General features: G+C 67.5%; 108 protein-coding genes and 2 riboswitches (1 of these 110 only partly in view). Of the genes, 61 read left to right on the top strand and 47 right to left on the bottom strand.

Annotation, left to right across the window (positions count from 1 at the left end):
• The 5 genes from nagZ to BRO63_RS20605 form a co-directional block, all read left to right on the top strand.
• On the top strand, positions 1-713 hold the 3' portion of the coding sequence (gene nagZ, locus BRO63_RS20625; protein WP_088141586.1) for a beta-N-acetylhexosaminidase. It extends 346 nt beyond the left edge of the window; 713 of the gene's 1059 nt are visible here — the last part of the coding sequence; its start codon lies beyond the left edge, outside the window; its stop codon occupies positions 711-713.
• Positions 676-2502, top strand: a complete 1827-nt coding sequence (gene uvrC / locus BRO63_RS20620) for an excinuclease ABC subunit UvrC (protein ID WP_088141585.1) — start codon at positions 676-678, stop codon at positions 2500-2502. The genes nagZ and uvrC overlap by 38 nt, the downstream gene beginning before the upstream one ends.
• A 184-nt stretch (positions 2503-2686) precedes the next feature.
• Complete coding sequence (gene pgsA / locus BRO63_RS20615; RefSeq protein ID WP_013395003.1) at positions 2687-3259, top strand: CDP-diacylglycerol--glycerol-3-phosphate 3-phosphatidyltransferase; 573 nt, start codon at positions 2687-2689, stop codon at positions 3257-3259.
• 203 nt (positions 3260-3462) lie between these two features.
• On the top strand, positions 3463-4767 hold the full coding sequence (locus BRO63_RS20610; RefSeq protein ID WP_088141584.1) for an MFS transporter: 1305 nt from the start codon (positions 3463-3465) through the stop codon (positions 4765-4767).
• Between the two features lie 109 nt (positions 4768-4876).
• Positions 4877-5878 carry a cytochrome-c peroxidase gene (locus tag BRO63_RS20605; protein ID WP_088141583.1) on the top strand — a complete coding sequence of 334 codons (1002 nt, stop codon included), beginning with the start codon at positions 4877-4879 and terminating at the stop codon, positions 5876-5878.
• A 15-nt stretch (positions 5879-5893) separates the two neighbouring features.
• On the opposite strand, the gene queF is transcribed toward BRO63_RS20605, so the two are convergent.
• A complete protein-coding gene (gene queF, locus BRO63_RS20600; RefSeq protein ID WP_088141668.1) occupies positions 5894-6718 on the bottom strand; it encodes an NADPH-dependent 7-cyano-7-deazaguanine reductase QueF in 825 nt (274 codons plus the stop codon).
• Positions 6719-7043: 325 nt separating this feature from the next.
• Here queF and aceA point away from each other — a divergent pair, with 325 nt between their 5' ends.
• From aceA to BRO63_RS20575, 5 genes are all read left to right on the top strand, one after another.
• Positions 7044-8363 carry an isocitrate lyase gene (gene aceA, locus BRO63_RS20595; protein WP_088141582.1) on the top strand — a complete coding sequence of 440 codons (1320 nt, stop codon included), beginning with the start codon at positions 7044-7046 and terminating at the stop codon, positions 8361-8363.
• A gap of 209 nt (positions 8364-8572) precedes the next feature.
• Complete coding sequence (locus BRO63_RS20590; RefSeq protein WP_088141581.1) at positions 8573-9211, top strand: HAD-IB family hydrolase; 639 nt, start codon at positions 8573-8575, stop codon at positions 9209-9211.
• Between the two features lie 5 nt (positions 9212-9216).
• Positions 9217-10086, top strand: a complete 870-nt coding sequence (locus BRO63_RS20585) for a decaprenyl-phosphate phosphoribosyltransferase (protein ID WP_218824105.1) — start codon at positions 9217-9219, stop codon at positions 10084-10086.
• Positions 10087-10088: 2 nt separating this feature from the next.
• On the top strand, positions 10089-10421 hold the full coding sequence (locus BRO63_RS20580) for a ligand-binding protein SH3 (RefSeq protein ID WP_143219493.1): 333 nt from the start codon (positions 10089-10091) through the stop codon (positions 10419-10421).
• Positions 10422-10432: 11 nt separating this feature from the next.
• Positions 10433-11560, top strand: a complete 1128-nt coding sequence (locus BRO63_RS20575) for a hypothetical protein (RefSeq protein ID WP_256943366.1) — start codon at positions 10433-10435, stop codon at positions 11558-11560.
• Between the two features lie 33 nt (positions 11561-11593).
• Here BRO63_RS20575 and BRO63_RS20570 read toward each other — a convergent pair whose 3' ends face one another.
• The 5 genes from BRO63_RS20570 to BRO63_RS20550 form a co-directional block, all read right to left on the bottom strand.
• The gene (locus BRO63_RS20570; protein WP_088141579.1) at positions 11594-16243 is read right to left on the bottom strand and encodes a hypothetical protein; all 4650 of its coding nucleotides are present in this window, start codon (positions 16241-16243) and stop codon (positions 11594-11596) included.
• Positions 16244-16252: 9 nt separating this feature from the next.
• Positions 16253-20431 (bottom strand): hypothetical protein, encoded by a 4179-nt coding sequence (locus tag BRO63_RS20565; protein ID WP_088141578.1) that lies wholly within the window; start codon positions 20429-20431, stop codon positions 16253-16255.
• A gap of 375 nt (positions 20432-20806) precedes the next feature.
• A complete protein-coding gene (gene bioD / locus BRO63_RS20560; RefSeq protein ID WP_088141577.1) occupies positions 20807-22243 on the bottom strand; it encodes a dethiobiotin synthase in 1437 nt (478 codons plus the stop codon).
• Positions 22240-22908: an alpha/beta fold hydrolase gene (locus BRO63_RS20555; protein ID WP_088141576.1), complete on the bottom strand. Its 669-nt coding sequence runs from the start codon at positions 22906-22908 to the stop codon at positions 22240-22242. The genes bioD and BRO63_RS20555 overlap by 4 nt, the downstream gene beginning before the upstream one ends.
• A gap of 14 nt (positions 22909-22922) precedes the next feature.
• The gene (locus tag BRO63_RS20550; protein ID WP_179215165.1) at positions 22923-24110 is read right to left on the bottom strand and encodes an aminotransferase class I/II-fold pyridoxal phosphate-dependent enzyme; all 1188 of its coding nucleotides are present in this window, start codon (positions 24108-24110) and stop codon (positions 22923-22925) included.
• A gap of 136 nt (positions 24111-24246) precedes the next feature.
• Here BRO63_RS20550 and BRO63_RS20545 point away from each other — a divergent pair, with 136 nt between their 5' ends.
• The 10 genes from BRO63_RS20545 to BRO63_RS20500 all read left to right on the top strand — a co-directional run bounded on the left by BRO63_RS20545 (position 24247) and on the right by BRO63_RS20500 (position 32310).
• Entirely contained in the window at positions 24247-25515 is a 1269-nt protein-coding gene (locus tag BRO63_RS20545) for an adenosylmethionine--8-amino-7-oxononanoate transaminase (protein WP_088141575.1), read from the top strand.
• A gap of 98 nt (positions 25516-25613) precedes the next feature.
• Positions 25614-26588 carry a P-type ATPase gene (locus BRO63_RS20540; RefSeq protein ID WP_088141574.1) on the top strand — a complete coding sequence of 325 codons (975 nt, stop codon included), beginning with the start codon at positions 25614-25616 and terminating at the stop codon, positions 26586-26588.
• A complete protein-coding gene (ccoS, locus tag BRO63_RS20535; RefSeq protein WP_042794347.1) occupies positions 26585-26746 on the top strand; it encodes a cbb3-type cytochrome oxidase assembly protein CcoS in 162 nt (53 codons plus the stop codon). Before BRO63_RS20540 ends, ccoS begins: the two co-directional genes overlap by 4 nt.
• A gap of 149 nt (positions 26747-26895) precedes the next feature.
• Positions 26896-28383, top strand: coding sequence for a cytochrome-c oxidase, cbb3-type subunit I (ccoN, locus tag BRO63_RS20530; RefSeq protein ID WP_054452861.1), 1488 nt, complete (start codon positions 26896-26898; stop codon positions 28381-28383).
• 10 nt (positions 28384-28393) lie between these two features.
• On the top strand, positions 28394-29125 hold the full coding sequence (gene ccoO / locus BRO63_RS20525; protein ID WP_088141573.1) for a cytochrome-c oxidase, cbb3-type subunit II: 732 nt from the start codon (positions 28394-28396) through the stop codon (positions 29123-29125).
• Positions 29126-29127: 2 nt separating this feature from the next.
• Positions 29128-29304, top strand: coding sequence for a cbb3-type cytochrome oxidase subunit 3 (locus BRO63_RS20520; protein ID WP_088141572.1), 177 nt, complete (start codon positions 29128-29130; stop codon positions 29302-29304).
• Entirely contained in the window at positions 29301-30260 is a 960-nt protein-coding gene (gene ccoP, locus BRO63_RS20515; protein WP_088141571.1) for a cytochrome-c oxidase, cbb3-type subunit III, read from the top strand. Before BRO63_RS20520 ends, ccoP begins: the two co-directional genes overlap by 4 nt.
• Positions 30261-30336: 76 nt before the next feature.
• The gene (gene ccoG / locus BRO63_RS20510) at positions 30337-31827 is read left to right on the top strand and encodes a cytochrome c oxidase accessory protein CcoG (protein ID WP_088141570.1); all 1491 of its coding nucleotides are present in this window, start codon (positions 30337-30339) and stop codon (positions 31825-31827) included.
• Between the two features lie 20 nt (positions 31828-31847).
• Entirely contained in the window at positions 31848-32057 is a 210-nt protein-coding gene (locus BRO63_RS20505) for a FixH family protein (RefSeq protein ID WP_088141664.1), read from the top strand.
• A gap of 16 nt (positions 32058-32073) precedes the next feature.
• Positions 32074-32310 carry a hypothetical protein gene (locus BRO63_RS20500; RefSeq protein ID WP_054452851.1) on the top strand — a complete coding sequence of 79 codons (237 nt, stop codon included), beginning with the start codon at positions 32074-32076 and terminating at the stop codon, positions 32308-32310.
• A gap of 46 nt (positions 32311-32356) precedes the next feature.
• Here the strand turns inward: BRO63_RS20500 and BRO63_RS20495 are convergent, their stop codons facing one another.
• Both BRO63_RS20495 and BRO63_RS20490 read right to left on the bottom strand, forming a co-directional pair.
• Positions 32357-32698 (bottom strand): zinc ribbon domain-containing protein YjdM, encoded by a 342-nt coding sequence (locus tag BRO63_RS20495; protein WP_059372471.1) that lies wholly within the window; start codon positions 32696-32698, stop codon positions 32357-32359.
• Positions 32699-32808: 110 nt separating this feature from the next.
• Positions 32809-33741, bottom strand: coding sequence for a LysR family transcriptional regulator (locus tag BRO63_RS20490; protein ID WP_088141569.1), 933 nt, complete (start codon positions 33739-33741; stop codon positions 32809-32811).
• Between the two features lie 126 nt (positions 33742-33867).
• Between BRO63_RS20490 and BRO63_RS20485 the strand changes: the two genes are divergently transcribed.
• The 6 genes from BRO63_RS20485 (at position 33868) to BRO63_RS20460 (ending at position 39820) form a co-directional block, all read left to right on the top strand.
• The gene (locus BRO63_RS20485) at positions 33868-34842 is read left to right on the top strand and encodes a Bug family tripartite tricarboxylate transporter substrate binding protein (protein WP_088141568.1); all 975 of its coding nucleotides are present in this window, start codon (positions 33868-33870) and stop codon (positions 34840-34842) included.
• 7 nt (positions 34843-34849) lie between these two features.
• Entirely contained in the window at positions 34850-35884 is a 1035-nt protein-coding gene (locus BRO63_RS20480) for a 4-hydroxythreonine-4-phosphate dehydrogenase PdxA (RefSeq protein ID WP_088141567.1), read from the top strand.
• A gap of 45 nt (positions 35885-35929) precedes the next feature.
• Positions 35930-37102: an L-rhamnonate dehydratase gene (locus BRO63_RS20475; RefSeq protein WP_088141566.1), complete on the top strand. Its 1173-nt coding sequence runs from the start codon at positions 35930-35932 to the stop codon at positions 37100-37102.
• Positions 37103-37104: 2 nt separating this feature from the next.
• Positions 37105-38034: a dihydrodipicolinate synthase family protein gene (locus BRO63_RS20470; protein WP_088141565.1), complete on the top strand. Its 930-nt coding sequence runs from the start codon at positions 37105-37107 to the stop codon at positions 38032-38034.
• A 104-nt stretch (positions 38035-38138) separates the two neighbouring features.
• The gene (locus BRO63_RS20465) at positions 38139-39062 is read left to right on the top strand and encodes an ABC transporter ATP-binding protein (RefSeq protein WP_088141564.1); all 924 of its coding nucleotides are present in this window, start codon (positions 38139-38141) and stop codon (positions 39060-39062) included.
• Complete coding sequence (locus tag BRO63_RS20460; RefSeq protein WP_088141563.1) at positions 39059-39820, top strand: ABC transporter permease; 762 nt, start codon at positions 39059-39061, stop codon at positions 39818-39820. Before BRO63_RS20465 ends, BRO63_RS20460 begins: the two co-directional genes overlap by 4 nt.
• Positions 39821-39860: 40 nt before the next feature.
• Here the strand turns inward: BRO63_RS20460 and BRO63_RS20455 are convergent, their stop codons facing one another.
• The 4 genes from BRO63_RS20455 to BRO63_RS20440 all read right to left on the bottom strand — a co-directional run bounded on the left by BRO63_RS20455 (position 39861) and on the right by BRO63_RS20440 (position 42651).
• Positions 39861-40562, bottom strand: a complete 702-nt coding sequence (locus tag BRO63_RS20455) for a glutathione S-transferase family protein (protein ID WP_088141663.1) — start codon at positions 40560-40562, stop codon at positions 39861-39863.
• 109 nt (positions 40563-40671) lie between these two features.
• Positions 40672-41523, bottom strand: coding sequence for an arylamine N-acetyltransferase family protein (locus BRO63_RS20450; RefSeq protein ID WP_179215170.1), 852 nt, complete (start codon positions 41521-41523; stop codon positions 40672-40674).
• 5 nt (positions 41524-41528) lie between these two features.
• The gene (locus BRO63_RS20445; RefSeq protein WP_088141561.1) at positions 41529-42065 is read right to left on the bottom strand and encodes a GNAT family N-acetyltransferase; all 537 of its coding nucleotides are present in this window, start codon (positions 42063-42065) and stop codon (positions 41529-41531) included.
• A 91-nt stretch (positions 42066-42156) separates the two neighbouring features.
• Positions 42157-42651, bottom strand: a complete 495-nt coding sequence (locus tag BRO63_RS20440; RefSeq protein WP_088141560.1) for a DUF2938 domain-containing protein — start codon at positions 42649-42651, stop codon at positions 42157-42159.
• Between the two features lie 79 nt (positions 42652-42730).
• Between BRO63_RS20440 and BRO63_RS20435 the strand changes: the two genes are divergently transcribed.
• Positions 42731-43171: a helix-turn-helix domain-containing protein gene (locus BRO63_RS20435; RefSeq protein WP_088141559.1), complete on the top strand. Its 441-nt coding sequence runs from the start codon at positions 42731-42733 to the stop codon at positions 43169-43171.
• 40 nt (positions 43172-43211) lie between these two features.
• On the opposite strand, the gene BRO63_RS20430 is transcribed toward BRO63_RS20435, so the two are convergent.
• Complete coding sequence (locus BRO63_RS20430) at positions 43212-43625, bottom strand: DUF4168 domain-containing protein (RefSeq protein ID WP_088141558.1); 414 nt, start codon at positions 43623-43625, stop codon at positions 43212-43214.
• 211 nt (positions 43626-43836) lie between these two features.
• Positions 43837-44649 (bottom strand): sulfite exporter TauE/SafE family protein, encoded by an 813-nt coding sequence (locus tag BRO63_RS20425; RefSeq protein ID WP_088141557.1) that lies wholly within the window; start codon positions 44647-44649, stop codon positions 43837-43839.
• A gap of 141 nt (positions 44650-44790) precedes the next feature.
• On the opposite strand from BRO63_RS20425, the gene BRO63_RS20420 reads away from it, so the two are divergent.
• Positions 44791-45558, top strand: a complete 768-nt coding sequence (locus BRO63_RS20420; RefSeq protein WP_088141556.1) for an AraC family transcriptional regulator — start codon at positions 44791-44793, stop codon at positions 45556-45558.
• A 63-nt stretch (positions 45559-45621) separates the two neighbouring features.
• The gene (locus BRO63_RS20415) at positions 45622-46809 is read left to right on the top strand and encodes an FAD-dependent oxidoreductase (RefSeq protein WP_373557787.1); all 1188 of its coding nucleotides are present in this window, start codon (positions 45622-45624) and stop codon (positions 46807-46809) included.
• 19 nt (positions 46810-46828) lie between these two features.
• Here BRO63_RS20415 and trhA read toward each other — a convergent pair whose 3' ends face one another.
• The gene (trhA, locus tag BRO63_RS20410; protein WP_088141555.1) at positions 46829-47473 is read right to left on the bottom strand and encodes a PAQR family membrane homeostasis protein TrhA; all 645 of its coding nucleotides are present in this window, start codon (positions 47471-47473) and stop codon (positions 46829-46831) included.
• Between the two features lie 210 nt (positions 47474-47683).
• On the opposite strand from trhA, the gene BRO63_RS20405 reads away from it, so the two are divergent.
• Entirely contained in the window at positions 47684-48766 is a 1083-nt protein-coding gene (locus BRO63_RS20405) for an extracellular catalytic domain type 1 short-chain-length polyhydroxyalkanoate depolymerase (RefSeq protein WP_088141554.1), read from the top strand.
• A 112-nt stretch (positions 48767-48878) separates the two neighbouring features.
• Positions 48879-49400, top strand: a complete 522-nt coding sequence (locus tag BRO63_RS20400; RefSeq protein WP_088141553.1) for a DUF1993 domain-containing protein — start codon at positions 48879-48881, stop codon at positions 49398-49400.
• Here BRO63_RS20400 and BRO63_RS20395 read toward each other — a convergent pair.
• Both BRO63_RS20395 and BRO63_RS20390 read right to left on the bottom strand, forming a co-directional pair.
• On the bottom strand, positions 49397-49900 hold the full coding sequence (locus BRO63_RS20395) for a VOC family protein (protein WP_088141552.1): 504 nt from the start codon (positions 49898-49900) through the stop codon (positions 49397-49399). The genes BRO63_RS20400 and BRO63_RS20395 overlap by 4 nt on opposite strands.
• A 52-nt stretch (positions 49901-49952) precedes the next feature.
• Positions 49953-50309, bottom strand: coding sequence for a DUF1428 domain-containing protein (locus tag BRO63_RS20390; protein WP_088141551.1), 357 nt, complete (start codon positions 50307-50309; stop codon positions 49953-49955).
• Positions 50310-50480: 171 nt separating this feature from the next.
• Between BRO63_RS20390 and BRO63_RS20385 the strand changes: the two genes are divergently transcribed.
• Positions 50481-51461 (top strand): GlxA family transcriptional regulator, encoded by a 981-nt coding sequence (locus BRO63_RS20385; RefSeq protein WP_088141550.1) that lies wholly within the window; start codon positions 50481-50483, stop codon positions 51459-51461.
• Positions 51462-51466: 5 nt separating this feature from the next.
• Here the strand turns inward: BRO63_RS20385 and BRO63_RS20380 are convergent, their stop codons facing one another.
• Together BRO63_RS20380 and BRO63_RS20375 are read right to left on the bottom strand one after the other, a co-directional pair.
• Entirely contained in the window at positions 51467-51919 is a 453-nt protein-coding gene (locus tag BRO63_RS20380) for a GNAT family N-acetyltransferase (RefSeq protein WP_088141661.1), read from the bottom strand.
• Between the two features lie 19 nt (positions 51920-51938).
• Positions 51939-52493: a hypothetical protein gene (locus BRO63_RS20375; RefSeq protein ID WP_088141549.1), complete on the bottom strand. Its 555-nt coding sequence runs from the start codon at positions 52491-52493 to the stop codon at positions 51939-51941.
• 349 nt (positions 52494-52842) lie between these two features.
• Between BRO63_RS20375 and BRO63_RS20370 the strand changes: the two genes are divergently transcribed.
• Entirely contained in the window at positions 52843-53322 is a 480-nt protein-coding gene (locus tag BRO63_RS20370; RefSeq protein ID WP_041654058.1) for a thioesterase family protein, read from the top strand.
• Between the two features lie 27 nt (positions 53323-53349).
• On the opposite strand, the gene BRO63_RS20365 is transcribed toward BRO63_RS20370, so the two are convergent.
• Entirely contained in the window at positions 53350-54225 is an 876-nt protein-coding gene (locus BRO63_RS20365; RefSeq protein WP_088141548.1) for a TauD/TfdA dioxygenase family protein, read from the bottom strand.
• 14 nt (positions 54226-54239) lie between these two features.
• Complete coding sequence (locus BRO63_RS20360) at positions 54240-55208, bottom strand: Bug family tripartite tricarboxylate transporter substrate binding protein (RefSeq protein WP_088141547.1); 969 nt, start codon at positions 55206-55208, stop codon at positions 54240-54242.
• 94 nt (positions 55209-55302) lie between these two features.
• Here BRO63_RS20360 and BRO63_RS20355 point away from each other — a divergent pair, with 94 nt between their 5' ends.
• Entirely contained in the window at positions 55303-55950 is a 648-nt protein-coding gene (locus BRO63_RS20355; protein ID WP_256942900.1) for an IclR family transcriptional regulator, read from the top strand.
• A 15-nt stretch (positions 55951-55965) separates the two neighbouring features.
• Here the strand turns inward: BRO63_RS20355 and BRO63_RS20350 are convergent, their stop codons facing one another.
• Positions 55966-56370: a RidA family protein gene (locus tag BRO63_RS20350; protein WP_088141545.1), complete on the bottom strand. Its 405-nt coding sequence runs from the start codon at positions 56368-56370 to the stop codon at positions 55966-55968.
• 140 nt (positions 56371-56510) lie between these two features.
• Here BRO63_RS20350 and BRO63_RS20345 point away from each other — a divergent pair, with 140 nt between their 5' ends.
• Positions 56511-57431: a LysR family transcriptional regulator gene (locus BRO63_RS20345; RefSeq protein ID WP_088141544.1), complete on the top strand. Its 921-nt coding sequence runs from the start codon at positions 56511-56513 to the stop codon at positions 57429-57431.
• Between the two features lie 34 nt (positions 57432-57465).
• Here BRO63_RS20345 and BRO63_RS20340 read toward each other — a convergent pair whose 3' ends face one another.
• Both BRO63_RS20340 and BRO63_RS20335 read right to left on the bottom strand, forming a co-directional pair.
• A complete protein-coding gene (locus BRO63_RS20340) occupies positions 57466-59181 on the bottom strand; it encodes an N-acyl-D-amino-acid deacylase family protein (RefSeq protein ID WP_088141543.1) in 1716 nt (571 codons plus the stop codon).
• Between the two features lie 31 nt (positions 59182-59212).
• A complete protein-coding gene (locus BRO63_RS20335; protein WP_088141542.1) occupies positions 59213-60223 on the bottom strand; it encodes a Bug family tripartite tricarboxylate transporter substrate binding protein in 1011 nt (336 codons plus the stop codon).
• A 160-nt stretch (positions 60224-60383) separates the two neighbouring features.
• On the opposite strand from BRO63_RS20335, the gene BRO63_RS20330 reads away from it, so the two are divergent.
• Positions 60384-61340 carry a LysR family transcriptional regulator gene (locus BRO63_RS20330; protein ID WP_088141541.1) on the top strand — a complete coding sequence of 319 codons (957 nt, stop codon included), beginning with the start codon at positions 60384-60386 and terminating at the stop codon, positions 61338-61340.
• 39 nt (positions 61341-61379) lie between these two features.
• Here the strand turns inward: BRO63_RS20330 and BRO63_RS20325 are convergent, their stop codons facing one another.
• On the bottom strand, positions 61380-61835 hold the full coding sequence (locus BRO63_RS20325; protein WP_088141540.1) for a DUF1801 domain-containing protein: 456 nt from the start codon (positions 61833-61835) through the stop codon (positions 61380-61382).
• Positions 61836-62014: 179 nt separating this feature from the next.
• On the opposite strand from BRO63_RS20325, the gene BRO63_RS20320 reads away from it, so the two are divergent.
• Positions 62015-62599, top strand: a complete 585-nt coding sequence (locus tag BRO63_RS20320) for an SAM-dependent methyltransferase (protein ID WP_088141539.1) — start codon at positions 62015-62017, stop codon at positions 62597-62599.
• A 23-nt stretch (positions 62600-62622) separates the two neighbouring features.
• On the opposite strand, the gene BRO63_RS20315 is transcribed toward BRO63_RS20320, so the two are convergent.
• The 3 genes from BRO63_RS20315 to ppk2 (BRO63_RS20305) form a co-directional block, all read right to left on the bottom strand.
• Positions 62623-63069: an SRPBCC family protein gene (locus BRO63_RS20315; protein WP_088141538.1), complete on the bottom strand. Its 447-nt coding sequence runs from the start codon at positions 63067-63069 to the stop codon at positions 62623-62625.
• 135 nt (positions 63070-63204) lie between these two features.
• Entirely contained in the window at positions 63205-63459 is a 255-nt protein-coding gene (locus BRO63_RS20310) for a hypothetical protein (RefSeq protein WP_088141537.1), read from the bottom strand.
• Positions 63460-63502: 43 nt separating this feature from the next.
• A complete protein-coding gene (ppk2, locus tag BRO63_RS20305; protein ID WP_088141536.1) occupies positions 63503-64324 on the bottom strand; it encodes a polyphosphate kinase 2 in 822 nt (273 codons plus the stop codon).
• A 246-nt stretch (positions 64325-64570) separates the two neighbouring features.
• Here ppk2 (BRO63_RS20305) and BRO63_RS20300 point away from each other — a divergent pair, with 246 nt between their 5' ends.
• The 7 genes from BRO63_RS20300 (at position 64571) to nadB (ending at position 72538) form a co-directional block, all read left to right on the top strand.
• Positions 64571-66118: an efflux transporter outer membrane subunit gene (locus BRO63_RS20300; protein ID WP_088141535.1), complete on the top strand. Its 1548-nt coding sequence runs from the start codon at positions 64571-64573 to the stop codon at positions 66116-66118.
• Entirely contained in the window at positions 66111-67220 is a 1110-nt protein-coding gene (locus BRO63_RS20295; RefSeq protein WP_088141534.1) for an HlyD family secretion protein, read from the top strand. The genes BRO63_RS20300 and BRO63_RS20295 overlap by 8 nt, the downstream gene beginning before the upstream one ends.
• A complete protein-coding gene (locus BRO63_RS20290; protein WP_088141533.1) occupies positions 67210-68274 on the top strand; it encodes a DUF2955 domain-containing protein in 1065 nt (354 codons plus the stop codon). Before BRO63_RS20295 ends, BRO63_RS20290 begins: the two co-directional genes overlap by 11 nt.
• A 14-nt stretch (positions 68275-68288) precedes the next feature.
• Positions 68289-68786 (top strand): transporter suffix domain-containing protein, encoded by a 498-nt coding sequence (locus BRO63_RS20285; RefSeq protein ID WP_088141532.1) that lies wholly within the window; start codon positions 68289-68291, stop codon positions 68784-68786.
• A 93-nt stretch (positions 68787-68879) separates the two neighbouring features.
• Positions 68880-69668, top strand: a complete 789-nt coding sequence (locus BRO63_RS20280) for a PhzF family phenazine biosynthesis protein (protein WP_088141531.1) — start codon at positions 68880-68882, stop codon at positions 69666-69668.
• 147 nt (positions 69669-69815) lie between these two features.
• Positions 69816-70955: a quinolinate synthase NadA gene (gene nadA, locus BRO63_RS20275; protein ID WP_088141530.1), complete on the top strand. Its 1140-nt coding sequence runs from the start codon at positions 69816-69818 to the stop codon at positions 70953-70955.
• Between the two features lie 20 nt (positions 70956-70975).
• Positions 70976-72538: an L-aspartate oxidase gene (gene nadB, locus BRO63_RS20270; RefSeq protein WP_088141529.1), complete on the top strand. Its 1563-nt coding sequence runs from the start codon at positions 70976-70978 to the stop codon at positions 72536-72538.
• Positions 72539-72572: 34 nt separating this feature from the next.
• Here the strand turns inward: nadB and BRO63_RS20265 are convergent, their stop codons facing one another.
• Positions 72573-73427 carry a helix-turn-helix domain-containing protein gene (locus BRO63_RS20265; protein ID WP_088141528.1) on the bottom strand — a complete coding sequence of 285 codons (855 nt, stop codon included), beginning with the start codon at positions 73425-73427 and terminating at the stop codon, positions 72573-72575.
• Positions 73428-73684: 257 nt separating this feature from the next.
• Between BRO63_RS20265 and BRO63_RS20260 the strand changes: the two genes are divergently transcribed.
• A complete protein-coding gene (locus tag BRO63_RS20260) occupies positions 73685-74467 on the top strand; it encodes an alpha/beta fold hydrolase (protein WP_088141527.1) in 783 nt (260 codons plus the stop codon).
• Positions 74468-74532: 65 nt separating this feature from the next.
• Complete coding sequence (locus tag BRO63_RS20255) at positions 74533-75846, top strand: metal-dependent hydrolase family protein (protein ID WP_088141526.1); 1314 nt, start codon at positions 74533-74535, stop codon at positions 75844-75846.
• Positions 75847-75881: 35 nt separating this feature from the next.
• Here the strand turns inward: BRO63_RS20255 and BRO63_RS20250 are convergent, their stop codons facing one another.
• Positions 75882-77327, bottom strand: a complete 1446-nt coding sequence (locus BRO63_RS20250; RefSeq protein WP_088141525.1) for an aminotransferase-like domain-containing protein — start codon at positions 77325-77327, stop codon at positions 75882-75884.
• Positions 77328-77421: 94 nt separating this feature from the next.
• On the opposite strand from BRO63_RS20250, the gene BRO63_RS20245 reads away from it, so the two are divergent.
• Positions 77422-77988, top strand: coding sequence for a DJ-1/PfpI family protein (locus BRO63_RS20245; RefSeq protein WP_088141524.1), 567 nt, complete (start codon positions 77422-77424; stop codon positions 77986-77988).
• Between the two features lie 26 nt (positions 77989-78014).
• Here BRO63_RS20245 and BRO63_RS20240 read toward each other — a convergent pair whose 3' ends face one another.
• Positions 78015-79244 carry a D-amino acid dehydrogenase gene (locus BRO63_RS20240; RefSeq protein WP_088141523.1) on the bottom strand — a complete coding sequence of 410 codons (1230 nt, stop codon included), beginning with the start codon at positions 79242-79244 and terminating at the stop codon, positions 78015-78017.
• A gap of 44 nt (positions 79245-79288) precedes the next feature.
• Positions 79289-79380: riboswitch (glycine riboswitch) on the bottom strand.
• Position 79381: 1 nt separating this feature from the next.
• Positions 79382-79473, bottom strand: a riboswitch (glycine riboswitch).
• 131 nt (positions 79474-79604) lie between these two features.
• Between BRO63_RS20240 and ampC the strand changes: the two genes are divergently transcribed.
• Complete coding sequence (ampC, locus tag BRO63_RS20235) at positions 79605-80762, top strand: class C beta-lactamase (RefSeq protein ID WP_306425683.1); 1158 nt, start codon at positions 79605-79607, stop codon at positions 80760-80762.
• A gap of 16 nt (positions 80763-80778) precedes the next feature.
• Here ampC and BRO63_RS20230 read toward each other — a convergent pair whose 3' ends face one another.
• The 3 genes from BRO63_RS20230 to BRO63_RS20220 form a co-directional block, all read right to left on the bottom strand.
• Entirely contained in the window at positions 80779-81774 is a 996-nt protein-coding gene (locus BRO63_RS20230) for a 3-hydroxybutyryl-CoA dehydrogenase (protein WP_256942898.1), read from the bottom strand.
• Between the two features lie 16 nt (positions 81775-81790).
• A complete protein-coding gene (locus BRO63_RS20225) occupies positions 81791-82888 on the bottom strand; it encodes an NAD/NADP-dependent octopine/nopaline dehydrogenase family protein (RefSeq protein ID WP_088141520.1) in 1098 nt (365 codons plus the stop codon).
• A 117-nt stretch (positions 82889-83005) separates the two neighbouring features.
• Positions 83006-84016: an AraC family transcriptional regulator gene (locus tag BRO63_RS20220; RefSeq protein WP_256942897.1), complete on the bottom strand. Its 1011-nt coding sequence runs from the start codon at positions 84014-84016 to the stop codon at positions 83006-83008.
• A gap of 125 nt (positions 84017-84141) precedes the next feature.
• On the opposite strand from BRO63_RS20220, the gene BRO63_RS20215 reads away from it, so the two are divergent.
• From BRO63_RS20215 to BRO63_RS20185, 7 genes are all read left to right on the top strand, one after another.
• Positions 84142-85518, top strand: a complete 1377-nt coding sequence (locus BRO63_RS20215; RefSeq protein ID WP_088141518.1) for a spinster family MFS transporter — start codon at positions 84142-84144, stop codon at positions 85516-85518.
• A 147-nt stretch (positions 85519-85665) separates the two neighbouring features.
• Positions 85666-86541 (top strand): DUF2242 domain-containing protein, encoded by an 876-nt coding sequence (locus BRO63_RS20210; protein ID WP_088141517.1) that lies wholly within the window; start codon positions 85666-85668, stop codon positions 86539-86541.
• A 105-nt stretch (positions 86542-86646) separates the two neighbouring features.
• On the top strand, positions 86647-87072 hold the full coding sequence (locus BRO63_RS20205) for a CopD family protein (RefSeq protein ID WP_256943364.1): 426 nt from the start codon (positions 86647-86649) through the stop codon (positions 87070-87072).
• A 156-nt stretch (positions 87073-87228) separates the two neighbouring features.
• Complete coding sequence (locus BRO63_RS20200; RefSeq protein WP_088141516.1) at positions 87229-88044, top strand: MetQ/NlpA family ABC transporter substrate-binding protein; 816 nt, start codon at positions 87229-87231, stop codon at positions 88042-88044.
• A 15-nt stretch (positions 88045-88059) separates the two neighbouring features.
• Complete coding sequence (locus tag BRO63_RS20195; protein WP_088141515.1) at positions 88060-89166, top strand: methionine ABC transporter ATP-binding protein; 1107 nt, start codon at positions 88060-88062, stop codon at positions 89164-89166.
• Positions 89147-89803, top strand: a complete 657-nt coding sequence (locus BRO63_RS20190) for a methionine ABC transporter permease (RefSeq protein ID WP_088141514.1) — start codon at positions 89147-89149, stop codon at positions 89801-89803. The genes BRO63_RS20195 and BRO63_RS20190 overlap by 20 nt, the downstream gene beginning before the upstream one ends.
• Positions 89804-89857: 54 nt before the next feature.
• On the top strand, positions 89858-91048 hold the full coding sequence (locus tag BRO63_RS20185) for a trans-sulfuration enzyme family protein (protein ID WP_088141513.1): 1191 nt from the start codon (positions 89858-89860) through the stop codon (positions 91046-91048).
• On the opposite strand, the gene BRO63_RS20180 is transcribed toward BRO63_RS20185, so the two are convergent.
• Positions 91023-91484 (bottom strand): hypothetical protein, encoded by a 462-nt coding sequence (locus tag BRO63_RS20180; RefSeq protein WP_179215164.1) that lies wholly within the window; start codon positions 91482-91484, stop codon positions 91023-91025. The two genes, BRO63_RS20185 and BRO63_RS20180, sit on opposite strands and share 26 nt — an antisense overlap.
• A 187-nt stretch (positions 91485-91671) precedes the next feature.
• On the opposite strand from BRO63_RS20180, the gene ppk2 (BRO63_RS20175) reads away from it, so the two are divergent.
• A complete protein-coding gene (gene ppk2, locus BRO63_RS20175) occupies positions 91672-92964 on the top strand; it encodes a polyphosphate kinase 2 (protein WP_179215163.1) in 1293 nt (430 codons plus the stop codon).
• A gap of 4 nt (positions 92965-92968) precedes the next feature.
• On the opposite strand, the gene BRO63_RS20170 is transcribed toward ppk2 (BRO63_RS20175), so the two are convergent.
• The 3 genes from BRO63_RS20170 to BRO63_RS20160 are packed head-to-tail and all read right to left on the bottom strand — an operon-like array spanning position 92969 to position 94131.
• Positions 92969-93322, bottom strand: a complete 354-nt coding sequence (locus BRO63_RS20170) for a DOPA 4,5-dioxygenase family protein (RefSeq protein ID WP_088141512.1) — start codon at positions 93320-93322, stop codon at positions 92969-92971.
• 19 nt (positions 93323-93341) lie between these two features.
• Positions 93342-93704 (bottom strand): translation initiation factor Sui1, encoded by a 363-nt coding sequence (locus BRO63_RS20165; protein WP_088141511.1) that lies wholly within the window; start codon positions 93702-93704, stop codon positions 93342-93344.
• A gap of 46 nt (positions 93705-93750) precedes the next feature.
• Positions 93751-94131, bottom strand: a complete 381-nt coding sequence (locus tag BRO63_RS20160; RefSeq protein WP_088141510.1) for an RNA-binding S4 domain-containing protein — start codon at positions 94129-94131, stop codon at positions 93751-93753.
• A gap of 187 nt (positions 94132-94318) precedes the next feature.
• Here BRO63_RS20160 and BRO63_RS20155 point away from each other — a divergent pair, with 187 nt between their 5' ends.
• Positions 94319-96175, top strand: a complete 1857-nt coding sequence (locus tag BRO63_RS20155) for an ABC transporter ATP-binding protein/permease (protein ID WP_088141509.1) — start codon at positions 94319-94321, stop codon at positions 96173-96175.
• A gap of 18 nt (positions 96176-96193) precedes the next feature.
• Here the strand turns inward: BRO63_RS20155 and BRO63_RS20150 are convergent, their stop codons facing one another.
• Positions 96194-96997, bottom strand: coding sequence for an aspartate dehydrogenase (locus BRO63_RS20150; RefSeq protein WP_088141508.1), 804 nt, complete (start codon positions 96995-96997; stop codon positions 96194-96196).
• A gap of 175 nt (positions 96998-97172) precedes the next feature.
• Here BRO63_RS20150 and BRO63_RS20145 point away from each other — a divergent pair, with 175 nt between their 5' ends.
• Positions 97173-97670, top strand: coding sequence for a GNAT family N-acetyltransferase (locus BRO63_RS20145; RefSeq protein WP_088141507.1), 498 nt, complete (start codon positions 97173-97175; stop codon positions 97668-97670).
• Here the strand turns inward: BRO63_RS20145 and BRO63_RS20140 are convergent.
• The 4 genes from BRO63_RS20140 to BRO63_RS20125 all read right to left on the bottom strand — a co-directional run bounded on the left by BRO63_RS20140 (position 97643) and on the right by BRO63_RS20125 (position 102746).
• On the bottom strand, positions 97643-98599 hold the full coding sequence (locus BRO63_RS20140) for a BMP family ABC transporter substrate-binding protein (RefSeq protein WP_088141506.1): 957 nt from the start codon (positions 98597-98599) through the stop codon (positions 97643-97645). The two genes, BRO63_RS20145 and BRO63_RS20140, sit on opposite strands and share 28 nt — an antisense overlap.
• The gene (locus BRO63_RS20135; RefSeq protein ID WP_088141505.1) at positions 98596-99573 is read right to left on the bottom strand and encodes a Bug family tripartite tricarboxylate transporter substrate binding protein; all 978 of its coding nucleotides are present in this window, start codon (positions 99571-99573) and stop codon (positions 98596-98598) included. Before BRO63_RS20135 ends, BRO63_RS20140 begins: the two co-directional genes overlap by 4 nt.
• Before the next feature lie 146 nt (positions 99574-99719).
• Complete coding sequence (locus BRO63_RS20130) at positions 99720-101108, bottom strand: amidohydrolase (protein ID WP_088141504.1); 1389 nt, start codon at positions 101106-101108, stop codon at positions 99720-99722.
• A gap of 144 nt (positions 101109-101252) precedes the next feature.
• Entirely contained in the window at positions 101253-102746 is a 1494-nt protein-coding gene (locus tag BRO63_RS20125) for an MFS transporter (RefSeq protein ID WP_088141503.1), read from the bottom strand.
• Between the two features lie 143 nt (positions 102747-102889).
• Between BRO63_RS20125 and BRO63_RS20120 the strand changes: the two genes are divergently transcribed.
• On the top strand, positions 102890-103522 hold the full coding sequence (locus BRO63_RS20120) for a TetR/AcrR family transcriptional regulator (RefSeq protein WP_088141502.1): 633 nt from the start codon (positions 102890-102892) through the stop codon (positions 103520-103522).
• A gap of 37 nt (positions 103523-103559) precedes the next feature.
• On the opposite strand, the gene BRO63_RS20115 is transcribed toward BRO63_RS20120, so the two are convergent.
• The 4 genes from BRO63_RS20115 to BRO63_RS20100 all read right to left on the bottom strand — a co-directional run bounded on the left by BRO63_RS20115 (position 103560) and on the right by BRO63_RS20100 (position 107943).
• Entirely contained in the window at positions 103560-104510 is a 951-nt protein-coding gene (locus tag BRO63_RS20115; RefSeq protein ID WP_088141501.1) for a Bug family tripartite tricarboxylate transporter substrate binding protein, read from the bottom strand.
• A gap of 73 nt (positions 104511-104583) precedes the next feature.
• Complete coding sequence (locus BRO63_RS20110; protein ID WP_088141500.1) at positions 104584-105852, bottom strand: carboxylesterase family protein; 1269 nt, start codon at positions 105850-105852, stop codon at positions 104584-104586.
• A gap of 146 nt (positions 105853-105998) precedes the next feature.
• Complete coding sequence (locus tag BRO63_RS20105; RefSeq protein WP_088141499.1) at positions 105999-106949, bottom strand: adenosine deaminase; 951 nt, start codon at positions 106947-106949, stop codon at positions 105999-106001.
• Positions 106950-107007: 58 nt separating this feature from the next.
• Positions 107008-107943: a LysR family transcriptional regulator gene (locus tag BRO63_RS20100; protein ID WP_088141498.1), complete on the bottom strand. Its 936-nt coding sequence runs from the start codon at positions 107941-107943 to the stop codon at positions 107008-107010.
• A gap of 177 nt (positions 107944-108120) precedes the next feature.
• On the opposite strand from BRO63_RS20100, the gene BRO63_RS20095 reads away from it, so the two are divergent.
• Positions 108121-108798, top strand: coding sequence for a hypothetical protein (locus BRO63_RS20095; RefSeq protein WP_088141497.1), 678 nt, complete (start codon positions 108121-108123; stop codon positions 108796-108798).
• Between the two features lie 54 nt (positions 108799-108852).
• On the top strand, positions 108853-110232 hold the full coding sequence (locus tag BRO63_RS20090; protein ID WP_088141496.1) for an MATE family efflux transporter: 1380 nt from the start codon (positions 108853-108855) through the stop codon (positions 110230-110232).
• Positions 110233-110328 lie beyond the last annotated feature (96 nt).

Genomic DNA, 110328 nt, shown 5'->3' with positions numbered 1-110328 from the left:
ACGTGCTGGCCGCCGAGCTGCGCGCCTGCGGCGTGGACATGAGCTTCACCCCCGTACTGGACCTGGACTACGGCGTCAGCAAGGTGATCGGCACCCGCGCCTTCCACCAGGACCCGCGCGTGGTCGCGATGCTGTCGCGCGCGCTGATCCAGGGGCTGCAGCTGGCGGGCATGTCGGCTTGCGGCAAGCACTTCCCCGGCCATGGTTTCGTGGAAGCGGATTCGCACCACGAGATCCCGGTGGACCCGCGTCCGCTGGACAAGATCCTGAAGGACGACGCCGCCCCGTACGCCTGGCTGGGCGACGCGGTGCTGCCGTCGGTGATGCCCGCGCATGTGATCTATCCCAAGGTCGACAAGCACCCGGCCGGATTTTCCAAGCGCTGGGTGCAGGACATCCTGCGCACCCGCCTGGGCTACGATGGAGTGGTGTTCTCGGACGACCTGACCATGGAAGGCGCCTCGGTCGCGGGCGACATCCTGGACCGCGCCAACGCCGCGCTGGGCGCCGGCTGCGACATGGTGCTGGTGTGCAACCGGCCGGACCTGGCGGACGAATTGCTCGAACGCCTGAAGTTCGAACACGCGCCCGAGTCCGTGGCCCGCATCCGCCGCCTGATGCCGCGCTTTGACGCGCCGGACTGGGATACCTTGCAGGCTGAAAGCCGTTACCAGAATGCCCGACGACTTCAATCTCAAATCGTTCCTGGCTGACCTGCCGCATCTGCCGGGCGTGTACCGGCACCTGGATGCGGCCGGCGAGGTCATGTATGTCGGCAAGGCGCGCGACCTGAAGAAGCGCGTCTCGTCGTATTTCCAGAAGAATTTGGCCAGCCCCCGCATCGCCCAGATGGTGGCGAAGGTGGCGCGGCTGGAGGTGACGGTGACGCGCTCCGAAGCGGAAGCGCTGATCCTCGAAAACAACCTCATCAAGACGCTGAAGCCGCGCTACAACATCCTGTTCCGCGACGACAAGTCTTATCCCTACCTGCTGATCACCGGCCATGACTGGCCGCGCATCGCCTATTACCGCGGCGCGACCAACAAGCGCGGCCAGTACTTCGGGCCGTTCCCCAACGCCTGGGCCGTGCGCGAAACCATCCAGATCCTGCAGAAGGTGTTCCGCCTGCGCACCTGCGAGGACTCGGTCTTCGCCAACCGTTCGCGGCCCTGTCTGCTGCATCAGATCGGGCGCTGTTCGGCGCCCTGTGTCGGCGCGATCGAAGCCGCCGACTACGAGCGCGACGTGCAGCGCGCCGTGCGCTTCCTGAACGGGGAAGCCAAGGACGTGATGGGCGAAATCGAAAGCCGGATGCAGCAGGCCGCCAGTGAACTGCGCTTCGAGGAAGCGGCGGCGCTGCGCGACCAGATGGGGTCGCTGGCGCGCGTGCTGCACCAGCAGACCATGGAGAACGTCAGCGGCGAGGACACCGACATCATCGCGGTGGCGATCGCGGGCGGCAAGGTCTGCGTCAATCTGGCGATGGTGCGGGGCGGCCGCCATCTGGGCGACAAGCCGTTCTTTCCCTCGCATGCCGAAGGCGAGGCCGCGCCGCAGGTGCTGGAAGCCTTCGTGGCCCAGCACTACACCGACAACGCCATGCCGCCGGTGCTGGTCTGTTCGCACGCCTTGCCGGATCCGGACCTGATCGGCCTGCTGGTCGAGCAGGCGGGCGGACGCCCGTCGCGCGTATTGACGCGCCCGCAAGGCGCGCGCCGCGCCTGGTTGGAACAGGCGGGCAAGAATGCCGAGATGGCCCTGGCCCGCGCCCTGACCGAGTCCGGCGCCCGCGCCGCGCGTACGCTGGCGCTGGCCGAAGCGTTGGACCTGGATACCGACGAAGCCGCGCTGGATGCGCTGCGCATCGAATGCTTCGACATCAGCCATACGGCAGGCGAAGCGACCCAGGCGTCCTGCGTGGTCTTCGAGCACCACGACATGCAGCCTTCGCTGTACCGCCGCTACAACATCGGCGGCATCACGCCGGGGGACGATTATGCTGCTATGCGCCAGGTGCTGAGCCGCCGCTTCGCCAAGGTCGCCGACGGCGAGGCGCCCATGCCCGGCCTGGTGCTGATCGACGGCGGCAAGGGCCAGGTGGAAGTCGCCCGCCAGGTGTTCGTGGAACTGGGCCTGGATGTGCAGACGCTGGTGGGCGTGGCCAAGGGGGAAGGGCGCAAGGTCGGCCTGGAAACCCTGGTGTTCGCGGATGCGCGTCCGCCGGTGGCGCTGGGCGGCGAATCCGCCGCGCTGATGCTGATCGCGCAGGTGCGCGACGAGGCCCACCGTTTCGCCATCACCGGCATGCGCGCCCGCCGCGCCAAGGCGCGCAACGTGTCGCGCCTGGAAGAAATCGAAGGCATCGGCGCCCGCCGCCGCCAGCGCCTGCTGGCCCGCTTCGGCGGCTTCTCCGGCGTGGCCTCGGCCAGCATCGAAGACCTGGCCTCGGTCGACGGCATCTCCCAGGACCTGGCGATCCGCATCTATGAAGCCTTGCGGTAACGCCGCCATGCGTAAATGCCGGCTGTTACACACCCTCTGCTCGGTTGCGGACGCAGCAACCGGCGTAGCGCCAGCCTGGCCGCGCGGATCCGGCTCCGCCGGTCCGCAGCGGCGCCCCCCCGGGGGGGAAGCGCCTCCGGCGCTTCGGGGGGGGACCCCATCTTGCTGTTAGCATACGGACACTATGCCAATTAATGTACCCATTATCCTGACATGGCTGCGCATCGCCATGATTCCGCTGGTGGTCGGGCTGTTCTACCTGCCCGAAAGCTGGATGTCGGTCCCTGTTCGCGACACCTTCGCCGCCTGGGCTTTCATTATTGCGGCTCTGACCGACTGGTTCGACGGCTGGCTGGCCCGCCGCTGGAACCAGACCTCGGCGTTCGGCGCCTTCCTGGATCCGGTCGCGGACAAGCTGATGGTCTGCGCCGCCCTGATCGTCCTGCTGGACCTCAGCCGCGTCGACGCCTTCATCTCCCTGATCATCATCGGCCGTGAGATCACGATTTCCGCGCTGCGCGAATGGATGGCCAAGATCGGCGCCAGCGCCAGCGTGGCGGTGCACCGGCTGGGCAAGTTCAAGACGGCCGCGCAGATGGTGGCGATTCCGTGCCTGCTGTACAACCAGCCGATCTACGGCGTCAGCGCCCGCCTGCTGGGTGACGTGCTGATCATCGTGGCGGCGGTGCTGACGGTGTGGTCGATGCTGTATTACCTGCAGCGCGCCTGGCCCGCCATCCGCGAAAAGGCCCTGTAGTTCCAGTCCGTATATAGTCGTTGACAGAACGGCGGCCCGGCTCGCGCAAGGCGGCCGCCGTTACAAACCAAGAGCGATCCGCCGGCGCGTCCGGTACGGCGCCTCAGAGTCCAACGCCCGGGGCACCCGGACGTTGCCGGAGACAACCCGCGCGCCGCCGCATCCGGCGCCGCGCCACCTGCCGCTGACCGCGGCCGCCTGCAATGAACACCGCTGCGAATACCCTGGCCCTGGACGCCGCCGCCCGCCGGCGCGACTGGAAGATCATCCTGCTGATCGGGGTGGCCCACGCTTCTTCCCACTTCTTCCAACTGGTCCTGCCCTCGCTCTATGTCTCGCTGGGCAACGAGTTCGGCCTGGACTTCGCTCGCCTGGGGCTGCTGGTGTCCACGTTCTACGTGGTGTCCGGCATCGGCCAGGCGTCCTCGGGCTTCGTGGTGGACCGGATCGGCGCGCGGCCGGTGCTGTGGTTCGGCCTGACGTGCTTCGTGCTGTCCGGCGTGCTGATCGGGTCGGCCAACGGCTACGCCATGCTGGTGGCGGCGGCAGTGGTGGGCGGCATCGGCAATTCCGTTTTCCACCCGGCCGACTATTCCATCATCAACCATCGCATTTCCGCGCCGCGCCTGGGGCATGCTTTCTCCACGCACGGGCTGACGGGCAACCTGGGCTGGGCGCTGACGCCCGTGTTCATGACCAGCATCACGCTGCTGGCGGACTGGCGCGTGGCGGCCTATAGCGCGGCCGGACTGGTGGCGCTGGTCCTGCTGCTGACGGTGCTGGGCCGCGACCTGCTGGGCGGTCCGTCGCCGCTGGAGGGCCATGCGGACGCGGAAGCCGGCAAGCTGGCCGCCAAACCTGCGGCAAAGCCGCAGGAAAGCGTGCTGACCACGCTGTCCACGCTCCTGTCCAAGCCGGCGCTGTGGGGCGCGTTCCTGTTTTTCGCCTGCACCTCCATCGCGCTGTCGTCGGTGCAGAACTACACCATTCCCTTGCTGGGCCAGCTGTATGACCTGTCCAAGGTCGCCGCCAGCTCGGCGCTGTCCGGCTACATGGTGGCTTCGGCCGCGGGCATGGCCGCGGGCGGTTTCCTGGTGTCGGCCAATCCGCGCACCGAACGCACCGTGATGGTGGCGCTGATCCTGGCGGGCCTGACGCTGGTGGTGCTGGCGCTGGGCCTGGTGCCGGCCGCGCTGGCCGCGCCGGTGGTGGCGCTGGCGGGCTTCTGCTCCGGCGTCGCGGCGCCGTCGCGTGACATGCTGATCCGCCGCGTCACGCCCAAGGGTTCCACCGGCTCGGTTTACGGGTTGGTGTACTCCGGCATGGACGTGGGCTCGGCCCTGGGGCCGCTGGCCTTCGGCCTGCTGCTGGACGCCGGGCTGCGGCAGGGCCCCTGGGTGGGCGCGGGCGTGGCATTCGCCGCCGCCGCCTTCCTGGCGCAATGGATTGCGGTGCAGGCGCGGCGCGCGGAACCCGCGGCCGCGGCTTCGGCCGCAGTGCGCTCCTGAACCGGCCGGGGCTTCGCGCCCCGGCGGTTTGACCCTACGCAAGGTTGATGCGGCGTCTCTCTGATGTAATGACCTCGTCAGTGAAGTGGTCATTACTCAGGAGAAGCAAATGAGAAGGGCAAGCGCGTTGCTGGCGGCGGGAGTCGCCTTGGGCGGTTGGATAGGTCTGGCTCATGCGGCCTCGCAGGAACCGATACAGCCGGTGGAGCCGGCGGTCATCAAGGAGCCGGCCAAGGTCGAGCTGGGCAAGAAGCTTTTCTTCGACCCGCGCCTGTCCCGTTCCGGTGCGATTTCCTGTAATTCCTGCCACAACCTGGGCATGGGCGGCGCGGACAATCTCAAGGCCTCGATCGGCCACAAGTGGCAACAGGGCTCGATCAACTCGCCGACGGTGCTCAATTCCAGCCTGAACATCGCCCAGTTCTGGGACGGCCGCGCCAAGGACCTGCGCGAGCAGGCGGGCGGCCCCATCGCCAATCCCATGGAGATGGCGTCCAGCCACGAACTGGCGGTGCAGGTGCTGAATTCGATTCCCGGCTACCGGGCGGAATTCAAGCAGGTCTTCGGCAAGGAAGACATCAGCATCGACGAGGTCACCGGCGCCCTGGCCGCGTTCGAGGAAACGCTGGTGACGCCCAATTCGCGCTTCGACCAGTGGCTGCGCGGCGACCAGAAGGCGCTGACCGTGCGCGAGCTGGCGGGTTATGAGCTCTTCAAGAACAGCGGCTGCGTGGCCTGCCACAACGGCGTGGCGGTGGGCGGCAATTCGTTCCAGAAGATGGGCTTGGTCACGCCCTACGTCACCGAGAACAAGGCCGAAGGTCGCGCCGCGGTGACGGGCAAGGACGCCGACCGCTTCAACTTCAAGGTGCCGACGCTGCGCAACGTGGCGCTGACCTATCCATACTTCCATGATGGCGAGGCGGCCACGCTGACGCAGGCGGTGGATGTGATGGGCCGGTTGCAGCTGGGCCGGACCTTCACGCCCGACGAGAACGCGCAGATCGTGGCGTTCCTGAAGACTCTGACGGGCGACCAGCCTGCGATCCAGTACCCGCTGCTGCCGCCGTCGGCGGACGATACGCCGCGGCCCGAGCCCTTCGTGAAATAGGGCGGTACGGGCGGCCTACTGGCGGACGGTACGCACGTCCGCCGGCGGCCCGGCTTCGAAGTTGCTGCGCCAGGGGTTGATGTCCAGCCCGCCGCGGCGCGTATAGCGCGCGTAGACCGTCAGTTGCTCTGGCCGGCAGGCCTGCATGATGTCGCTGAAGATGCGTTCGACGCAATGCTCGTGGAATTCCGCGTGCTGGCGGAACGAGACCACGTAGCGCAGCAGCGATTCGCGGTCGATGGGCGCGCCGCGGTAGCGGATCTGCACGCTGGCCCAGTCGGGCTGGCCCGTCACGGGGCAGTTCGATTTCAACAGGCGCGAAGCCAGCGTTTCCTCGACCACGTCGCCCGCGCGGGTGCGCAGCACTTCGGGCGCGGGTTCGTAGGTGTCGATCTCGATGTCCAGCTTGTCTATATAGATGCCGTCCATCTCGCCCATCTGCAATTCGGAGAAGCGTTGCGGCAGGAAGAAATCCAGCCCCACCGGCGCGCCGGCCGTGGCGCTCAGGTCGCGCTCCAGGCGGCCGCGCAGGGCGGCGGAATTGACCAGGCGGGTCTGGTTGAAGGAGTTCAGGTATAGCTTGAAGGACTTGGATTCGATGATGTTGGGGCTGTCGGCCGGCACCGAGAAGGTGGCCATGGCCACGCGCGGCTTGCCCTTGGCGTCCAGCCAGGACAGCTCATAGGCATTCCACAGGTCCACGCCGGTGAAGGGCAGCTTGCCGGCTTCCAGGTTCAGCGCCGCGCGGTTGTGCGAACGCGCGATGGGGAAGAGCAGCGAGGGGTCGTATTGCGAGGCATAGGCCACGCTCTGGCCCAGCGGGCCGTGGGACAGCGTCATAGCGGAGTCATTGGAAACTTGAAGAATGAACGCATTGTAGGCGGTCATGAAAAGGCCCAATTTTCCATATCGTGAAATGTAACCTTCGTCATGTGAAAGCCGCTGCTGCGCAGCAGCGGGAGCCCATTTCACAGATGATAATTGCGTTTCACAATACGAAATTAAATTTATAAATCATTGATTTATAAGAACAACATTTTTCGTCTTGTATAAGACATCAGTCCACATTGCTCCGCAGCAGAGGCATAGACTTTGTCCAACGATTCACGCAACGCAGGACGCGAATCTTTTGCAGTCTTCCCCATCACTGACCAGGAGCATCAACATGAGCAACCGCGAAACCGAAATCCGCAATCTGCAGAAGGACTGGGCCGAAAACGCCCGTTGGCAAGGCATCAAGCGCGACTACAGCGCCGAAGACGTCATCCGCCTGCGCGGCTCCATCGGCGTGGAACACACGCTGGCGCGCCGCGGCGCCACCCGCCTGTGGGAACTGCTGCATAGCGAGCCTTTCGTGAATTCGCTGGGCGCCCTGACCGGCAACCAGGCCATGCAGCAGGTCAAGGCCGGCCTGAAGGCCATCTACCTGTCGGGCTGGCAGGTCGCCGGCGACGCCAACCTGGCCGGCGAGATGTATCCCGACCAGTCGCTGTACCCCGCCAACTCGGTGCCGCAAGTGGTCCGCCGCATCAACAACTCGCTGACCCGCTGCGACCAGATCCAGTGGATGGAAGGCAAGAACCCGGGCGACGAAGGCTACATCGATTTCTTCGCCCCCATCGTGGCGGACGCCGAGGCCGGCTTCGGCGGCGTGCTGAACGCGTTCGAACTGATGAAGGCCATGATCGAGGCGGGCGCTTCGGGCGTGCACTTCGAGGATCAGCTGGCTTCGGTCAAGAAGTGCGGCCACATGGGCGGCAAGGTGCTGGTCCCGACCCGCGAAGCCGTCGCCAAGCTGGTGTCGGCCCGTCTGGCCGCCGACACGATGGGCACGCCCACCGTGCTGCTGGCCCGCACCGATGCCGACGCGGCCGACCTGGTCACCAGCGACGTCGACGAGAACGACCGTCCCTTCATCACTGGCGAGCGCACCGTCGAAGGTTTCTTCCGCACCAAGGCCGGCATCGACCAGGCCATCTCGCGCGGCCTGGCGTATGCGCCCTACGCCGACCTGATCTGGTGCGAAACGTCCACGCCCAACCTGGAATACGCCCGCAAGTTCGCCGAGGCCATCCATCGCCAGTTCCCGGGCAAGCTGCTGGCTTACAACTGCTCGCCCTCTTTCAACTGGAAGAAGAACCTGGACGACGGCACCATCGCCAAGTTCCAGCGCGAACTGGGCGCCATGGGCTACAAGTTCCAGTTCATCACGCTGGCCGGCTTCCACGCGCTGAACTATGGCATGTTCGAGCTGGCCCACGGCTACGCCCGCCGCCAGATGAGCGCCTTCGTCGAACTGCAGCAGAAGGAGTTCGCCGCCGCTGAAATCGGCTTCACCGCCGTGAAGCACCAGCGCGAAGTCGGCACCGGCTACTTCGACGCCGTGACGCAGACCATCGAAGGCGGCCAGTCCTCGACCACCGCGCTGACCGGTTCGACCGAAGAAGCCCAGTTCGAGCACGGCAAGGAACAGAAGGTCGCGTAAGCATCGCAGGAGAGTTATGCAGTTGTAGTTGCTGTTGTAGGGTGGATTTGGGTGCCTTCGGGCACCCTTTTTTTTGGTGAGCGACCCGCGCCTCGGCCTCGCCCTGGTGTTTTTTGCAGTTGAGGTATTGGAGTACGACACGTAGTTTTGAAGGTTTGGCCGATCCATACGGCAATGTCGCTCACCGGCCAGGTCCATCCAGTGTCAACATGTCTCACGAAATTCCATCCACGCTGGTTTTGCCCGTGGTCGCAGTTTTCGACTTTGACGGAACGCTGACCTACCGGGACACGCTGATTCCGTTTCTGGCGCGCGTGTCCTTGTCCAAGCTGCTGCTCGGCCTGGTCATCGTGTCGCCGGTCCTGGCGCTGCTCTTGTGCTGCAAGGCGGGCAATGAGCAAGGTATTGCCCTTAGGGAAAGCGCGAAGCAGCGCCTGTGCCGCATTGTGTTGCGCGGCCGAAGGCTGGTGGACTTGAAGGGGTTGGCAGCCCGTTGGGTTCCAGGTATTGCACTGCGGCCTGACACGCTCGCACGTCTACGCGCACATCAACAGAAGGGGCACCGGGTGGCGATCGTCAGCGCTTCCCCTGATCTCTATCTCGAGGAAGTGGCCCGGCGCCTGGGGGTTGCACTTATCTGCACCAGCCTGGAAACAGGCGGCGGTCGCTTGACCGGACGTTTCAGCACGGCGAATTGTTGGGGACCCGAAAAAGTGGCGCGCCTGGAATCGAGCTTTGGGCCTGTCGGTAGCTACGAGTTGCACGCTTATGGAGACAGTGGCGGCGATGCCTGGTTGCTGCAGGCCGCGGATTGCGCCTGGCTCAACGGCAAGAAGGTTGTCCGATGATGCCGATGCTGAACCTGCTGCGGCCGCATCAGTGGCTCAAGAACGGATTTGTGCTGCTAGGGCTGCTGTTCGGACATGGCTGGAGCAATCTTGAACTGATGGCGGCGGTGGGGGTCGGATTCGTGGCCTTTTGCATGGCATCCAGCGCCGTCTATGTGCTCAACGACTACCACGACCGGGAAGCCGACGCGCGCCACCCCAGGAAGAAGACACGCCCAATAGCGAGCAGGCGAGTAAGCCTGCGCACCGCCCGCATGCTTCTGGCCATATTGGCCGCAGGGGCGGCGCTGCTGCCTGCCGGGTTGGGCCTATGGGCTGTAACGACGGCGGTGGTCGCGTATCTCGCGCTCAATACGGCTTACACCTTGAAGCTCAAGCATGTGGTCCTGGTGGACGTGTTCTGCATCGTGGCTGGATTCATGATCCGTCTGGTCTGCGGAACGTATGCCGTGGGGATCACGCCATCGCGCTGGATGCTGTTTTGCTCGTTCATGCTCGCCTTGTTCCTGGGGTTCGCGAAGCGCCGCGCGGAGTTCGGGCCAGCATGGTCCGAAGGCATAGCCCTGCAGGAATCTACGCGTCTGGTGCTGCGGTACTACACACCCCAACTGCTCGATGTGCTCATCGCCATTACCGTGAGCATGACGATACTGACCTACGGGCTCTATACCTTGGACCCTGCGACGGCCGCCATGCATGGCACCGAAAACCTGATCATTACATTGCCCGTCGTCACCTTCGGTGTTTTCCGATACTTGTACCTGATCTATAGGCATGGCGCCGGCGAAGATACAGGCCGGGAACTGTTGTCCGATCCACAGATCCGTCTGGCGGTAACCGCCTGGGCTTTCGCGGCATTCCTCCTCGTCAGATGACCATGGCATACCTACACATCTTCCTGGCCAGCGCTTGCAGCGCCGCCGCGAGCATTGCCTTGAAGGTCGCGGGAACTTCCAGAGGCATGCCCTTGTTCGGGGTACATGGCGGCGCGGCATATGTGCTGGCTATTGCCACTTACGGCGCGGGATTCGGTTTTTACGCACTGTCGCTGCGACGGTTGGACCTCGCCCTGGCGTATCCGTTGATGGTTGCCGTCACCATACTTGCAATCTTTGCCTATGGCGCATTCTCGGGCGCCGAGGAACTCGGCGCGTATCGCCTGGCGGGCGCCGTGCTCATTGCCTTCGGCATCTTCCTTCTGTCCCAATAAAACCCGACCCGATGATGACGCGACTCTTTGCCAGCCGTTTCTACAGCGGTTTTCTGCTGCTGGTCTTTTTCCTGATGGTGGCCGCGGCCTCGTTCAACGGCTTCTACACGAAGTGGCGCCTGAACGACGGCCATCCCTCGCTAGGGTTGTCGTACATGGTTGAAGGGACTGCCGCTCGCCCCTACGTCTATCGACAGCTGCTTCCCGCCATTGCCAACCAGGTCCAGGCCTTGCTCCCGCCAGCGAGCGTGGAGCGGATTTCCAGGAGCCTGTCCGACCCGCGGAAGGTGAACAGCCGCTCCAGCTTGGCGATGAGGTTTCCCGATTCAGACGCTCTGAAGCCGGCCGTGGCCTTGCGCTATTACATCGTCTATTACCTGACGTTTTGCGCCTTGGTGGCCAGCCTTTACGTCATGCGCGGACTCTGCCTGCGCGGCGGCGCGACGGATCCGGTCGCGATCGCCGCGCCAGCGGTCACGGCTCTGCTCTTGCCGTTCATGCTTACCGAGGGCGGCTACTTTTACGACTTCACCGAGCTCCTCTTCCTCATGAGCGCCGTGACGCTGGCGTTGGGCACGGCGTCGCTGCGTTCCTGGCGGGTAGTGCTGCTGCTGGCGTTGGCGGGAGTGGCGACCTGGAACAAGGAGGCGTTCCTCTGGTTTACGCCAGCACTCTATCCGCTCTTGCGCAGGCATTTGGACCTCATGCGCGCGGCCGGCGTGGTTTCGGGGTTGGTGCTGGTTGGCGGCTGCGTCTATCTGGCGATGCGCCTGCGCTACGCTGGAAATTCTGGCTCGACAGTGGATTTCCAGCTATGGCAAAACCTGGTGTTCTACGCCGATCCGGGCAACTTGTTGCGCACAGAGAACACATACGGCATCTTGTTGCCGCGCGGCTTCAGCCTCGTATTCGTCCTCGTTTTCGCCGGCCTGTGGGCCAATGCGTGGCGCAGCCTGCCTCCTGCCTTGCGCAACCATGGCGCGGCAGCCGCGGCGATCAATCTGCCCCTGTTCCTCCTGTTCTGCTCCCCGGGCGAAATGCGCAATCTCAGCATGCTGTATCCCACGCTGACCTTGCTGATCGCCTGCTCGCTGTCGGCTTGGCCAGGCATGGCTGCCCACTCTGGCCAGCCCCGATAGTGAGGTCCGTCACACGGTGCGCCAGGCGTACCGTCAGAGCCCGAAGAACGCCGAGTACACCAGCCTTTCCTCCACCACCCGGCGCTGCTGCATGGCGCCGGCGCGCCGTTCGGGCACCGAGTTGTCGGTGTAGTAGCGCTCGTACTCGCGCACCGCGATGCGCGCGGGCTTGCCGCCGCTGTCGGGGAGCGCGGCGCTGGCGGACCAGATGACGGGGTCCAGCAGCTCGCCCAACAGGGGGCCTTCCAGCACGGGCGGAAAACGCACCACCGGGCCGACCACCACGTTGCCCAGGCGCGCGAGGTCGGCGAGCGTCGCGGGCGTGGCGGTTTCCAGGATGGGCAGTTCGCGCATGCGGTCCATGAGGATGGGGCCTGGGCTCGGGCCGGACGGCTGGGGCGGCGGTCCCGCCGGGTCCAGCAGGCCCGATGCCAGCACCTTGGCATCGCTCCAGGCCAGGTCGCTGTCCAGCGCCGGGTCGCGCGTCTGCAGCACCAGCTCCACGCGGTTGCGGCCGCTTTCGGCGGTCTGTCCTATGCCGGGGATGAAGGAGATGTTCAGGTACTCGGAGTCCAGCGGAAACTTCATGGGCCCATGCTTGGGCACCACGCCGCGCAGGCTGAACGCCAGCCGGCCGCGTTTGATCTCGAACACCGCGCGGCGGCGCGGCAGCACCTGGGAGAACTCGGCCTGCACCACCCGCGACAGCTTGGCCGAACTGATGGCGTTGGGCTGATAGCGCGCCAGCGCCAGGCGCACGAAGGGCATGTAGGTCCGGCCGGGATCGAGTTCGATGTCGCAGTACCAGCGCGCGCGTTCCTCGCTCCAGCGCACGCGGTGTCCGACCACGTGGACCAACTGGGCCGGGATTTCCTGCAGATAGACCTGCTCGTCGGTGACGCGCGCGGAGAAGTCCGACACGCGCGCCTTGTGCTTGGGCGGGGGCGTCTCCCACAGCGGATCCATGCCCCATTGCGTCACCAGCGGCGTCAGCGGGTTGCCGATGTCGGTGAAGTTCTGGCCGTCGCCCGCGATCACCACGCCCAGCAGCTCGCCGTCGCCGGAAGAGAACCAGGGGCGTTCCAGCCAGACCCGCAGGCCGTTGCCCAGCCGCGTGACGTCCAGCTTGCCGGCGCCGGCGGTTTCCTGCCAGCGGAAGGTCGGCACGACATACGTGAGGACGGGGGCGTCCGGCGGCGCGCTGGCGCGCACCACGGTGTTCTGCGCGGTGCCGTCGCGCCTGAGCACCGGCGCGCCCGGGTCATCGTCCGCGCCCACCTCCACCAGCGGGCCGTCGGCGATGGGCCCCAGCCGCGTGACCTTGTCCGCCTGCGCGTAAAGCGAGGGCGGCAGGTATTCGCGGAACCGCGTCGCGGCGCGCAGGCGGTAGCGGATGAGCCGGAAGCGGGTGTCGCCGAATTCATGGCGGTCGCCGCGCGCGCGCAGCTTGCCGTTCGCGTTCAACTGTTCCTTCACCGCGTTGCTCAGGGTGAAGAGGTTTGCGTAGTTTTCCGACAAGGGAACCTCGGCCAGCACGCCATGGCCGGCCTGGCGTTCCGGACGCAGCTTCTGCAGGTCGTCCACCCACTCGTGCCAGTCGGCCTCGATCTCGACCTTGCCGGTGGTGGGACCGTGCAGCCGCACGCGGGCATACAGATCCGCGTGGGCATCGCCAGGCCCGCGCTGCGGTTCCTCGGCCATCAGCAGCAGGGGCTCGCATATCGGCTGCTGCGTCGCGTGCACCAGCACCAGCGGGCGGTAGGGCGTGACCATCCAACAGCCGCCCAGCACGGACGACAAGCGCAGCGTGGCGCGCTCGCCCTCGTTGTTCGCCCAGGCGGGTATGCCGAAGGTGTTGGCCAGGCCGGGATTCACGAAGCTGGAATAGCGCAGCCGGGCGATGCGGCCCTTGGGCAGGTAGAAGGTCAGGACCCGCTGGGCTTCGTCCCAGCTGGGCAGTCCGTCGTCGAGAAATTCTTCCGAGCAGGGCGGGTCGGCCAGGGTGGCGCGGTGCTCTTGCAGCACGATGCGCAGGCCCAGCGTGTCCGGCCACTTGGAGGCGTGCGCCACCAGCAGCACAAGTTCCTGCGCAGGCGTCAGGGCAATCACCGCGCTGGGTCCCAGCACCTTGGGCCCCGTGACGCCGGGCAAGGCATGGCCGGGCTGGGCGCGCAGCGCGATGCCGCCCGCGGCGGGATCCGGCAGATAGGGCGTGAGCACCTGGGCCTCGCGGTGGATGACGTACTGCCCGGCGGCCAGGCGTTCGCCGGTAGGGTGCTCGGTCGAGGGCAGTTTCGGCGGCACCTCGGTGGTGGTGGCGACCTCCTGCAGCGCCTGCGGCGTCACCAGCTCTATGTCCGTGCCCGGCCCCCTGTCGTAGAGCGTGCCCGCGTCGCGGGCAGCGATTTCATAGGCCTGCTTGATGTGGGCGGGGCTGCCCATCATGGCGTCGAACAGGCCGTGCGTTTCGCATTGCAGCTGGGACGCCTTGGGCGGCACCACGTGGCGCTGGTTGATCGCGTTGTAGGCGAAGTCCTTGGCAGCGTCCTGCAAGAGAGCCTGCTTGAAGTCGGGACTTTCGAGGTAGGCCGCCGGGTCCATGCCCGTATTGCTGCGGATCACCATGCGTTCCAGCGACTCGCCTTCGCTCAGGCGGGCGCGCTGCACCAGCGCGGGCGGATCCACCGGTTCAAAGCGCCAGTAGACGACCGGCTGGGTGGCGTTGTCGTCGCGCTCCAGCGAGGGATCGTCATGCGCCAGGCTGTTGCCAGCCAGGTCCACCAGCCGCGCGCGGAAACGGTAAGGCATGCCGAAGCGCAGGCGCGGCAGGCTGCCCTTGGCAGCCGTGAAGCTGACCGCCAGGCCATTGCCTTTTTCCGTGGCCGTGTCCTGCACGTCTTCCGGCGTCTCGCCCTGCACGTTGCTGTCCTGATCCACGCGGTCGCGCAGCGTGCATCCCGGACGCGGCGCCACCAGGCTCCAGCCGGTCCAGCGGAACAGGGACTCATGCAGGTATTGGTCGTCCGGATTCTCGCCGCCGCTGGTGGAGGCGCCTTTCACATAGCCCTCGTCAGCGGGCAATTGCAGCGGCGCGCCGCCGTCCGTGCAGCGGTAGGCGCCGGCGCGCTGGCACAGCGAGCGCCATTCCTGGAGCTCGCCAGGCACCTGCGGCTGCGCGTCCACGCGATAGCCGCGCAGGAGATCCTCGGCATAGAGCACGATGCTGCCCGGCGCGCCCGACAGGGCGGCGTTCTTCAAGGCCGCGGCGGCCGCGTTCTGCGCGACTTCCCAGGCCCGGCCGCGCCGCGCCACGCCCAGGCCGCCCGAGCGCAGCGCGGCCACGCCCTGTTTGTCGCCGGTGGTGTAGGTCACGGCGCCGTCGGCGCCCAGCGCCAGGCTCCTGGCGATCAGGTTCTGGGCGCTGAGCACGAAGTCCACGGTCTTGAGCGCGGCGCCGTCGGCGTCGACCTGATAGACGTCGAAGGGGCTGCGCGGTTCGTACAGGTTCCAGCTATCGTCTGCGCGGCGCAGTTTCAGCATGCCGCGTTCGTGATCGGCGGGGTTGCGGGGACGCGTGGTGAAGCGTTCCGCGTCGCCCGTCCAGGCGGTGGCGGGGCAGGCGTCATCGCCGGCGTCGTGCCCGTCCTCCCAGCGCAGGGTCAGGAAGAAATAGCCCTGCGCGGCGGGCGCCGCCGCCAACTGCTGCTCCAAGGCCGAGCCCGCCGGGACCAGGCAGTCGATGACCAGGCCGAGCTGGCGCAGCAGCGCCGGGTAGTCGCCGTAGGACGCGACGATGGCGTGGAAATCCATCTCCGGCTGGGCGGGCGGTGCGGGCACGTTCGCGCCGTCGGGCCGCCGGATGCTGCGCTGTTGCGCCGTGGGCGGATCGCGGCGATAGAAGCGGTTGGCCTGGAACAGGGTGTACTCGGCCTGCGAGTTCCACAGCTTCATCAGGTTCTGGTCGGGGCCGGCGAGCCCGCCATCGTTCCAGCGGGTGGGCAGGGCGCGCAGCGGAAAGCTCACTCCGGGCTGGGGATTGCCCTCGGCGTTTACGCCCGGCGCGGCGGCGCTGCCTTCATAGACGCTGTGCGGACCGTAGACCTGCGAGCGCAGCACGCGCTCGGCGCCGTCGCCGCCGTCGTCGAAGAAGCGGTCGAAGCCGGGCAGCGGCATCTCGACGCGCCGGTCGCCCAGCGAGATAAAGGTGGTGCGCGTGCCGCAGTCGCCCAGCATGTCCTTCAGGCACGGATGCGCGTCGCGCCAGGGCAGCAGCGTGGGCGGCGTGCCGGTGGCCTGCACCGCCAGCTTGCCGTAGTGCTTGCGGGCCAGGCCCAGCACGCCGGCCACCGAATACGAGAACAGGTTGACCTTGCTCATGTCGCGGAACACGAAGCCGGCGACCGGCGTGGTCTTAGGCAGCAGCCGTTCCCACAACGCCGCGTCGGCCTGCGCCTGCGGCTCCAGCTCGATCTGCGCCATGCCGGTGTTCAGCACGAAGCGCACCCGTTCCAGCGTGCGCGGCCAGTTGACCCAGTCGGCGAACGCGCGCAGCTGCTGCTCGTTCACGGCCTGCGGCGTCAGGCGCGGCGAGGCCACGATGGAGATGCGCAGCCTGCCGGCGTCGGGGCCGGCGGGCACGCGGCCGTTGGGGATCGCGGTCCAGACTATCGTTTGCTTGGCCATGGACGTTCCTCAGGCAAAGGCTTCGGCGTATTCGCGCCAGGCGTACTCGCTGCTGTCGTCGATCAGCGCCAGCTCCTGCGCCAACGGCAGGTCGGGGTGCGGCCCCATCAGGTCGCGGAAGCCCGGGTCGCCGTTGGACCCGGCGAACTTGCGCTCGCATGACAGCGATACGCTCATCGAGAACATGAAGACTTCGATCTCGACGGTGATGGTGGCGCGCCCCGCGCATTTGCCGCTTTCGAACTCGTAGCGCAGTTCCAGGTAGATCTCGATGGAAATGCTGACGATGCCCAGCACGCTGACGCAGCCGCCCATGCGGAAGTAGCCGGCCAGCGAGCAGGCGTTCTTTTCCATGCGGAAGTAGATGCCTGCCATGACGTGCACGCCGCCGGAGGCCACGCCCAGGTTCACCGATACGCTGGCGCCGAACTCGAAGGCGGCCTCCATGAGCTGGATGCCGCTGGGATCCAGCGTGATGCCGAAGAATCCGCCGCCGCCGAACATGCACACCGACAGATTGAACGGCTGCTCGCGCGTGCAGAAATTGAAGCGCACGGACAGGGGCTGGCCGATGAACGGCACGGTGAAGCCCGCGCCCAGGCTGAGGTTGGACAGGTTGAAGACGCCGATGGCGACGGCCGGCAGCGCCAGGTCGAAGCCGGCGTCCACGCCCTTGGCCGAGATGTCCAGATAGGGTGGGTCGGAGAATCCGTCCAGCGGGATCAGGTCGCGCAGCGTTTCGACGAAGGACAGCGGGCCCACGAACTTGATGTCGGTCAGCAGCACGTCCACGTCCATCTTCGCGGCCGTGTCGATGCGGAACTCGATCTTCTCGAAGTTCAGCTCCATGAAACTGGCGGGCGCGATCAGCACCAGGTCGAAGTCCTTCAGCGAGCAGACCACCGACATCTTGGGCGCGCTCTGCCCGTTCTTGCGCACCCGCGCCTCCACCGCCACCCGGAAGCCGCGCGCATCGTTGACGCGGAACAGCGGCGGGTCGCCGGGCTTGATCGACCAGCTCTTGATCACCGGATTCCAGTCGAAGCGGAGGGTGAGTTCATCGCCGGTCAGAAGCTCCAGCAGCTCCGCGCTGGCCAGCACCGCATCGACCGCCAGCTTGACCGCTTGCAGCGCGGTCTGCGCGATCTGGCGCGGCGCGCCTTCCAGCAGGCGCGCGGTGCCTATGGTGCCCGACAGCGGATCGACGGCGTTCGTGATGGCCTGCAGGCGCGGTTTGAGCGTCGCGGCATCGGCGAAGAGTTCGTCCAGCTGGTCGGGATGGCCCACCACGGCGTCGAGCGCGTCGTACAGCGCCTTGCCCTGCAGCAGCAGCGCCGGCACGACGGCCACGCTGTCCAGCAGCGTCTGGGCGGTATTGGCGGCCTGGCGCAGCGATTGCCGCAGGCCGTCGGGCAGGTGCGCGCCGTTCACCTGCGCGTCCGCCGCGGTGTTCAATGCCTTCGCGGCATCGCGCGCGGCGGTGAGCACGGCGGGCAGTCCCGGCAGCGCGGGCGCGGCGTCGAAGGACAGTCCGGCCAGCAGCGCGACCTGCGCGCGTACCGCGTCCAGCGCGGCCATCAGGTCGTTGACGCGGGCCTTCGCGTCCTGCACCAGGTTCTGCGCATAGGCCTGCGCCTGGCCGAGCAGATCCTGCAGCGTGTCCTTCAGCACCTGCAAGGCGGCTTCGGCGATGCGGCCCGGCTGCTGCGCCAGGTCCGTCACCAGGCCGTAGAGCCGGCCCATTTCGTTGACCAGGCTTTCAAGCTGGGAACAGGCTTCCGATATGAAGCGCGGCACACGTTCCGGCGTGCCGGCGGCATTGGATACCGCTTCGATCACGTCGCCCAGCGGGATGCAGCCGAACAGCAGCGGAAAGGGCAGGTCCGATGAGAGGACCTTGGGGAAGATGTCCGGACCGTTCATCTTGCCGGCGACGAAGTCGGCCACCTTGCCGCTGACCGGGCCGGCCATGCGCGATAGCGCCGTGGGGCGCAGGTTCGGCTGGACGAAGCCGCCCGCGCGGTCGCCTTGGGCGGAGAAGTTCAGCACGGCGTCGCCGCGGTAGCCAGGCTCGGCGTCTATGTTGCCGAAAACCTGGCCGACGTTGCCGGAGTCGAATCCGAACCGCAGGTAGTGGTCGTTCCAGCTCAGCACGCTGTTGCTGTCGCTGCCCGTCAGTTCGGCCAGCGCGGCGATGCGGATCGCCGCGCGCTTGATGCCGGGATAGAACAGCGGGCCGTTCAACGAGTCGCTGTAGGCGCGCAGCTGGGTGTTGCCCGGATCGACCAGGCCGTCGAACTCGATCGTCTCCGCCTGCGCCGCGGTATCGCCGGGCTTGAGCGGGGATGCGAACGTGACGCGCTGCTGCTTGAACTGCGCGGTGCGGCGGCTGGATTCGGCACTGCGCCAGGCCCCCTGCGTTTGCTTGGCGAAGATCTCCGCGTTCACGTAGTCCGGCGTCAGCCATTGGCCGCTGAGCTTGCGCGGGCAGGCGCGGCCGCCATCCATGAAGATCATCGGCAGGTCGAACTGCACGATGCGGCCGTCGATGTCGGTGGCCGAGCAGGCGAAGCGGAAGGGGCTTGCGCCCACGCAGGGCCAGAACAGCAATTGCCCCAGGTCCCCGATCTTGCTGGCCGTGGAGGTGGGCAGATCCAGACTGGGCGTGACCGTGGTCAGGATGCGCACGCTGGAAAACGGCATCTGGCGATGCAGGAAGATCATGTTCCCCGTGTCGTCGCGCGCCTGCAGCAGCGGGTCGGCGTAGACGCGTTCGCGCTCGCGCACGATGATGAACAGGCGCTGGCGCAGGTAGGCCGGGTTGCCGGGCCTGTCCGTATGGAACTTGCGTTCGCTGACCTTCACCAGCGAGGCGCGGTGGCCGAAGGGAAACAGCAGGCCTTTGTAGACCACGCGGACGTAATGGTCGCGGCCCATGGCGCCGCGATGGGTCCATTCTTCCAGCGACAGCCCCGGCGCGTCCCAGTTGCCGCGCGAGTCCAGCCAGGCGCCCAGCGCGGACAGCATCAGCAGCTTGGCGTCCACCGGCTGCGGCGCGTAGTTGGCCACGGAAAAATTCGACGACAGGTGCGCGATCTGGAAACGGTCGAAATCGTCCATCGGCATGCGGAAGGGCGAGGTGTTCGGCTGCGGCAGATAGGTGACCGTCGGCACCGGAAACGCCGCCTGCATGGGCTTGGTCGTGCCTTCGCCGCCCAGCGCCCAGACCGCGCGCACGGTGGGCCGGGCATCGCCCGCGAGCGGCGCCCGGGCGCTGTCCTCGGGTTGCGCGGCCAGCAGCTGGGTATGCCAGAGTTCGGTGTGCTGCGTGGCGGCGGACGTCGCCGGCGCCTTGGCGTGGCGCCAGCGCTCCTCCGCATGCGGACTGAGGATCAGCCGCCAGGGCAGTTCTATCGCCGTCTGCTGCGCGGCGGGCAGCGCCGGCTTGGGGCCGCGCCTGAGGATTTCGATCAACGCGCTGGTGCGCTGCACTTCGCGGACAGGCGCACCGCCGCCCAGGCGCAACGCGCGCAGTCCTGGGGCGCCGCCGGCCTGGCGCAGCAGCAGCGCGCCAGGCGCGTTCAGCTGCGTGGCGATGCGCGCACTGCGCAGCGCGAAGCTCGACAGCGCCGCGCGTTGCACCGGCGAGAGCTTGTCGATGCGCGTGTCGAACAGATCGCGCAGGTTCAGGCGCGGCGCGCTGGGCCCCGGCGGACGCGCATTGGCCGCCACGGCCTGGGGCAGGGACTCCATTGCCGCCAGCACGCCTTCCAGCGTGTAGGGCACGTCGAAGCCATCGGGAATGGCAAAGGCCAGCCGCGATTCGCCGGCGATGCGCGCGCGCACCGGCGGGCCGGTGGGCTCTTCCTCCTCGCCCGGTGGGGGTTCCGGCTTGTCCGGCGTCGGGCGGGGCGCCGGCTGAGCGGCGTTGCCCAGCGGCGGACTTTCGAAGAAGGTTTCTTCGGTGATCGACTGCGGCGGGAAGTGGACGATGAGCGTGGCGGCCCCGTCGCCAGCCTTCTTCAAGCGGGGCGGCTGGCCTGGCGTCACCGCCAGATTGTGCAGCTCCAGCCGCAAGGCCAGCAGATCGGCCGGGCGCAGCACGGCCTGGCCGGGGCGGGTGCCGTCGAAGAAATTGCGGTTGGGATTGGGGGCCAAAACAGGAATGTTCAGCCTTCTGGTGACCATGCCAGTTCTCCTGCAAATAAGGAAACCCAGGAACGAAATCCTGCACGTCCAGCTACCTGCGAATCGAACTGCCAATGTGGCGAAAATTATCGTTGTGTTGCGTTAGTAGTCAACAACGCGCAGGCATGCGGCGGCGGCGGCCGCGGCAGCGCCGGCTTGAGAATCCGGATGTGGCTGAAAGATGTAGATGATGCGCGGCTTCACTCGGGAAGTTCACGCTTTGCATGAGGCTTTGGCCGCCATCCAAACGAACGGAAGGGCAGGCAACGGCATCCATCCGCGTGGGGGACGGGTGGCCGCCGGCGGAATTTATTTTGTACGAATGCGTAACGGCTCCGGCCCCGGAAATCCAGGGGGCCTGGATGGCGTCGAACCCTAGTTGGCTACCGCGGGCGCGTCGCCCAGCGCCTGCAGGCATTCCGCCAGCGACGGAATGGCGCTGGCCAGCGCCTGGACGGTTTGCGCGTCGACCTTGGCCAGCGGCGGAATCTCGGCCAGCACGCGCACGTCGCCGAAGCGCTCGATCGCTTCCTTGTTGCCGGCCGAAAGCGGCCCGCTCATGATCACGCCCAGTATCGGAATGCCGCGGCGCTTGAGCGCCTCCAGGCTGAGCAGGGTGTGGTTGATGGTGCCCAATCCGCTGCGCGCGGCCAGCACCACCGGCATGTCCAGCCGCGCGATCAGGTCGATCATCATGTGGGTGTCGTCGATCGGCACATACAGGCCGCCCGCGCCTTCCACGATCAGCGGCGCCTGCGTGGCTGGCGGCACGATGCTGGTGGCGTCGACGATGGTGTCTTCCAGCGTGGCGGCCGCCCAGGGCGACAGCGGCGCCTGCAGTACGTAGGCGGGCAGGTGCAGGCGTTCGGGCGGCAGCCCGGCCAGCTGCGCCACGGTTTCGGTGTCGCCGGGTTCTTCCGCCACCCCCGTCTGCACCGGTTTCCAGTAGTCGGCGTTCCAGGCGCGCGCCAGGATCGCGGACACCAGGGTCTTGCCGATGCCGGTATCCGTGCCGGTCACGAAGACGCCGGCGGGGTGCTGGTTCGATTTTTTCCACATACCGTAGGCCAGGTGATAGGTCACCCCGGCTCCTTGTTCGTCAAACGCCGCCAGCACCCGCCGCAGTTGCGCCGCGTTCAGCGGCGCGCGTCCGGGGGCGGGCGTGGTGGCGCCTATGCCTTTCAGGGCGCGCAGGAAATGCAGCCCGTCAGGATGATTTTGTATCAGCCGTTCGCTGCGTACGCCACCCGCCAGATTGCCCCAGTCCGGATGGATGGAGGCGGCGCGCGGATAGTGCGGCGTGGCGGCGGCAAGCCCAGCCGCGGCATGGGCGGCCTGCCATTCCTGGAACGTGCCGTCAGCCAGTGTCGCCACGGCCAGGCGGCCGCCCGGCGCGAGCAGCGCGGCCAGCCGGCCCAGCCCGGCGTTCAGGTCGGAAAACCACTGCACGGCCAGGCTGGAGCAGATCAGGTCGTAGCCGCCTTCGAGTCCGGCCGGATGCTCGCCGTCCAGCAACTGGTAGCGGACCTGGCCGGGCAAGGACGGGCCGCGTTGCGCGGCCGCGAGCATGCCGGGAGCAATGTCGGTGACGGTCCAGTCGGCGGCGCCGATGCGGCGCGCCAGCGCCTGGGTGAGCAGGCCGGTGCCGCAGCCGATCTCCAGGATGCGCGGGCGGGGCGGCAGCGGCAGCAGCGCGATATCGCCGGCCAGCCGCTCGGCCGCCAGGCGCTGGATGGGCGCGTGGTCTTCGTAGGCGGGGGCGGCGGCGCCAAAGCGCGCGCCGATTCCAGCGTTGCGCGGCGCTTGCGTCATTGGGCGTGCGCCAGGCGCGCCATGAAGGCGCGGATCTGCGCCGCGCACCAGGCAGCGTGCGACAGCGGCAGCAAATGGCCGCCGCCCTCGCACTGGTGGATCAGCGCGTCGGCGCTGCCGGCAAAGCCCGCCTGGGTCATGGGCGCGGGCACGATGGGATCGTCCGCGCCGGCCAGGACCAGCAGGGGGGCAGGCAGCGCCGCCAGGGTTTCGCGCCGGTCTTCGTCGCGCAGCGCCTGCAGGTCGCGCGCCAGCGGCGCGAGCCGGGGCTCGCCGAAATCGGACCCGTCGCCGCAACGCTGGCGGAAGTCGCTGAGCACCGCCGCGGGGTCCGAGGCCAGGCGCCGGGACATGCGTTCCAGCACGCGCGGCGCCACGCCGGCCTCGAAGCCGGGAGCGGCCGCGAAGCGCGCGAAGCCGTTGATGGACACCAGGCCCAGGCAGTCTTGCGGCAGTTCGCGCAACAGGCGCAGCACGCCCAGCGAATGGCCGATGGCGATCACCGGGCCGGTCATGGCAGGCTCCTGCGCCGGCCCGAAGTAGCCCGCATCGAAAACGGCTTGCGGACTATCGTGGAGTTCTGCGCGCAGCGGCGCCCAGACCGAGGCGTCGAAGGCCCAGCCGTGCACGAACAGCAGGGTGGGGCGGGACAGGCCGGCTTGCATGGAGGCAGTGGCCGTCACGCCAGCGCGGCGGCGAAACCGTCGATCAGGCGCGCCACGTCCACGTCGCGGTGCGCGGCGCTCAGCGTGACGCGCAGGCGGCTGGTGCCGGCGGGGACGGTGGGCGGGCGGATCGCCACGGCCAGCAAGCCGCGCTGTTCCAGTCCCGAGGCCAGCGCCAGGGCGCGGGCTTCGTCGCCTACGATGGCCGGCACGATCTGGGTGGAGGAGGCGCCTGTGTCCAGCCCCATGCCGCGCAGCGCGGCGCGCAGGTTGTCGCCGGCAGCCGCCAGACGGGCGCGTTCGGCATCCAGCGCGGGCACCAGGTCCAGCGCCGCGTCCATGGCGCCCAGCACCGCGGGCGGCAGCGCCGTCGTGTAGATGAAGCCCGAGCAGGCGTTGATCAGGTAGTCGCACAGCGCGCGCGAACCGGCGACGTAGGCGCCGAAGCCGCCCAGCGCCTTGCTGAAGGTGCCCATGGCCAGGTCGATGCGGCCGGGCGCCAGCCCTGCCAACCCCATGCCGCGAGGCCCCAGCACGCCGGTGGCGTGCGCCTCGTCCAGGTAGACGAAGGCGCGGTAGCGGTCGGCCAGGGTTGCCAGCCGTTCCACGTCGGTCCGGTCGCCGTCCATGCTGAACACGCTTTCGGTGACGATGAATCGCGACACGGGCTGGCCGGCCGCGTTTTCCGCCCTGGCGGCCAGCAGGCTCTCCAGATGGTCCAGGTCGTTGTGCCGGAAGCGGATCTGCTTCACGCCCGCCGCCTGGCAGCCGTGGTGCAGGCTGGCGTGGTTGAGCTTGTCGGCGTACAGCTCGACCTCGCCCTGGCTGGCGGCGGCGCGCAGCAGGGCCGGCAGCACGGCGGCGTTGGCCTGCCAGCCCGAGGCCAGTAGCAGCGCGGCCTCGGTGCCTTTCAGCCGGGCCAGCTTGGCCTCCACCTGTTCGTGCAGGTCCAGGTTGCCGGTCACCAGGCGCGAAGCCTGGGCGCCCGCGCCGTGGCGGGCTGCCCATTCGCGCGACCGCTCGACCAGCAGCGGATGCCGCGACAGGCCAAGGTAATCGTTGCTGGAGAAGTTCAGGACCGGTTCGCCCTCGAGGACGAGGCGTCCCGGGGCGGCGGCGGAGGCCGTGCGCAGGCGGCGGCGCACGCGGCGCGTTTCGGCACGCGCCAGTTCGGAGGAGAAAAGCGGATCCAGCTTGGACATCAATATTTCCGGCAGCGGCCGGGCAGGGGGCGAGCCCGCGCCAGGCCGTAGAATGCGAGCCATTGTAGTGGAGGCGGACGCCGCCCCGGTCGCGGCCATGTCCGCCGGGCGCGCCGCCGGTATCGAGAGGTGAATCATGCACACGCCCGACTGGGTGGCCCAGGGCCAGCCCCATATCTGGCTCCCCTATGCCCAAATGAAGACGGTGACGCCGCCGCTGCCGGTGGTGCGCAGCCACGGCAGCCGGCTCGAACTGGCCGACGGCCGCAGCCTGATCGACGGCGTGGCGTCCTGGTGGACGGCCTGCCACGGGTACAACCATCCGCACATCGCCCAGGCGGTGCGCGCGCAGCTGGACGCCATGCCGCACGTCATGTTCGGCGGGCTGACCCATGAACCCGCGCTGACCCTGGCGCGCCGCCTGGCCGCCCTGCTGGGGCCGGGACTGGATCGCGTCTTCTATACGGATTCCGGCTCGGTGGCGGTGGAAGTCGCCATGAAGATGGCGCTGCAATTCTGGCTCAACCAGGGCGAACGCGGCCGCAGCCGTTTCCTGGCGTTCCGCGGCGGCTATCACGGCGACACCTTCGGCACCATGGCGGTCTGCGATCCGGACGAGGGCATGCACAGCCTGTACCGCGGCATGCTGGCCGAGCACGACATCGTCGACCTGCCGCGCAGCGAGGCCGAACTGGCGGCGCTGGAGGCCCACCTGGAAGCCCATGGATCGCGCCTGGCCGGCATCCTGGTCGAGCCGCTGGTGCAGGGCGCCGGCGGCATGCTGCTGCATGCCCCGGAAGTACTGCGCCGCTTGCGCCGCCTGGCCGACCGCCACGGCCTGCTGCTGATCTTCGACGAGATCTTCACCGGCTTCGGCCGCACCGGCGCCATGTTCGCCTTCGAGCAGGCCGGCATCCGGCCGGACATCGTGACCTTGTCCAAGGCGTTGACCGGCGGCACCTTGCCGCTGGCCGCCACGGTGGCCAGCAGCCGGGTGTTCGAGGCGTTCTGGTCCGACGATCCCTCGCACGCGCTGATGCACGGCCCCACCTTCATGGGCAACGCGCTGGCCTGCGCCGCGGCCAATGCCTCGCTGGATCTTTTTGAGACTGAACCGCGGCTGGCTCAGGCGCACGCGATCTCCGCGGCTCTGGCCATGGGCCTGGAGCCGTGCCGCGAGCTGCCCTGGGTGCGCGACGTGCGTGTGCTGGGCGCGATCGGCGTGGTCGAGCTGGACGGCATCGCCGACCGCGAGGGCCTGAAGCGGCGCCTGGTCGAGGCCGGCGTCTGGGTGCGGCCGTTCGGCAACGTGGTCTACCTGACCCCGGCGCTGACCATCGCCGAGGACGAGCTGGCCAGCCTGATGCGGGCAGTGGTGGACGTGCTGCGCCGCCAGCGTCCCTGAGCCGGGCGGCGCCAAGTCCGCGTTGTCCGGGCAAACCGGCCAAAGCCGCCTTGATCCAGATCAAGGCGGCTTTGTAACGCGCTGGGTAACATCGGCGCATGCGAGCAAAATCGATCTTCGCCGTCCCGGCCGGACTGTCCGACGCCGACCGCCAGCAGCGCCGCCATGCGCTGGTGCGCCTGTCGCTGGCGTGGCTGGCGATGATGCAGGTGATGATGTTCGCCTGGCCCGGCTACCTGCGGCATGAAAGCATGCCCGCCGATGCGCTGGAAACGCTGGACTGGGCGATCGTGCTGATGAACTGGGCCAGCTTTGCGCTGACCGTGCCGGTGGTGGTGTATTCGGCCTGGCCGATCTGGCGCCACGCGGGCGACAATCTGCGCCATGGCCGCGCCGGCATGGACGTGCCGGTGGCCCTGGGCATTGTCGCCGCCTTCATTCCCAGCGTCCACGCCACCTACACGGGGCGCGGCGAGGTCTATTTCGATTCGGTCACGATGTTCGTGGCCTTCCTGCTCACCGCGCGCTATCTGGAACTATGCGCTCGCCAGTCCTTTGGCGGCGCGGCGGGCGGCTTGCGCCACGAGCGCGTGGAGGCGCAGCGCCTGGAGCTGGGCGCGCGCGCCGACCGGCTGGCCTCGCGCTTCGTCATGGTCCAGGTCGCGCTGGCGCTGGCCGCCGCGGCCGCCTGGGCCTATATCGATCCGGCGCACAGCATTCCGGTGATGGTCGCGCTTTTGGTGATGAGCTGTCCCTGCGCCATGTCGATGGCGGTGCCCACCGCCATGGCCTCCGCCCATTCGGCGCTGGCCTCCCACCCCCATATGTCCGACGCGGCGCTGGACGAGCTGCTGGATGAGGCGCGGCGCAAGGCTCGCCAGAACCTGCATGGCTCCGTGGTCTGGCATCTGCTGATGACCCCGCTGGCGCTGGTCGGCTGGGTCACGCCGTGGCTGGCCGCGATCACCATGCTGCTGTCCTCGCTGGCGGTCGCCTACAACTCGTGGCGCCTGTGCCGCCGCGACTGGGCTGGCGCGCCCGCGCCCGCGGCCGCCCTGGAAGCGGCGCAATGACCATTCTCTATCTGCTCCTGCCCCTGTCCCTGCTGTTCGTGCTGGCCATCGGGGTGTCGCTGTGGTGGGCCGTTTTCAACGGCCAGTACGACGACACCGATGACGCCGGCCGCGCCATCCTGCTTGATGACGACAGCGGACCCGCCAGCCGCGGCTGAGCGGCGCGCTTGATGTCGCGCCTGGACCCGTTGCGCCGGCGCCGCGTTCCCCACCGTGTAACCAGATGCTTGATCCAGATCAACGCTGCCTTGTTTGACTAGTCCCATCATTGCAGCCTGGAGCTATCTGTAACTTTAGGGGAAGGGCGATGAACGATTGCGCCGCAATCGCAAGCAAGGCCGACACCTTCAACTACAAGATCGTGAGGCAATTCGCGCTCATGACGGTAGTGTGGGGCATCGTCGGCATGGCCGTGGGCGTTTTTCTCGCTGCGCAGCTTATCTGGCCGCAGCTGAATTTTGATACCGCATGGCTGAGCTACGGCCGCCTGCGCCCGCTGCACACCAACGCAGTGATCTTCGCCTTCGGCGGCAGCGCGTTGTTCACGACGTCGTACTACGTGGTCCAGCGCACATGTCAGGCGCGCCTGTTCTGCGGCCCGCTGGCCGCGTTCACGTTCTGGGGCTGGCAGATCGTCATCGTCGCCGCCGCCATCACCTTGCCCATGGGTTTCACCAGCAGCAAGGAATACGCCGAACTCGAATGGCCCATCGACATCCTGATCACCCTGGTCTGGGTGGCCTACGCCATCGTGTTCTTCGGCACCATCATCAAGCGCCGTTCCAAGCACATCTACGTGGCCAACTGGTTCTTCGGCTCGTACATCCTGACCATCGCCATCCTGCACATCTTCAACAACATCGAAATGCCGGTGTCGATGTGGAAGTCCTATTCCGCCTACTCGGGCGTGCAGGACGCCATGGTGCAATGGTGGTACGGCCATAACGCCGTGGGCTTCTTCCTGACCACCAGCTTCCTGGGCATGATGTATTACTTCGTGCCCAAGCAGGCCGGCCGCCCCATCTATTCGTACCGCCTGTCCATCGTCCACTTCTGGGCGCTGGCCTTCACCTACATGTGGGCGGGTCCGCACCACCTGCTGTACACCTCGCTGCCGGACTGGACCCAGTCGCTGGGCATGACCTTCTCGCTGATCCTGCTGGCGCCGTCCTGGGGCGGCATGATCAACGGCATCATGACGCTGCAGGGCGCCTGGTACAAGCTGCGCACCGATCCGATCCTGAAGTTCATGGTGACGGCGCTGTCGTTCTACGGCATGTCGACCTTCGAAGGCTCGATGATGTCGATCCGCACGGTCAACGCACTGTCGCACTACACGGACTGGACCATCGGCCACGTGCACTCGGGCGCGCTGGGCTGGGTCGCCATGATTTCGTTCGGCTCGCTCTACTACCTGATCCCGCGCCTGTATGGCCGCGAGAAGATGTACAGCGTCAAGGCCATCGAACTGCATTTCTGGATCGCCACCATCGGCGTGGTGCTGTACATCGCCGCCATGTGGATCGCCGGCGTGCAGCAGGGCCTGATGTGGCGCGATACCGCCAGCGACGGCACCCTGGTCTACAGCTTCGTGGAAGAACTGAAGACGCGCGTGCCGTACTACCTGATCCGTTTGCTGGGTGGCACCTTGTTCCTGTCGGGTGTGTTCGTCATGGCCTGGAACGTGTGGATGACGGTGCGCGGCGCGCAGCCGGTCAACCCCGCCATTCCGCAAGACGATCCCCATGCCGCACGCCAGCCGGTCCCCGCGACCGCCGTGCCGGCCACTGTTTGACGAGGACATCATGGCCAACAATAAATCTGGTTTCTTTTCGCACCAGACGCTCGAGAAGAACATCGGCTGGATGATCATCGCCAGCATCCTGGTGGTGTCCTTCGCGGGCCTGGTCCAGATCGTGCCGCTGTTCTTCCAGCACAGCACGACCCAGCCCATCGCGGGCGTGGAACCCTACAGCCCGCTGCGCCTGATGGGCCGCGACGTCTATATCCGCGAAGGCTGCGTCGGCTGCCACTCGCAGCAGGTGCGGGTGCTGGCCGCGGAAGTGCAGCGCTACGGCCCGTACTCGGTGGCTTCGGAATCGGTCTTCGATCATCCGTTCCTGTGGGGCTCCAAGCGCACCGGCCCCGACCTGGCGCGCGTGGGCGAGCGTTACTCCGACGATTGGCACCGCATCCACCTGCGCGACCCGCGCAAGGTGGTGCCGGAGTCCAACATGCCCGCCTATCCCTGGCTGGAAAAGACCGTCATCACCGGCGAGAACGTGAGCGACCGCATGCGCGCCCTGCGCAAGCTGGGCGTGCCCTACACGGACGAGGAAATCGCCGCGGCGCCCAAGGCCATCGAAGGCAAGACCGAGGAAGACGCGCTGGTCGCCTACCTGCAAGGGCTGGGCGTGGGCGTGCGCAAGGCCAAGCAGGCCGAGCAGGCCAAGCAGGCGGAAGCGGCCAAGAAGGCCGCCCAGTCCGCCGCGCAGCCCGCCACTCAAGCCGCCGCGCCCGCGGCCGCGGGAGGCTGACCATGCTGGGCTACCTGAGCGCGGCCGTCACCGCCATTTCAATGGCAACTTTCTTCGGCATCGTCTGGTGGGCCTGCTCGCGCGGCCGCCAGAGCGCCAACCGCGAATCGGCCATGCTGCCGTTCGCACTGCCCGATGAGTTCGGGCAGGGACAACAAGATGGAGCGAATCGGTCATGAGCGATTTCGTCAATGGCTTCTGGGGATATTTCATCTCGATCGTCGCCGTGGGCGGCGTGGTCTGGTGCGTGTGGCTGCTGTACACCCAGCGCCGCTGGCTCAGTACCAAGCCGGCCAACGGCAAGGTCGAGGACACGGGCCACGTCTGGGACGGCGACCTGACCGAGCTGAACAACCCGGTGCCGGGCTGGTGGACCTGGATGTACCTGCTGGCCTGCGCCTTCGCGCTGGGCTATCTGTTCTTCATGCCTGGCCTGGGCGAATACAAGGGCCAGCTGGGCTATAGCAGCACGGAGGAAGTCGCCAGGCAGCAGGCCAAGATGGCCGAGGCCGTGCGTCCGATCTACGCGCGCTTTGAAACCATGGACATTCCGCAGATCGCCCAGGATCCGGGCGCCCGCGAAATCGGCCAGCGCCTGTTCCTGAACACCTGCGCGCAATGCCATGGCTCGGACGCCAAGGGCGGCCCCAGCTTCCCCAACCTGGCCGACGGCGACTGGCTGCATGGCGGCTCGCCCGAAGCCATCACGCAGACCATCACGCAAGGCCGCGTGGGCGTGATGCCGCCCTGGAAGGCCGCGATTGATGCCAAGACGGCGGCGGACATCGCCCAGTACGTGCGTTCGCTGTCGGGCCTCACGGCCGATCCGGTGCGCGTGTTCCGCGGCAAGCGCGAGTTCGCCAACTATTGCGTGGCCTGTCACGGCGTCGACGGCAAGGGCAACCAGGCGCTGGGCGCGCCCAACCTGACGGACGACGTCTGGCTCTACGGCAGCTCGGAAGCCACCATCGTCAAGACCATTCTCGACGGCCGCGACAACCGCATGCCGGCGCATGGCGACATCCTGACGCCGGAGCAGATCAAGATCCTGACGGCCTGGGTCTGGGGCTTGTCGAACAAGCCCGAAGCGACGGCGAGCGCCGCGCCGGCAAGCGCCACGCCGGCAACGAAGTAAAGGCTTTACAGCGTTTGTTTGGGGGCCGCGCCTGGCGTGGCCCCCATATCACTGGACATACAGCAGGGAGCAGCAAATGGAAGATGGGTCAGCCGCAAGGGTCGGCAATTCGCCTGACGGTGACCCGCCGCCCTGGCGGCCGCACGTGAGGCCGCCGCGTCCGGGCACGGAAACCCTGGAGCAGACGCTGGCGGGCGTGCGCAGCAAGATCTACCCGCGGTCCGTGAGCGGTATCTTCGCCCGCTGGCGCATCGCCTTTGTCTTTCTGACCCAGCTGGTTTTCTACGGCCTGCCGTGGCTGCAATGGAACGGCCGCCAGGCCGTGCTGTTCGACCTGGGCGCGCGCAAGTTCTATCTCTTCGGCCTGGTGCTGTGGCCGCAGGACGTGGTCTACCTGGCGGTGCTGCTGGTGATTTCGGCGCTGGCGCTGTTCCTGTTCACCGCGGTGGCGGGACGACTGTTCTGCGGCTACGCCTGTCCGCAGACCGTCTACACCGAGATCTTCATGTGGATCGAGCGCAAGGTCGAAGGCGACCGCGTCGCGCGCATCCGCCTGGACGAATCGCCCTGGACCTGGCGCAAGGCGCGCCTGAAGCTCACCAAGCATTTCCTGTGGATCGCGCTGGCCTGGTGGACGGGTTCCACCTTCATCGGCTATTTCGCGCCCATCCGCGAACTGGGCCATGAGCTGTTCGCGCTGCAACTCGGCCCCTGGCAGTGGTTCTGGATGCTGTTCTACGGCTTTGCCACCTGGGGCAACGCCGGCTTCATGCGCGAATCCGTGTGCAAGTACATGTGCCCCTACGCGCGCTTCCAGAGCGTGATGGTGGATCCCGACACCTTCGTGGTCACCTACGACAAGCGCCGCGGCGATCCGCGCGGCGGCCGCTCGCGCAAGGTGGACCACAAGGCCGCCGGCCTGGGCGATTGCGTTGATTGCAGCTTGTGCGTGCAGGTCTGTCCGACCGGCATCGACATCCGCGACGGCCTGCAATACATGTGCATAGGCTGCGGCGCCTGTATCGACGCCTGCGAACAGGTCATGGACAAGATGCAGTACGAGCCCGGCCTGATCCGCTACACCTCGGAACGCGCCATGCTGGACGGACTGTCCGCCAAGAGCGCGCGCTCCCATCTGCTGCGTCCGCGCGTGCTGATCTACGGCACGCTGATCCTGGCGTTGGCGATCGCTTTCGTGGCGTCCCTGGCCATGCGCAATCCCTTGCGCGTGGACGTGATCCGCGACCGCGGCGCGCTGGGACGCGAAGTGGCCGGCGGCATGATCGAAAACGTGTATCGCTTGCAGATCATCAATACCTCCGACCAGCCGATGCGCCTGCAGCTCTCGGCCGAGGGCATGCCCGGCCTGAAGGTGATGATGGGCCAGCAGGGCTCGGACACGGTCGACGTCGAGGCCGCGGCCAACAAGCTGGTGCCCATGGTGATCCGCGCGCCGGCCGGCGCCGAACCCGGCGCCCATGCCATCACGCTGCGCGCGCGCGGCCAGGACGGCGAGAACCGTCCTGCCGAAACCGACGAGCCCGCCAGCTTCTACGTACCCGACTGAACACTGAAGAGGACATGCCCATGACCGCCGCCCAACCCGCCAAGACCGCCAAACCCTGGTACCGCGAGCCCTGGCCCTGGATCCTGATGGCCGGCCCGTTCGCGGCCATGATAGGCTGCTTCATCACGATCTACTTTGCGTTCACCAACTTCAGCAGTCAGCCGATCCAGGAAGGCGTGGTCAAGCGCGGCCTGGTCATCGAGCAGGCGGCGTCCAGCGCCAATCCGTAACCCGGGAGAACAACAGATGGGCTTGCGATCATTGATGTGGATCCTGTGGCCGTCCTTCATGGCGGCCGCGGCGGGGAGCGCGCTGATCTTCGCCCTGATCGATCCGCTGGACGTGGCGATCTTCGGCCACGTGCCTACCGGACGCACCGGTTTCTATACCGTGTCTTTCTTCGTGTTGTGGGTCATGGCCGGACTGTCCAGCACGCTGACCGCGTACCTGATGCCCAAGGCGGAGGAACCCGAGGACCTGTAGCCGGGGCGCGGCGTTGCCGCGGCCCGGGGCCGTCGCAAGCGGCGGCTTATACCTTCTTCACGAACTCCGACTTCAGGCTCATCGCCCCGAAGCCGTCGATCTTGCAATCGATGTCGTGGTCGCCATCGACCAGGCGGATGCCCTTGACCTTGGTGCCCATCTTGACCACGCCACCGGAACCCTTGAGTTTCAGGTCCTTGATGACGGTGACGGTGTCGCCGTCCTGCAGCACATTGCCGGCCGAATCGCGGTAGACGCGCGCGGCTTCATCGGCGGACTCCGCGGCTTGCGCCGGCCATTCATGCGCGCATTCCGGGCAGACGTAGAGAGCGCCGTCTTCATAGGTGTATTCGGACTGGCATTTGGGACAGGCGGGCAGTGCGCTCACGTGTGGACCTCAGTGTAAAAAACGCGCGATGCGCAACACGCGATTGTACTGCTCTGCATGCTGTTTTTCCCTGTGCCGCAGGCGTTTCCCCCCCTTGGCATTGCGCGCTCTCAAGCTGTTGCGTCGCCATGCAGCAAGCCCACGAAATGGCGCGCCGCTGCGCTCAGCGGGCGGTCGCGGGGCACGATGCTGCCGAAGGCCGTGAGGCTCTGCCGGATCTGGTAGGGCAGTATCGCCAGCAGGCCATGCGCCGCGTAACGGCTGGCCACTGATTCCGGAATTACGCCCAGCATCGTCGATTTCATTGCCAGGTTGGTCGTGGTCAGGATCGACGCCGATTCGATCAGGCCCTTGGGCGTGGCGGCGTTGTGCGAGCGGAACTCCTGTTCGATGACGTCGCGCATCGGACTGCCATGCGGCTGCAACACCCAGGGGTAGTCCAGCATGGCCTCGAAGGCCACGCGCTTGCGGCCGGCCAGCGGATGGTCCACCGCCGCGATCACCGACAGCGCCTCGTCGCCGATCGGGCGAAAGACGTACTGGCTGTCCGACAGCGTCAGCATGCGGCCTATCACCACGTCCAGCTTGCCTTCGTTCATGCGGCCGATCAGCAGGTCGCTGGTGCCGGTGGAGATCTCCACCGCCAGCAGCGGATAGGTCTGTTTCAGGCGCAGCAGGGCATCGGTCAGGTGGCCGGGCGAGGCCGCCATGATGCTGCCGATGAATAGCTTGCCCGCGCTGCCCAGGCGCAGTTCCTCCAGTTCGCGGGCCAGCGACGAGACCGTGCCGCGCATGCCCCGGAAATACCCCATTACGCATTCGCCCGCCGCGGTCAGCGCCAGTCCGCGGCCGACCCGTCCGTATAGCGGCTGGCCGATGGCCAGTTCCAGTTCGTGCAGCATCTTGCTGGCAGCCGACTGGGTCATGTTGAGCTGGCTGGCGGCCGCGCGCAGCGTGCCGCGTTCCTCGATCGCCAGCAGCAGGACGATCTGCCGCATGCGCAGCCGGGCCAGCAGGGAAGGGACGTGGATCGCGCGTTCCATGATTGATCGCCTCAGGTGAACGATTGGTGCAAAAGTTTCATTTTACGGAAACAGCGCTTCTTTCTAAGATGGACCCACAAAAGATTGCCCCTGCAAGGGCAAAAAACATCAACCAAGGAGACAACCATGAAGACTCGGCTATTGGCCGCGATGGCGGCCGGCGCCCTGTGCCTGTCGGCTCTGGCGCCCGTCCAGGCGCAGACCGCCGACTGGCCCAACAAGCCCCTGCGCCTGCTGGTGGGGTCCGCGCCGGGCGGTGGCACCGACGCCATGGCGCGCGCCGTGGCCGACAAGCTCGGGCCCTTGCTCAAGCAGACCGTGGTGGTCGAGAACAAGCCGGGCGCGTCCAACACGCTGGCGGCCGACCTGGCCGCCAAGTCCACGGACGGCCACACCATGGTGATGGGGGTCTCTACCGCCCACGCCATCGCGCCGCACCTGCTGAAACTGGGTTATGACAACGACCGCGACCTGACGCCGGTGGTGTTCGTGGGCGCCGTGCCCAACATCCTGGTGGTCAACAACGACGTGCCGGCCAAGTCGGTGCAGGAACTGATCGCGCTGCTCAAGAGCAAGCCTGGCACCTACAACTTCGCCAGCAGCGGCTCGGGTAGCACCCAGCACATCGCCGCCGAACTGTTCAAGGACGCCACCGGCGTGCAGATGATCCACATTCCGTACCGCGGCAGCGGCCCGGCGCTGGTGGACCTGATGGGCGGGCAGGTGCAGATCGCGTTCGAGACCGCGTCTTCCGTGATCCCCCACATCAAGAGCGGCAAGGTGCGCGCGCTGGCCGTGCTGAGCGCCAAGCGCAACGCCCAGCTGCCCGACGTGCCAACCATGGCCGAGGCCGGCGTGCCCGGCGTGGAAATGAGCGCCTGGTACGGCGTCTACATGCCCAGCGGCACGCCTGCCGCCAACCAGAAACGCATCCATGACGCCGTCAACGGCATCCTGGCCCTGCCCGACACGCAGGCCCGCCTGCAGGCGATCGGCGCCGACATCAACCCGATGAGCCAGGAGCAGTTCGCGCAGTTCCACAAGAGCGAGAACCAGCGCTACGCCGGCGTCATCAAGAAGAACAACATTTCCGTGGAATGACCCAGACATGAGCACGCAGCAGAAACCCGTCATCGCCCTGACCCTGGGCGACCCCGCCGGCATCGGCGCCGAACTGATCGCCCGCCTGTTGGCCAGGCCCGAAGCCACGCAGCGGGCGAACATCGTGCTGGTGGGCGACGAGTGGCTGTGGCGCGAAGGCCAGCGGGTGGCGGGTGTGCAGGTCGCCACCCAGCCCGTGGACCGCATCGAGGCGGTGCGCGGCCGGCCGGACACCGGCGCGCCCGCCTGGCTGGGGGTGGATACCATCGAACCCGGCCAGGTGCATGTGGGCCAGGCCGAGGCGGCGGGCGGCGCGTCGGTGCTGCGGGTGCTCAATGCCTGCATGGACGCGGCGCGCGACGGCCACGTCGACGCCATCTGTTTCGCGCCCCTGAACAAGTACGCCATGAAGCTGGGCGGCCTGGGGCATGACGACGAGCTGCATCACTTCGCGAAGTACCTGGGCGTGACCGGGTACTTCTGCGAATTCAACACGCTGGGCGACCTGTGGACCTCGCGCGTGTCTTCGCATATCCCGCTGAAGGACGCGGCAGCGGCGCTCAGCATCGACTGCATCAAGGACGCGACGAGGCTGATTTACCGTTCGCTGCAGGCCAATGGCATTGCCGAGCCGCGCGTGGCGGTGGCGGCCTTCAATCCGCATGGCGGCGACGGCGGCACCTGCGGGCGCGAAGAGGTGGACATCATCGCGCCCGCCGTGCGGCAACTGAATGAAGAGGGGCTGCCGGTGCAGGGGCCGTTCCCCGCCGACACCATCTTCCTGAAGGCCCAGGCCGGCGAGTTCCAGGCCATCGTCACCATGTACCACGACCAGGGCCAGATCGCGATCAAGCTGCTGGGCTTCTCGCGCGGCGTGACGGTGCAGGGCGGCCTGCCCATTCCCATCACCACGCCGGCCCACGGCACCGCCTACGACATCGCCGGCCAGGGCCGCGCCAATCTGGACGCCACCTGGCAGGCCTTCCTCATCGCCTGCCGCATGGGCCTGTCGCACCGCGCCTCGCGGACGCAGGCGGGCTGATCCGCGGCTTTCATTCCATACCCTTACTCCAAGCAGGAAATCCTCATGAAGATCAAATCCGTCCGCGCCCGCGTCTACGAGTGGACCGGCAAGACCGTGCCGCCGCAGGGTAATTTCTGCTCCAACGCCATGGACCTGCTGTACTCCAAGCAGGAAACCATGAGCACCTTCCGCTTCCACGGCTGGACCGTGGTCGAGGTGGAGACGGACGACGGCATCGTGGGCCTGGGCAACGTGGCGCTGGCGCCGCGCGTGGCCAAGGCCATCATCGACCAGTACCTGGCCCCGCTGGTGATCGGGCAGGATCCCTGGGACTACGAATACCTGTGGCAGCGCATGTACCGCTCGACCCACGCCTGGGGCCGCAAGGGCGTGACCATGGCCGCGATTTCGGCGGTGGACCTGGCCATCTGGGACATCCTGGGCAAGTCGGTGAACAAGCCTGTCTTCAAGCTGCTGGGCGGCCGCACCAAGGAGAAGATCCCGGTCTACTACTCCAAGCTCTACCGCACCGACCTGAAGGCCATGCAGGAAGAGGCCCAGACCTATCTGGACCAGGGCTTCACGGCCTTCAAGATGCGCTTCGGCTACGGTCCGGCGCATCTGCAGCAGGGCGTGTCGGAGAACCTGAAATCGGTGGCGGCGGTGCGCGAGGTGATCGGCTACGACACCGACCTGATGCTGGAGTGCTACATGGGCTGGAACCTGGAATACGCCAAGCGCATCCTGCCCAAGCTGGAGAAGTTCGAGCCGCGCTGGCTGGAGGAGCCCGTCATCGCCGACGACATCGACGGCTATGCGGAACTGAACCAGCTGACCTCGATTCCGATCTCCGGCGGCGAACACGAATTCTCGCTTTACGGCTTCAAGCAGCTGCTGGACCGCAAGGCGGTGTCGGTGGTGCAGTACGACACCAACCGCGTCGGCGGAATCACGGCGGCGCACAAGATCAACGCGCTGTGCGAGGCCTACAGCGTGCCGGTGGTGCCGCATGCCGGCCAGATGCACAACTACCACCTGACCATGAGCACGCTGGCCTCGCCCATGAGCGAGTACTTCCCCATGTTCGACGTGGAGGTCGGCAACGAGCTGTTCTATTACATCTTCGACGGCGAGCCGGTGGCCAAGGAAGGCTTCATCGACCTGGACGACGACAAGCCCGGCCTGGGCCTGACGCTGAAGACCGAATACCTCAAAGACTTCAACATCATCGAGTAACCATGGCTACCTACCAGAACCCGCGCTATCGCGGCATATTCCCGGTCGTGCCCACCCCCTTCACCGAGTCTGGCGAGCTGGACCTGCCCAGCCAGAAGCGCGCGGTGGATTTCATGATCGACTCGGGGGTGGACGGCCTCTGCATCCTGGCCAACTTCTCCGAGCAGTTCGTGCTGTCTGACGACGAGCGCGAGATCCTGACGCGGACCATCCTGGAGCACGTCGCCGGCCGCGTGCCGGTCATCGTGACCACCACCCACTTCAGCACCCAGGTCTGCGCCGCGCGCAGCCGGCGCGCGCAGGAGCAGGGCGCCGCCATGCTGATGATCATGCCGCCGTACCACGGCGCCACCATCCGCGTGTCCGAGGAACAGGTGGCGGGATTCTTCCAGCGCGTGTCGGACGCGGTGGATATCCCCATCATGATCCAGGACGCGCCGGTGGCGGGCACGCCGTTGTCGGCCGCGGCGCTGGCGCGGATGGCGCGCGAGATCGAGCACGTCGCCTACTTCAAGATCGAGACGGCGGGCGCGGCCTCCAAGCTGCGCGACCTGATCGCGCTGGGTGGCGAGGCCGTGGAAGGGCCCTGGGACGGCGAGGAAGCCATCACCCTGCTGCCCGACCTGGACGCCGGCGCCACGGGCTCCATGACCGGCGGCGGCTTCGCCGACGGCCTGCGCCCCATCATCGAGGCCCACCGCGCCGGCAAGCGGGACGAGGCCTACCGCCTGTACGAACGCTGGCTGCCCCTGATCAACTACGAAAACCGGCAGGGCGGCATCCTCACGGCCAAGGCCTTGATGAAGGCCGGCGGCGTGATCGCCTGCGATGCGCCGCGGCACCCGTGGCCGGCCATGCGCGCAGAGGTCCGGCAGGGCCTGCTGGAGATCGCAAGCCGCCTGGATCCCCTGGTCCTGCGCTGGGGGCGTTGAGCAGGGATTGCGCAGCCCGCCAAACACACTGTTCCGTCACGCTGAACAAGCCTGTCACGCGTGACGGTTAAAATCCCTGGCTATCCATCCAGTCGGGGGCGCGTGTGCAGCCGGTCATTTCAGTTCAGGATCTATCCAAACGGTACGGATCCGGATTCCAGGCGCTCAAGAGCGTGAACCTGGACATCCGGCGCGGCGAGATCTTCGCCCTGCTCGGGCCCAACGGCGCGGGCAAGACCACGCTGATCAGCATCATCTGCGGCATCGTCAATCCCACCGCCGGCCGCGTGCTGGCCGATGGCCACGACATCGTCGCGGAGTTCCGCGCGGCCCGCGCCAAGATCGGCCTGGTGCCGCAGGAAATCTCCACCGACGCGTTCGAGAGCGTCTGGAACACCGTCAACTTCAGCCGCGGCCTGTTCGGCAAGCCGACCGACCACGCTTATATCGAGAAAGTGCTGCGCGACCTGTCCCTGTGGGACAAGAAGGACAGCCGCATCATGGCGCTGTCGGGCGGCATGAAGCGCCGCGTCATGATCGCCAAGGCGCTGTCGCACGAACCCGCCATCCTGTTCCTGGACGAGCCCACCGCCGGCGTGGACGTCGAACTGCGGCGCGGCATGTGGGAAATGGTGCGGCGGCTGCGCGAAAGCGGCGTCACCATCATCCTCACCACGCACTACATCGAGGAAGCCCAGGAAATGGCCGACCGCATCGGCGTGATCCGCAAGGGCGAGATCATCCTGGTCGAAGAGAAGAACGCGCTGATGGCCAAGCTGGGCAAGCGCCAGCTGGCGCTGACCCTGAAGGCGCCGCTGCCCGGCATTCCCACGGCGCTGGACGCCTTTCAACTGGAACTCTCCGACAACGGCCACAAGCTGGTCTACACCTACGATAACCAGGGCGGCGGGGAAATCTCCCGGCTGCTGCACGAGCTCTCGCGGCTGGAGATCGAATTCACCGACCTGAATTCGTCGGAAAGCTCGCTCGAGGATATCTTTGTCAGCCTGGTGCACGGTCAATCATGAACTTCTACGCCATCCGCGCTATCTACCTGTTTGAAATGGCCCGCGCTTGGCGCACGCTGATGCAGAGCGTGCTGTCGCCCGTGATCTCCACCTCGCTGTATTTCGTGGTGTTCGGTTCCGCCATCGGCTCGCACATGGTCGAGATCGACGGCGTGAGCTACGGCGCCTTCATCGTGCCCGGCATGATCATGCTGTCGCTGCTGACGCAAAGCATCGCCAACGCGTCCTTCGGCATCTACATGCCGCGCTTCTCGGGCACCATCTACGAAATCCACTCGGCGCCCATCTCCTACGTGGAGATCGTCATGGGCTACGTCGGGGCCGCCGCCAGCAAGTCCATCATCCTGGGGCTCATCATGCTGGCCACGGCGCGGCTCTTCGTCTCGTTCGAGGTCGCGCATCCGTTCTGGATGCTGGGCTTCCTGGTGCTGACGGCCGTGACCTTCAGCCTGTTCGGCTTCATCATCGGCATCTGGGCCGACGGCTTCGAAAAGCTGCAGATCATCCCGCTGATGATCATCACGCCGTTGACGTTCCTGGGCGGCACCTTCTATTCCATCAAGATGCTGCCGCCGTTCTGGCAGACCGCGACCCTGTTCAACCCGGTGGTGTATCTGGTCAGCGGCTTTCGCTGGGCCTTTTATGGCGTGGCGGACGTCAGCCTGGGCGTCAGCGTGGGCATGACGCTGGTGTTCCTGCTGGCCTGCCTGATTGGCGTGCGCTGGATCTTCAAGACCGGCTACCGGCTGAAGACCTGAGCCCGTCCGGCGCAGCAGGCGCCGGACGAGGGCCAAGGCCTCAGGATTGCGCCGTCGTCGGCGCGCGGCGGGCCAGGCCGCCGAAGGCGTCGAGCAGCCGCTCGCGCCAGGCATGGACCGGATCGTCCTCGGCCAGCAGTTCCAGCGTGCTGGTGCAGCGCGCCCACATGAACATGCCGAACACCGCATAGTCGGCATAGGCCGGCTGCTGACCGGCCAGATAGGGCTGCTTGCCCAGCATCTGCCGCAAGGGCAGCAGCGCCGCGCGCAGCGCGGCGGTCTGGTCCTCATAGCCCGCGGGCAGGTCTTCCAGCCTGCCGAAGCGCTTTTCCCGCGTGGCGCGGAAATAGTCCCGGTCTTTTTCGTGGATCAGGCCGTGGATGCTGGGCAGCAGCAGCCGCGCCAGCGTGGGCACCAGGGTGGTGTCCGACCATGAATTCACGAACAGGCTCAGGGCGCGGCCGCTCGCGCCGCCGAACAACGAGGGCCGTTCGGGAAAGGTGTCTTCCAGGTAGCACGCGATCTGCCAGGAATCACTGACGACGTGCTCGCCATGCACCAGCACCGGCACCAGCTTCTGGCCGGAAAAGTCTATGGCTTCCTTTTCGGTGAAGCGCCAGGGCACGGTCGTGGCGGCCAGGCCCTTGTGGGCCAGGGCCATGTGGGTCTTCCAGCAATGCGGGCTGAAGCGCAGCGAGGCGTCTGCGCCCGCCAGGTCATAGAGAGTGAGATCCGGGGTCAAGATGCTGCGCTCCTTCTGCGTGTCGGTGAGGGAAACCGGAAACAGGATAACCGGTTGCGCAGGACCCATGGCGGCGGGGGCCAGCCCCGCGCCTTCACCGTCCGATGGATCAGCCTGGCGCGAGTTCGGCGCTGGCTGCGCCATGGCTTTGCGCCAGCACGCGTTGGAACAGGCCGGCGGCCTCGTCCCGGCCAAGATCGAGGCCAAAACGTACGCGCAGGCAATCCGCCCAGCTGGCGGCATCGGCATAGCGATATTTCTGCAGGTCGCCGGCGTTGTCGCGGCGGATGTAGGTGTCGTTCACCATCAGTTCGCGGGCGCCGGGCTGGGTGCGGCTGACCAGCAGGCTGTTCAGGAAAACGGACTGGGGGTGCGTCGAGGTGTACCAGTTGCCGATTTCGAAATCCACATCCGCCGCGGGCTCCAGCGTAAAGCGATACACGGTCTGCCAGCCGCTCAAGGTCTGGAAATCCAGGCTCAGCTCGCCCTCGGCCTGGGCGACGCGGAAAGTGCCGTGGGGCGTGGCTTGGGGAACGTCAGGCAGGAATGCCAGGGGAGCGGTCTGCGTGGTGGATCCGAAGGCCACGTCGACGAACCAGCTGCGGCCCTCCAGTTCCACGCGCAATAGCATGTGGGTCAGTCCCGTATGGATTTCCGCCGGCACTTGCCAGCGCACCCGTGCGATCAGCGGGGTGACATGAAAGCCCATCTGCCGCAATACCGCGAGCAGCAGCGTGTTGTGCTCGAAGCAGTATCCGCCGCGCCGTTGCGTGAACATCTTTTCGGCGATGGCCTCCAAGTCCAGCGCAACGCTGCGGCCAGAGTACGGCGCCAGGTTTTCAAACGGGATGGCTTGCGGATGCAGCAGATGGAGCTGCCGCAAGACGTCGAGCGTGGGCTCGGCAGGGCCGCGATAGCCGATGCGGCCAAAATAGCGGTCCAGGAATGCTGAGTCTGGAATTGCGGTCATTCAAGGTCACCAAGGTTGCGGCCTAATAATTGGCCGGGCCAGCCATTCACGTCGAAGGTCGAAATCCGTTCGTAGCCGCAGGATTCGTAGAAGCGCACCAGGGCGCCGCTGCCGCCGCCGTAGCAGTCCACGCGCATTCGTTCCACGCCGGCGGCGCGCGCCTGGCCATCGGCAAATGCCAGCAGGCGCCGGCCGAGGCCGCGCGCGTGTTCGTGGCGCGAGGCGACCAGCAACCTTACGTAGATTTCCGGCTCGGTCGCCGCAGGCACATAAGGCATGGAGGCGCCCAGCACCAGCGCGCCGTGGATGCCCCCGCCCGGTTCCTCGGCGATCCATGCCCCGGGCAGCGCGCAGGCTTCGGTCACGTTGGCGATGCGCTTGGGCAAGGCCGACCAGGGTTCGCTGCCCCATTGTCCCTCATTGCCCATATCCACGAACCAGGCGATCACTTCGTCGAATACCCGCAATACCGCGGGGGCATCTTCCACGCTTGCGCGGCGGATCGTCAGCTGGCTTGCTTCTTTTGTCGTCAAGGTCACAACTCCTCCAGGTTCTTGTGGCTTGGGGTGTTCCGAACAGACGTCATCATAGATGCGCCGACTGGAGCCTGGGCGCGATCCGCGGTCAGTTCCACACCAGCGTGAGGAGGGCGGCGGACAAGTAGAGCCCGCAGCCAAACACCGCATGCGTCACCAAGCTGCGTAGGCGGTTCTTCCAGGGCGTGGGTGTGCGCGACGCGGCAAACCCCGCGCCCATGGCGGGTTGCATGACGAAGAAGGGCATGACGACCGTCGCCAGGCCCACCGCCAGGGCGGGCAGCCATGTGGGATCGCGCAGCCATGCCGGGCCCTGGATGCGGACCAGCAGCGCGGCGAAGGCCAGGCCCACTGCGTAGTGGATCGTCCACCCCAGCGCCGACTCGCCCGCTATGGGCTCGGCCCGGCCGATATTGGCGTGGGTAAGCTTGCCCCGGCGCAGGTGGCCGGCCCACCGGCCGACCAGTGCGTAGCCCAGCGTGGGCATGCCCAGCGCTTTCTGGACCATGCCCCACAGGTCCATAACGACCGTCGCGCCGATCCCGATCAAAACCACTCGTACCGCCAATTCCGTCGATTCCATGTCCTATCCTTCCATTGATGACCGCATCGTTTGCAGGCATGATAGAAGTTGAAGTCAACTTCAAGTCAAGGAAGGCGCCATGGATATTTCTGAAGTCGTCCGGCGCACGAGCCTGCCGGCCTCCACGCTGCGCTTCTATGAAAACAGGGGCTTGATCACGGCGGTCAGCGCCGCCGGCGAGCGCCGGCGTTTTGCGCCCGGCGTGCTGGATCAATTGGCGCTGATCGCGCTGGGGCAGGCCGGCGGCCTGTCGCTGGACGAGATCCAGGCCATGCTCTCGCCCGAGGGCGCGCTGCGGGTGGACAGGCAGTTGCTGCTGGACAAGGCCGACGGCATAGACGCGACCATCAAGCGCCTGCGGGCCATGAGCCAGGGCTTGCGCCATGCCGCGGTATGTCCCGCGCCCAACCATGCGCAATGCCCGACTTTCCAGCGCCTGCTGAAGGCGGCAGCGGGCAGGGTGAAACAGGGCAGGACGGCGACGGCCGCCGCAAAGCAAAAAAACGCCATCCGTCCTTGAGGACGGATGGCGCCAACACTGGCTCTCGGAGAGCCTTACCCTACTTCGCGGCGGGGGCGCCCTTGCCCATGCTCATCAAACGTTGCTTGAGCTGGGGGTCCTGCTGTATGGCCTGGCCGATGCCGTTGAATTCCTCGACGCTCAGGCCGTCGGCCTGGACCAGCTTGACCATCTTGGCGTCGGCTTCCTCAACGACCTTCTGCTTGGCGGCATCCGTCTTGGCGGCGTCGACCTTGGGGCGGTATTCGTCGACGACGCCGGAAATCTTCTGCGATGCCGAAGCGAAACGCTGCAATTGCTGGTCGGTCGGCTGGATCGCGGGCGGGGGCGCCATGCGCGGTTGAGCCTGGGCCTGGCCTTGCGGCTGGCTGGCTTGCTGCGCAAGGGCGGGAGCACCGGACAGCGCCGTCGCCAGCACGGCGGCGGACAGGAATGCATAAGTGGAACGCTGCATGAAACCTCCTTGTTCCGGTTGAATGTCGGGCCATGATGACGACCCGGCCGGCATGGGGGCAAGTTTCGCGATGTGTTTTCCTGTGTCGGCAGGCCACGGGATGGGCGCGCGACCCGGGAGGGAGTCCCCCGGGGCGCGGCGGAAACGTTTTGCGCGGTTTCGTAGTCGCTGCTGGCCGCGATGTTTCCTTAAATTTTATGCGGGACAGGTCCTACACGATCAGCATGCTCAGCATCACCAGCGCCAGCAGCAGCACGTAGACGCGGGCGTGCAGGCGGTCCGGGATGCGCGGGATCAGCGGCGCGGCCAGCCGGATGCCGGCCAGCGACCCCAGCGCCAGCGCGGCGAAGGCCAGCAGGTCCACGTAGCCCACGATCCAGGGCGCCAGCGGTTCGGCCAGACCGCCAGCCGCGGCCATGTAGGCCAGCGTTCCCACCACCGCTACCGGCAGCGTCAGCGGATTGGCCATGGCCGCCGCCTTGGCCATGGGCAGGCCGCGGCGGCGCAGCAGCGGCACGGTCATGACGCTGCCGCCTACGCCCAGGAAGGCGGCGACCGCGCCGATGATCACCCCGCCGCCTACCAGGACGCCGCGTTCCAGCGGCCGGGGCCGCCCGTCGCCCTGCGCCATGAAGCCCTGGCGCAGCAGGCAGTCCAGGATGGTCACGCCGAGGTAGGCGATGAAGGCGTAGCGCACGAAGTCGCCGCTGGCTCGGGTGGCGGCGAGCGCGCCCAGCGCCGCTCCCGCCGCGATGAAGCCGGCCAGGGGCCAGACGTAGGCGCGCAGGATATTGCCGGCGCGCTGGTGCTTGCGCGTGGCCGCCACCGAATTCACGATCATGACGCAGGTGGATGTGGCCACCGCGATGTGCATGGCCGCCAGGCCGATGGCGTCGTGCGCGCCGTGCGCGGCGGTCAATGCCGCGTACAGCACGGGCACCACGACAAAGCCGCCGCCAAAGCCGAACAGCACGGTCGTCACGCCGCTCAAGCAGCCGAACAGGGCCAGAACCAGATAAAGCATTGCTGCGTCCTTCCAGGGGAAAACGTCACGATACGGCGGCCGGCATTGGCCCGCTTTCGAGGATGAGACAATAATGTTCGAGTTTCGGCCAATCGACTCGTCGCCGTACAAGCGGCTTGAACAGGCCATGAGCCTCCGACCATGCGCAATACCCACATCGACCGCTACGACCACCTGGACCGCGCCGTCGTCGCCATCGGCAACGACTATCCGCCCGGCCGGCTGTTGCCGGCCCATGCGCACCGCCGGGCCCAACTGCTGTATGGCGCCACTGGCGTCATGCAGGTGGTCACGCGCGACGGCAATTGGGTGGTGCCGCCGCAGCGCGCGGTGTGGATCCCGGCAGGCGTGACGCATCAGGTCCGCATGCTGGATGTCAGCACGCGCAGCGCCTATATCGAACCGGGGGCGGCGCGCGCGGACCGGGAAGCCTGCGAGGTGATCGAGGTGTCGCCGCTGTTGCGCCAACTGCTGCTGGACGCGGTGGACATGCCGGCGGCCTACGATGAAGCAGGGCGCGACGGCGCGCTGGCGTCCTTGCTGCTGCACGAGGTCGAGCGCGCGCCTGTGCTGCCCCTGCATATCCCGCTGCCGCGCGACAGGCGCCTGGCGCCCTTGTGCAAGGCCTTCATCGCCGCGCCGGACGCGCGCGCCGCGCCGCAAGCCTGGGCTGGGCGCCTGCACATGAGTCCGCGCACGTTCAGCCGCCATTTCCGCCAGCAGACGGGCATGGCGTTTTCGGAATGGCGCCAGCGCGCCTGCGTGGTGCTGGCCTTGTCGCGGCTGGCCTCGGGCGACTCGGTGACCGCCATCGCGCTGGATTTCGGCTACCAGAGTCCCGCGGCGTTCTCCACGATGTTCCGGCGGGTGCTGGGCCGTCCGCCCACGGAGTACCTGCGTGAGGGCTGAGGGTAATTGGTACTATGCCGGCTCCCGTGGCGGCCCCTTCGGGCCGCCGGGCCATGCCATTCCATGATCACTACGCATACGCCGCTATCCATCGGCATCGCCGGCGCGGGCAGCGCCGGATTGGCCGCCGCGCTGGCGCTGGCGCAAGCCGGCCATCAGGTGCGCGTCTTCGAAAAGCACCAGGGTTTCACCACGCTGGGCGCCGGGCTGCTGCTGCAGCCGCCCGGCGTGCGCGCGCTGGCGGCGCTGGGCGTGGACGTTGCGGCGCTGAACGTGGGCGCGCCGATCGACCGCTTGCTGGGCCTGTCGCATCGCGGCTGGCGGATCGTGGACATCGATTATGTCGGCGACGGCGCGCGGGCGGTGACGCGGGCGGCGCTGGGCGGCGTGCTGTTCGAGGCCGCGCGGCGGGCGGGCGTCGAGTTCTCGTTCGGCTGTCCGGTCACGACGCTCGCGACCCGCGAGGGCCGGGCGCACGTGACGCACGGCGCGGACGAGGCCCGGGCCGAGTCCAGTTTCGATGTGTTCGTGGTGGCCGATGGCGCCGCCTCCGCGCTGCGCGAGCAGATCGGGCTGGCGGCCAGTTCGCGCGTCTATGCCTGGGGCGCGTTGTGGGGCCAGTTCTGGACGCCCGGCTGGAGCGGCGCGACGCAGCTGCTGCAGCGGTTTCGCGGCACCCGCGAGATGATGGGCCTGCTGCCCACCGAGATCGGCCCGCAGGGCGTGCGCCTGTCGCTGTTCTGGAGCATCCGCCACGATGCCTTGCCAGCATGGCGCGCGGCGCCCATCGGCGCCTGGAAAGATCGCATGTTGTCCCTGTGGCCCGAGGCCGCGCCCGTGGTCGAGCAGATCGCGCGGCACGAGGACCTGGCGGTCGCGACCTACCGGCACACCTGGCCGCGCGGCTTGGCGGCAGGCCCGTACTGCGCCGTGGGCGACGCAGGCCACGCGATGAGCCCGCAGCTGGGCTTGGGAACGACGCTGGCGGTGCTGGATGCGTTGGCGCTGGCGCAGGCCCTGGGGCAGCATGGCGCTGCGGCGGGACCGGCGCGCTATGCCCGCAGCCGCCTGCTGCCTTCGCGCCTGTACCAGACGCTCAGCCGCGCGCTGACGCCATGTTTCCAGGCCTCGGGCCCGGGACTGTGGCGCGACCTGGCGTTCGGCGGCGGGCTGCTCGTGCCCGGCGTGAAATCGATGATGAAGCGCGGCCTGCTGGCCTTGCCGCAGCCCAAGGGCCCGGGCCGCGGCTGAGCCGCCTTGCGGGCGGCCTTCAGGCCGCGTACCAGAGCACGGCGAAGAAGTGGCACACCGTGCCGGCCAGCACGAACAGATGCCAGATGAAGTGGCTGTAGCGCCAGCGGTTGTCGAGCACGAAGAACACCACGCCGCCGGTATAGGCCAGCCCGCCGGCCACCAGCCACCACAGGCCGCCCGTGGGCACGCGCTCGATCAGCGGATTGACCGCGATGATCACCAGCCAGCCCATCGCCAGGTACAGGCCCGTGGAGATGGCCGGGCGGTTGAGCCGCTTGCTGGCTTTCAGCCCCACGCCCAGCAGGGCCATGCCCCAGACCAGGCCGAACAGGGTCCAACCCCAGGGTCCGCGCAGGGCGCCCAGCGCGAAGGGCGTGTAGGTGCCCGCGATCAGCAGATAGATGGCGGAGTGGTCCAGCACGTTGAAGAGCTGTTTGGCGCGGCTCTTGGGCAGTGCGTGATAGATGGTGGATGCCAGGTACAGCAGGCACATCGTCGCGGCGAAGACGGCGGCCCCCGCAATGAAGGCGGCGTCGCCTTGGCGCACGGCGGCCAGGATCAGGATGGGGGCGGAGGCCACGGCGCCCGCGGCGCCGACGCCGTGGCTGATGGAGTTGGCGATTTCCTCGCCCAGGGTCTGGGGTCTGTCGTTGGGGAACATGAATGCGTCTTGGTTGGTTCAGGTGTACACCTTAGGCGCTTTGGCGCGGCGGCTCAAGGCGCCAGGCGGGCCGGCCGCGGCCGACGCGCCACCCGTTTGATCTACTGCAAATCGACCGGCGTACCGGCGCCCCGAAAGCGCTGCCTGCAAGTTACTCTGTGATACATTCAGCGCGCAAGCAAACGCAGGTTTACTGGCCGAGGCCTAGCAATGGCGCGCAGTTTTACCAATTTGTTTTTCAAGGCCGCGAAGAAGATCGGCAAGCTGCAGCGCGCCGCAATGCGCATGGCCACGCCCAAGGCCGCCAAGAAGCGCGGCGCGCCCAAGCGCCGCGCGGCCAAGCCCGCCGCAGCCTCCGCTTCCCGCAGCGCCGCCGCGCCTTCGCTGGGGGCGGGCCGCTGGGAAGCCTCCCGCCAGTTTTCCGACGGCCATGGCCGCCGCCTGACGTACGCGCGCTACACGCCCGCTGCCGCGCCGCGCGCCGGCATGCCGCTGGTGGTGATGCTGCATGGCTGCAGGCAGACGGCGCTGTCGTTCGCCCGTGGTTCGCGCATGAACCAATGGGCCGACGCGGGCGGCTTCATGGTGCTCTATCCGCAGCAGTCCATGACCCGGCAGGTGCAGCGCTGCTGGCGCTGGTTCCAGCCGGACGACGCGCATGGCGGGGCGGAAGCCGACCTGATCGCCGCGCTGATCCGCGCGGAATGCGCCCGGCATGCGCTGGATCCCGAACGCGTCTACATCGCGGGCCTGTCGGCCGGGGCCGGCATGGCCGCGCTGGTGGCCTTGCGCCATCCGCGCCTGATCGCCGCCGTGGCCATGCATTCCGGGCCGGTGGCGGGCGATGCCCACAGCGCCACTGGCGGCATCGGCACGATGCGGCGCGGCGCGCTCAAGCCGCTGCTGCCCTTGCTGGAAAAGGTTGCGGACCCGGCGGTCTTCCGGCTCGGCATGCCCGCCATGATCTTGCAGGGACAGCTGGATCCGACGGTGGCGCCGCGCAATGCCAAACAATTGTTCGAACAGTTCCGCGCCGTGAACGATCTGCCGCCCGAAAGCGTGCCGGTCGAGCGCGTGCTGGGCTTGGGGACGGATAAATCCTATCGCCGCGTCGATATGCTGCGCGGCAGCCGCACGGTGCTGCGGCTATGCGAAATCACGCTGCTGGAACATGCCTGGAGCGGCGGTGATGCCTCGGTGCGCTATCACGCGCGCAGCGGGCCGGACGCCTCGGCGCTGATCTGGCGCTTCTTCCAGACGCAGCGCCGCGCGGTCCGTGGGCAGGGGGAATAGGCCCGGCGGGCAGCCCCCGTCCTCGTCCCGGCCCCGGCAGTAAGATCAGCGTATTCCCGGCGCGCCGGCGCGTCCCGCGCCTGCCGTCTCGTCCCTGACCGGAGTCCCCGCCATGTCACTTTCCATGTACCAGGCCAGCGTGCCTGCCTTCGTCCGCGGCCTGAACGTGCTGGCCGCGTTGCTGCAAAAGGGCGCCGACCACGCCGCCGCCGCCGGCATGGATCCGGCCGAACTCATCAATGCCCGGTTGGCGCCGGACATGTATCCGCTGAGCGGCCAGATCCAGCGCGCCAGCGACGCGTCCAAGTTCGCGGTGCAGCGCCTGTCGCGGGTGGAAGCGCCCAAGTTTCCGGATGAGGAAACCACCTTCGAGCAATTGCAGCAGCGCATCGCCGCCACCCTCGCGTATCTGCAGGACGTGCCGGCGGACCGGCTGGACGGCGCCGAAGGCCGCAAGGTGTCGCTGGCGTTCGGCGACTTCAAGCAGGAGTTCCGCGGCGACGACTACCTGCTGACGTTCGCGCTGCCGAACTTCTACTTCCACGTCACGACCGCCTACGCCATCCTGCGCCACGCGGGGGTGAAGGTCGGCAAGCTGGATTTCCTGGGGCCGTATTCGCAGCAGGCCGCTTAACCCTGTTTCTTTGAGGGGTCGCCGCAGCCTTCCATCGGGCCCATCTTCGCCATGTTCTCCTGCACTTCCTGCGGCGTCAGGTCGAACTTGTGCGTGGCGATGGACCAGCGGTGCCCGCAAGGGTCGACCACCTGGCCGTAGCGGTCGCCCCAGAACATGTCCGCCACGGGCATGGTCACCTGGGCCCCGGCCGCCACCGCCTGTTTCATGGCGGCGTCCACGTCGGCCACGTACAGGTGCAGGGTGACGGGGGTGCCCTTGAGCGCCTTCGGGCCCAGGCTGCCCCATTCGGGGAAGTCGTCCATCAGCATCATGACCGAATCGCCGATGCGTATGGCGGCATGCATGATCTTGCCGTTGGGGCCGGGCAGCCGGGCCAGCTCCTCGGCGTTGAAGGCTTTCTTGTAGAAGTCGATGGCCTGCGCCGCGCCTTCGCACACGATGTGCGGGGTGAGCGTGTGCATGCCTTCGGGGATGGGTTTGCTTGCAGGATTTGCCATGAGGTATCTCCAGATTGTTCCGTTTGAACGGGCGGGAACGGATCCCGCCGCCTCAGTTGCCTACCAGAGTGGTGAAGCCGCCCCAGCACATGCGCTTGAAATCGAATACGCCTTCGCAGCAGTTCTCGGCCAGGCGCGGGTCCGCCATGACCTTGGCGTTGATCCGGTCGCGATCCGCCTTGCTGGCGTAGGTGATCCAGGCGAACACCACTGTTTCCCCCTCGCGCGCGCCCGCGGCGGCGCTGAACGAGCCGGCGCCTTCCTTGTCGATTTCTTCCGCCACGCATTCGCGGTAATCCAGCGCGCCGTGCTCCAGCCAGACTGTCTGCGCCTGCTGCGCCATCTTCCGGTAGGCTTCGAGGTTGGCCTTGGGCACGGGCAGAAGGAAGCCGTCTACATACTTTTCCATCAGTAACTCCTTGATCCACGTTGTTCTGTTCCGCGCCAGGACGCCCCGCAAGCCGCCCCTGGCGCTACCCCGGATCTCATTCCGGTAAGTGTCACTGTATCGGGATCGGCGGCGATTTCAGATAGGCGATTGCGACAATCTTGAGGGTGGATTGCGACAGCTGGCAGGCGTATGCTTTGCAGGATGAAAAACGTCGCCTTCCTACTGCCCCTGGGGGCGAACATCGCCTCGCTGGAAACCGCGCGGCATGGCTTCCTGGTCGCCAATGAATACCTGATTGCGCACGGGCGCGAACCCAGGTTCACGGTACGCACCCTGGCCCTGACCCGCGAAGTCCGGCTGGACCAGGGCCGCATCACGGTGCAGGCCGACATGGTCCTGGCCGATGCCCACGACATCGACATCTGCATCGCGCCGCCGCTGCTGGGCTCGGTGTCCGACGCGGTGCTGTCCAACCGCGAACTGATCGAATGGCTGTCGCGCCATCACCGCGAGGGCGGCGAGGTCGCCAGCCTGTGCATGGGCGCCGCGTTGCTGGCGGCGGGCGGCGTCCTGGACGGCCAGCAGGCGGTGGTCCACTGGGTGGCGCAGAACCTCTACGCCAGCCTGTTTCCCAGCGTGCAATGGGTCAGCGACCGCGTCGTCATGGCGGACAACGGCATCTACACCAGCGGCGGCGCGTTCTCCGCCGCGCACCTGGTGCTGCACCTGATCGAAAAATACACCGACCGCGACACCGCCATCTGGTGCGCCAAGTACTTCCAGCTGGACTGGAGCCGGCAGAGCCAGTTGCCGTTCTCTGTGTTCGTGGGACAGAAAGCCCACGCCGACGAGGTCGTGCGCGCGGTGCAGGACTACATCGAAGGCCGCTACACGGAAAAGATCACCGTCGAGGAACTGGCGGACCGCCATGCCATGGGGCGCCGCACGCTGGAGCGGCGCTTTCGCCAGGCCACCGGCAACAGCATTGTCGAGTACGTGCAGCGGGTGCGCGTGGAAGCCGCCAAGAAGCGTCTGGAAACTTCGCGCAAGAGCGTGGCCGAAGTCATGTATGAAGTCGGCTACAACGACACCAAGGCCTTTCGCGACATCTTCAACAAGTACTGCGGCATGTCGCCAGTGGGCTACCGGGAGCGCTACCACTTCCAGTAGCAGGTTCAGCCCTGGTGCCGGTACACCCGCGTATCGCGCATCACGAAGCCCGCCGATTCATACAGGTGGTGCGCGGACAGCCGGCTCGGGTTGGAGGTAAGGTCCAGCGTCTTGGCCTTGAGTTCGCGGCTCTTGACGATGGCCGCGTGCGTCAGCGCCATGCCCACTTTCAGACCGCGGGCCTGTTCGTCCACCACCACGTCCTCGATCCATGCCCGCACGCCCGTGGGGATGCGGAAGTGCACCAGCGTCAGCGTGCCGACGATGCGCCTGTCGCTGCCCAGGGTGGCGATGAACAGGTGGTTGCAGGGCGAGCGGATGATTTCATCCAGCGCCTCGCGCGTCAGCGGCGGGGCGGTCCGGGACAATTGCGGCAAGAGGCGCGCGAAGGCCGCGACCAGCGCATCGCTGGCCTGGGTCGCCAACGCGATTTCCACGTCGGTTCCTGGAGGGGGCATCATGGTCTCCCGGGAGGGCTTACCTGAGTGTTGTAGCCGACACCCTGTCAGGATACCAAGCGGTGAATTTCATCGCCCCGGCCAGCGCCGCCACCGTCACGGCGATTGCGATGGCCTGCGGCAGCTGCGGCCTGTAAAGCAGCAGCGCGTCCGCCGCCACCATGGTCGCGAAGGCCAGCGCCCAGGCCGCGGCGACGGCATAGTTCATGCGGGCGTAGCGGCGGTTCTTCCAGACGTATTCGGGTTCCTTTTCCCGCGCGTATTCCAGCGCGAAGGGCCGGCGCAGCGCCAGGGTCAGCAACACCAGGATGAGGATGCCGGCGTCGACCCGCAGGCGCGCCTGGGCGATGGTCCAGGAATCCCCGTCAGCCAACGGGGCATACAGGGTCAGCCCCGTGAACAGCAGCAGCGTGCCGGTCTCCAGGATCTTGATGCGCCGCTCGGGGCTGAGCCAGTCGCGCAGCACCAGCCCGGCGGATACAAAGGTGCCGGCCGCAAGTCCTTCCAGCACGCCGACGGTTCTTTCAATGATGACAAACACGATGAACGGCGCGAACGCCAGCAGGATATTCATCTTGGTTCCCCGACCTCGAGCGCGCGCCCCTGCGCGTTGTCAGCGTCGCCTTGAGAATCAAGACGCGAACTTGTCTATTTACGCCTGTCCGCCAGGGTGCGGGATATGACGCCGTTCGCCTATCGGCAAGGTGGCGGTGCACGTATGGACCATATTCTTGGGCACGGCCCGCGGCCTCGTCCGTCTGGCCTGCGCCGGTTGCCGCAAGGGATTAGTGCAATGGCTGGCGTGCGGCGCGTGGGACATACGGCCTTCGGCTTGCTTCCCGCCACGAAGACGCAGGCATTGATCCGCCTGCTGGCGTCGGCTAAGGTCATGGGCTGATTGCAACCCTGCCGCCGAGGAAACCATGACATCAGCCCTTCCGTCCACGACCCTGAGCGTGGATCCCGCCTGGATCGACGAGTACGGCCACATGAACGCGGCCCATTACGTGGGCATATTCGACCGCGTCGGCTTCCAGCTGCTGCGCGAGGTCGGGGTGGGGCTGGATTACACCGAAGCCACGCGCTGCGGCATCTACACGATGAATGTGCACGTGGCCTATCTGCGCGAGGTGCTGGCGGGCGATCCGCTGGCGCTGCGCATCCGCCTGCTGGAAGCGGACGACAAGCGCCTGCTGTGCCTGATGGAGCTGATGCAGACCCGCGACGGCTACGTCGCGGCCACGATGGAGCAGCTGTCGCTGCACGTGGACCTGGAGACCCGGCGCGCCAAGCCGTTTCCGCCGGAGTTGGCGCAGCGCCTGGCGCGCACGGTCGCGGAACATGCAGCCCAGCCGCTGCCGGCGGGCTATCGGCGGCTCCTGCCGCTGAAGCCGCCGCGTTGAACCAATCCCGCTGAGCGGGCCGGCCGCTCAGCGCGCGACCGCGATCGGCCGGTCGCCGGAGATCGTGGTGCGGTGCATCTCGCGGTCGAAACCGTCGTAGTCGTTCATGGCCAGGTGCTGGGTGCAGCGGTTGTCCCACAGCGCCAGCGAACCCGGCGCCCAGCGGAAACGGCAGGTGAACTCCGGCCGCGCCGCGTGGCGGTACAGGAACTGCAGCAGGGGCTCGCTTTCTTCCTGGGTCATGCCGTCAAAGCGCAGCGTGTAGGTGCTGTTCACGTACAGCGCCTTCTTGCCGGTCGCCGGGTGCACGCGCACCACGGGATGGATCACTTCGCTGGCGGCGCGGTCGTCGGTGCGCACGTCCATCTTGTGGGCCGGATCGCCGTTGTTCACCACCGCGCCGCCCGAGCCGTAGGAGCGCACCGCGCTGTGCACCGCGCCCAGTCCGTCCAGGATCTGCTTGAGCCGGTCCGACAGCCCGTCGTAGGCCCGGTACATATTGGCCCACATGGTGTCGCCGCCATAGGGCGGAATGACGCGGCCGTACAGCGCCGAGCCCAGCGGCGGCTCTTCGGCGTAGCTCATGTCCGTGTGCCACAGGCCGCCGAACAGGCGCCGGGTGGTTTCCGCGCGGCCCTTCATCACGGGCAGGATGGTGGGGTGTCCTTCCAGCGCCCGCACGAACGGCACTTCCAGCAGTTCGCCGAAGCGCGAGCTGAAATCGATGTGCTGTTGCGGCGTCAGTTGCTGGTCGCGGAAGAAGACCACCAGATGCTCGTGCAACGCGTTGCGCACCTCGTCGAACTGATCGTCCGACAGCGGCCGCGACAGGTCGATGCCGCGGATTTCGGCGCCCAGCGCGCCGGCGATCGGCTGGGTTTCCAGATGGCGATACGTGGTCATGCTTGTCTCCTTGCCTATTGAAGCTTGATCTGCGCCTTGCTCACCAACGCGCCCCATTTGTCGGTTTCCGCCGCGATGTAGCGGCCGAAGCCGGCCGGCCCTTCGGCTGAAATGATGCCGCCCATGGCGCCTATCTGTTCGCGCACGTCGGGCATGGCCAGCACCGCCAGCAATTCCTTGTTCAGGCGTTCGATGATGGGCTTGGGCGTCGCGGCCGGCGCCAGCACGCCGAACCATCCGGCGATCTCGTAGCCCGGCAGGCCGGCCTCGGCCATCGTCGGCACGTCGGGCAGCTGCGGCGAGCGCGCCGTGCTGGTGATCGCCAGCGCGCGCAGCTTGCCGGCCTTCACCAGTTGCAGCGCCGAGGGCATGTTGTCGAACATCATCGGCACGTGGCCCGCCACCGTGTCGTTCAGGCCCGGCGCGCTGCCGCGGTAGGGCACGTGGGTCAGGCGCACGCCCGCCGACGCGGCGAACAGTTCGCCCGCCAGGTGCAGCGAGGTGCCCGCGCCGGGCGTGGCGTAGTCCAGCGGCGCTTTCGACTTTTTGGCGTAGGCGATCAGCTCCTGCACCGAGCGCACCGGCAGCGCGGGATTGACCACCAGCAGATTGGGCACGCTCATCAGCATCGTGACGGGCGCCAGGTCGCGCTGCGGCTTGTAGGGCAGGTCCGGATAGAGGGCAGGGTTGATGGAAATGGGGCCGATATTGCCCATCACGATGGTGTAGCCGTCGGCCGGCTGCTTGACCGCGAAATCGGTGCCTATGTTGCCGCCGGCGCCAGCCTTGTTTTCGACGATGACGGGCTGGCCCAGGCGCTCGCCGAGCTTGTGGCTGACCAGCCGGGCCAGCATGTCGGTCGATCCGCCCGGCGGGTAGGGCACGATCCATTTGACCGGCTGCGCGGGCCAGCTTGTTTGCGCTGCGGCGGACCCCGTACAGAACACGAGACCCGCCGCCAAGGCGAGTGCGATGCGTTTCATGGATTTGTCTCCTTCCCTGGCTCGCCGGTCTTGCCGGGAGCGTCGTTTATGTGTATTGTTCACCTAGTGATCAATACGTTTATCAGGTGAACGATTGAAGAATAATAGATCGATTCAACGGTGTCTATCCATCATGCGAGCCTTCCGCGGCAACGGCCGGCCCACGCTGGCCGAACTGGCGCGCGCGGTCGACCTGCCGCACGCGACCGTGCTGCGGTTTCTGCAGACGCTGGAAGAAGAGGGCTACGCCGCGCGCGAAGACAGCCGCTGGCGTCTGACGCCGCAGGTCTTCGAACTGGGTTTCGCCGCCATGGAAAGCCTGGGGGTGACGGACGCCGTGCAGGAGATCCTGCAGAACCTGGCCGACGCCTATTCGGGCACGTCCAATCTGGGCGAGGCCAACCCCGAAGGCGTGATCATCATCGGCCGCGCCATGGCGCCGGCCGAACGCCGCCGCCTGGTGGTGATGAATCTGCGGGTGGGCAGCGTGCTGCCGCCGGCCAGCGCGCTGGCCGGCGGCTTGCGCCTGGCGCCGGGGCAGTGGACCCGGTTCGATTATCCGGACAGCAACCAGGTGTCGGTGGCCGTGCCCGTGCCGCAGGCTGGTTCGCGCCTGTTGTCGGTGGGGATATCGGTGGCCGCCCCGGAAGTGGAAGGGAACCGGCTCGAGGCCGACATGGTGCCCGCCTTGCAGCAGGCGGCGCAGACCATAGCCGGCGTGATCCGGGTCGGCGTGGTGTGAGCGCGGCGGCCTGGATCAGTCCTGGGCCGTCCGCGGCAGTTTCGCGATCACCTTGATCTCGAAGTCGAAGCCATTGAGCCAGGTCACGCCCACCGCGGTCAGCGCCGGGTACGGCGCAACGCCCCAGAATTCCGGCACGACCTGCCAGATCGTCTCGAACCTGGATGCCGGATCGACCATGAACACCGTCACGTCGACCACGTCGTCGAAGCTGCTGCCGGCCGCTGCCAGGATGGCTTGCAGGTTGCGGAACGCAAGCCGCACATGCTCCTGCAGGTCGGGCTCCGGCGTGCCGTCTTCGCGGCTGCCCACCTGTCCCGAGACGAACAGGAATCCATTGGAACGGATCGCGGGCGAATAGCGGTCGCGTTCATACAAGGCGTGGCGCCCCGGGGGGAAAACTACATCACGTTGGGTCATGGCTATCTCCATCTATGGGCCGCATCCGGCCCGGCATTGACGATGTAGGCACTTTAGGTGGCCCCGCCGCCGCGATAAACGGGCAAGTCCGTCCATCACTGTTTGTAGAATCCAAATAATCTGGAAGAGCGGGAGCAGAGATGGACCGTTTCGACGCGATGCAGGCCTTTGCCCGCGTGGTGGAAACCGGCAGCTTCACCAAGGCGGCCGAGACCCTGCACATGAGCAAGACCAGCGTGACGCAGCTGGTGCAGCAGCTCGAAGCGCGGCTGCGCGTCAAGCTGTTGAACCGCACCACCCGCAAGGTCAACGTAACGGCCGATGGCGCCGCCTACTATGAGCGCGTGCTGCGGCTGCTGGCCGACATGGACGATGCCGAGACCAGCCTGTCCGGCGCCTCGGCGGCGCCGCGGGGGCGTTTGCGCGTGGACGTGCCCAGCCCGCTGGCGCGCATGATCCTGGTGCCGGCATTGCCGGCGTTCCATGCGCAATACCCCGACATCCAGCTGGACATGGGGGTGAGCGACCGGATCGTCGATCTGATCGGCGAGAACGTCGACTGCGTGGTGCGCGGCGGCGAACTCACCGACCAGTCGCTGATGGCGCGGCGCGTGGGCGACCTGCGGCTCGGCGTCTACGCCGCGCCGGACTACCTGAAGCGCGCGGGCGCCCCAGCCCACCCGCGCGAACTCGAGGATACGCATCACCGCATCGTGGGTTTCCTGTGGGCGCGCAATGGCAAGGCTTTGCCCTACGCCATGCGCCGCGGCGGCGAAAGCCTCAAGGTGCACGGGCGCTACGTGCTGGCGGTCGACGACGGCAACGCCTATCTGGCCGCCGGCCTGGCCGGACTGGGCGTGCTCTGGCTGCCGGACTACATGTCCCGCGCCCACGTCGACAGCGGCGAACTGGTGCCGCTGTTCGAGGACTGGCGCCTGGATTCCATGCCCATGTACGTCGCTTTTCCGCCCAACCGGCATGTGAGCGCCAAGCTGCGCGTGTTCATCGACTGGGTCGCCGGGCTGCTGGGACAGTACACGCCGGAACCGCCGCGCGCCTGAGACTGGCGCGCGGCGCGGACCGGCTTCGCGTCATTCAAGCCTGCTGGCTGCGTGCGCCGCGCAACAGCTTGCCCGGCAATGCGCCGGTGGCCGCGCCGCCTTCGAAGATCGGCAGGCCATTGACCAGCGTGGCCACGTAGCCGTCGGCGCGCTGGATCAGGCGCCGGCCGCCGCCTGGCAGGTCGAACACCATCTCCGGGCAATGCACGCGCACGGCATCGGGATCGATGATGTTGACGTCGGCCTTGTAGCCGGGCTGCAGCAGGCCCCGGTCCAGCAGCCCGTACACGCTGGCGGTGTCGCGCGTCTGGCGCTTGACCACGTGTTCCAGTTCCAGCAGGGGGCCGCGGCGGCGGTCGCGGGTCCAATGGCTGAGCATGAAGGTGGGCATGCTCACGTCGCAGATGTAGCCGCAATGCGCGCCGCCGTCGGACAGGCTATTGACCGTGTAGGGGTGCTGCATCAGCTGGTGCAGGTGGTCCAGGTTCTCGTACGAATAATTGAAGGACGGGTAGTACAGGATGGCCTGGCCGTCGTTTTCCAGCATCAGGTCGTAGACGATCTCCAGCGGCGCGCGGCCGCCGCGCTGCGCCATGGCGGCCACGCTTTCCTCGGGCAACGGTTCGTAGTCGGGATCGCTGCCCAGGCGGTAGATCTTGTGGAAGCTGCTGAACAGCGTTTCGGCGCGGCGGTCCAGGAGGCCGCGCTGTTCGTTCATGATGCGGCTGCGCGTGGCCGGGTCGCGCAGGCGGACCAGCTTTTCCGCCAGCGGCAGGGCGTGCAGCGCCTGGTAGCTGGGATGCGCGATGAACGGATGCAGCGTGCTCTGCCACGAGAACAGGATGCCCAGCGGACGTCCGCTGATGCCGGCCAGCAGCGGCACGCCTTCGCGGTGCGCGCGCTCCAGGCTGGTCGCGATCTGCTTCCAGACGTCGGGCGCGGCGTCGGTCTGCTGCAGGTTGAACAGCACGGGCAGGCGGTTTTGGCGCGCCAGTTGCTCCAGCCACGGCATCTCGCCTTCCATGGCGGGATGGTTGGCGGTCATCTGGAACACGCCATGGCCGACCTCGCCCATGACCGAGCCCAGGGCGGTGATCTCTTCGCCGGTGGCGAAGGTGCCGGGCGGATACTTGCGTTCGTCGTACTTGTGCAGGAAGGTGCGCGAGGTGGAGAACCCCACCGCGCCGGCTTCCAGCGCCGTGCGCACCACGTCGCGCATGGCGATCAGGTCGGCGGGCGAGGCCTCGTCGTGGTGGATGGCGCGTTCGCCCATCACGTAGGCGCGCACGGCGCTATGCGGGATCTGCGCGCCCACGTCCAGCGCCTTGGGGCGGCGGTCCAGCGCGTCCAGGTACTCGGGAAAGGTCTCCCAGTCCCACTGGATGCCCTCGGACAGCACCGAGCCGGGTATGTCCTCGACGCCCTCCATGACCTTGATCAGCCATTCGCGCCGCTCGGGCTTGACGGGGGCGAAGCCCACGCCGCAATTGCCCATGATGGCCGTGGTGACGCCGTGCCAGGTCGACGGGCTGAGATACGGGTCCCAGGTGGCCTGGCCGTCGTAGTGGGTGTGGATGTCCACCCAGCCCGGCGCCACCAGGCAGCCGTCGGCACGGATCTCGCGGCGCGCGGCGCCGGCCCGGCCTTCGGCCTGGACCACGCGTCCGTCCTCGATGGCCAGGTCCGCCTGGTAGCGGGGCCGGCCCGACCCATCGACGATCGTGCCGCCGCGTATGACCAGATCATGCATTGCGCTCTCCTTTCGATACGCGAGGGGGTTATTACTGGAGGACCAGGCCGATGCGCTTGATCACCGCGCCCCAGCGTTCGCTGTCCTGCTGGACGATCTGCGAGAATTCCTTCGGTCCCGCGCCGCTGACCTCATTGCCCTGCGACACGATGCTCTGGGTCACCTCGGGCGTGTCCAGCGCCTCGCGGAATACCTGGGCCACGCGCTCGGCCAGCGCCGGCGGCATGTCGCCGGGACCGAAGATCCCTTGCCAGCCGACGATGTCCAGTCCGGGTATGCCTTGCTCTTTGAGTGTGGGCAGGTCCGGTAGCACGCTCAGGCGGCGGTCGGTGGCCGGGCCCAGCAGCTTGACCTTGCCGGCGCGCGCGTTCTCCACGGCGGTGGCCGTGCCGTCGAAATAGACCTGGACGTCGCCCGCAAGCAGCGCGCGGCTGGCGTCGGCGGTGCCCTTGTAGGGCACGTGCACGATGTCGATGCCGGTCTGCTGCTTGAGGATTTCGCCGTTCAGATGCGAGGTGGACCCGGGGCTGTAGGAAGCGAAGTTCAGCTTGCCGGGATTGGCCCGGGCGTAGTCGATCATCTGCGCCGTGGTCGAAAAGGGCGCGTCCTTGTTGGCGACCAGCACGGTGGCCGAGCGCACCACCTGGATGACCGGCGTGAAGTCCTTCACCGGGTCGTAGGGCAGCTTCTTGTAGAGATGCGGATTCTGCGTGTGCGTGACGACGATGGTGTAGAGCAGGGTGTAGCCGTCGGGGCTGGCGCGGGCCACTTCCTGCGCGCCTATCATGGTGCCGGCGCCGGGCTTGTTGTCGACGATGACCGGCGCGCCGGTGCGTTGCGTCACCTTCATTGCCAGCATGCGCGCCAGCGCGTCGGACCCCGACCCGGCCGGAAACGGCACCACCAGGCGGATGGGCTTGCCGCCGCCCGGCCAGGGCGGCGCCTGCGTCACCGGGGCGGCCGCAGCCGAAAGACAGGCCAGGGCGCCCAGCATCGCAGCCCCGCCGCCACCCAACAGCTTCAAGAACGACTTGCGGTTCATATTGTCTCCTCCTGGGGGTAGGCAATGTCATGCATTGCTCTGGAATGAGGTTCACCACAGGGCGCCGGCGCTGCAATTTTCCGTCCCGGCAAGTCTTTTGTAGTCTTGCCTTTGCGCTCAATCAAATGCATATTTGGCCCAATATTGATGAGAAAAATACATGAGCCTCACAATACGGTCGCTCCAGCACTACGCCGTGCTGGTTGAGGAAAAGCACTACTCCCGAGCGGCGCAGCGGCTGCATCTGACGCAGTCCGCGCTGACGCGCAGCATCCAGTCGCTGGAAGACTCGTTGGGCCTGGTGCTGGTGGATCGGGCGTCCACGGGCGTCACGCCCACGCAGGCCGGGCGCATGGTGCTGGAGCGCGCGCAGCGCATCCTGGGAGAAACCCGCGACCTGCGGCGCGAGGCCGAATTGATCCGCGGCCATGACACGGGCCGCGTGAACCTGGGCGTGGGGGCGTTTCCGGCGGCCGGATTCCTGTCGCCGCTGCTGGTGCGCATCGCGCGCGAACATCCGGGCTTGAGCGTGCACGTCGAGATCGAAAGCTGGCAGCGCCTGCTGGACAAGCTGCAGCAGGACAAACTGGATTTTGCGGTGGCCGTGACGCACAGCCTGCCGCCGCCCGACGACTTTTCGGTGCGGCCCCTGCCGCCGCAGCACGGCGGCCTGTTCACGCGCGCCGGCCATCCGCTGCAGGGCCTGGGCAAGCCGCGCCTGCGCGTCGCGCTGGCGCAGTACCGGCTGGCCGCCACCGACCTGCCGCTGCGGGCGCGCGAATACCTGGCCCGGCTGTACCAGGTGGCGCGCCCGGAAGACCTGCCCATCGCCTTCGAATGCGATAGCGTCGCCACGCTGCGCGAGGTGGCGCTGGGCAGCGACGTGGTGCTGTTCTGCACGCGCGAGGCCATCGCGGCCGAGCTGGCGCAGGGCGTTTTGCAGCCCTTGCCGCTGTCCTATCCCGCCGCCGGCCCGCTGACCTACAGCGTCATCCACCGCGCGCGCCGCACGCTGTCCCCGACCGCCGAGCGGGTCATCGAACTGGTGCAGGACCTGTTGTCGGGCGCGCCGGCGCCCGGTGCCGCCGGCGCGAAGAGGCGTCCGTCCCGGCGCTAGCGTCCTGTCCCGCGGGGCGCAGGACGCCAGGCCCCGCGCTCACATCCGTTCGCCGGGCAGCCCGCTGGCCTGCCGCACCCAGTCCATGAACTGCGCTTCGTCCAGCTCGTCGTCCTCGCGGATGTCGAGATAGCGCGTGTCCTGGCTCTTGGACGGTCCCGGCGGCACGGGCCGCAGCTGCGCGCCGCGAAAGAACGCCACTTTCACGTACTTGGTAAAGCAGTGGATGCTGAGGAACCAGCCCTGGCCGTCCAGGCCATACAGCGGCGAATTCCACTTGACCGCCTTCTGCACGCCGGGCGCGGCGCGTTCGATCAGCGTGTCCAGACGGCGGCCGAGATCGCGCTTCCAGCCCGGCATGGCCGCGATGTAGGCCTGCACCGGCGCGTCGCCCGCGCCCTTGGCGATCTGCGGATTGCCGCCGGACAGCAGGACGGGTTGCGCATCTGCTTTCTTGGCAGTCTTCATCGATTGGGCGGGGGGCTTCTCTGCCATGCATGGACTCCTTCGAAGGGGGTAATCGGCGGCGGCGACTTCGGGGAGGCCCGGCGGCCGCGGCGGGCCCTTGACCTCAAGTCGACTTCAAGTGAAAGACTATCCGCATTCCGGCGCGCGGCGGACAGGAAATGTTCCCTTGCCGCGAGCCATGACCAGCAACCTGGGAGTTCAAGCATATGTGGGATGAACGCTACGCCGTTGACGAGTATGTGTATGGAACCGAGCCGAACGCCTTCCTGGCGGAAAACGCCGGCCTGTTGTCCGGGCCGGTGCTCAGCCTGGCCGAGGGGGAGGGGCGCAATGCCGTCTTCCTGGCCTCGCTGGGCCTGGACGTGCTTGGCGTGGACGGCTCCGCCGTCGGACTCGCCAAGGCGCGCAGGCTGGCGGCCGCGCAGGGCGTATCGATCCGCACCGAAACGGCGGACTTCGCCGACTACGAACCGCCGCCGGCATCCTTCGGCGCGGTGGTGTCGATCTTCGCCCACACACCCAGCCACGTGCGCAGGAGGCTGCACCGCCTGGCGGAACTGTCCCTCAAGCCGGGCGGCATCATCCTGCTGGAGGCATACCGGAAGGCGCAGTTGGGCCGGGGCACGGGCGGGCCTCCGGATCCGGACATGCTCATGGCGCTCGCGGACCTGGAGCAGGACTTCCCGAACTGCCAGGTGCTGCTTTCGCGGGAAATCGAACGCGACGTGGTCGAGGGAATATTCCACACGGGACCGGCCTGCGTGGTGCAGTTCATCGCCAGAAAGAGATGAAGGCGGGCGGCCAGGCCCGCCCCTCAATCGGGTATTTCCGGTTCCACCAGCCGCATCAGTTGCGCCAGCGACTCCTGCCAGCCCAGGTAGCACATCTCCGGCGGTATCGCCGCCGGTATGCCTTCCTGCACGATGTGCACCTCCGTGCCGCAGGCGACCTGCCGCAGCGTAACGGTGGTCTGCATGCGGCCGGGCAGGTTCGGATCGTCGAACTGGTCCGAGTAGCGGATCTTCTGGCCTGGCGCCAGTTCCAGGTATTCGCCGCCGAAGTCGTGGCTGTGGCCGGTGCCGAAGTTGCGGAACGACATCTTGTGCATGCCGCCGACCTTGGCGTCCAGTTGATGCACCTGGCAGGTGTAGCCGTAGGGAGGGAGCCAGCGCGCGATCGCGTCGGGCTCCAGGAAAGCCCGATAGATGCGTTCGGCCGGCGCGCGCATGACGCGATGCAGGGTTACGGTTCCGGTAGTCATGGTGAGTCCGCCTTTCAGGAAAGTTGTGCGTACTGACACGACGTACGAGTTGACCGGAAATCGACGGCCCGAATCCTGGGGGAAACCCTTAAAAAGCACATCTGGTCACGATTTGGCCCGGACTGGTGCGGCCCTTTATTCGATGGGCTCGCGCATCACCAGCACGGCGATCGTGTGGTTTTTCCAGAACACCTGGTGGATGCGGGGTACCAGCACACGCAGTTCCTCGGGGCCCGTGCCGTCGAACGTCACCAGGACCGCCGGCCGTTCCCCCTCGCTGGGCACCCGCTGGATGCGGTCGAAGGACGGAAAGCCGTACTTCATGAGAAAGCCGCGGATGTCCTCGTCGGAGGTGCTTTCTTCCACATGATTGATCAGCAGGGCGGCCATGATCGTTCTCCTTGGAAGCCTGCGGGCGTCGGAGGCGCGCCGCTCAGAATTTGGCGGGGACCATGCGCAAGGGATGTCCCGGGTCGCGGTAGCCGCCGGCTTTCTGCCGCTTGGGCAGCTTCACCTTCGCCCGCGGCATGCGCTTGTACGGGATGCGGGCGAGCAGGTGGCTGATGATGTTCAGGCGCACTTTTTTCTTGTCGTCGGACTGCGCAACATACCAGGGCGCCACGCCGGTATCGGTGGCCGCGAACATGTCGTCGCGGGCGCGCGAGTAGTCGTACCAGCGGCTGTACGAATCCAGGTCCATCTTGGTCAGCTTCCAGATCTTGCGCTCGTCGTTGATGCGGGCCTGGAGCCGGCGGGTCTGTTCCTCTTCGCTGACCTCCAGCCAGTACTTGAGCAGGATGATGCCCGAGCCGACGATGGCCCGTTCGACCAGCGGCACGCCTTTCAGGAAAATCCTGACGTCGTCCTTGGAGCAGAACCCCATGACCCGTTCGACGCCGGCCCGGTTGTACCAGCTTCGGTCGAAGATCACGACCTCGCCCGCCGCCGGCAGGTAGGGCAGGTAGCGCTGCATGTACATCTGGGTTTTCTCGCGGTCCGAGGGCGCGGGCAGGGCGATCACGCGGAACACGCGCGGACTGACCCGCTCGGTGATGGCCTTGATCGTTCCGCCTTTGCCGGCGCCGTCGCGTCCTTCGAAAATGATGCAGACCTTGGCGCCCGTCTGGCTGACCCATTCCTGGAGCTTGACCAGCTCCACGTGCAGCCGGGCCAGTTCCTCGGCGTACTGCTTTCCCGAAAGCTTGGCTTGCGCCGGCGGCCTGTCCTCTGCTGCTGCCTTCTTCTGAGCGTTCATGATGGCACTCCAGAGTATGCTGCGGGGAAACGGTAGGAAGATTGCAATTTTTCACTGTAGCGCCGACCGTTGCCCTTTGTACACAAGCAGGCGGCAGCAGTGCTTTTTATCTAGTTCTTGTTTCGACATGCGCCTCTGGCGAGAAGCGGAAAAGGCCAATAGAATCAATTCGCACAACGCGCTCCGGCAAGGCCGGAGCCGCGTCGTGGACCATGGCGGTTAGGCTCTACACGGACCCGATACCCGATGTCGCCGCTGACCTGTTCGAATCGGCTGTTGCTGATCGGTACTTTGTGCCTGGGCGGCTGCATGCGTGTCGGGCCGGATTTCGAGCCCCAGCGCACCAGCTGGGTCGCGGACTGGAGCACTCCCGCGCTGCAGCAGGCCAGCCGCCAGCAGCTGCAGCCGGATGCCCGGCAGTGGTGGCAGATATTCGGCGATCCCATCCTGGAAGCCCTGATCGCCCAAGCCGACTTGAACAACGCGGGCCTGCGCATCGCGGGCCTGCGCATCATGGAGGCGCGCGCGCAGCTTGGCATCGTCCAGAGCGGCCGCTATCCGCAAACGCAGGTGGTCGGGGCCAACGCCCTGTACCAGCACCGGTCGTCGCGGTCGGCCGAAGGCAATCCGCGTCCCAGCAGCTTCTGGCAGTACAGCGCCGGCTTCGACATAGGCTGGGAGCTGGACTTCTGGGGCCGGTTCAGCCGTGCCATCGAGTCGGCCGATGCGCTGTACTTCGAGGCCCAGGCCAATCGCGACGACGTGCTGGTGCTGTTGCATGCCCAGGTGGCGCAGACCTATTACTCCCTGCGCACCGCCGAGGCGCGGCTGCGGATCGCGCGCGACAATGCCGCCATCCAGAAGCGCAGCTACGAGATCACGCAAAAACTGTTCCGCAGCGGCGAGACCGATGAGCTGGACCTGCAGCAGGCCCGCACGCAGTACCTGAGCACCCTGGGCACCCTCCCCGAATTCGAAAGCCAGATCATGCGCACCCGCAACGCCCTGGCGGTCCTGGTCGGACGCCCGCCCGGCCCCATGCCGGAGCTGGATGACAAGACGGCGGTGGTGCCGCTGGTCGACCGCGCGGTGCTGCAGGACGTGCCGGCCAATCTGCTGCTGCGCCGTCCCGACATCCGCGCGGCCGAACTGCGCATCGCCGCGCAGTCGGCGCAGGTGGGCGTGGCCGAGGCGGATCTCTATCCATCCCTGACACTGCTGGGCAGCATCGCGTGGTCCGCCACGTCGCTGGCGGGCACGGCGGGCGGCGCGGCGTTGCTGGCGGGTCCGGCCCTCAGCTGGAACGTGTTCGACCATGGCCGTCTGCAGAACAATGTGCGGGTGCAGGACGCGCGGCTGCAGCAGTTGATCGTGGCCTACCAGGACGACGTCCGACAGGCCGCGCGCGAGGCCGACGACGCGGCCAGCGGCCTGGTCAAGGCGCTGGAGCGCGACGGCATCCTGCAGCAGTCGGCGCAGGCGGCGGGGCGTTCGCTCACGCTGGCCAACGCGCTCTACCGTGAAGGCTATACCGATTTCCAGCGCGTGCTGGACGCGCAGCAGGCGCTGGCCGCCCAGCAGGACGCCTACGTCGTGAACCGGGGCGGCGCGGTGGGCGACCTCATCGCCTTGTACAAGGCATTGGGCGGCGGCTGGCATAGCGCCGGGCCGGTGCTGGACCCGGCAACCCGCGAGCAGATGCGGCAGCGCACCGACTGGGGCGATCTGCTGTCCGAACCGGCGCCTGCATCGGCCGCCGCCCTGTCCACGCAAAAGGTGCGACCCGATGAGTGAATCGCCGTCCAAGCCCGCCGCCGCGCCTGCGCCGGATTCCGCGAGGAAGGGCGTCCGATGGACGGTGCTGTTCATCGTGCTTAGCCTGGCCTGGTATCTGCTGGCGGACCGCTATACGCCATACACGCAGCAGGCGCGGGTGCAGGCCTTTGTGGTGCCCGTGGCCTCCGAGGTGTCGGGGCGCGTGACCCGGGTATACGTGCGCAACAACCAGGACGTGGAGGCCGGCGCCGTACTGTTCGACGTCGACCCGGAGCATTACCGGATCGCCGTCGACCGCGCCCGCGCCGACCTGGAGTCCACGCGCAGGCAGATCGGCGCCAGCACAGCGGGCATCGATTCGGCGCAGGCGTCGTTGCGCGCCGCGCAGGCCAATGAGCTGAAGGCCCGCCAGGACAGCACCCGGCTCGAACGGCTGTACCGCGAAGACCAGGGCACCGTCTCGCTGCGCCGCCTGGAAATCGCGCGGGCGAATCTGACGCAGGCCATCAGCCAGGTCGCGGCCGCGCGCGCCGAGGTGCAGCGCGCGCGCGAACAGGAGGGCGGCAGCGAGGAAGACAACGCCAAGCTGCGCAGCGCCGCCGCCGCGCTGGAGAAGGCCGAGCTGGACCTGGCCAACACCCAGGTGCGGGCCCGTTCGGCGGGGCTGATCACGGACCTGCGCACCGATGCCGGGCAGTTCGCCGCCGCCGGCAACCCGGTCATGACGCTGATCGCCATCCACGATGTCTGGATCAGCGCGGAAATGACCGAGAACAACCTGGGCCACGTGGAGCCCGGCACGCCGGTGGCGATCATCCTGGACGCGCTGCCCGGGCAGATCTTCAAGGGCCGCGTGCGCAGCGTCGGCTACGGCGTCAACGTGGGGCCGGGCACGCCGCCCGGCAGCCTGCCCACGGTGCAGAACAGCCGCGACTGGCTGCGGCCGGCGCAGCGCTTTCCCGTCATCGTGGAGTTCGATCCCGGCGACCTGCCGGCCTTGAGCGGCGTGCGCGTGGGCGGACAGGCCGAGGTCATGGCGTTTCCCAGTTCCGGCAATCCACTCAATCTGCTGGGCCGCGCATACATGCGGCTGATGAGCTGGCTCTCCTATGCGTACTGACCTCGATCCTCGCGCACAACGCGCCCTGCGCGTGGGCGCGGGCACCGCCTTCTGCACGGCCATCAGCTACGGCCTGGACCTGCCCATCCCCATGGTCGCGCCGGTGCTGGGCGTCATGCTGCTGGCATCGATGAACCGGCCCCTGTCGATCAAGAGCGGGCTGGGCCTGATGCTGATGGCGCTGCTCACCACCGCGATCGGCCTGCTGCTGAGTCCTTGGCTGCGCTACTACCCGTTGAGCGGGGTGCTGCTCATCGCACTGTGCCTTTACTACGCCTTCCTCCACGGGCTGCGCGGCGGCAACAACCTGCTGTCGACCTTTCTCATCATCGGCCTGACCATGATTTCCGCGGCAGGCACCGTCGACTTCGCGCTGGCCGCCCTGGTGATCGAAGCGCTGGGCAAAGGGCTGCTGGTCGCGGTCCTGGCGCTGGGCGGCTGCCATCTGCTATTCCCCGAGCCGGCGGCCGCGCCCGCGCCGGCCGCGGCGCCGGTCCTGCCGGCGAACGAGGCCAGCCGCCTGGCCTTGCGCGCCGCGCTCGTGGTGATGCCGGCCTTCCTGCTGGCGCTGACCGACCCGCTGGGCTACATGCCCATCATCCTGAAATCGGTCAGCCTGGGGCGGCAAAGCTGCGTCACCGCCGCCCAGGGCGCGGCGCGCGAACTGCTGGGCTCGACCTTGCTGGGCGGCGTGCTGGCGGTCGCGTTCTGGTGCGCCCTGAGCCTGTTCGTGAACCTGTGGATGTTCTTTCTCTGGACGCTGCTGTTCGCCCTCGTGGCCGCGCGCAGGCTCTACCGGCTGAGCCCGACCTCGCACCCGCCCAGCTTCTGGCTGAACACGCTGGTGACGCTGATCATCCTGCTGGGCCAGTCGGTGCAGGACAGCGCCGCGGGCAAGGACGTCTACACCGCATTCGCGGTGCGCATGGGCCTGTTCATCGGCGTCACGCTCTACGCCTGCCTGATGCTGCGCCTGCTGGAAGCGCGGGGCCGCACGCGCGGCGGGCTGGAATCCGGCAGCAATACTTCAACCGCAGTCCCCTCAGACGCTTGAATCAGGAGGCAGCCATGTCATTGCCAGACGAACCGGCCCCACCCTCGCACTCGGCGGGGTGGCGCTTCAAATGCGGGATCGGATTGTTCATCATTGCCTTCGCCCTGTGGTTCCTCATCCCCGTGGCGGGCTACATGGACGTGCCGGGTCCGCGCATCGCCGCGCTGACCGGCACCATCTTCATCGCCAACAAAGTCTTGCTGTTGAGCTGCATCGCCGTCATGGGCAAGGAGGGCTTCCAGCGGCTCAAGTCCATCGTGTTCGGCCACGCCAAGAAACTCGCTCCGGTGCAGAAAGTCGGCCGCGTGCGCCATGCCATCGGCCTGGTCATGTTCTTCCTGCCCATCCTGACCTCGGTGCTGGAACCCTACATCGATGAAATGTGGCCGGGGCTGCGGCCCAATCTGTGGCAGGCGCAGCTGGCCGGGGACATCATGTTGATCGCCAGTTTCTTCGTGCTGGGGGGGGATTTCTGGAGCAAGCTGCGAGCGCTGTTCGTGCGCACGGCGTAGCGGCGGGGGCGCCATGGCCGGAGCCGGCGCTTTCATAGGAAAATGCCGGCTCGCGTTCCGACGCGCAACCTCAGCCATCAACCAGGACCCGCCATGCCGCAACTCGACATTTACCAGGTAGACGCTTTCACCGCCGCGCCCTTCGGCGGCAATCCCGCGGCGGTCGTGCCGCTGCAGGCGTGGCTGCCGGACGAAACGCTGCAACGCATCGCAGAAGAAAACAACCTGTCCGAAACCGCCTACTTCGTGCGCAAGGGCGATGTCTACGAGCTGCGCTGGTTCACGCCCGCGGTGGAGGTGGACCTGTGCGGCCATGCCACGCTGGCGTCGGCCTGGGTGCTGTTCGAACAGCTGGGCGCAACAGAGGACGTGCTGCGCTTTGCCACGCGCAGCGGCGAACTGCAGGTGCGCCGCGCGGGCGACCGGCTGGCGATGGATTTTCCGGCCAAGCGGCCCGAAGCGCAGGAGATCCCGCCGGGTCTGCTGCAGGCGCTGGGCCTGCCGGGCGCGCAGGCGTTCTACAGGACGGACGACTATCTGGTGGTGATCGACGATGAAACGCGGATCGATGCCTTGAAGCCGGACTTCGCCGCGCTGGCGGCTTTCGAGACGCGTGGTGTGGCGGTGACGGCGCCGTCGGCGCAATTCGATTTCGTGACGCGCTGGTTCGGGCCGCGGGTGGGCGTGAACGAGGATCCGGTGACCGGATCGGCGCACACCTCGCTGGCGCCGTACTGGGCCCAGCGCCTGGGCAAGCGCAGCCTGAGTGCGCAGCAGGGCGGGGCGCGCAAGGGCCAGTTGCAGTGCGAGGTGCTGGATAACGGCCGGGTGATCATCAGCGGCCAGGCGGCACTGTACCTGCGCGGCTCGATCTTCATCTGAAGCCGGGCGGGCCGCCGGCCAAGCGCGCGGCGGCGTAACAAAAGAGACGTTGACACGGTTTATGCTCAACACTAGCATAAACCGTGCTCTTTTTTTGACCATTAAATGCTCAATATGAGCATAATAATTCCGCGAGGAGACGCGTTCATGGACACCCCCAACCGCCGGTACGTCGAATTCGATCTGCCTGCCACGACCAGCTGCCCCAACGCCGTCGGCCAGGCCTGGGCCCGCGTGCCCGAACCCTTGCCAGCCAGCGAACGCGCCGCCTGCGTGGCGCGCATACGCGAACTGCTGGCGCGGGAGCGCGCCGTGCTGGTCGCCCATTACTACGTCGATGCGGAGTTGCAGGAGCTGGCCGAACAGACCGGCGGCTGCGTCGGCGACTCGCTGGAGATGGCGCGCTTCGGCCGCGACCACCAGGCCCGCACGCTGGTGGTGGCCGGCGTGCGCTTCATGGGCGAGACGGCCAAGATACTGAGCCCGGACAAGCGCATCCTGATGCCGGACCTGGACGCCACGTGTTCCTTGGACCTGGGCTGTCCGGCCGCCGACTTCGCCGCCTGGTGCGATGCCCATCCGGACCGGACGGTGGTGGTCTACGCCAATACCAGCGCCGAAGTGAAGGCGCGCGCGGACTGGGTCGTGACCTCGTCCATCGCGCTGGACGTGATCGCCGACCTGCATGCGCGCGGCGAGAAAATCCTGTGGGCGCCGGACCGCCACCTGGGCGACTACGTGCAGCGCCAGACCGGCGCCGACATGCTGCTGTGGCAGGGCTCGTGCCTGGTGCACGATGAATTCAAGGGTACGGAGCTGGAACTGCTGCGCGCCGAGCATCCGCAGGCCAAGGTGCTGGCGCACCCGGAATCGCCCGCGGCGGTGCTGGCGCAGGCGGACGTGGTGGGCTCGACCACCCAGTTGATCGAGGCCGCGCGCAAGTTCGATACCGGCCTGCTGATCGTGGCGACCGACCAGGGCATCCTGCACAAGATGCGCGCCGCGGCGCCCGGCAAGACCTTCCTGGCCGCGCCCACCGCAGGCAACAGCGCCAGCTGCAAGAGCTGCGCGCATTGCCCCTGGATGGCCATGAACGCCTTGAGCAACCTGGCCGAGACCCTGGAGCACGGCCGCAACGAAATCACGCTGGACCCCGCGCTGGGCCTGCGCGCCAAGGCGCCGATCGACCGCATGCTCGACTTCGCGGAACAGCGCAAGCGCCGCGTGCAGGCCAGCGGCGACTTCGCGCGCGACACGGCGCTGTACGCCAGCGTCGGGCCGGCCTAGGGACTACCGGAGGTCCGCTCATGGAATTCGACGTCATCATCATCGGCAGCGGGCTGGCTGGCATGACCGCGGCGCTGGAACTGGCCCCGCGCAGGCGCGTCGCCCTCGTGTCCAAGGGCGAATTGCGCGACAGCGCCAGCAACCGCGCCCAGGGCGGCATCGCCGCGCCGCTGGGCGCGGACGACAGCATCGAGGCGCACGTCAAAGACACCCTGGTCGCCGGCGCCGGCCTGTGCGACCTGCCGGCCACGCGGCACATCATCTCCCGGGCCTGCGGCGCGATTGCCTGGCTGCAGGAGCAGGGCGTCGCGTTCACGCCTTCGCTAGGCGGATTGCATCTGACGCGCGAAGGCGGCCACGGCCTGCGCCGCATCGCACACGCGGCGGACGCGACCGGCAGCGCCATCGTCGCGGCGCTGGAGGACCGGGTGCGGCGGCAAGCCGGCATCACGCTGCTGCAGGCGCATTGCGCCGTGGACCTGATCCTGGACGGCGCCGCGGGTACGGCCGAGGCGCGTTGCCGCGGCGTGCGCCTGCTGGACCTGCGCAGCGGGCGGATCTTCGACGCAGCGGCCGGCCATGTCGTGCTGGCCACGGGCGGCGCGGGGCAGGCGTACCAGACGACCACCGCGCCGCCGGCCGCGACCGGCGACGGCATCGCCATGGCTTGGCGCGCGGGCTGCCGGATCGCCAACATGGAGTTCACGCAGTTCCATCCCACCGGCCTGCATCATGCGCAGGCGGGCGGATTCCTCATCTCCGAGGCCGTGCGCGGCGAGGGCGGCCTGCTGTGCCTGCCCAACGGCGCGCGCTTCATGCCGGCGCACGATGCGCGCGCCGAGTTGGCGCCGCGCGACATCGTCGCCCGCGCCATCCAGGGCGAGATGGAACGCCATGGGCTGGAATGCGTGTACCTCGACATCAGCCACCAGCCGCCTGAATTCCTGCGGGAGCACTTTCCCACCATCCAGGCGCGCTGCCTGGCGCTGGGCATCGACATCACGACGACTCCCATCCCGGTGGCGCCCGCCGCGCACTACACCTGCGGCGGCGTCGTCGCCGACATGGCCGGACGCAGCAATCTGCCCGGCCTGTACGCGGTGGGCGAGGCCGCCTGCACCGGACTGCATGGCGCCAACCGCTTGGCCAGCAACTCGCTGCTGGAATGCGTGGTGATGGGGCGGGCCGGGGCGCAAGACATACTCGATCAGGCGCCGGTCCCTGCCTACAGGAGGTCGCGCGCCGATGATGAAACGGCCAGGCCGGCGTCACCGGACCTGGCGCGGCTGCGGCGCGACCTGCGACAGCTGATGAGCCGCGACGTGGGCGTGCTGCGCAGCGACGCGTCGCTCGCGCGCGCTGCGGCCTTCATCGGTCCGCTACGCGCTCAGACCGATGCGAGGCTGCTGCGCGAGGGCCTGAGCCTGGAACTGCTGGAACTGCGCAACCTGGCCCTGGTGGCCGATCTCATCGTGCGGGCGGCAAGCGCGCGTGGTGAAAGCCGGGGGGCGCATTTCAATCGGGATCGTCCGGGCTCGGACGCCGTGGATTTTCGATCGCGCGCGCCTGCCGCGGCAGCGTAGGCGCGGGCGGGGTAGTTTCCGGCCGGCCAGCGGCTCAGGCAACCCCGGTCAGCAGATGCTGTGCGGCGCCTGTTGCGGCGCGCCTGAAGCGCGACGGCGATACCCCCATGTGCTCGCGGAAAAAGCGCGAAAAATTGCCGGGCGTGGAGAAACCCAGGTCCAGCGCCACCGAGGTCAGCGGCTGTTCCTGCTGCACCAGCAGGCGCACCGCTTCCTCCACGCGCACGGCGCTCCAGAATACCTGCGGCGTGGTGTTGAGCTGATCGCGGAACAGCGCGAAGAAATGACCGCGCGACAGGCCAACGCGACTGGCAACTTCCTCCGCCGTGATCGGTTCGTGGGCATGTTCGCGCATATAGGCGATCGCCGCGCGCAGCCTGCGGTCCAGCGCCGGAGCGGCGGGCATGAGACTGCGAGGGCGTTCGGGTCCGGTGGACGAGTCGATCGCCGCTTGCAGCAGGGCCTCCACTTCGGCATCCAGGTCGGCGCCCGGGTGTTCGTGCGGCGCGACGATCTTGTCCAGCAGGCGCCAACAGCCCTGGCGCACTGCCGCGTCAATCGGAACGCCAGGAGCGGCGAAATGGAATGGCCGGCCGGTGGCGGCGCGCCGTTCGTCCAGCCAGGGCTTGGCGATGTAGAGCACCAGAAAGATGGCTGGGCGCGAGCGCTCCAGCAAGCGTGCGTCGTGCGATTCGTAGGTGTTGGTGCCGAGCGCCAGGTGTTCGCTGTAGGGGACCGGAGTCTGGCCGACATGCCCCAGCACGCGGGCGCCGCCCAGCCACAGGGCCAACTGCACTTCCGCATGCGCATGCGCGATCAGGTCGTCGCGCAGTTCCAGCACGACGGCGCGGCCGAACGCGCCTTCGTGCAAGGCGTAGGTCTCCTGCATCTCTGTCTCCCGTTTTTCTTATCGCCTCGTCGCGCAAGCCAGGGCCTGCGTGCGGGCGGGTGCGGCGCTCAGGGAATTTTATGGGCGTTTACGCGTTTGTCCGCGCTAGGTGTATTCACTAGGCACAAAATCTGACTCTGCGATAAGTCCGCGCACCCGGCGATAAGCGCGCCGCCGTCTGCGCCGATACAGTCCTGAAAAATTGCCGGCGCAATGCCGATGCAAACAGCGACTGTTCAGATAAGGGAGACGCCAGCATGAGCACGCAACACGTCAACGGCATGGCCGTGGAAATCGACGGCGAGGGGCCGGCACTGTTGTGCATACACGGCTTGGGCGGCTCCTCGAATACCTGGACGCCCGTCATGGGCGCCTTCGACGGTTTCCGCGTGATCCGCCCCGACCTGCCAGGCAGTGCGCGCTCGGCGCTGGGCGAAAAGCGCCTGTCCATCTCTGTCTATGTGGACGCGCTGGCCGGATTGCTGGACGCATTGGACGTCGATGCGGCGCATGTCGTCGCCCATTCGCTCGGAACCGTCGTGGCCCAGCATCTTGCCGCGGCGCATCCGGGCAGGGTCAAGTCGTTGGTCCTGTTCGGCCCGCTGGCCGCACCACCCGACGCGGGCCGGCCCGGCATCCGGGCGCGGGCGGAGCTGGCGCGCGGCGGCGACGCGGCCATGCAGGAGATCGCGGACGCCATCGTCAAGGCCGCGACCAGCGCCCAGACCAAGCAGGATCAGCCCGCCGTGCTGGCGCTGGTGCGCGAGAGCGTGATGCGCCAGCCGCCGCAAGGCTACGCGCAGAGCTGCGAGGCGCTGGCCGATGCGCAGCCGGCCGCGGTCGAGACGATAGGCGTGCCGGCCCTGCTGGTCACCGGCGACCAGGACGGCGTGGCGCCGCCCGCCAATGTCGAGGCCCTGGCCGCGCGCATGCCAGGCAGCCGCCGCATCGTGCTGGACGGATGCGGCCACTGGACCACCTACGAAAAGCCCCAGGCCTGCATGCAGGCCCTGCGGGAGTTCCACGCGGCGCTGCGCTAGGCCACGTTTTCCTGGCGTTTCAACATAAGAAATCGGCCCCCAACGCGGGCCGGAGGAGACCTGTCATGTCCAGAATTGCCATTACCAATGTCGCCATCTTCGATGGCAGCGGCATGGAACCTTTTCAAGGCGAAGTATTGATCGACGGCGCGCGCATCGCGCAGGTCGCGCGCGCGCCAGAGCAGGTGAGCCGGGAGGGCGCGCGCCTCATCGACGGGCGCGGCCGCTTCCTGATGCCGGGCATGACGGAAGCGCACACGCATTTCTCCTGGAACGACCAGCCCACGCTGGCCGCTATCCAGTTCATGCCGCCGGAAGAGCACATACTCTGGTGCGTGCGCGTGGCCAAACGCTATCTGGAAATGGGTTGGACCTCGGCCATCGGCGCGGCCGCGGCCAAGCCGCGCCTCGACGTGGTGCTGCGCAACGCCATCAATGCCGGCGAATGCCCGGGGCCGCGCTACCTGGCGGGCAGCCAGGAGATCACCACCATAGGCGCGCTGGGCGACAACTCGCTGCCGCACATGCCGTTCGACGAGCTTAGCTTCGGCAGCGTGTGCTGTGGCCCCGAAGAGATCCGGCGTTCGGCGCGCACCTTCATCAAGTACGGTGTCGATCACCTGAAGATAAATCTGTCCGGCGAGTACATCGCCGGGCTGCCGGCCGAGATGTCGCCGTTCGCGGAAGACGAGATCGCCATGCTGGCCAGCGAGGCCAAGCGCTACGGCAAGCGCGTCGCGGCCCACGCGCGCTCCAGCGAGTCGGTCAAGCAATGCGTGCGCCACGGCATCGAGATGATCTACCACGCCAGCTTCGCCGACGAAGAGGCGCTCGACATGCTGGAAGCCAACAAGGACCGCCATTTCGTCGCGCCCGGCATAGGCTGGTTGATCCGCACCGCCTTCAATGCCTCTGAATACGGCATCACGCCCGCCGTCGCCGAACAGATGGGCTACAAGCGCGAGCTGGAAATCGCCTCGGAGTCGCTGCGCAAGATGCACCAGCGGGGCATCCGCATCCTGCCCGGCGGCGACTACGGTTTTGCCTGGATGCCGCACGGTACCAGCGCCAATGATCTCCAGTATTTCGTCGACTACATCGGCATGACCCCCACGGAGGCGCTGGTTTCCGCCACCGGCCTGGGCGGCCATATCATGCAGCGGCCGGATGAGCTGGGCATGCTGCGCGCCGGCTATCTCGCGGACTTGGTCATGGTCGATGGCGATCCGCTCAAGGATCTGTCGCTGCTGGTCGATCCGGACAGGATCGTGCTGGTAATCAAGGATGGGCGGGTGTGCAAGGACACTTGTCCGCGCGGGCGGGGCGATGCCGCGGCGGTGCAGACCACGGAGGGCCTCAGGGAGACCGTGGCACATTGAGCCCTGGGGCGTCCGCAAGGGGGCGCCTTCTTTCGTCATGCGGAGTGTGCTGTAGCCGCGCGCTGGGTAATCAGTTCTCCGATCCGGTCTATCAACGCCAGCAGCTGCGGCGTTGCCGGCAATGCCGTGTTCATTCGCAGGCAATTCGCAAACCGCTTGCCGTCCGCCGAGAACATCGCGCCAGGGCAGACGCTGAAACCTTCGGCCTGCCCCTGTCGCATCAATTCCCGCGTATCGGTTCCTGCCGCCAATTCCAGCCACAGCAGGAACCCCGCATCCGGTTGTGTGTAGCGGGTGCTTGCGGGCCAGGTAGACCGTATCCGCGCCGAGATGGCGCGCATCGAGGCTTGTGTCCTGGCTGTGAAGCGCCGCAGGTGCCGGTCGTAGTCGCCGTTGAGCATCAGATCGGCCAGCGCCGCCTCCATGACGGGCGATCCCGCCAGGCTGGCTTCGACGCGCTTTTCCGTGGCCTCGCGCACGAAGCGTCCGGCCTCAAGCCAGCCTGTGCGCCAACCCGGGGCCAGCGTCTTCGACACGGACGAGCAGTACAGCACCATGCCTGCAGTATCGAAGGCCTTGCAAGAAGGTTCGCGTTGCGGTTGCATGGTGATGTCGCCGTACAAGTCGTCTTCGATCAGCGGCACCCCTGCGCGGGTGGCCAACTGCACCAGCCGCTGCTTCGCCCGCACCGGCATGGTGAAGCCGGACGGATTGTTCGCGGTCGGACAGACGATCACCGCCGCGATCCGGTAACGCTTCAACGCGCTATCGAGCACATCCAGGTCCATGCCCCTGCCCGCATCGGCGGGGATCTCGAGCGCCTTCAAGCCGTGCGCCTTCAGCAGCATCAGCGTGCCGAAGTAGCAGGGCGATTCCACCGCGACCGTATCGCCTGGCTTTGTCACCACGCCCAGCGCGATCTGCATGGCCTGCGTCGCGCCAGCAGTGATGATGAGCTTGTCGGGATCCAGGTTTCCGTCCCAGCGCAGCGCCCGTTTGGCGATCTGGCGGCGCAGGTCCGCGCGGCCGGGCGGCACGCTGTACAGCACGCCTTGCGCACCCAGGCGGCGATGCGCGGCAGCGACGCTGCGGGCCAGTTCGCGGCTGGGCAACCAATCGGGGCAAGGCGTGGCCGCGCCCAGCATGACCAGGTCGGGCGAACGGGCCTGGGCGAACAGGTCATGGACCTGCCCGGTCAGCGTGACGGGGCGCGGCAGCGCGGACGGACGCTGGGGCGCCGCACGCGCAACGGGCGCTTGGTGGCGCGGCGCCACGTAGTAGCCGGAGCGGGGGCGGGCGACGACCAGGCCCTGCGATTCCAGCTCACGCAAGGCGCGTTCGGCGGTGGGCGCGCTGACCTTGTTGGCCAACGCCAGTTGCCGCACCGAGGGTAGCTTGTCGCCCGGCGCGAGCTGGCCGCGTGCGATCACGGCGCCCAAGCGCGAGGCAATGCGGCCGTATGTGGTGGCGGAAGCGGCCATTGAATTCTGTATAGGTATTTTTATTGGAAATCTGACTATACAGATAAGCTGGCGGTGAAACTAGCATCACGTCTTGTCTGGACTGGAGAGACCGATGAAAGTCGCAATGCTTGCCTACGACGGGTTTACCGATGTGGACCTGTTCCTCCCCTGGGACCTGTTCAACCGCGTGCAGGATCCGGACTATGTGAACTACCAAGGGCCCTGGTCGGTCCGCATCTGTTCCGATGCTGATGAGGTCAGGTCCAACACCGGCATCAGCTTCCGGCCGCATGGCAAGCTGGAAGAGCTGCGCGAGGCCGACGCTGTATTCATCGTCAGCGGTCCGGGTTCGCGCGCCAAGCTGGCGGATGCGGACTTCATGGCGCGCCTGCAACTGGATCCGGACCGCCAGGTGATCGGCGCCATCGATTCGGGCGTGCTGTTCCTGGCCAAGCTGGGCTTGCTGGAAGGCAAGACGGCCACGACCTATCCCGGCGTGTTCGCCGAACTGGAGTCGATGGGAATCAGCACCGTGCACGAAGCGCTGGTCGTGCACGGCAATGTGGCATCGGCGGGCGGCTGCTTGTCCACCCAGGACCTCGCGGGCTGGATCGTCGAGCGGTTGTTGGGCAAGGAAAAGTCCGAGGCGATGCTGGGGATGATCGCCAAGGTGGAGTGAGCGCGCGGCGGCGCTGTTCTACGTCCTCAAACCTCGCCCACCCCTTCCCGCACACTCGCCGCCAGCATCTGCGCGGTCGCCGCCGACAAGGTCCAGCCCAGATGCCCATGCCCCGTGTTGTAGAACACGCCCGGCCGCCTGCCGGGGCCGACGCGGGGCATCATGCTGGGGGTCATGGGGCGCAATCCGCACCAGGGCACCACGCGCGAGGTGCGGATGCCGGGGAAGTGCTTGCGGGTCCAGTCCACCAGCGGCTGTACGCGTTCGGCGCGGATGTCCATGTTGAAGCCGTTGAATTCGGCCGTGCCGGCCACGCGGAAGCGGTCGCCCAGCCGGCTGGTGACGATCTTGGCGGCTTCGTCCAGCAGGCTGACGTGCGGCGCGGCGGCCTGACTGGCGGCGTCGTCCAGGTGCACGCTGATGGAGTAGCCCTTGACCGGGTAGATGTTGAGCGTGTCGCCCAGCTGCCTGGCGAACTGCCGGCTGATGGCGCCTGCGCAGACGACGATGGCGTCGGCCTCGTGCTGTTCGCGGCGCGTGCCGCCCTCGCGCGCGACGTCGAGCACGTAGGGCGCGCCGTCCACGCTGATGTGGCGGATGTCGGCGTCCTGCGCGAAGCGCACGCCGCGGCGCTCGCAGGCGCGGGCCAGGCCGCTGGTGAATTTGTGGATGTCGCCGGTGGCGTCCGAGGGCGTGTAGAAGCCGCCGTGGCAGGGCGTTTGCAGCGTGGGCTCGATGCCGCGCGCTTCCTCGGGCGACACCGCGTAGCGCTCCAGCCCGCCTTCCTGCAGCAGGGCATTGGCGCGGCGCGCGGTCTCGAAGCTGGCGGCATCGTGGTAGATGTGCAGGATGCCGCGGCGCTCCAGGTCGAAATCTATGCCTTCTTCTTCCGCCATGGCGTACAGGTGCTGGCGCGCGGCGATGGCGAGCCGCGTGGTCTCGATGGTATTGCGGCGGTAGTTGCGGATCTGTCCGATGAACTGCGCCAGCCAGGAGTACTTGTGCCAGCTGAAGCGGGGATTGAGCAGCAGCGGAGCGTTGTGGCGGCCGAGCCAGCGCAGGCCTTTCATGATGGTGGCGGTGCTGTTCCAGACCTCGGCGTTGCTGGCCGACAACTGGCCGCCATTGGCATAGGAGGTCTCCATGGCGGGATAGCGCTGGCGGTCGTAGACGGTGACGTGGTATCCCAGTTTGCTCAAGGCATAGGCGGACGTGACGCCGGTGATACCGGCGCCAATGATGGCGATGCGGGGCATGATGGCTCCAGATTGAGTGGCCGCGGCCACCCGGCCGCAGCACCCCATCTGTCTCTGTACCTGAGAGCTTCACCCGCGGCGCAAGCGGCGGCGGGTTCCCCTTCGGTGGGCGCGCTTGGCGCCTCTCTCCAGATTGTCTAGACCGCGCAGTCCTGTTTGCCTGAGAGTTTCCGGGGCGGTTGCTCCGTCGGCGCCTGCCGCTGGGACAGGTCTCTTCTGCGGGGTTTTGGATCGACGAGCCGAGAATAGCCAAAATCCCCGGGAATGAGACCAAGGGTTAGTACCTATGGAGCGCCGCGCCGCGTTACGATGCTTGCGCGCCGCCGTTGCGGCGCCACGGATCCGACACGACAGGGAATGATGAGAATGCGCTTGAACAGCATGCTGCGCACGGGATTGTTTGCGCTGATGGCCGGAGGCAGCGCACTGGCGCAGGCCGGTCCGGCCGACGCGGACCGCAAGATCGACGAGGCGGTTCAGGCCGTCATGCGCGAACATGGCATCCCTGGGATGTCGATCGCCGTGACCGAAGACGGCGCGCAGCGCTTCTACAACTACGGCGTGGCGTCCAGGGAAACGGGAAAGCCGGCGGGCAGCGATACCCTTTATGAGGTCGGCTCCATCAGCAAGACCTACACGGCAACGCTGGCAGCCTACGCGCAGGCGCGCGGCCGCCTGGCGTTGAGCGACAGTCCGGCCAAGTATCTGCCGGAACTCGCCGGCAGCGAGTTCGCCAAACTGAGCCTGATCAACCTGGGCACGCACACGACCGGCGGCTTCCCCTTGCAGGTGCCCGACGCGATCAAGAACCAGGCGCAGCTGATGGCTTACCTCAAGGCGTGGAAGCCCGAGCATGCCGCCGGCACGTACCGTACCTACGCCAACCCCAGCATCGGCATGCTGGGCGTGGTCGCCGCCAAGAGCCTGAACCGGCCGTTCAAGGCGGCGATGGAGCGGGACCTGTTTCCCAAGCTGGGCCTGACCAGCACCTACATTGACGTGCCCGCCGCCAGGATGGTTGACTACGCGCAGGGCTACAACAAGCAGGACGCGCCCGTGCGCGTGAATCCCGGCGTGCTGGCGGACGAGGCCTATGGTGTGAAGACCAGCGCGCGTGACCTGATCCGCTTCGTCGACGCGAACATGGGCTTGAACGTCGCCGATGCCGAACTGCGCGATGCGATCGCGCAGACGCACGTTGGCTATTACCAGCTGGGCGACATGGTCCAGGACCTGGCCTGGGAACAACTGCGCTATCCGGCGACGCTGGACGCGCTGCTGACGGCCAACGCCGCCAACTACAACAGCCAGAGCCAGCCGGTGACCGCATTGAACCCGGCGCTGCCGCCGCAGGACGCCGTGTGGATCAACAAGACGGGTTCGACCAACGGCTTCGGCGGCTACGTGGCGTTCGTGCCGTCGAAAAAGCGGGGCATCGTGATACTGGCCAACCGCAACTATCCGAACGAGGCCAGGGTCCGGCTGGCGTACCGGATCCTGGGCGAATTGGACAAGTAGGCGCGCAGGCCACGGGCTAGCGCGCAGGCGGCTGCCGCGCCGCGTCGTAGCGCGGCAGCAGCTGCATCACTTCCAGCCGCTTGCATAGCTGCGCCAGCCGTTCCATCTTGTAGGCGTTCACGTCCATGCCCGCGTAGTCATAGAAGCCCTGGCCGTCGCGCAGTCCGTTGCGCCCCTGTTCCATGTTGCAGGCGATGACGGCGGGCGAGGCGAAGCGCGGATCGATGGCGTCGGCGAGATAGCGCGAGGCGTAGTAGAGGATGTCGCCGCCGCCCCAATCTATGAATTCCAGCAGCCCCAGGACCGAGAAGCGCAGGCCGAAGCCCAGGCGCACGGCCGTGTCGATGTCTTCGGCGCTGGCCACGCCTTCCTCCACCATGCGGGCCGCTTCGTTCATGGCCAGGGCTTGGATGCGCGGCACGATGTAGCCGGCGGCGGGAGCGCATTGCACCGGCTTCTTGCCCGCCAGGCGCAGCGTTTCCAGCAGGCCCTGCGTCGCGGCCTCGCTGGTCTGGGGGCCGCGGCTCACTTCCACCAGCGGTATCAGGTAGGCGGGGTTGAGCCAATGCGCGTTCAGGAAGCGCTGCGGGCCCTGCACCAGTTCCGCCAGTTCGGTGACGAGAAAGGTGGACGTGGTAGACGCGATGATGGTGTCCGGCGCGCAGGCCGATCCCAGCCACAGAAAGGCGTCGCGCTTGGCGTCCAGGCGTTCGGGCACGGCTTCGAACACCACGCGGGCCTGCCGCAGGTCTGATTCCGCATCCGCGCGCGAGCATAGGCGCACGCGCGCCTGCGCAATCTCTGCCTGCGAAGCATCGAGCAGGCCCAGGCTGGACAGGATGCCGAGCTCGCGGCGCAGATCGTCCCGCACGCGCGCGAAGTACTCGGCCTGTTCCGCGGCCGTGCGCGGCTTGATGTCTATCAGCGTGACGTCCAGTCCGGCATGGATGTATGACAGCGTGATGCCCACGCCCATGCGGCCGGCGCCGATCACGCACAGTTTTTCGTTCATGGCATGCATCCTCGTGTCAGCAGCCTTCGGCCAGCAGTTTGCGCATGCCGTCGCGCGACAGGCGGTCCAGGCCCAGGCGCTCCAGCGTGCGTCCTTCAGCGTAGAGATCACGGCCGGTAACCGCGCTGGCCAGGCTCAGCAAGCCTTGCGCCACGGGCGTCGGCACGCCCGCCCAGCGGCCGGCCGACACCAGGAAAGACAGGCCGAGCCGCGTGTCCTCGAGCATATAGCGGTGCGTGTGCAGGTCTATGTCCTCGCGCCAGTCGCCGCTGTCCGTGAGCCGGCCGTGCGCGCCGCGGCCGTACATCCATTCGTCGCCCTCGGCGGCGTAGTGGTCGGCCAGCGGGAAGTGGGGCGCGGCATAGCCCAGGGCCACGCGGATGGCGATGCGCTCGGCGTCCAGCGCGTCGGTCACGCGCCGGATCGAGGCCTGGGTGCCTTCGTTGTGGATGTCCCACTTGTCGAAGTGTTCGAGCGGACCCGCGTTCATCATGATGAGCGGCGGGTGGATGATGGGCCCGGCATTCATCAGCGCGCCGGAAAGCCCGTCCTCTATCGGCTCGACGCTGGGATAGGCGCGCCGGACCACCGCCAGCGCATGCTCCGACAGCCGGCGCGGGAAGACGCCCGTGGGCAGGCGGGTCGCGTGGCCGCTGACGACGACTTTTTCGCCATGCTTGCGCGCCAGGTAGGGCAGGGTGCCGGTCTCGGCGAAGGCCGTCTCGGCGGAATTTCCGGCGTCTTTCATGGCGCGGGCGAAGACGTAGCAGCCGAAGGTGCCAGGCAGCAGGAAAACCACCTGGCCGTCGCGCAGCAGCGGCGCCAATGCCTGGGCCAACGCTTCGTGGGTGGTGGACGGCAGGGGTATGACCAGCAGCTCGGCATCCTCCACGGCCGCGGCCAGGTCGCGCACCAGCTGCAATTGCCGCGGTCCGTCGCCCAGCGGCAGCTGGCGCGTGCCGCGATAGTCGGTGACCGTCAACGCGCCCGCGTCCCGCAATCCCTGGAAGGCGGCCCAGTCCCGCCGCCACCAGCGCAGCTCATGGCCTTTTTCAAGCAAGTCGGCCGCCGCCGCGTAGCAGCCGTGGCCGCCGCCTATGACGCTGATTCTCATGGTCAAGCTCCGTCTGTTGGAGCCTTGATCCTAGCGGCGGCGCGCGGGCCGGGCTGCGCCGAACGCGCAAGCGGCGTTCCGATCCGGCAAGCGAATTCACGCGCCGCCCGGCGGCGCCTAATGCCTGCCTTGGCGCAGGGTGTCCGACGGCAGGCAGCCGTAGCGCTTGCGGTAGTGGGTGGCGAAATGTCCGAAGCTGGAAATGCCGTGCCGCAGCAGGATGTCGGTGACGCTGTCGCCTTCGCTGGCCTGCGCAAGCGCCGCGTGCACCTGCGCCAGCCGCTGGTTGCGCACGTAGTCGCTGGGACTCTGCTTCAGGAATTGCGAGAAGCCGTTTTGCAGCGTGCGCACGGAGACGCCGCAATGGGCCGCCAGGTCCATCAGCGAGAGCGGTTGGTCCAGATGGCTTTCTATGTAATCGCGCGCGCGCCGCACGTGCAGCGGCAGCGGTTGGCGGCGGTCTGCCTGCAGGGCCTCGGAGTAGTTGTGAGGCAACTGGGTCAGCAGCAGCGTCAGCAGATAGTCTGAAAAGCCCGCGGCCAGCGTTTGCGTGACGCCTTCGATGGCGGGGTGGCGGTACAGCCGGCACAGATAGTCCAGCGTTTCGCGCACCGCCACCGGTCCGGGGGCGTCGGCATCCATTTGCAGGTCGAACACCAGCGCCTGTTTGACGGGGCGTTCGAGCAGCCGCTGCAACTGGCGTTCCAGCGCCTCGCGCTCGATGCGCAGGATCAGGTTGCGGCAGTCGCGGCCGATGCGGATCACGCTGCGCTCGGAGGGCGAGGATATCGTCAGGCTGCCCGCGTTCATCGACGCGCTGCGCTTGCCCAGCGTGATCAGCCCGGAGCCTTGCAGCGTGATGCGGATCAGGTAGTAGCTGGCGATGTCGCCGGCGTCGATCTCGACTTCGGCGCCATAGTGCAGATCGAACAAGGCCGCATTGCCGAAGAAGACGCCATACAGGCGGGATTGCAGGGGTTTTCCCGGAGGGACGCACATGCGGTGCGACCACAGGTGCTGGCTGACCTGATCCTTGATCTCGGCGATGTTGCCCGAGTCCAGCAAGCAATGGCGGTCCAGCGGATTGGTGTCGTTGAACATGCTTTCCTGCGCAGCGGGAACAGTCATTGCGTCAGGCGTATAGAGGCTGGCCGCGCAAAGACCTACAAAAGATGGGCCTGCAAGCAAGTGAGGCGCAACCCGGCCCGTGGGGCGATGGGGCAGATCTCACCACCATACAAGGGAAACAAACCATGACTGACGGCAGCCCGCGGCACGGACCAAAACCTAGCTACGCCTACGAGTGGTACGTCGTGGTGATATGCATGCTAGCGTACATATTTTCCTTCGTCGACAGGCAGATCCTGGCGTTGATGATCGAGCCCATCAAGCACGACCTGCAACTGTCCGACACGCAATTCAGCTTGCTGCACGGGCTGGCGTTTTCCTTGTTCTACGCCTTCATGGGCATCCCGATCGCCTTGCTGGCGGATCGCTATTCGCGGCCGAAGATCATCGCGATAGGTGTGGCCTTCTGGAGCCTGGCCACGGCGGCCTGTGGCCTGTCGCGCAATTTCGCGCAGATGTTTCTTGCGCGGATCGGCGTGGGCGTGGGCGAGGCGGCGCTGTCGCCTGCCACGTACTCCATGCTCAGCGACATGTTTCCGCGCGAAAAGCTGGGGCGCGCCGTCGGCATCTATTCGATCGGCTCGTTCATCGGCGGCGGCATGGCGTTCCTGATCGGCGGCTACGTCATCAACCTGCTCAAGAGCGTGGACACCGTTGCCTTGCCCTGGATAGGCGCCATGCGGCCGTGGCAGGTGACCTTCTTCATCGTGGGGTTGCCCGGCCTGCTGATCGCGCTGCTGATCCTGCTGACGGTGCGAGATCCGCAGCGGCTGGGCTTGCGGCGCAATGCCTCGGGGCAGGTGCAGAAGCCCGCCATGAAGGACACCTTCCGCTTCCTGGGCCGCCACCGCAGCACTTTTTTCTGCCACTACCTGGGCTTCTCGTTCTATGCGATGGTGCTGTTCGCGCTGCTGGGCTGGACGCCGGCGTTCTACATGCGCAAGTTCGGCATGTCGCCCTCGGAAGCGGGCTACATGCTGGGCGCGGTGGTGCTGGCCGCCAATACGGCGGGCGTGTTCTGCGGCGGCTGGTTGATGGACTGGCTGGCCAAGCGCGGCTACAGCGATGCGCCGCTGCGCGCAGGCGTGATCGGCGCGGCCGGCATGGCCTTGCCTGCGGTGATCTTCACCCAGGTCGATTCCCTGTGGTGGTCGGTGGGCTTGTTGCTGCCCGCCATGTTCTTCGCCTCGTTTCCCATGCCGACCTCGACGGCCGCGATGCAGATACTGCCGCCCAACCAACTGCGCGCCCAGGTGTCGGCGCTGTTCCTGCTGATCTCGAACCTGATCGGGCTGGGCCTGGGCACCACCGCGGTGGCCATGTTGACGGATCGGCTGTTCAAGAACCCGGCGGCGGTCGGGCAGTCCATGTCGGTCCTGGTCGGCGTGGCCACGGTGCTGTGCATCGGCCTGCTGGCCGCGGGCTGCAAGCACTATCGGCGCAGCCTGAACCTGGAAGCGCAGGAGGCGCCGCCGCTTGCGCCCGCGCGCGTGCCATCCTGAAAGCGGCGGCCCGGGCCGCCCGGGGTCGCGATGCGGCCCTTTTTTGAACTCTGTTACCTCTCCGTTGAACTGCACATTCCTCGTAAAAGAAATGGCGCCGGGGATGCGCTATAAGGGACGATTGACGCATTACTGTTCCCCCAATTCATGCCCCGTTTTCCCCGCAGTTCGTCGCTGGCCCTGTCCGTTGCCCTGGTGGGCGTCCTGGCGGGATGCTCATCCCCCAAGCCAGAGTTCGAAAAAGAAGACTTCACCCAGAACAACACCTACTCGCGCACCGTCGCCGCCAGCAACGTCGCCGCCTGCGACGCGGGCCGCCGCGCCTTGCTGAGCCAGGGCTACAACATCGACAAGTTCGAGGGTTCGCGGGTCACGGGGCACAAGAATTTCCAGGACGAAAACGGCCAGCACACGCAGATCGCCTTCAACATCGAATGCGCCTCCGACGGCAGCGCGAACGAGCGCGCGACCGTGTTCGCCAACGCGGTGCAGGACCGCTATTCGATCAAGCGCACCAACAGCTCGGCCAGCGTGGGGGTGAGCGTGCTGGGCCAGGTGTCCATGCCGTTCGGCTCCAGCGACGATTCGTTGGTGAAGACGGGCAGCCAGACGGTTGCGCGGCCCAAGTTCTACGAAGGCTTCTTCCAGCTGCTGCAGCGTTTCCTGCCGGATGCGCAGGCCGCCGCCGCGCCGCAAGCGCCCGCGGGCAGCCGTGCCAAGCCGCAACCCAAGGCCGCGCCGGCCGAGCCGCCGGAATCTCCGGACAAGCCGGCCGATACGCTGAATCCTGCCGCAGCCAGTGACGCCAGTGAGTCACCGAAAGCACCGTCCGCGGGAGGTTCCAGTTCGCCGGCCGCGCCTGCATCCGCCACGCCCGCCGCCGTGGCTCCTGCGCCGACGGCGCCTGCACCTGTGGCGCCCGCGCCCGCAGCTCCCGCGCCTGCAGCTGCGGCCCCCGCATCCAGCACGCCCGCATCGACTCCCACGCCCGCCGGGCCGGCAGGCTCCGAAGCGGCCAAGTAAGGCTGTGACGCAGGGCAGCGGCGCCGCGCCGGTTTGCCCTGGCGCAAACCGATGCGCCGCGCCCATTCGCGGCGCGGTCCGCATCCGGCGATAATCCCGGGCACCATGACCTATCAACTCCTGAAAATGCTCCACGTGGCGGCCGTGGTCGCCTGGCTGGGCGGCTCGCTGTTCGTGTCCTTGTTCCTGCTGTCGTCGCAGCCGCAGGACAGTGAGGAAGCGCCCAAAGAGCGCAAGATGCTGGGCGCCTTGCGCCGTTGGACGCTCTACGTGACCACGCCGGCCATGGTGCTGACCTGGCTGGTCGGCCTGCATCTGGCCATGACTTTCGGCTGGTTCGCCATGACCTGGATCTGGGTCAAGGTCGGCTTCGCGCTGGCGCTGTCGGCGTTGCTCGGCATCCAGAGCGCGGCCTTGCGCCGCATGGCCAACGGCAGCGACCAGCGCCCGCCGCTGGTGGATCTGTACGCGCCTTTCACCGTCATCGCCTCCGCGGCCATTGTGACGCTGGTGGTCGTCAAGCCCTTCTGATCCGCGCGGCTGGGCCATGTGCCGGGACCATATGCCCAGCCGCCATAATCAAACGCCTCTGTAATAAGGACTCAACGAACTATTCGTTCGCGCGGTCCGTCCCCCTCCCTAGAATCGTTTCTCTCATAACCGCATAGCCTGAGAGGCGATTCCAACATGACTTCCCGTTTCTTCAAGCGCCTGCTGGGCGCGGTGCTGGCTTCGGCGGCAATGTTCCATGGCCCGGCGTTCTCGGCCGATCCCAAGCCCTTGAAGGTGGGCGTGCGCGGCGGCGTCGACGAGCAGATCTGGGAGGTGGTGGCCCAGGTCGCCAAGAAGAACGGCCTGGCCGTGGAGCCCGTGGTGATCACCGGCACCGCCAGCCCGAACGAGGCGCTCAACAACGGCGATCTCAACGCCAATGCCTTCCAGCACATTCCTTTCCTGAACGACCAGATCAAGCAGCGCGGCTACAAGCTGGTGTCGGTGGCCAACACGCTGATCTCGCCCATCGCGTTCTACTCCAGGAAGTACAAGTCGCTGAAGGAACTGCCCGACGGCGCGCGCGTCGGCATCCCCAACGATCCCAGCAACCAGACGCGCGCGCTGGTCATCCTGCGCGACCAGGGCCTGATCACGCTGAGGGACGGTTTCGATCCGGCCACCGGCACGGCCACCTTGGCGGACGTGACCTCCAATCCCAAGAAGCTCAATTTCGTGGAGAGCGCCTCCGTGGTGCTGGCGCGCTCGCTGCCGGACGTGGATACCGCTGCCATCGTCAACAGCTTCGCCTATCAGGCCGGGCTGATCGCCACGCGCGACGGCATCGCGGTGGAAAAGAAGGAAAACAACCCTTACGTGAACATCATCGCGGTGCGCGAACAGGACAGGAACGCGCCCTGGGTGCCTGAGCTGGTCAAGGCTTATCACTCCGAGGAAGTGCGCCAGTTCATCCTGAGCAAATATGAAGGCTCGGTGATTCCGGTTTTTTGAGGCGGGAATCGGGCAATGATGCAACACGAATTCTCCATGGCCGAGCTGGCAGGCGCCACGCCGCAGGCCCAGGCCCTTGACGCGCACATCGTGTTCGAGGGCCTGCAAAAACGCTACGAGGGCGCGCAAGGGCCGGTGGCGGCGCTGTCCGACGTGTCGTTCTCCATCGCCCGCGGCGAGGTGTTCGGCATCATCGGACGCAGCGGCGCGGGCAAGTCCACCTTGCTGCGTTCCATCAACATGCTGGAGCGGCCCAGCGCCGGCCGGGTGCGGGTGGACGGCGTGGACGTGGGCGGTCTGGACGAAAACGCGCTGGTGGGGCTGCGCCGCCGCATCGGCATGATCTTCCAGCACTTCAACCTGCTGTCCGCCAAGACGGTGGCCGAGAACGTGGCCTTGCCCTTGCGGGTGGCCGGCGTCAAGCCCGCCGCGGCGCGTGCGCGGGTGGAGGAACTGCTGGAACTGGTGGGGCTGCGCGACAAGGCCGACGTCTATCCGGCCAAGCTGTCCGGCGGCCAGAAGCAGCGCGTGGGCATCGCCCGGGCGCTGGTGCACGAGCCGGAGATCCTGCTGTGCGACGAAGCCACCTCGGCGCTGGATCCCGAGACCACGCAGTCCATCCTGGCCCTGCTGCTGGACATCAACCGCAAGCTGGGCCTGACGGTGGTGCTGATCACGCACGACATGGCGGTGATCCGCGAGGTCTGCCACAAGGTGCTGGTGCTGGACGGCGGGCGCAAGGTCGAGGAGGGCGAGGTCTGGCGCGTGTTCGGCAACCCCCAGGCCGAAGCCACGCGGGCCTTGCTGCGGCCCTTGCAGCACGACCTGCCGGCGGACCTGGCGGCCAGGCTGGCGCCCGACCTGCAGGGCCGCGACGGCGTGGCGGTGCTGCGATTGCGCTTTACGGGGCAGGGGCGGCCGGATGGCGTGTCCTTGCAGGCGCTGGCTGCCCTCGGCCCCGGCGCGACGCTGCTGCATGGCGGGCTGGACCGCCTGCGCGGCCATGCCCAAGGCAGCCTGCTGGTGTCGGTGCCGGCGGGCGCATTACAGGAAGAGGCCGCGCGCGCCGCGCTGGTGGCCGATCAGATCAAGGTGCTGGGTTATGTCGTTACCGATGCTTGATAAGTACCTGCAGGCTTTCCTGCAGACCCTGGCGATGGTGGGCGTATCCGCCGTCATCGCCATCGTTCTCGGCCTCTCGCTGGCCGTGGTGCTGACCGTCACCGCGCCCGGCAATCTGTATCCCAGGCCGCGCTTCAACAAGGTCCTGTCGGTGACGGTGAACACCTTCCGCGCCATTCCCTTCATCATCCTGCTGGTGGCGATGCTGCCGTTCACGCGCTTTTTGGTAGGCACCACGCTGGGCACCTGGGCCGCCATCGTGCCGCTGTCGGCCAATCTGGTGCCGTTCTTCGCGCGCATCGCCCAGGTCAGCCTGAACGACGTGGACCACGGCCTGGTGGAGGCCGCCAGGGCGATGGGCTGCCGCCGCTGGCACATCGTGCGCCACGTGCTGTTGCCGGAAGCCTTGCCGGGCATCATCGGCGGCATGACCGTCAGCGTCATCGCCATGATCAATGCCTCGGCCATGGCGGGCGCCGTAGGCGCCGGCGGCCTGGGCGACCTGGCGATCCGCTATGGCTACGAACGCTACGAGACGCGCGTGATGTTCGAGGTGATCGTGATCCTGATCGCGCTGGTCTCCATCGTGCAGTTCACCGGCGAATGGCTGTCGCGCCGCGCCGACCACAAACGCTGAATCCGCGCCGGGGCCGCGCGCCCCGGCCTTATCCGAAAACACAGGAATGTAGACATGTCCGAGTCCTCGCAACACGGTTTCGCCACGCGCGCCATCCACCTGGGCTACGACCCGCTGGATGAGCAGGGCGCGCTGGCCCCGCCGCTCTACCTGACCTCCACCTACACCCAGGACAGCATCGAATCCTTCGACCAGATCCGCCTGGGCGAAAAGCAGGGCTATGTCTATGGCCGCACGCGCAATCCGACGCAGGCGCTGCTGGAAGAGCGCCTGGCCTCGCTGGAAGGCGCCGAGGCCGGCGTGGTGACCGCCTCCGGCATGGCGGCGATCTCGGCGACCCTGTTCTCGCTATTGCAGAGCGGCGACGAGATCGTCGTGGACCAGATCGTGTACGGCACCGCCTTCACGCTCTTCACGCAGGGCCTGGCGCGCTTTGGCGTGCGGGTGGTGTTCGCCGACTTCACCCGCCCCGAGACCGTGGCGGCGGCCATCGGCCCCAAGACGCGCGCGGTCTATTTCGAGACGCCGGCCAATCCCAACCTGCGCCTGGTGGATATCGCGGCGGTGTCGGCCATCGCCCGCGGCAAGGGGCTGCTGACCATCGTCGACAACACCTTCGCCACGCCAGTGCTGCAGCGTCCGCTGGAGCATGGCGCCGACATCGTGCTGCATTCGGCCACCAAGTACCTGGGCGGCCACGGCGACCTGCTGGCCGGGGCGGTGCTGGGACGCAAGGAACACATCGACGCCATCCGGCTGCAAGGGCTGCGCTACTTCACCGGCGCCACCTTGTCGCCGTTCACCGCCTTCCTCGTGCTGCGCGGCATCAAGACGCTGGAGTTGCGCGTGGCGCGCCACAGCGAGTCCGCCTTGAAGGTGGCCAAGCTGCTGCGCGAGCATCCCGCGGTGGCCGACGTGTTCTATCCCGGCCTGGCCGATACGGCGGGCGCGGAGATCGCGCGCCGCCAGCAATCGGCCGGCGGCGGCCTGGTCGCGTTCGAACTCAAGGGCGGATTGACCGCCGGGCGCGCATTGCTCAACAGCCTGAAGCTGGCGCGCATCGCGGTCAGCCTGGGCGATCCGGAAACACTGATCCAGCATCCCGCGTCCATGACGCATGCCAGCTACACGGCCGAGGACCGCGAGCGCTATGGATTGTCCGAGGGCTTGCTGCGGCTGTCGGTGGGCCTGGAGACGCCCGAGGACATCCTGGCCGATCTCAAGCAGGGCCTGGACCGGGTGTAGCGGCCGCGCGCCGCCACGCCACCCATTCCCCGCTGTCCTCGAAGTTGCGCGGTCCGCGCGCGGCGGCGGCCAGCCCCGCGCGCAGCGCGCCCACGTCCAGACCGGGCATGTTCCGCAGCAGGGCGGGGGGCAACCGTCCGGCGTCCAGCGTGGCCTCGTCGAACTCCATGGCCATCAGCCCGCCGCCGTCGCTGGGCACGCGCAGGAACCACAGGCCTTCCATGTAGTCGCCCGACCAGGGATCGGGAAAGATGGCCTGCGTGTAGCGGAAGCCGAATTCGTGGATGTCGCGCCAGGGCCAGAATTCCTGCTGGCCCAGGGCGCGCGCGAGCTCGCTGCTGCGCGTGAAACCGGCTTCATCGAAGCTCAGGGTTTCGCGCAGGGGATCCTCGGGCGGCGTCGGACCGGCAAGCAGCCGTTTGATGAATGACCACATGGCGCAGGGGTGGGTGTAGGCAGGCCAGTGTAGCGGCCTTCGTTGCTGCAAAAATGTTACAACGTTTGATCGAAGTCAAATCCGCGCGGCAGGGCTCAGGGTAGCGTTTGCGCTTTTCCCGACGCAGGCCGCAGGCGCAAGCCTGGCAGGCGCGGACCGGACGATCAGCGCAGCGAGGACAGGATCGATGACAGACAAGACAACTCCAGCCACCGAACAAGCCGTAGCCGAGACGCCGCGCAAGCGCGCGGCCAAGCGGACCGCCGGCGTCGCCGCCAAGCCGGTCTCCAAGCCGGCCGTCAAAACGGTAGTCAAGACCGTCGTCACGCCAGTGACCACCAGCCGCAAGCCGCGCGCGGCCAAGACGCCCGCGGTGGGCGCTCCTGCGGCGGGCGTTCCCGCGGCGGGCGTTCCCGCGGCGGGCGCTCCCGTGTCGGTCGATCCGGTATCGGCCGCGGCCGCCGCCGAGCCGGCCATCGACGTGCGCAAACGCGTCGTCGCCCGCCAGGACGCCGCGCGCCAGGAGACCGTGGCCGTGCTGGCCGATATCGCGCGCCGCTACAACGTCAGCGCGCCGGCCCAGGCGCGCGAGGCGCTGCGTTCGGTCATCGAGGAACTGTCGCCGGACGATGCGCAAGCCGTGCATCGCGCCTTGCTGGAAGCCAATTCGGCGGCGCCGCGCACGCGCCGCAATCCCGACGACGAGCTGGCCGCGGACTGGCGCGAAGGCATCTATCCCTATCGCCACCGCATGCTGCGCCGTAACTATGAAAAGCAGAAGTACAGCCTACAGGTCGAACTGCTGAAGCTGCAGGCCTGGGTCAAGGCCACCGGCCAGCGCGTCGTGATCCTGTTCGAAGGCCGCGACGCCGCCGGCAAGGGCGGCACCATCAAGCGCATGATGGAACACCTGAACCCGCGCGGCGCGCGGGTGGTCGCGCTGGAGAAGCCTTCCGATACGGAAAAGGGCCAGTGGTACTTCCAGCGCTACGTGCAGCATCTGCCCACCGCGGGCGAGATCGTCATGTTCGACCGCTCCTGGTACAACCGCGCCGGCGTCGAGCGCGTGATGGGCTTCTGCACCCAGAACGAATACCTGGACTTCCTGCGACAGGTGCCGGATTTCGAGCGCCATCTGGTCAGCAGCGGCATCCACCTGATCAAGTTCTGGTTCTCGGTCAGCCAGGAAGAGCAGCGCCGCCGCTTCCTGCAGCGCAAGGTGCATCCGCTCAAGCAGTGGAAGCTCAGCCCGGTGGATCTGGCTTCGCTGGACAAGTGGGACGACTACACCCGCGCCAAGGAAGCGATGTTCGCGCATACCGACACGGCCGACGCGCCCTGGGTGGTGGTCAAGTCCGACTGCAAGAAGCGCGCGCGGATCAATGCGATGCGCTACGTGCTCAGCCGTCTGCCATATGAAGGCAAGAGCAGCGATCCCATGATGGCGCTGGATTCGCTGATCGTGGGCCGCGCGCTGTAGCCGCTCAGGCGCCCAGCGCCTGCAGGTTCAGCGTGTAACTGCGGCCGATCCACACCGCGCAGTCGCGGTGGTCGCGCACCGAGTCGCCGGTGTTGGGATGCATGAAGACATCCAGCGTCCCATGGTGCAGCGTCAGCCAGGTGGCGATCTCGGCGAAGTGCTCGGGCGTGAAGGCAATCTGGTAACTCCACTGCGGATGCGGGCCGACGGGGCGCTCATGGAAGCGCCCCAGTTCCATCTGGCCGGCAAAGCGCGCGGCGATCCGTTCGCGCAGCGCGTGCGCGGCGTCGCGGCTGGCGGCGTCGAAGTACACATGGGCGTGCCAACTGGCCACGGCGCTGGTTTGCAGGTCGGTCATTGTTCTTGCTCCGTCGATGTCAGCCGCCCGCGCGCTTGGCGCGGATGCCTTGTTTTTGCAGGGTTTCCATGACGCGTTCGCAGTGGTCGCCCTGGATCTCGATCACGCCGTCCTTTACCGTTCCGCCGGAGCCGCAGGCGTTGCGCAGCTGTTTGCCCAGCGCGTTCAGCGCCGCGCCGTCCAGCGCCAGGCCCTTGACCACGGTGACGCTCTTGCCGCCGCGGCCCTTGGTTTCGCGCGACACGCGGGCCACGCCATCGCCGACGGGAACCGCCCGGGCGGCCTGCTTGCACAGGCACTGCGCCAGCGGCTTGCGGCATTCGGGGCACATGCGGCCGCCGTCGGTGGAATAGACCAGGCCGCCTGTAGAACTGCTTTTCATGATGGGCTTGCGTAGAGAGGGTTGAACGTTGTCGGGGCAGGCGTATTTACTTGCCGCGCATCTGGTCTATCAGCCGCCGGTCGCGCTTGGTCGGGCGTCCAGCCTCTATGCCCAGCGCCGGCTCGGGGGCCAGGCGGCGCATTTCCGCCGCGCGCTCCCGCGCCGCCACGCTTTCGGGCGTTTCCTCGTAGAGCTGGCGGGCGACGGGGGCGGGGCCGCGCACGCCGCTGACGGCCACCACTCGCACGTGCAGCGCCGGGTCTTCCTTGCGCACCGTGACCAGGTCGCCCGGCGCGACCTCGCGCGCGGGCTTGGCGGGCTGCTCGTTCACCAATACCCGGCCCTTGCCGATTTCCTGCACGGCCAGGCTGCGCGTCTTGTAGAAGCGCGCGGCCCATAGCCATTTGTCTAGGCGGATCTTGTCCATGCTTCCTTACCTGCCGGTATTGCTCTCAGGCATCCATGATAGCCGCCCCGCCGCCGCGCGCTTGCTGTCGGATCGCTTTCGATCACCCTGCCGGAACGCTTAAGCCAGGCTTAAAACGGCGTGCGCGCCGGAACTCGATGCGTGAGCCTCGTCTAACCAGAAACGCGTATCGGAGGGCAATCGACTCATGGACCTGAACTGGCAGCAGCAACTGGCGGAAAGCGGGCTCTGGCTGGCGCGTGCGTTCGGCATTTCGGCCGTCGCGCTGGTGCTGGTCGGGGGCTTGCTTGCGCGCTACACGGACTGGGGACGCAAGTTCTGGCGGCTGGCGTGGCCGTATCTCGACCCCCGACGCAGCTGGCGGCCCTTGCTGACGCTGGCGCTGCTGCTGTTCCTGGCGATGTTCGCCGTGCGCATGACGGTGCTGTTTTCGTTCTGGTACAACGGCTTCTACAGCGCCTTGCAGGCGCTGGACCAGAACGCGTTCTGGCGGTTTTTGGGCATCTTCTCGGTGCTGGCCTGTGTCCACGTGGTGCGCACGCTGGCCGACAGCTACGTCGGGCAGGCTTTCGATATCCGCTGGCGCGTCTGGCTCAATGATCGCCTGACCCGCGACTGGCTGGGCGCGGGCGCCTATTACCGCGGCCATTTCGTCGACGCGCCGGTCGACAACCCCGATCAGCGCATCGAACAGGACATTGCCATGTTCGTGACGGGTTCGCGCACGCTGGCGATCGGCGCGCTGAGCGCGGTCGTCTCGCTGGTGGCGTTCACGTCCATCCTGTGGGGCCTGTCCGGCGCCTTGACGGTGGCGGGCGTGGAGATTCCGCGCGCCATGGTGTTCATGGTGTACCTGTACGTGATCGTGGCGACGCTGTTCGCGTTCAAGATCGGGCGTCCGCTGATCAAGCTGAATTTCCTGTCCGAGCGCTTGACGGCGAACTTCCGCTACGCGCTGGTCCGCCTGCGCGAGAACGCCGAGAACGTGGCGTTCTATCAGGGCGAGAACGTGGAGCGCGCGACCTTATGGACCCGCTTCACCGCCTATATCGCCAATCTGTGGGCGCGCGTGTACCGGGGGCTGAAGTTCGACGGCTTCAACCTGTCGGTGAGCCAGGTGGCCGTGGTGTTTCCGTTCGTCCTGCAGGCGCCGCGTTTCTTCAGCGGCGCGATCAAGCTGGGCGACGTGATCCAGACTTCGCAGGCTTTCGGGCAGGTGCAGGATTCCCTGTCGTTCTTCCGCACCTCCTACGACACCTTTGCGCAGTACCGCGCCACGCTGGACCGGTTGAACGGCTTTCTGGACGCCAACGAGGCTGCGCGCGCCCTGCCTTCGGTACAGACCGAGAGCCTGCCCGACGGCCTGGATATCGAATCCCTGCAGGTGGCGCGGCCGGACGGCACGGTGCTGCTGCGCGACCTGAACCTGAGCCTGCGCCCGGGCCAGGCCCTGCTGATCAAGGGACCCTCGGGCAGCGGCAAGACCACTTTGCTGCGCGCGCTGGCGGGCCTGTGGCCCTATGCGCAGGGCTCGGTGCGCCGGCCGCAGGGCGCCTCTGCCTTGTTCCTGTCGCAGCGGCCCTATCTGCCCCTGGGCGATCTGCGCGGCGCGGTCGCGTATCCGGGATTGGCGCAGCCCGAGGACGATGCGCGCCTGGCCGACGCGCTGCGGCAGGTCAACCTGGGGCATCTGGCCGGGCGTCTGGATGAAGTCGCGGACTGGTCGCGCATGCTTTCCATCGGTGAACAGCAGCGCGTGGCGTTTGCGCGAGTGCTCTACAACCGGCCCGCCATCGTCTTCCTGGACGAGGCTACGTCCGCCACCGACGAAGGGTTGGAGCATGCGCTGTACAGCCTGCTGCGCGAGGCGCTGCCCTCATGCATGCTGGTCAGCGTGGGGCATCGCAGCACGCTGGACGCGTTCCATACGGACAGGCTGGATCTGGATGGCGCGGGGAACTGGCGGACGGGACCGATGGTCCGGGCGGGCGCTCCGGTAGAGCGCCTGCGCCCGGCGGATGGGCTGCAGCGGGCGGCGGCCTAGCGCCGCGCCCGCCGCGGTTCAGGTGCCCACGCGCAGCGGACCGGTCAGCTTGCGCAGCGCGGCGACCACGCTTTGCGCGGTGATGCGGCCGGTCTTGGGGTTGGCCGAGGGAATGTTCTGGATTTCCATCGAGAACGAGGCCGAGTCGGACACGACCTCGACGCGGTGCAAATTGCGTTCCAGCGAGGGATCGGCCCAGATTTCCAGCGTGGTCTTGTCCGGGCCGATGCCGGCCAGCGACACGCTGACCGCCACGTTCAGGTTCGCCGGAAATCCCACCGCCGCTTCCCGCGGCGAGCCGCGGAAGATCAGGCGCGGTTCGGTGATGTCCGCGATGTCGATGTTGTTGTCGGTCAGGTAGGGCGCGCCCAGCAGGCCGCGCACCGGCTTGCGGGTGATCATGGTGACGGAATGGATGACGCCTTCGGCGGCCGCCGTGATGGCGTCCAGGCCCAGGATGGCGCCTGAGGGCACCAGGATCTGGCCATGGTGCTGGCGGGCGAGTTCGATCAGGTCGTCATGGCGCAGCAGCGCGCCCGAACTCAGCACCACCATCTTCTTGCCGGCGCGCAGCACGGGTTCGGCGATGTCGCGGAACACCGCGGCGGGGGCGCATTCCACGACCACGTCGCAGTGCTCGTGCAGCGCGTCGATGGTGGTGTAGGCGGGCGCGGCCTGGGTCCAGGCAAAGGCCGGCGGGGCCTTGGGATCGCGCACCGCGATGGCGGTAAGCGTCAGGCCGGGCAGGCCAGCGTCCAGGGATTGCGCCACGGCCTGGCCGATGGCGCCGAAGCCGGCGATGCCGACACGGTAGCTGTTCATAAGGGTCCAGAGTAGGGCCGCGGCGCGCCGCGGGCGGTTCGGGAGAGGCAGGGCGCCACCGCGATGACGCGGTGCAGGGCCGTCGGCCACTGTAGCCACCGTGCCGGCAGGCGTCAATGCGGAATGGCGACCATGCCCGGCTACACTTTGCGCCTGAGCCTACAGGAGTCCAGGCATGCTTATCCTTCCCGAAACGCCAGATGACCGCGCGGCGATCTTCACGCTGACGCAGGCCGCCTTCAAAGACCATCCCCACAGCCAGCAAACCGAGGGCTACATCACCAACGCGCTGCGCGAGGCAGGCGCGCTGACGCTGTCGCTGGTGGCGCGGGTGGACGGGCGCGTCGTGGGCCACGTCGCGTTCTCTCCGGTGGCGATCAGCGACGGCTCGGCCGACTGGTACGGCCTGGGGCCGGTCGCGGTGCTGCCGGAACTGCAAGGCCGGGGCATAGGCGCGGCCTTGATCCGGGATGGTCTGGCGCGCTTGAAGGCGCTGGGCGCGGCGGGGTGCGTGGTGATGGGCGATCCGGCGTACTACGCGCGATTCGGTTTTGCGCAGACGCCCGCGCTGACGTATCCCGGCGTGCCGCCGGAGTACTTCATGGCGCAGGCCTACGCGCGCCCGGCGCAAGGGGACGTTGCCTATCACAAGGCGTTCGAAGCGACCGCATAGCCGGCGCGGGCAGGGGATGGCAGCGTGAATTCCGGCCCCGCATAGTCGGATGCAATGTCCAGGGTTCCCGCTGCGAGCCGGCCCGCCCACTCATCCAAAACACGGCGCTCTTCCGCGCCGACCTTCGCGCCCAGCACCAGCCGCAGCGACGCGGCTTCCTCCAGGCCGTAGCGGGTCACGCGGCCCACTGCCAGCGCGCCCGCGGCATGGTCGGCGGCGGCGCGCTGCACGCACAGTCCCGAATCGGCCAGGGCCGATGCCAGATAGACCTGCGGATCGCGGGCCACCCAGTCCAGCACATTGCCGATCTGCCACACGCCTGTTTCGCGGCACACGCGCGTCACGCCGTCGCGGCCGCCGTCCATCATGGCGAACAGCACGCGCGCGTCGCGCGCGGACAAGGCCCGGGCCCAGGCGGCGCCCAGGGCCGGATCGTGCTGGTTGCCGCAGAAGGCGGTCAGCGGATCCTGGCCGGTGACGCGCCGCACGCCATCGGCATAGGCGGCGCGGCCCTTCAGGCCGGGCCGCACTTTTTCGCCGGACAGATGGGCGGCCCGCCCGTTGGCCGCGCGCAGGCCCGCCAACACCCCGGCCAGAAAAGCCGAGTGCTCCTGCAGGATCTCGTATGACGCGACGTTGGCGGCGGTGTGGTGTCCCTGGGTGATGGCGAATTGCGTGCGCGGGTAGCGCGGCGCGACCTCGGCCACGGGGGCATCGCCCTGGCCGCCATGCACGATGATCAGATCCGGATCGGTGTCGCACAGTTGCGCGATGCGCTCGGCGCGCGCAGCGGCGTCGTAGTCGGCGATCCATTCCAGCTGCAATGGTTGGCCCGCCTGCGCGGCGCGTTCCGCGCCACGCACGGCCGCTTCGTTGAAGCCGCCGCGGCCCGGATGGCCGAACAGCACAAGCATGCGGCGGGCGCTCACAGGCTGGCTCCCGTGGCGCGCACCACCGGTTCCCAGGCTTCGGCCTGGCGGCGGACGAAGTCGGTGAACTCGGCGGGGGATTTTTGCGCCAGCACGAAGCCCTGTCCTTCCAGCTTGGCACGGATGTCGGCGTTAGCCAGCGTCTGCGCGATGGCGTCGTTCAAGCGCTGCGAGACCGCGGCCGGTAAGCCGGCCGGACCGGACAGGCCGACGAAGTTCTCGGCGATCAGGCCCGGATAGCCCAGCTCGCCCACCGCCGGGATGTCGGGCGCCTGCGGCACCGGCTTGCCGGTGGTGACCGCCAGCAGGCGCAGTTGGCCGGACCGCAGGAACGGCAGGTTCTGCGGCAGCGCGTCCACCGCGAAGCGGATCTGGCCGCCCAGCAGATCGTTGCGCATGGCGCCCGATCCCTTGTACGGAATGTGCTGCAGGCGCGCGCCGGTTTGCCGGGCATACAGTTCGCCCACGATCTGGCCCACCGACGCCAGTCCGCCGCTGCCGTAGTGCACCGGCTGGTCCTGCGCGCGGATCCAGGCGGTCAGCTCCGCGAAGCTGGATACCGGCACGGAAGGATGGACCACGAACACGGTGGGCACAGCGCCCAGGTAGGCGATGTGGTCGAAGCTGGCGAGCGCATCGTAGCCGCCTTGCGGCATCAGGGCGGGCGAGATGGACAGCGGCGCCGAGTTCGACATCAGCAAGGTGTAGCCGTCCTTGGGCGCCTGCGCGACCAGGCTCGCGCCTATGGTCGAGCCCGCGCCGGGCCTGTTTTCGATGACGATGGGCTGGCCGAGCTTTTCGGCCAGCACGGGTGCGATGAGGCGCGCGGCGATGTCGCTCGCGCCGCCTGGAGGGAACGTGACGACGAGCCGGATCGGACGCTCGGGCCAGGCGGATGCGCGCGCGATGCGCGGCCGCGCCAGCGGCAGCGCCAGTGCGCCGGCAAGCATGAAGGTTCGACGGGAGATCGGCATGGCGTGGCTTCTACGTGGCTGCCGCGGGGGCGGCAAAGGGGCGTACTGTAGAAAGCCGGGCCGGGCCTGACAAAGAATTTGTAGCCGTTTGCTTATGCCCGCCGCATCGCGCGGCGGGCATTTTTCAAGCGCGCGGGGCGCGCGGATCAGCTGCCTTTCTGCGCCTGCGCCATGTAGTCCACGGTCAGGTTCGACAGCGCGCGCACGCCGTTGATGAGGCCGGACTCATCCACGTAGAAGCGCGGCGAATGGTTGGGCGCGGCCTTCTCGACGTCGGTGCCCTTGGGCGTCACGCCCAGGTAGAAGAACATGCCCGGCACCTTCTCCTGATAGAACGAGAAGTCCTCCGACGCAGTGGACTTGGGCTGCAGGCCGTAATTGCCTTCACCCGCCACGCGCCGCAGCGTCGGGCCCATCTGCTCGGTCAGCGCGGGATTGTTGACGGTGGCGTTGTACAGCTCCACCACGCGCACGTCCGCCTTGGCGCCCGCGCTCTGCGCGATCATGTCGGCGGTGCGCGCGATGCGCTGGTGGATGTCCTTCTTCATGCCTTCGTCGTAGGTGCGGATGGTGCCGGTCATGGCGACGTTGTCCGGCACGATGTTCATGCGGTTGCCGCCGTGGATCGCGCCCACGGTGATGACGGCCGGCTCCAGCATGCTGTTGATCTGGCGGCTGGGGATGGTCTGCAATCCCAGGATGATCTGCGAGCTGACCACGATGGGGTCGATGCCGGACCAGGGCCGCGCGCCGTGCGTCTGCTTGCCGGTGACGTCGATCCAGAACTGGTCGGCGGCGGCCATGGCGGGGCCGCTGCGCCAGCTGAGCTTGCCCGCCGGATAGGAGCTGGACACGTGCAGGCCGAAGATGGCGTCCACCTTGGGATTCTCCAGCACGCCTTCCTGCACCATCATCTTGGCGCCCCAGATCTTCTTGCCGTCGGGCTCGAAGTCGGCGGGGCTTTCCTCGGCGGGCTGGAAGATGAACTTCACGCTGCCGGGAAGCTGGTCCTTCATGCCGGCCAGGACTTCGGCCGTGGCCATCAGGATGGCGGTGTGGGTGTCGTGGCCGCAGGCATGCATCACGTCCACTTCCTTGCCCAGGTAGGTGCCCTTGGCCTTGGACGCGAAGGGCAGGTCCACTTGCTCCTTGACGGGCAGCGCGTCCATGTCGGCGCGCAGCGCCACCACCGGCCGGGGCTTGCCGCCCTTGAGCACGGCGACCACGCCGGTGCCGGCCACGCCGGTTTTCACTTCCATGCCAAGCGCGCGCAGGTGATCGGCGACCAGCTTGGCGGTGCGGTTTTCCTGGTTGCCCAGTTCGGGATGTTCGTGGATATCGCGGCGCCAGGCGATGAGCTTGTCCTCGATGGCCTTGGCGCGTTGATCGATCTGCGCGGCCAATGCCGGATTGGGCGCGGGGACCAGCGGGCCTTGCGTGCCGGGCGCGCTTTGCGCGGCGGCCGGGCCCGCCATCAGCAGGTGTGCGGCGAGCGCCAGCGGGGCCAGGCGGAACAGGGGTTTGCGGCAAGACATGTTTTGCTCTCCTCGTGGTTGTTAACCTGTTATTGGATGAGGATCTTACCGAAGCGCCGGAGTGCGCGAGTGTTTGTTACCAACGCTTAAAAACAGGCTGTTTTGATTCCGGCCGATGGAATTCCGCGCGCCGGAATCAGGGGCTCATGCGGTGTGCAGGACGCGCTTCGCGCCGCGTGCAAGAAACAGCAGCAACAGTGCCGCCAGCAGCGATGCGGCGCCTGCGAAAAGCATGGCGGCATGGAAGCCGCCGGCCAGCGCCGCGGCGGCCAATTCGGCCGCATTGGCGGGTTGCGCCGGCAGTTCGTGCAAGGTGATGGCGGCCCGCGCCAGCGCCTGCGCGTCGGGCGCGCCCAGCCGAGACAGCGAGCCCGTCAATGCCTCGATGGCGCGTCCGCTCATCAGCGCGCCCAGGAGCGCGATGCCTATCGTCATGCCGGTCTGGCGCAGCGCGTTCATGGTGGCCGAGGCCATGCCGGAACGTTCGCGCGGCACGGTGGCCATCACGGCCATGCTGGTCGAAGGCACGGCCAGGCCGGTGCCCAGGCCCAGCAGCACCAGCAAGGAGCCGGACACGAGATAAGGCGTGTGCGCTTCGAAGCCGGTCATGCCCAGCATGGCGATGCCGATGAAGGCGAAGCCCGCGATCATCAGGCGCGGCAGGCCGAAGCGCAGGTTGAGCCGGCCGAACACCAGCGACACCAGCCCGGCCGCGGCGAACTGCGGCGCCAGTTGCCAGCCGGTGGCCAGCGGCGACAGTCCCTGCACGTGTTGCAGGTAGAGCGAAAAGAAGAACAGGCTGCTGTAGGCGGAAAAGCCCAGCACGAAGGAGGCGAAGTTGGTGATGGCGAAGCCGGCGTCGCGGAACAGCCCCAGCGGCAGGATGGGCCGCGCGGCGCGGTGCTCGACCCACAGGAAGGCGAGCAGCCCGGCGGCGGCGATGGCGAGCGCAACCGTGGCTTCTGGCGCGGCCCAGCCATGTTCGCCGGCGGCGATCAGGCCATAGGTCAGCGCGCCCAGCCACAACACGCTGAGGGCCTGTCCTGCGGGATCGAAGGCGGCGTGCTCGGGATGGGCGCTTTCCGTGATGCTCCAGGCGCCCAGCGCGATGGCCAGCGCGCCCACCGGCAGGTTGATGAGGAAGATGCTTTGCCAGTTGAAGTGGGCGACCAGCACGCCGCCCAGCATGGGGCCCACGATGAGCGAAATCGCGTTGCACGAGGCCCAGATGCCGATGGCCTGGGCGCGTTCCTTGGGATCGGGAAAGGCCTGGGTCAAGAGCGACAGCGCGCCCGGCACCAGCAGGGCGCCGGCCACGCCCTGCACCGCGCGGCCGATCAGTAGCGCCGTCAGGTTGTCCGCCAGGCCGCACAGGGCGGAACCCGCGGTGAACAGCAGCACGCCCGCCAGCCAGGAGCGCTTGCGGCCGTAGCGGTCGCCCAGCGGGCCCGCGGACAGCATGAAGGCCGACAGGAACAGGGCGTAGGCGTCCACCACCCATTGCAGCCCCGCCATGTCGATGCGCAGGGCTGCCTGCATGGTGGGCAGCGCCACGTTGACGATGCTGATGTCCAGGATGGTGATGAAGCTGCCCAGGTTGACGGCAAGGACCAGGGCGCGGCGGCGTGCGGGATGCATGGCGGGATGCGGAGTAGGGGAAGGGGTATTCTATTCATCGACCGACCGTCGGTCAATGAAAAGAAGAACGATTCTCAACTTTTGATCCTGCCCCTGCGCCTCCTCTACACTGGCGCCTTGCTTTTGAACCGCCCCTGGACGATATGCCTGCTGTTCCTGCCGACCCGCCTGTCCCGCCTGGCCTGGACGCCGCTCCCAAGCCCCGCACCAAGCCGGCCGCCGTGCGCCTGGACGAATTGATGGCGGCCGCGCAAGCGCTCTTCATCCAGAAGGGCGTCGAGGCCACCACCATCAACGAGATCGTGGAACGCGCCGGCGTGGCCAAGGGCACCTTCTATCACTACTTCACGTCCAAGAACGACATGCTGGCGGCGCTGCGAGCCAAGTTCTCGCAAGGGTTCCTGGACCATATCGACCACGAAGTGCAGGCCTGTGCGCCGGACGACGGCGTGGCGCGGCTGCGCGCCTGGACCCGCGCCGGCGTCGAAGCCTACTTCGATGGCTACGAGCTGCATGACGTGGTGTTCCACGACGCCCAGCATCCCGATCGCGGGGTGGCCGAAAAGAGCGCCGTGCTGGAACAGCTGGAGGCCATACTTCAGTCCGGCGCGCGTGCCGGCTGCTGGAAACTGGACGACGCGGCGCTGGCCGCCATCGTCCTTTACCACGGCATGCATGGCGCGGTGGACGCCTCCATCGCGCAGGGCCGCCGGGACGCGCAAGCGTTGTCCGGCCCCTTGTCGGCGATGTTCCTGCGCACGCTGGGCGTGGGCTGAAGGGCGCGTCTTCAAACCCGGGCCCCTGCAAGCGCCGCTATTGCAGCTTGATGCCCAGCTCCTTGATCAGCGGCCCCATGTCGGCGCGGTCGGCCTCGATGGTCGCGGCCAGTTCCTCTGGCGTGCTGCCGATGGGAATCATGCCCAGGGTTTCCATCTGCGCGCGCATCGCGGGTTCCTTCAGGATGTCCGCCACCGATTTCTGGATCAGCGCCACGCGCTCGTCCGGAATGCCGGCGGGCGCCATCAGTCCGATCCAGGGCTGCGGCGCGTAGTCCTTCAATCCGGACTCCTTCAGCGTGGGCGTGTCGGGCAGGCCGCCGAAGCGCTCCGGGCTGGTGATCGCCAGCGCGCGCAGCCGGCCGCTGTCGATCAGGCCCTTGGAACTCGAAGGGGCGTCCAGCCCCACATCGAGCTGGCCGCCGATCAGGTCGTTCTGCGTCTTGCCCGATGAGGACGAGGGCACGTACAGGGCTTTGATGCCGGCGCGGCGCGCCGTCTGTTCCCAGACCAGGTGGAACGCCGTGCCGATGGAGAACGAGCCCACGCTGAGGTTGCGCGCCTTGCTTTCGCGCACGAAGTCTTCCCAGGTCTTGAGGGGGCTGTCCTTGGGCACGATGAAGATGAAGGGCGTGCGCGCCACCAGCGAGATCGGCTTGAGTTCCTTTTGCGTATCGAACGGCAGGCTGTCCACGGCGAAGGGCACGATGGTGACGGACGAGGCCACCACCATGCCTAGCGTGTAGCCGTCGGGCGCGGACTTGACCAGCGCGCCGGTGCTGATGATGCCGGACGCGCCGGGCTTGTTCTCCACCACCACCGGCTGGCCCCAGGCGGCGCCCAGCTTGCTGGCCAGCACGCGCAGCATGACATCCACGGGCCCGCCGGGCGGGTTGGACACGATGATCTTGACGGGTTTGTCGGGATAGGCGGCGCTGGCCGCCAGCGGCGCCAGCAGCGCCAGCGCGAGCGCGGTTTGCTTGAACATGGAATTCCCCTTGTTTTGATGTGTGTGATGCGCGGGCAGTGGCGGCCCGCGCCAGCGCATATGCCGTCCGGGCTCAGGCCAGGATCTGCATGTGCGGGGCCGTGGGCCAGCCTGGCGCTTCACCCCGGATGAACGCGATCCACGCCTGCTGCGTGGCGCGTGCAAGCTGTTGTGCCTGTTCCGCCGGCAGGCCGGCAAGCATGGGCGCGCCGGTGTACGCGGGCAGTGTGTCGAAGACGAAGGGCAGCTCGATGCAATGGCAGGCGCCGAAGTTTGCCGTGGGCGCCACGTCGAAGCGCGCCAGCCAGGCCTGGCGGCCCTGGGCCGCGGCGTCGGCGGCCCATTGGCGCGATGGCGCGCCGAACACCGCGTCGCCCAGGTCCTGGTCGGCCGGGGTCCGGCCGTTGCCCGGAAAGGCCGCCATTTCGTCGCGGGTGTAGCAGACCAGCACGTCGGCGCGCGATGCGGCCTGCTGGAGCGCGGGCGCGATGTCCAGCGGCAATATCTGGCCGTCGAGCACCGGCGCGAACTGGCTGCGGCTGCTGCCTTCGGCGCGCAGTGTTTCAGCGACGGCGGGCGCCTGCTGCGCCGCCAGCAATGCCGCCAGGGGCAGTTCGCGCGCGGCGTCGAGGGAATCGGCGCCCGCGGCTGCGAGGAAGGCCTGCCCCAGCGCATCGGCTTGCTGGGCGCTGCGAAAACCCCGGCCCAGCGCCGCGCTTTGCAGGATGGCGCGGGAGAAGCGCGGCCGGCGCGCCAGCATGGCGCAGATCGAGGACGCGCCCGCCGATTGGCCCATAACCGTAAGCTGTTCCGGATCGCCGCCCAGGTCCTGGATGTTGTCCAGCACCCAATCTATGGCGGCCTCCTGGTCCAGCAGGCCTGCGTTGGCCGTCTGGCCGGGCACGTACAGCCAGCCCAGCGCGGCCAGCCGGTAGTTGACCGCGACCACCACCACGTCGCCGCGCCGCGCGAGGTTCGCGCCATCATACCAGCCCAGCGCGCCGCCGCCGCTTTGCCAGGCGCCGCCGTGCAGCCATACGACCACCGGCCGACGCTTGCCGTCGGCAGCGGGCGTCCATACGGTCAGGTGTAGGCAGTCCTCGGATTGTTCGGCGTCGAAGTCGCCCATGGCGCCGCGCAGGCGCGAGGGCAGTTGCGGCGCGACCGGTCCCGGCCGGGTGGCGTCAAGCTTGCCGCGCCATGCTGCGGGCTGCGGCGGTGCGAAGCGCAGCCGGCCAACGGGCGCCTGCGCGTAGGGAATGGCGCTGTAGCGGCACACGCCGCTCTCCTGCACGCCGGTCAGCGTGCCTGCCTGCAGCGACGCTTCCACGAACTGACTCATATCCTGCCCCTTGTTTCTGGTCTGTAGCCCGGCCGCGGCAGGCGCTGCGGCGGTCGGACTATGGTAGGGAGGAATGGGCCGCGCCAGGCATGCAGGTTTCGAACATTGCCATGCGCAATCCGCATGGCTGGCGGCAGGGGCGCCGGCTATTTGAGGATGCGCGCGTCCAGGCTGTTGTCCGCCAGGGCCTGGGCTTGCGCCCGCGACATGCCCAGATGCTCGTACAGCGCGTGGAAGTTCTCGTTGACGTAGCCGCCGAAATAGGCGGGATCGTCGGAGTTCACGGTGACCTTCACGCCCGCGTCCAGCAGCGACAGGATGTTGTGGTCGCGCATGTGCTGGAACACGCGCAGCCGGGTATTGGACAGCGGACAGACCGTCAGCGGGATCTGCTCGTCGATCAGGCGCGCGATCAGCTCCGGGTCTTCGGCGGCGCGCACGCCGTGGTCGATGCGCAGCACCTTCAACAGGTCCAGCGCTTCCCAGATGTATTCCGGCGGGCCTTCCTCGCCGGCGTGCGCGACGCCCGGCAATCCTTCGGCGCGGGCGCGGTCGAACACGCGCTGGAACAGGCGCGGCGGAAAGCCCATTTCGCTGCTGTCCAGGCCGACGGCGATGAAGGCGTCGCGGTGAGGCAGGGCGGCTTCCAGCGTGCGCATGGCCTGCTCTTCGGGCAGGTGGCGCAGAAAGCTCAGGATCAGTCCGCTGCTTACGCCCAGCTGCTTGCGGCCGTCTTCGAGGGCCTGGCTGATGCCAGCCAGCACTACGTCGAAGGGCACGCCGCGGTCGGTGTGGGTCTGCGGGTCGAAGAACGGTTCGGTATGCACCACGTTCTGTTCGCGGCACTTGAGCAGATAGGCCCAGGTCAGGTCGTAGAAATCCTGCTCGGTGCGCAGCACGTCCGCGCCGCGGTAATAGAGGTCCAGGAATTCCTGGAGATTGCCGTAGTCGTAGGCGGCGCGCAGGGACTCGATGTCCGGCCACGGCAGCGCCACGCCGTTGCGCTGCGCCAGCCGGAACAGCAGCTCGGGTTCGAGCGAGCCTTCCAGGTGCAGGTGCAATTCCGCCTTGGGCAGTGCGTTGAGCCAGTCGTACATGGGTGCTCCGATCAAAAAGTGTTGCCTGTCCAGGATAACGCGCAACGCGGCGCGCGGCTCAGGCCGTCAATGCGGTGGCGTCGGCCTGGATGGCGAGTTCAAGCTGGGCGGCGAAGGCGCGCGCCTGCCGCGTGCTGGGACGGTCGCGGCGCCAGATGGCCGCCAGCGGCGACTTGCGCAGGACCGGCCGGTCGGGCAGGACCACCAGCTCGCCGCGCGCCTGCCGGATCGCGGCCACGCTGCCGGGCAGCATCCACAGGTACAGGCCGTCCAGCAGCATTTCGCGGCCGAATTCCAGCGACAGGGCGCCGATCATATCCGGAATCGCCAGCCCCGCCTGGCGCAGCGACATTTCCAGTTCGCCGCGGATGCGGCTGCCGGGCAGGGCGGTGATCCAGGGGTAGATCACGTAATCGGCCAGCGTGGCACCGGGCAACTGGGCCAGCGGATGATGCGTGGCGCAGGCCAGCACCACGGGATCCTCCAGCAGCGTGGTGGAACGGTAGATCTGCGGATTGACGGTGGACGAGAAGCGGCTGATCAGCACGTCCAGCGCGCCCGCGTCCAGGTCTTCGATCAGCCGTTCATGCGTGCCGATCTCGATGGTGAGCGTGATGCGCGGATAGGCCTGGCGGTAGGCGCGCGCAGCCTCGGCCACCGGCCAGCCCGCGAACATCGAAAAACAGCCCACCGTCAGGCTGCCCTCGTCGCCGCGCGAGACCGCGGCGAGATCGACCTCGGCCTTGCGGAAGTCCGTGAGCAGCAGGCGCGCGTGGCGGCACATGGTGTCGCCCAGCGGCGTGCAGGTGGTGCCCTTGGCGGTGCGCTCGAACAGCCGCGCGCCCACCAGTTCTTCGATCTCGGCGATGGCGCGCGACAGCCCCGACTGCGTGCTGTGCAATTGCGCGGCTGCCTTGGACAGGTTGCCCAATTCGGCGACGGTCAGCACGATTTCCAGATGACGGATGCGGAGCTTGCCTCGGAACGGTGTCATGGCGCGGGTCGGAAGGGAGTAGCCGATTATTCTCCCCCGGCGCGCGCTTGGCAACGCCAGCCGGGATTCGGATATAGTTCGCGCCAGACCGATAGTCGGAGGCGCTGCCTGGGCCAGCGCGGCGGCTGGCAAGAGAAAAGGGCAGGCATGAAGGCAGCGGTGTGCGACGCATGGAGATTGAGCAGGCTTGCAGCGGCTGCGCTGGCTGCGCTGATCCTGAGCAGCTGCGGCGCATCCCGGGTCGACGGCGTGGCCGTCGCCTGGCCTCCGTTTCGAGACGGGACGCTGGCGGCGCTGCCATCGGACTCGGTCCAATGCCCGGATCTGGCTGGCGTCTATCGAGCGCAAGGCGAGTTCGTGTCTGGCGACCGCGAGGCCGGCGCATCGATGGACCTGCGCAAGTTCCTGCAGTATCCCCTGGACCTGCCGGGCATGGGCGACAACCCCTTGCCGGAATGGCGCTCCGGACCCGGGGCCACCGTGGCTTTCACTGCCGCCGCGGACAGGTGGGAGATACTGGCGCTGGACGGGCAGGGCGCGCGCGCTTCCGGCCGCCTGCCGCAGTTGAACGGCGCGCAGGATCCGGCCGCCTTGCCTGGCGCGGCCCAGCCTTCCAGGCCGGAGGGCATCCGGCGTGTCAGCGGCTGCAGCCAGGGCCGGCTATGGGTCAGCGTGCGGCACGACTGGCGCCAGTACGAGTCCATGGGCGTGCGGCGCCATGTGGCGGTGTTGCGGCCCGAGCGAGGCGGCCTGCTGGTGGCGGTGCAGCGGGAGTCCGACAGCATCGGCCTTTTGCCCTGGTATTCGAACGAGGGCGCCGTGTACCAGTATTGGTTCGCGCCCGCGGGGCGCTGAGCGCGTGCCTTCCTTTTTTCCGCGGCCTGGAGCCGCATTCGATCTGATTGCCTTATGAGCTCCGCCAGTCCGTCCGCCTCCGATCCGCGCGCCCGCTTCGTCTCCGGGCCCATGGGCCCGCATGTGCTCGAAATGGTCCTGACCGGCTGGGCCAGCATGCTGGCCGTGTTCGCGGTGGAGTTCCTGTCGCTGCTGTACCTGGGCACGCTCAAGGACGAGGCGGTGCTGGGCGCGGTCGGCTTTGGCTCGATGACGCAGTTCACCATCATCTCGGTCTGCATCGGCGTGACCGTGGGCGGCACCGCCCTGGTGTCGCGCGCGCTGGGGGCGGGAGAGGCGCCGCGCGCCCGCGCGCTGGCTGGCGCCTCGCTGGTCCTGATGGCCGCCGCCGCGCTCGTGTCCGGCGCGTTGTTCCTGGCCGTGATCGGTCCCTACACGGCGGCCATCAACCTGGCGGAGGACGTGCGCGCGCATCTGCTGTCCTATGTGCTCATCACGACTCCGTTCGCGCTCGTGATGGGGGTGGGCATGATGCTGTCCAACCTGCTGCGCGCCGCGGGCCATGGCCGCCAGTCCATGTGGGTGCTGCTGGCCGGGACGGCGACGGTCGCGGCGCTGGACCCGCTGGTCATCTTCGTGCTGGACGGCGGCATGGAGGGCGTGGCCTGGGCCGGCGGCGTGGGCCGCCTGGTCACGGTGGCGCTGGGCGCCTGGCTGGTGTTCGGCAAACATCGCCTGGTGGCCTGGCCCGCCGGCGCGGCGCTGCGCGCGCACTTGGCTGCGATAGGCCGGATCGCCCTGCCCGCCGCGCTGACCACGCTGGCCACGCCCGCGGCGGTCATCTTCACGCTGTCCACCTACGCCGGCTTTGGCTCCAGCGTGATGGCGGGCGCCACGGTGGTGGACCGGGTGCTGCAACTGGCCTATGCGCTGTTCTTCGTGCTGCCGGGCGCCATCGGGCCCATCCTCGGGCAGAACCTGGGCGCCGGGCAATGGGACCGCGTGCAGCAGACGGTGCAGCTGACCACGCGCTGGTCTTTGATGTACGGCTTCGGCGTGGCTGTCCTGCTGGCCTTGCTGGCGCCCTGGATGCCCGACCTGTTCCAGGTGACCGGACCAGGACGCGACCTGATTGTTTTCTTCTGCCGCTACGGCAGTTTCGCCTGGGCGCTCAACAGCCTGTACTTCGTCGCCATCGCGGTGTTTAACAACCTGGGGTATGCCGCGTACTCGACCGCCATCGGCTGGCTGCGCGCCACCGTGGGTACCTTGCCCTTCGTCTGGCTGGGCGCGCATTACGGCGGCCCGGAAGGCGTGCTGGCGGGGCAGACCGCGGGTTTTGCCCTGTTCAGCCTGATCTCCATGCTGCTGTGCCGGCGCGTGCTGCGCGCGCCGCCCGCGAGCGCGGCGGCGCAAGCGCGGCAGGCTGCCTAATGCACTGTTTTCGGATTCCCTTCATGGGTAGATGCCGTGAGCCGGTGACCGGGCGGAGGGATCCGAAGCGCAGCCCCACCGGGGCGAGCATCGGAA

The organism is Achromobacter xylosoxidans, from assembly GCF_002192695.1.
Taxonomy (GTDB): domain Bacteria; phylum Pseudomonadota; class Gammaproteobacteria; order Burkholderiales; family Burkholderiaceae_B; genus Achromobacter; species Achromobacter xylosoxidans_C.
This window is presented reverse-complemented; position numbering and strand designations above follow the sequence as displayed.

Excerpts from the sequence above, each read along its gene's own strand:
- uvrC (WP_088141585.1), top strand. The coding sequence starts at position 676 with ATGCCCGACGACTTCAATCTCAAATCGTTCCTGGCTGACCTGCCGCAT.
- pgsA (WP_013395003.1), top strand. The coding sequence starts at position 2,687 with ATGCCAATTAATGTACCCATTATCCTGACATGGCTGCGCATCGCCATG.
- BRO63_RS20610 (WP_088141584.1), top strand. The coding sequence starts at position 3,463 with ATGAACACCGCTGCGAATACCCTGGCCCTGGACGCCGCCGCCCGCCGG.
- BRO63_RS20605 (WP_088141583.1), top strand. The coding sequence starts at position 4,877 with ATGAGAAGGGCAAGCGCGTTGCTGGCGGCGGGAGTCGCCTTGGGCGGT.
- queF (WP_088141668.1), bottom strand. The coding sequence starts at position 6,718 with ATGACGCTGTCCCACGGCCCGCTGGGCCAGAGCGTGGCCTATGCCTCG.
- aceA (WP_088141582.1), top strand. The coding sequence starts at position 7,044 with ATGAGCAACCGCGAAACCGAAATCCGCAATCTGCAGAAGGACTGGGCC.
- BRO63_RS20590 (WP_088141581.1), top strand. The coding sequence starts at position 8,573 with ATGTCTCACGAAATTCCATCCACGCTGGTTTTGCCCGTGGTCGCAGTT.
- BRO63_RS20585 (WP_218824105.1), top strand. The coding sequence starts at position 9,217 with ATGCTGAACCTGCTGCGGCCGCATCAGTGGCTCAAGAACGGATTTGTG.
- BRO63_RS20580 (WP_143219493.1), top strand. The coding sequence starts at position 10,089 with ATGGCATACCTACACATCTTCCTGGCCAGCGCTTGCAGCGCCGCCGCG.
- BRO63_RS20575 (WP_256943366.1), top strand. The coding sequence starts at position 10,433 with ATGATGACGCGACTCTTTGCCAGCCGTTTCTACAGCGGTTTTCTGCTG.
- BRO63_RS20570 (WP_088141579.1), bottom strand. The coding sequence starts at position 16,243 with ATGGCCAAGCAAACGATAGTCTGGACCGCGATCCCCAACGGCCGCGTG.
- BRO63_RS20565 (WP_088141578.1), bottom strand. The coding sequence starts at position 20,431 with ATGGTCACCAGAAGGCTGAACATTCCTGTTTTGGCCCCCAATCCCAAC.
- bioD (WP_088141577.1), bottom strand. The coding sequence starts at position 22,243 with ATGACGCAAGCGCCGCGCAACGCTGGAATCGGCGCGCGCTTTGGCGCC.
- BRO63_RS20555 (WP_088141576.1), bottom strand. The coding sequence starts at position 22,908 with ATGCAAGCCGGCCTGTCCCGCCCCACCCTGCTGTTCGTGCACGGCTGG.
- BRO63_RS20550 (WP_179215165.1), bottom strand. The coding sequence starts at position 24,110 with ATGTCCAAGCTGGATCCGCTTTTCTCCTCCGAACTGGCGCGTGCCGAA.
- BRO63_RS20545 (WP_088141575.1), top strand. The coding sequence starts at position 24,247 with ATGCACACGCCCGACTGGGTGGCCCAGGGCCAGCCCCATATCTGGCTC.
- BRO63_RS20540 (WP_088141574.1), top strand. The coding sequence starts at position 25,614 with ATGCGAGCAAAATCGATCTTCGCCGTCCCGGCCGGACTGTCCGACGCC.
- ccoS (WP_042794347.1), top strand. The coding sequence starts at position 26,585 with ATGACCATTCTCTATCTGCTCCTGCCCCTGTCCCTGCTGTTCGTGCTG.
- ccoN (WP_054452861.1), top strand. The coding sequence starts at position 26,896 with ATGAACGATTGCGCCGCAATCGCAAGCAAGGCCGACACCTTCAACTAC.
- ccoO (WP_088141573.1), top strand. The coding sequence starts at position 28,394 with ATGGCCAACAATAAATCTGGTTTCTTTTCGCACCAGACGCTCGAGAAG.
- BRO63_RS20520 (WP_088141572.1), top strand. The coding sequence starts at position 29,128 with ATGCTGGGCTACCTGAGCGCGGCCGTCACCGCCATTTCAATGGCAACT.
- ccoP (WP_088141571.1), top strand. The coding sequence starts at position 29,301 with ATGAGCGATTTCGTCAATGGCTTCTGGGGATATTTCATCTCGATCGTC.
- ccoG (WP_088141570.1), top strand. The coding sequence starts at position 30,337 with ATGGAAGATGGGTCAGCCGCAAGGGTCGGCAATTCGCCTGACGGTGAC.
- BRO63_RS20505 (WP_088141664.1), top strand. The coding sequence starts at position 31,848 with ATGACCGCCGCCCAACCCGCCAAGACCGCCAAACCCTGGTACCGCGAG.
- BRO63_RS20500 (WP_054452851.1), top strand. The coding sequence starts at position 32,074 with ATGGGCTTGCGATCATTGATGTGGATCCTGTGGCCGTCCTTCATGGCG.
- BRO63_RS20490 (WP_088141569.1), bottom strand. The coding sequence starts at position 33,741 with ATGGAACGCGCGATCCACGTCCCTTCCCTGCTGGCCCGGCTGCGCATG.
- BRO63_RS20485 (WP_088141568.1), top strand. The coding sequence starts at position 33,868 with ATGAAGACTCGGCTATTGGCCGCGATGGCGGCCGGCGCCCTGTGCCTG.
- BRO63_RS20480 (WP_088141567.1), top strand. The coding sequence starts at position 34,850 with ATGAGCACGCAGCAGAAACCCGTCATCGCCCTGACCCTGGGCGACCCC.
- BRO63_RS20475 (WP_088141566.1), top strand. The coding sequence starts at position 35,930 with ATGAAGATCAAATCCGTCCGCGCCCGCGTCTACGAGTGGACCGGCAAG.
- BRO63_RS20470 (WP_088141565.1), top strand. The coding sequence starts at position 37,105 with ATGGCTACCTACCAGAACCCGCGCTATCGCGGCATATTCCCGGTCGTG.
- BRO63_RS20460 (WP_088141563.1), top strand. The coding sequence starts at position 39,059 with ATGAACTTCTACGCCATCCGCGCTATCTACCTGTTTGAAATGGCCCGC.
- BRO63_RS20440 (WP_088141560.1), bottom strand. The coding sequence starts at position 42,651 with ATGGAATCGACGGAATTGGCGGTACGAGTGGTTTTGATCGGGATCGGC.
- BRO63_RS20435 (WP_088141559.1), top strand. The coding sequence starts at position 42,731 with ATGGATATTTCTGAAGTCGTCCGGCGCACGAGCCTGCCGGCCTCCACG.
- BRO63_RS20430 (WP_088141558.1), bottom strand. The coding sequence starts at position 43,625 with ATGCAGCGTTCCACTTATGCATTCCTGTCCGCCGCCGTGCTGGCGACG.
- BRO63_RS20425 (WP_088141557.1), bottom strand. The coding sequence starts at position 44,649 with ATGCTTTATCTGGTTCTGGCCCTGTTCGGCTGCTTGAGCGGCGTGACG.
- BRO63_RS20420 (WP_088141556.1), top strand. The coding sequence starts at position 44,791 with ATGCGCAATACCCACATCGACCGCTACGACCACCTGGACCGCGCCGTC.
- BRO63_RS20415 (WP_373557787.1), top strand. The coding sequence starts at position 45,622 with ATGATCACTACGCATACGCCGCTATCCATCGGCATCGCCGGCGCGGGC.
- trhA (WP_088141555.1), bottom strand. The coding sequence starts at position 47,473 with ATGTTCCCCAACGACAGACCCCAGACCCTGGGCGAGGAAATCGCCAAC.
- BRO63_RS20405 (WP_088141554.1), top strand. The coding sequence starts at position 47,684 with ATGGCGCGCAGTTTTACCAATTTGTTTTTCAAGGCCGCGAAGAAGATC.
- BRO63_RS20400 (WP_088141553.1), top strand. The coding sequence starts at position 48,879 with ATGTCACTTTCCATGTACCAGGCCAGCGTGCCTGCCTTCGTCCGCGGC.
- BRO63_RS20395 (WP_088141552.1), bottom strand. The coding sequence starts at position 49,900 with ATGGCAAATCCTGCAAGCAAACCCATCCCCGAAGGCATGCACACGCTC.
- BRO63_RS20390 (WP_088141551.1), bottom strand. The coding sequence starts at position 50,309 with ATGGAAAAGTATGTAGACGGCTTCCTTCTGCCCGTGCCCAAGGCCAAC.
- BRO63_RS20385 (WP_088141550.1), top strand. The coding sequence starts at position 50,481 with ATGCTTTGCAGGATGAAAAACGTCGCCTTCCTACTGCCCCTGGGGGCG.
- BRO63_RS20380 (WP_088141661.1), bottom strand. The coding sequence starts at position 51,919 with ATGCCCCCTCCAGGAACCGACGTGGAAATCGCGTTGGCGACCCAGGCC.
- BRO63_RS20375 (WP_088141549.1), bottom strand. The coding sequence starts at position 52,493 with ATGAATATCCTGCTGGCGTTCGCGCCGTTCATCGTGTTTGTCATCATT.
- BRO63_RS20370 (WP_041654058.1), top strand. The coding sequence starts at position 52,843 with ATGACATCAGCCCTTCCGTCCACGACCCTGAGCGTGGATCCCGCCTGG.
- BRO63_RS20365 (WP_088141548.1), bottom strand. The coding sequence starts at position 54,225 with ATGACCACGTATCGCCATCTGGAAACCCAGCCGATCGCCGGCGCGCTG.
- BRO63_RS20360 (WP_088141547.1), bottom strand. The coding sequence starts at position 55,208 with ATGAAACGCATCGCACTCGCCTTGGCGGCGGGTCTCGTGTTCTGTACG.
- BRO63_RS20350 (WP_088141545.1), bottom strand. The coding sequence starts at position 56,370 with ATGACCCAACGTGATGTAGTTTTCCCCCCGGGGCGCCACGCCTTGTAT.
- BRO63_RS20345 (WP_088141544.1), top strand. The coding sequence starts at position 56,511 with ATGGACCGTTTCGACGCGATGCAGGCCTTTGCCCGCGTGGTGGAAACC.
- BRO63_RS20340 (WP_088141543.1), bottom strand. The coding sequence starts at position 59,181 with ATGCATGATCTGGTCATACGCGGCGGCACGATCGTCGATGGGTCGGGC.
- BRO63_RS20335 (WP_088141542.1), bottom strand. The coding sequence starts at position 60,223 with ATGAACCGCAAGTCGTTCTTGAAGCTGTTGGGTGGCGGCGGGGCTGCG.
- BRO63_RS20330 (WP_088141541.1), top strand. The coding sequence starts at position 60,384 with ATGAGCCTCACAATACGGTCGCTCCAGCACTACGCCGTGCTGGTTGAG.
- BRO63_RS20325 (WP_088141540.1), bottom strand. The coding sequence starts at position 61,835 with ATGGCAGAGAAGCCCCCCGCCCAATCGATGAAGACTGCCAAGAAAGCA.
- BRO63_RS20320 (WP_088141539.1), top strand. The coding sequence starts at position 62,015 with ATGTGGGATGAACGCTACGCCGTTGACGAGTATGTGTATGGAACCGAG.
- BRO63_RS20315 (WP_088141538.1), bottom strand. The coding sequence starts at position 63,069 with ATGACTACCGGAACCGTAACCCTGCATCGCGTCATGCGCGCGCCGGCC.
- BRO63_RS20310 (WP_088141537.1), bottom strand. The coding sequence starts at position 63,459 with ATGGCCGCCCTGCTGATCAATCATGTGGAAGAAAGCACCTCCGACGAG.
- ppk2 (WP_088141536.1), bottom strand. The coding sequence starts at position 64,324 with ATGAACGCTCAGAAGAAGGCAGCAGCAGAGGACAGGCCGCCGGCGCAA.
- BRO63_RS20300 (WP_088141535.1), top strand. The coding sequence starts at position 64,571 with ATGTCGCCGCTGACCTGTTCGAATCGGCTGTTGCTGATCGGTACTTTG.
- BRO63_RS20295 (WP_088141534.1), top strand. The coding sequence starts at position 66,111 with ATGAGTGAATCGCCGTCCAAGCCCGCCGCCGCGCCTGCGCCGGATTCC.
- BRO63_RS20290 (WP_088141533.1), top strand. The coding sequence starts at position 67,210 with ATGCGTACTGACCTCGATCCTCGCGCACAACGCGCCCTGCGCGTGGGC.
- BRO63_RS20285 (WP_088141532.1), top strand. The coding sequence starts at position 68,289 with ATGTCATTGCCAGACGAACCGGCCCCACCCTCGCACTCGGCGGGGTGG.
- BRO63_RS20280 (WP_088141531.1), top strand. The coding sequence starts at position 68,880 with ATGCCGCAACTCGACATTTACCAGGTAGACGCTTTCACCGCCGCGCCC.
- nadA (WP_088141530.1), top strand. The coding sequence starts at position 69,816 with ATGGACACCCCCAACCGCCGGTACGTCGAATTCGATCTGCCTGCCACG.
- nadB (WP_088141529.1), top strand. The coding sequence starts at position 70,976 with ATGGAATTCGACGTCATCATCATCGGCAGCGGGCTGGCTGGCATGACC.
- BRO63_RS20265 (WP_088141528.1), bottom strand. The coding sequence starts at position 73,427 with ATGCAGGAGACCTACGCCTTGCACGAAGGCGCGTTCGGCCGCGCCGTC.
- BRO63_RS20260 (WP_088141527.1), top strand. The coding sequence starts at position 73,685 with ATGAGCACGCAACACGTCAACGGCATGGCCGTGGAAATCGACGGCGAG.
- BRO63_RS20255 (WP_088141526.1), top strand. The coding sequence starts at position 74,533 with ATGTCCAGAATTGCCATTACCAATGTCGCCATCTTCGATGGCAGCGGC.
- BRO63_RS20250 (WP_088141525.1), bottom strand. The coding sequence starts at position 77,327 with ATGGCCGCTTCCGCCACCACATACGGCCGCATTGCCTCGCGCTTGGGC.
- BRO63_RS20245 (WP_088141524.1), top strand. The coding sequence starts at position 77,422 with ATGAAAGTCGCAATGCTTGCCTACGACGGGTTTACCGATGTGGACCTG.
- BRO63_RS20240 (WP_088141523.1), bottom strand. The coding sequence starts at position 79,244 with ATGCCCCGCATCGCCATCATTGGCGCCGGTATCACCGGCGTCACGTCC.
- ampC (WP_306425683.1), top strand. The coding sequence starts at position 79,605 with ATGAGAATGCGCTTGAACAGCATGCTGCGCACGGGATTGTTTGCGCTG.
- BRO63_RS20230 (WP_256942898.1), bottom strand. The coding sequence starts at position 81,774 with ATGAACGAAAAACTGTGCGTGATCGGCGCCGGCCGCATGGGCGTGGGC.
- BRO63_RS20225 (WP_088141520.1), bottom strand. The coding sequence starts at position 82,888 with ATGAGAATCAGCGTCATAGGCGGCGGCCACGGCTGCTACGCGGCGGCG.
- BRO63_RS20220 (WP_256942897.1), bottom strand. The coding sequence starts at position 84,016 with ATGACTGTTCCCGCTGCGCAGGAAAGCATGTTCAACGACACCAATCCG.
- BRO63_RS20215 (WP_088141518.1), top strand. The coding sequence starts at position 84,142 with ATGACTGACGGCAGCCCGCGGCACGGACCAAAACCTAGCTACGCCTAC.
- BRO63_RS20210 (WP_088141517.1), top strand. The coding sequence starts at position 85,666 with ATGCCCCGTTTTCCCCGCAGTTCGTCGCTGGCCCTGTCCGTTGCCCTG.
- BRO63_RS20205 (WP_256943364.1), top strand. The coding sequence starts at position 86,647 with ATGACCTATCAACTCCTGAAAATGCTCCACGTGGCGGCCGTGGTCGCC.
- BRO63_RS20200 (WP_088141516.1), top strand. The coding sequence starts at position 87,229 with ATGACTTCCCGTTTCTTCAAGCGCCTGCTGGGCGCGGTGCTGGCTTCG.
- BRO63_RS20195 (WP_088141515.1), top strand. The coding sequence starts at position 88,060 with ATGATGCAACACGAATTCTCCATGGCCGAGCTGGCAGGCGCCACGCCG.
- BRO63_RS20190 (WP_088141514.1), top strand. The coding sequence starts at position 89,147 with ATGTCGTTACCGATGCTTGATAAGTACCTGCAGGCTTTCCTGCAGACC.
- BRO63_RS20185 (WP_088141513.1), top strand. The coding sequence starts at position 89,858 with ATGTCCGAGTCCTCGCAACACGGTTTCGCCACGCGCGCCATCCACCTG.
- BRO63_RS20180 (WP_179215164.1), bottom strand. The coding sequence starts at position 91,484 with ATGTGGTCATTCATCAAACGGCTGCTTGCCGGTCCGACGCCGCCCGAG.
- ppk2 (WP_179215163.1), top strand. The coding sequence starts at position 91,672 with ATGACAGACAAGACAACTCCAGCCACCGAACAAGCCGTAGCCGAGACG.
- BRO63_RS20170 (WP_088141512.1), bottom strand. The coding sequence starts at position 93,322 with ATGACCGACCTGCAAACCAGCGCCGTGGCCAGTTGGCACGCCCATGTG.
- BRO63_RS20165 (WP_088141511.1), bottom strand. The coding sequence starts at position 93,704 with ATGAAAAGCAGTTCTACAGGCGGCCTGGTCTATTCCACCGACGGCGGC.
- BRO63_RS20160 (WP_088141510.1), bottom strand. The coding sequence starts at position 94,131 with ATGGACAAGATCCGCCTAGACAAATGGCTATGGGCCGCGCGCTTCTAC.
- BRO63_RS20155 (WP_088141509.1), top strand. The coding sequence starts at position 94,319 with ATGGACCTGAACTGGCAGCAGCAACTGGCGGAAAGCGGGCTCTGGCTG.
- BRO63_RS20150 (WP_088141508.1), bottom strand. The coding sequence starts at position 96,997 with ATGAACAGCTACCGTGTCGGCATCGCCGGCTTCGGCGCCATCGGCCAG.
- BRO63_RS20145 (WP_088141507.1), top strand. The coding sequence starts at position 97,173 with ATGCTTATCCTTCCCGAAACGCCAGATGACCGCGCGGCGATCTTCACG.
- BRO63_RS20135 (WP_088141505.1), bottom strand. The coding sequence starts at position 99,573 with ATGCCGATCTCCCGTCGAACCTTCATGCTTGCCGGCGCACTGGCGCTG.
- BRO63_RS20130 (WP_088141504.1), bottom strand. The coding sequence starts at position 101,108 with ATGTCTTGCCGCAAACCCCTGTTCCGCCTGGCCCCGCTGGCGCTCGCC.
- BRO63_RS20125 (WP_088141503.1), bottom strand. The coding sequence starts at position 102,746 with ATGCATCCCGCACGCCGCCGCGCCCTGGTCCTTGCCGTCAACCTGGGC.
- BRO63_RS20120 (WP_088141502.1), top strand. The coding sequence starts at position 102,890 with ATGCCTGCTGTTCCTGCCGACCCGCCTGTCCCGCCTGGCCTGGACGCC.
- BRO63_RS20115 (WP_088141501.1), bottom strand. The coding sequence starts at position 104,510 with ATGTTCAAGCAAACCGCGCTCGCGCTGGCGCTGCTGGCGCCGCTGGCG.
- BRO63_RS20110 (WP_088141500.1), bottom strand. The coding sequence starts at position 105,852 with ATGAGTCAGTTCGTGGAAGCGTCGCTGCAGGCAGGCACGCTGACCGGC.
- BRO63_RS20105 (WP_088141499.1), bottom strand. The coding sequence starts at position 106,949 with ATGTACGACTGGCTCAACGCACTGCCCAAGGCGGAATTGCACCTGCAC.
- BRO63_RS20100 (WP_088141498.1), bottom strand. The coding sequence starts at position 107,943 with ATGACACCGTTCCGAGGCAAGCTCCGCATCCGTCATCTGGAAATCGTG.
- BRO63_RS20090 (WP_088141496.1), top strand. The coding sequence starts at position 108,853 with ATGAGCTCCGCCAGTCCGTCCGCCTCCGATCCGCGCGCCCGCTTCGTC.